Source organism: Streptomyces sp. NPDC102490 (genome assembly GCF_044765285.1).
In the GTDB taxonomy this organism is placed as follows: domain Bacteria; phylum Actinomycetota; class Actinomycetes; order Streptomycetales; family Streptomycetaceae; genus Streptomyces.
Genome location: NZ_JBIWJU010000005.1, coordinates 170,388 through 285,730, shown reverse-complemented (window position 1 = coordinate 285,730; position 115,343 = coordinate 170,388). Strand labels below are relative to the sequence as shown.

Genomic DNA, 115,343 nt, shown 5'->3' with positions numbered 1-115,343 from the left:
GGGACCGGTCCGGTCCGGGGTGCGAGCCAGCCGCCGGGCCCGCAGCCGGCCCGCGGCGGCGCGCAGCACCGGGCCGTGCAGGGGGTGCGCGAGCCGGGTGGCGCCGTGGTCGTCGACGGTGACCAGGCCCTCGGCCTCCAGGTTCTCCAGGGCCCGTACGTCGAGGGCGTCCCGGTCCAGGTCCAGGGGCAGGGGCTCGGCGAAGGCGAGGCGTTCGAGCGTCTCCCGTTCCCCGGTGCGGGGGCGGTCGAGGACGTGGGCGGTGTGCTCGCGGACCGCCGGGGTGACCGGCACCGGTCCTCGCCACGCCCGCTGGTCCGTGTCCGGCACCCGCACCAGCCGGCCGGCCTCGCGCACGGCGGTCAGCAGGTCGCGCAGCAGCCGCAGGTCCCCGCGGCCCAGGCGGTGCAGCCGGTCGACGGTGAGCGGCTCCAGGGCGGTGTCCGTGCCGGCCGTGAGCAGTTCGGCGGTCTCCTCGCGGGGCAGCGGCTCCAGGGCGAGGCGCGGCAGCAGCTCGCCGGACCACAGCCGGGACACCGCGTCCGGCACGGCGGCGCCGTCGGTGGCGACGACCAGGAGGCGGGTGCGGCCGTGCACGGCGAGCTGGTGCACGAGGGCGGCGGAGGCGCCGTCGAGCAGGTGGGCGTCGTCGACCAGCAGCAGCCGTACGCCGGACAGGAGGCGGACCGCGCGGTGCAGGGTGACCCGTTCGGGCAGCAGGTGGGCGAAGGCGGCGAAGGGGATGTCCCGCGTCTCGGGCGTCCCGGCGGCCCGGACGCAGTCGGTGCCGCGCACGGCCTCCGTCACGAGCCTGGTCTTGCCCGCGCCCGCCGGGCCGGTCACCACGAGGCCGCCCCGGCCGGCTGCCACGGACCTGCGCACCAGCTCCAGTTCGTCCGCCCGGCCGGTGAACGGCCAGGGCGTCTCCAGCCTCTTCGCGTCCCGCAGAGAAGTCGTCACGGCAACATGAGTCGACATACTCACCCCTGATACAGGGGGAGTTGAGTACCCCCCGACTCAGGCGCCGGGGCCGGTCCGGACGGCACCCTGATCACCATGACCGCACGCTACTGCTCGCTCGCGCAGCAGCCCGCCCCCGTGCTCCCACCGGGGCTGGCGGTCGAGCGTGTCGCCGCGCTCGTCGGCGGGCAGCGGATGTGGGTCAACGGAACCGTGCTGCACTACTGCTTCCTCGGGGGCGACACCGACACCTCGGTGGTCCCGATGCCGGGCACCGGGCGGCCCCGCCGGGGGTCGTGGGTGGGGACCGAGGAGCAGCGGGACGTGGTGCGCGACTGCTTCCGGGAGTGGCGGGACCTCGGTATCGGGCTCGTCCTCGAAGAGGTCCGCGACCGGTCGGAGGCGGAGCTGCGCATCGGCTTCCAGCCCGGCGACGGGTCCTGGTCCGCGGTGGGCAAGGACGCGCTGGGGGTCGGTCTCAACGACCGTACGATGAACTTCGGCTGGGACCTGACCGCACCGGGTGAGCGGGCGACCGCCCTGCACCAGATCGGGCACGCGCTCGGCATGCTGCACGAGCACCAGAGCCCCTTCGCGGGCATCCTCTGGGACGACGAGGCCGTCTACGCCGAGCTGGCGGGCCCGCCCAACCACTGGAGCCGGGAGCGGACCTTCCACAACATCCTGCGCACGCTGGACGACGACGAGGCCAACGGCCCGGTCTGGGACCCGCAGTCGATCATGGAGTACCCGTTCCCCTCGGGGCTGATCCTGGAGCCCGAGCACTACCGCTCCGGCCTGCACCCGCCCGGTACCCTCTCCGCCGCCGACAAGGAGTTCGCCCTGCGCTGGTACCCGCCCACCGGCCGGCCCGGTCCGCTGGTGCCGTTCCGTTCGGTGCCGTTGGGTCTCGGGCCCGGCGAGCAGGCCGACTTCCGCGTGGACCCGCCGGAGACCCGCGAGTACACCGTGGGCACCTTCGGTGACAGCGACGCCGTCGTCGTCGTGTTCGAGGAGCGGGACGGCGTGCCCCGCTACTTCGCCGGACAGGACGACGGGGGAACGCCCCGCAACGCCACGATCAGGGCCCGTTTCGTCAAGGGCCGCCGCTATGTCGTCCGGGTGCGTCTGTACTCCTCGTGGGGTGCGGGCGAGACGGCGGTCATGTACTGGTGACCGCGCGGCTCACGAGCACCCGGGCGCCGTGGCCACGGACCGGCGCCGGGGGCCGGCCGCGGCGCGCGCCGCCTTCGGGGGAGGGCGACGCGCGCCGCGGCACACGCCGTGTCCGCCGCTGGGGGGCGGCGGACACGGCGACTTCCCGACGTTCCGTCGCGTCAGCCGGCACCGCCCGCGAGGGGGTGGCCGAAGGCCGGGTGGGCGGTCAGGCGCCGGAGGTGGGACCACAGGGCGGGGTAATCGTGCGCGCGCCGCGGGGTGTCGCGCCGGACGAGGGCCGCCCACACCTCGACGTCGGCGGCGGTGAGCCGGTCGCCCACCACGTGGGAGTGCGCGGTCAGACGCCGTTCCAGCAGGTCCAGCACGCCGGGCAGCGCCGCGGGGTCGGCGGCCCGGGCACACAGCTCCTCCACGGCGGCGATCTCCGCCTCCGCGCCGCGGGGATACAGCACCGGACCGGCGGCGGGGGTGAAGGACCGGGCGAGGTCGCGCATGATGTCGCGCGCGTGCGTGCTCACGATCCGGCCCGACCAGCCGTCGCTGAGCACCGGCGCGACGGCCGGGCCCCGGTAGTGGTGGGCGCTCGCCTCGTACAGCGGCCGCAGGGCGGCGTATCCGCCGTCGGGACAGTCGGGGCGCGGGGGCAGGAGGGTCACCGGACAGATCTCGTCCAGGCCGAGGAGGCGGTGCACGACGGCGATGCCGAGACAGGCGTCGTGACCGGGCGCGAGGTGGAGGCGGTAGCGGCGCGGCACGGCGTAGTGGCCGCTGTTCGGGTCGCGGCCGATCCGGCCGCGGAAGGCGGGGGCAGGGACGAGCGGTGTGACGGTCATGATTCTCCCCGGAGTTTCCCTACCTAATCACTAGGATTACTGGGGAAGTGTCGACCGGTGCCGAGGACGCGTCAAGAGGGTGTCCGCCCACCAAGAAACCGCCGGGACGGGGCACCACGACAAAAGGGCCCCCGCGAGCTTTCGCCCGCGAAGACCCTTCACCACCGTCGGGACGACAGGATTTGAACCTGCGACCCCTTGACCCCCAGTCAAGTGCGCTACCAAGCTGCGCCACGTCCCGGTGCGCCATCCGCGTTTTCCGTGATCGCGCTGGTCAAGCCTACCCCATCCGCGCGGTGGGACGGAGGGCCGGAGGGATGATCACATTGCGAGACGCCGTTGCGTCACGTCACCCACCAGGCGTTGTCTCGCACGGTGCGTACCGAAAGAACCGCAAAGACCGAACGCGACGAACACCTGGATGACGACGCCACCGGCGACCGCTCCGCGCGGCGCGCCGTGACCGTCTTCCCGCTCCTCGTCCTCCTGGCCGGCGCCCTCGGCCTGCTGCTCCCCGGGAGTTTCACCGGGTGGGGCGAGGCGGTGCCGTACCTGCTGGGTGTCGTGATGTTCTGCATGGGCATCACCATGACCCCGGAGGACTTCCGCGGAGTCGTGAAGCGCCCCTGGGCGGTGGCGCTCGGGCTCGTCGCGCACTACGTCATCATGCCGGGGCTCGGCTGGGCCATCGCCCACCTGCTCGACCTGCCGCCGCAGCTCGCCGCCGGTGTCATCCTGGTGGGCTGCGCGCCCAGCGGTACGGCCTCCAACGTGGTGACCTACCTGGCCCGCGGCGACGTCGCCCTGTCCGTCTCGGTGGCGACCGTGTCCACGCTGGTCGCCCCGCTGGTCACCCCGCCGCTGACGCTGCTGCTGGCCGGCGAGTACCTCCCGGTGGACGCCGGGTCCATGGTCACCGACATCCTCAAGACGGTGCTGCTGCCGGTCCTCGCGGGCGTCGTCGTACGGCTGCTCGCGGGGCGGTACGTGCGGCGGGCGCTGCCGGCGCTGCCCTGGCTGTCCGCGCTGACGATCTCCGTGATCGTGGCGGTCGTCGTGGCGGGCAGCGCGGACGCCATCAAGTCGGCCGCGGGGCTGGTGTTCGTCGCCGTCGTACTGCACAACGGGCTGGGTCTGGCCCTCGGCTACGGCGCGGGACGCCTCGGGCGGCTGGGCGAGCCCGGCAGCCGCGCCATGGCCTTCGAGGTCGGCATGCAGAACTCCGGCCTCGCCGCGTCGCTGGCCACCGCCCACTTCAGCCCGCTGGCCGCGTTGCCGGCGGCGGTGTTCTCCGTCTGGCACAACGTGTCCGGTGCGGTGGTCGCCGCGTGGATGTCGCGCCGGGGGCGGTGATACGACCTGCGGTCGGCTGAGCGGGGAGCGCCGTTTCGCCCAGGGCGGTGGCCGGCTGCGGGTGCGTTGTGGCTGGTCGCGCCCCCCGCGCGGCCGGTCGGGCCGGCTGTCGTGCGCAGGGCCGCTGTGCCGAGCATCCGGCCCGCCGCGCGCCGTGGGCCCCCGCGTGGCCGCGACGAAGTGTCCGCCCGGCGGGCCGGACGCCCCACACCCTGTCTCCCCCGGCGCCCCGCGGGCCCTGGTTAACGTCGCGGCATGACCCACAGCTTCGTTGTCCACGTCCCCGACGCCGAGCTCGAACCCGAGCCGCTCGACCCCGCCCAGATCGTGTCCGGCACCCCCGAGGTGACCGGCAAGGTGGTCTGGGAGTCGCCGGACGGGCGCCGGGTGCGCGGCATCTGGCAGATCACCCCGGGCGTGGTCACCGACACCGAGGCGGACGAGATGTTCATCGTGCTCAGCGGCTCGGCCACCATCGAGGTGGCGGGCGGTCCGACGCTCACGGTCGGGCCGGGCGACCTGGCCGTACTGCGCGAGGGCGACCGTACGACGTGGACGGTGCACGAGACGCTGCGCAAGGCGTACGCGATCGACCTCGGCCGGCCCTGAGGCCGGTCGTCCCGGGTCTTCCGGCTTTGTCCTGTCAAAAGGTTGACATGATGCCGACGCCCGCCCAGGGTGGCCTCGGACAGATCACGCAGACAGAACACGAAGACAGTTCACGGACAGGTCCGAAGAGGGGCGCTCATGGTCGAGGCACTCGGTGTCGCCGTCGTCGGTTTCGGCTGGATGGGCCGGGTGCACACCCAGGCGTACGCCCGGGTCCGCCACCACTATCCGCACCTCGCGCTGCGCCCGGAGTTGGTGACGGTCGCCGAGGAGGTGCCGGGGCGGGCCGAGGAGGCCGCCGCGCAGTTCGGGTTCGCCTCGACGACCCGCGACTGGCGCGAGGTGGCGGCGGACCCGCGGGTGCGCGCGGTCAGCATCACGGCCCCCAACTTCCTGCACCGCGAGATCGCCGTCGCGATGGCCGCGGCCGGCAAGCACATCTGGGTGGAGAAGCCGGTCGGCCTGTCCGCCGACGACGCGCGGGCGGTGGCGGACGCGGTGGCCGAGGCCGGTGTGCAGGGCGCGGTCGGCTTCAACTACCGCAACGCCCCCGCCGTGGAGACCGCCCGCGACCTGATCGCGGCCGGCGAGATCGGCAGCGTCACCCATGCCCGCATCCGCCTCTTCAGCGACTACGCGGCGCACCCGGAAGGCGCGCTGACCTGGCGCTACGAGCGGGAGCGCGGCGGCAGCGGAGTGCTCGGCGACCTGGCCTCGCACGGCGCGGACCTGGCCCGGTTCCTGCTCGGCGACATCGCGTCGCTGACCGCCGACACGGCGGTCTTCCTGCCGGAGCGGGCCCGTCCCGCCGCCGCCACCGCCGGTCACGCGCGGGCCGCGGGCGGCGAGTTGGGGCCGGTCGAGAACGAGGACTACGTCAACTGCCTGCTGCGCTTCGCCTCCGGCGCCCGCGGTGTCCTGGAGGCCTGCCGGGTCTCCGTCGGCGAGCAGAACAACTACGGCTTCGAGGTGCACGGCACCAGGGGCGCGGTGTTCTGGGACTTCCGCCGCATGAACGAACTGGGCGTCAGCCGCGGCACCGCGTACCAGGACCAGCCGGTCGGCACCGTGTACGTCGGCCCCGGGCACGGCGAGTTCGCCGCCTTCCAGCCGGGGGCCGCGAACGCCATGGGGTACGACGACCTGAAGGTGGTCGAGGCCCACCGCTTCCTGCGCTCGATCGCGGAGGGCACGCCGTACGGCGCCACCCTGGCGGACGCCGTGCACAGCGCGGCCGTGCTGGAGGCCATGGCGCGGTCGGCGGAGCGCGGCACCTGGGTCAGCCCCGAGACGTCCGGGTGACGGCGCCGCGCGTCACCCGGTCGCCGGGTCGAAGGGCGTGTCGGGCGGCATGTTGTGCGGTGTGACGACCTGGATCGCCGACGGCCGCGCCGGACCGGCGGACGGCAGGGCGCCGTGGGCCCGCATCACGTGGCGGCAGGCCTCGCGCAGGTCCTGGCGCAGGTCGTGGTGGAGGACGACGGACAGGCGTCCCTCGCGCAGCAGCCGGGTGTTGTCCTGGTCGAGGTCGTGGGCGACGAACACCTCGCAGGGGCGGCCGAGGTCCGCGAAGGCGCGAAGGGTGGCGATGTTGCCGCCGCCCATCGAGTAGACCGCCCGGATCTCCGGGTCGCGTTCCAGCGCGGCCCGCACCAGGTCGTACTGGGTGGCGTCCAGCCCCTGCCCCTCGGCGATCTCGACGAGGGCACGCTCGGGGTGCCGGGCCCGCATGACGCCGCGGAAGCCCATCTCGCGCTCCTCCTCGTTGCGGAAGAAGCCGCTGCTGAGGCTGGTGAGGACGTTGCCGGGGCGGTCGCCGAGCCACTGGCCCATGAGGTAGGCGGCGGTCGCGCCGGCCGCCCGGTCGTCGATGCCGACGTAGGCCACCCGGGGGCTGGCCGGCAGGTCCGTCGCCAGGGTGACGACGGGGACGCCCGCGGCGGTCAGCCGGCTCACCGCGGCGGTGACCTCGGGGACGTCCGGGGCCTTGAGGATCACGCCCTGGGAGCCGCGCCGGGCGATCCGGTCCAGGGTGCCGGTCAGTTCCCCGGCCGGGCCGGTCTCGCGGAAGTGGAAGCGGCAGCGCACCACGGCGGGGTGCAGGGCGGGCAGTTCGGCCTCCAGCGCGGCCCGCACGGCGGTGGAGAAGCGCTCCGGCGCCTGCATCACGATGTCGCACATGAACGTGCGGCCGACCAGCCGGACCTGGGTGCGCTGGCGGTCCAGGTCGGCGATGGCCCGGCGCACCTCGTACGCGGTGCTCTCACGCACGCCGCCGCGGCCGTTGAGCACCCGGTCGACGGTGGCCTCGCTCAGGCCCGCCTGCCGTGCGATCTCCCGGATCGGGAAGGGGTGCCCCATGTTGACCGGCTCCTCGGCTCCGTCCGCACGGCGGTCCCTGAGGGGTTTTTGATGGCCGCCTGCTGGTTGTTCGACACGTTTGTCAGGACAAGAATGACAGCACCGCGTCGCCCCTGTCAGCGAAAGGACGACGATGCCCGCAGCCCCCGTCCCCGCCCACCGCGCCCGGCTGTCCGCACAGGACTGCGATCTCGGCGCCTTCCGCGCGCTCGTCGAGCAGTCGACCGACCCCGCCGCGTACCCGCGGGCCGCCGCCGTGGAGCGGAACGTCCCCGTGTACGACGCCGGTGAACTGCGCGACGACCCGGAGACGGCGGCCGAACTCGTCCACGCCCTCGCCGAGGGCCCCGGCATCGTCGTCATCGAGCGCGCCTTCCCGGACCCGGCGGTGGTCGACCGGGCCACCGCCGTGTTCGACGCGCTGATCTCGGAGCAGCGCGCCGCGGGGACCGCTCCCGGCGACCACTTCGCCGCGCCCGGGGCCAACGACCGGGTGTGGAACGCCCTGGAGAAGGCGGCCCTGCGCGACCCGGAGGTGTTCGCCGAGTACTACGCCGACGACGCGCTGGCCCTGGTCGCCCGCGCCTGGCTCGGCCCCGGCTACCAGGTCACCTCGCAGATCAACGTGGTCAACCCGGGCGGCGCCGCCCAGACCGTGCACCGCGACTACCACCTGGGCTTCCTCTCGGGCGAGGCCGCCGCCGCGTACCCGGCGCACGTGCACCGCCTCTCCCCGGTGCTGACGCTCCAGGGCGCGGTCGCGCACTGCGACATGCCGGTGGAGTCGGGCCCCACGATGTACCTGCCGCACTCCCAGAAGTACGAGCCGGGCTACCTGGCCTGGCGGCTGCCGGAGTTCCGGGCCTACTTCGAGGCGCACCACGTGCAGCTGCCGCTGGCCAAGGGCGACGCGGTGTTCTTCAACCCCGCGCTGTTCCACGCGGCCGGCGCCAACCGCTCCGCGGACATCCGCCGCATGGCCAACCTGCTCCAGATCTCCTCCGCGTTCGGCCGGGCCATGGAGAGCGTGGACCGGGAGGCGGTGGTGGACGCCGTCTACCCGGTGCTGCTGCGGCGCAAGGCCGAGGGCGTGGACGAACGGTGGCTGGAGCAGGTGGTCGCCGCGAGCGCGGAGGGGTACCCCTTCCCCACCGACCTCGACCGCGACCCGCCGGTCGACGGCCTGGCCCCGCCCTCCCAGGCGGACCTCGTGCGGCGGGCACTGCGCGCGGAGTGGACACCGCAGGCGCTGCGCGCGGAGCTGCGGGCGGCCCGGGCACGACGAGAGAGCCGGTGAACGGGGGCGCACGGGGCGCCGGCCCCGGCACGGACACCCCGCACCCCCCGCACCCCCCCGCACCCCGAGCAAGGAGCAGCACAGCACATGCGTATCGGAATCCTCGGCCTCGGCCGCATCGGCGCCTTCCACGCCGAGACCCTCGCCGGACTCGACGCCGTCGGCTCGCTCGTCGTCGCCGACCCGTTCGCGGACGCCGCGAAGGCCGCCGCCGCGCGCTTCGGCGCCGAGGTCGCGGCCTCGCCCGAGGCGGTGCTGGCCGCCGGTGTGGACGGTGTGGTGATCGCGGCGGCGACCGACGCCCACCCGGACCTGATCCTGGCCGCCGTCGACGCCGGGGTGCCCGTCTTCTGCGAGAAGCCCGTCGCCCGCACCATGGCCGAGGGCGTCGAGGTGCTCAAGGCGATCGCGGGCCGCGACGTGCCGGTCCAGATCGGCTACAACCGCCGCTTCGACGCCGGATTCGCCGCCGCCCGGGCCGCCGTGCGCAGCGGGGAGCTGGGCACGCTGCACACCGTACGGTCGACCACGCTGGACCCGGCGCCGCCGCCCGCCGCGTACGTCGCCGCCTCCGGGGGCATCTTCCGGGACTGCTCGGTGCACGACTTCGACATCATCCGCTGGGTGACCGGGCGGGAGGTGAGCGAGGTGTACGCCGTCGGCGGCAACCGCGGCGCCGGCTACATCAGGGAGGCGGGCGACGCGGACACCACCGGCGCGGTCCTCACCCTGGACGACGGCACCCTCGCCGTGGTCTCCAACAGCCGCCACAACGGCCGCGGTCACGACGTCCGGATGGAGATCCACGGCTTCGACGACTCGATCGCCGTCGGACTGGAGGACCGGCTGCCGCTGCGGTCGGTCGAGCCGGGCGCGACCTTCCCGGCCGGTACGCCCCACGACTTCTTCATGGACCGCTTCGCCGCCGCCTACCGCGCCGAGCTGACCGCGTTCACCGAGGTCGTCGCCGGTACCCGCACCTCGCCCTGCACGATCGAGGACGCGCTGGAGGCGGGCTGGATCGCCGAGGCGTGCACCCTGTCGCTGCACGAGCACCGGCCGGTGACGATCGCGGAGGTGCGGCGGGGCTGAGCGGGGCCTATCGGGCCCACGGTCCGGCGGGCTGCCCGGTCAGCTCGCCGGCTCGCTGATGTCCACCATCCAGGGGACGCCGAAGCGGTCCGTGCACATGCCGAAGACGTCGCCCCACATCTGCTTCTCCAGGGGCACGGCGACGGAACCGCCGGCGGACAGCTTCTCCCAGTAGCCGCGCAGCTCGGTCGCGTCGTCACCGCTGAGGCTCACCGAGAAGTTGCTGCCCGGCCGGTACTCCATTCCGGGCGGGGTGTCGGAGGCCATCAGGGTGAAGCCGCTCGGGGTTTCCAGCATGGCGTGCATGATCTTGTCGGCGTACGCGGGGTCCGGCATGCCGGACTCGCCGAAGGTGTTCAGCGCCAGCGTGCCGCCGAACACCTCCTCGTAGAACTCCATCGCCTGTCGGGCGTCGCCGTCGAAGCTGAGGTACGGGTTGAGACGCGAGGACACGGGTGCCTCCCGGAACGGGACGAGGGTCAGTGCTGCGCACGCTAGCGCGCGGCACCGGCATCGGCCCGCCGAACGGCGCACCGGCGGGACGCTCCCCCGCCGGCGCCGCCGGTCTCAGGCGCCGCAGGAGCGCAGGAACTTCCGGGTGCGCACCGCGATGGGCAGCGGCTTGTCCGGCTCGCAGGGGTACATGTCCTGCTCGACGATGGCGAACAGGTCGACGCCGAGTTCCTGGGCCGCCGTGAGCACCGGGCCCAGCTCGGGCACGCCGCCCGGCGGCTCGCACATCACGCCGCGCTGCACGGCCGGGCCGAACGGCACCCCGCCCTCGCGCACCCCGGCGAGGATCTCCGGGTCGACCTGCTTGAGGTGCAGGTAGCCGATGCGCTCGCCGTAGGTCTCGATCAGCTTGACGCTGTCGCCGCCGCAGTAGGCGTAGTGGCCGGTGTCCAGGCAGAGGTTCACCAGGTCGGAGTCGGTGGCGTCGAGGAAGCGCGCGACGTGCTCCTCGGTGTCGATGTGGGTGTCGGCGTGCGGGTGGACGACGATGTCCAGGCCGTAGGTCTCCCGCACCTCGCGGCCGAGGCGCTCCATGCCGCGGGTGAGGTGGCCCCACTGCTCGCCGGTCAGCTCCGGCGGCTCCAGGATCTCGGCGGTCTTGTCGTCGCGCCAGAAGGACGGGATGACGACGAGGTGCTTGGCGTCCATGGCCCGGGTGAGGGCGGCGACGCGGCTGACCTGTTCCCAGGTGGCGTCCCACTCGGAGGGCCCGCGGTGCAGCCCGCAGAAGATGGTGCCCGCCGACACCCTGAGCCCGCGCCGGGTCACCTCGTCGGTGAGCCGGGCGGGGTCGGTGGGGAGGTAGCCGTAGGGGCCCAGCTCGATCCAGTCGTAGCCGGCCTCGGTGACCTCGTCCAGGAACCGTTCCCACGGCACCTGCCGGGGGTCGTCGGGGAACCAGACGCCCCAGGAGTCGGGGGCCGAGCCGACGCGGATGCGGTCGAGGGCAGAGGGCATGCTCAGGCCTTCCCTTCGGCGGTACCGGATGCGGTGCTGTCGTTCTTGTCGTTCTTGTCGTTCCTGTCGTTCTTGTCGTTCCTGTCGTTCCTGTCGTTCCTGTCGGCAGTATCGGGCGCGGCGGCCTTCGCCGCATCGCCCGTGTCGTCGGGCAGCGCCGCCACGTCGACCCCGCCGACCTGCGCGAGTTCGTGCTTGAGGGCGGCGAGTTCGGCGCCGCCGGCCATGTGGTTGGTGAGTGCTTCGAGGGTGATGTCGGCGCGGGCGGCGCTCAGTTCGAGGGTGCCCAGGCGCAGCACGCTGAAGTGGTCGCCGACCATGTAGGCGTGGTGGGGGTTGTGGGTGATGAAGATGACGCCGAGTCCGCGTTCGCGGGCGGCGGCGATGTACTTGAGGACCACGCCGGACTGCTTGACGCCGAGGGCGGCGGTGGGCTCGTCGAGGATGAGGACGCGGGCGCCGAAGTAGACGGCGCGGGCGATGGCGACGCACTGGCGCTGGCCGCCGGAGAGGGTGCCGATGGGCTGTTCGAGGTCGTCCAGGACGATGCCCATGTTCCGCAGTTCCTCGTCGGCGGTCCGCTTCATGCGGGCGATGTCGAGGCGGCGCACGGGCCAGGGGCCCTTGGTCATCTCGGAGCCGAGGAAGAAGTTGCGCCACACCGGCATCAGCGGGACGGTCGCGAGGTCCTGGTAGACCGTGGCGATGCCGCGGGCGAGGGCGTCGCGCGGGGTGGTGAAGCGCACGGCGTCGCCGTCGACGAGGAACTCGCCCTCGGTGTGCTGGTGCAGCCCGGAGATGATCTTGATGAGGGTGGACTTGCCGGCGCCGTTGTCGCCGAGCACGCAGGTCACCCTGCCGGGGTGGACGGTGAGGTCGACTCCGTGCAGGGCGCGGATGTTGCCGTAGGACTTGCCGGCGCGGCGCAGTTCGACGAGCGGGCGGTCCTGCTCGGGTGCGGGGTCGGGGAGGACGGCGCCGTGGGTGCCGGGGGCTGCGGGGGTCTCGCTGGTCATTTCCGATCACCTCCGGGTCGCGGCGCGGCGGACGTACAGGTTGATGAGGACGGCGCCGAGGAGCATCACGCCGAGGAAGGCCTTGAACCAGTCGGGGTTCCAGCCCGCGAAGACGATGCCCTGGTTCACCATGCCGAACATGAAGGCGCCGAAGACGGGGCCGATGGCGGAGCCGTAGCCGCCGGTGAGCAGGCAGCCGCCGATGACGGCCGCGGCGATGTAGATCAGCTCCTGGCCGACGCCTTCGCCCGACTGCACGGTGTTGAAGGAGAACAGCTGGTGCATGCCGACGAACCAGGCGCCGAAGCCGACCAGCATGAACAGCGTGATCTTGGTGAAGGTGACCGGCACGCCGACCGCGCGGGCGGACTCCTGGCTGCCGCCGACGGCGAAGATCCAGTTGCCGTACTTGGTGCGCAGCAGGACCCAGGTGGCCAGGGCCGCGAAGACCAGCCACCACACGACCGTGATCTTCACCTCGACGCCGCCGACGTCGAAGGACGAGGCGAACAGCGCCTTGGCCTGGTCGAAGCCGTCCATGTCGCTGATGTCGTCGGTGGCGACGTTGCCGGTGACGAGCTTGGTGACGGCGAGGTTGACGCCCTGGAGGACCAGGAAGGTGGCCAGCGTCACCAGGAAGCTCGGCAGGCCGGTCTTCATCAGCACCCAGCCGTTGAAGGCGCCGACGGCGAGCGAGGCCACCAGGGCGACGATCACGCCCATCCAGACGTTCATGGTCAGCTGGTAGCTGAGCATGCCGGCGGTGAGCGCCGAGGTGACCACGGCGACACCGGCCGACAGGTCGAACTCGCCGCCGATCATCAGCAGGGCGACCGGCAGCGCCATGATGCCGATGGTGGACGACTGGTACAGCACCGTCGCCATGGAGCCGCCGTCGCGGAGCGTGGGCGCGGCGATCAGGAAGAAGACGAACACGGCGACGGCGCCGAGGAAGACCCCGACCTCGGGCCGGGCGAGCAGCCGCAGCGCCAGGGGGCGCTCCCGGGTCCGCCCGTCGCTCTGCTGGGGGCCGGGGGCCGGCGGTGCGGCCACCGCCGGCTCGGCCTGCCGGGCCACGCTCATCACCGGGTGCCCTTCGAGGCGAACTCGGCGACGGCCTTCACGTTGGACTTGTCGACGAAGGCCGGGCCGGTCAGCACCGGCTGCTCACCGCCGCCGCTGTAGTTGCCGTTGTTCTTGTAGAGCCACAGTCCGTCGACCGCGAGGTAGCCCTGAAGGTAGGGCTGCTGGTCGACGGCGAACTCGATGTCGCCCTTGTCGATGGCGCCGGTCAGTTCCTTGTTGAGGTCGAAGGTGGCGACCTTGGCCTTGCCGCCGGACTCGTCCACCGACTGCACGGCGGTCATGGCGAAGGGGGCGCCGAGCGTGACGAGGTGGTCGATGTCGCCGTCCTGCTTGAGCTTGGCGGTGATGGTCGACTTCACCGAGGGCATGTCGGTGCCGTTGACGTAGAGGTTCTCGATCGACCCCTCGAAGGTCTTCTTGACGCCGTCGCAGCGCTGGGTCAGACCGACGTTGCCCTGCTCGTGGATGACGCAGACGGCCTTCTTGGCCCCGTCCTCGTTGAGCCGCTTGCCGAGCGCCTCGCCGGCCACGGTCTCGTCCTGGCCGAAGAACTCCATCAGGCCGAGCTTCTTCCAGTCCGCCAGACCGGAGTTGAGCCCGACCACGGGTATGCCGGCCTTCTCCGCCTTGGCGAGGACGCTCCGCATGGCGTCCGGCTTGGCGAGGGTGACGGCGATGCCGTCGACCTTCTGGTCGATCGCGTTCTGCACCAGGTTGGCCTGGTTGCCGGCGTTGGGGTCGGCGGAGTAGACGAGCTTGACGTTGTCCTTGTCGGCGGCGGCCTGGGCGCCCTTGCGGACGATGTCCCAGAAGGTGTCGCCGGGCGCCTGGTGGGTGACCAGGGCGACGGTCATGCGGGGGGTGTTCGCCTTGCCCGCGGAGGCCCCCGAGTCGCCCTCCTCGTCGGCCTTCTTCCCGCCCGAGCTGCTGGAACAGCCGGCGAGGGTCAGGGCCGCGGCGGCGGCGAGCGCCACGGCGGGGGCGAATCTGCGGGAGCGGGCGTGCGAAGAGCGGTCCATCTTTTCCTGCACCTCACTGTGCGACTGTGCGTCGGGAAGCCGTGTGCCAGACCCGAGAAGAATGGCTGTTGCTGCGCTGGGACCGGATACAAGTCCTTGAGACGCCCACTGTCAATACTTTGTCAAGACATCCTTTCACTCACAGGTCCGAATGTAAGTACAAAGTCTTGACAGCGTCGTCCAGGAGTCATACACCTGGGAGGCGGCAGGCCCCCGCCCAGCCTGAGGAGCGTCGCACATGGCCGAGTCAGTCCCGCGTTTCGATCTGATCACGATGGGCCGCATCGGGGTCGATCTCTATCCTTTGCAGACGGGCGTACCCCTGGCGGAGGTTGAGACCTTCGGCAAGTTTCTCGGCGGTTCGGCCTCCAACGTGGCGGTCGCCGCCGCCCGGCTCGGCCGCGCCGCGGCCGTCATCACCCGCACCGGCGACGACCCCTTCGGCGCCTATCTGCACGGCGCCCTGAAGGAGTTCGGCGTCGACGACCGGTGGGTCACCCCGGTCGCCGCGTACCCGACCCCGGTGACGTTCTGCGAGATCTTCCCGCCGGACGACTTCCCACTGTACTTCTACCGCCGCCCCAAGGCCCCCGACCTGGAGATCCACCCGGAGGAGCTGGACCTGGACGCGGTCCGCGCGGCCTCGATCTTCTGGATGACCGGCACCGGGCTGAGCGAGGAGCCGAGCCGTACGGCGACGCTGGCCGCCCTCGCCCACCGCGCGAAGTCCGGCACCACGGTCTTCGACCTGGACTGGCGCCCCATGTTCTGGACCGACCCGGACCAGGCCCGCCCGTACTACGCCGAGGCGCTCCGGCACGCGACCGTCGCGGTCGGCAACCTGGACGAGTGCGAGATCGCCACGGGGGTGCGCGAACCCCGCGCCTGCGCCGAGGCGTTGCTGGCGGCCGGGGTGGAACTGGCCGTCGTCAAGCAGGGCCCCGAGGGCGTCCTCGCCGTGCACCGCGACGGCCGGTGGGCCGAGGTGCCGCCGGTCCCGGTCGAGGTGGTCAACGGACTCGGCGCGGGCGACGCGTTCGGCGGTGCCCTGTGCCACGGTCTCCTCTCCGGCTGGGAGCTGGAGCGGATCATGCGGTACGCCAACGCGGCCGGCGCCCTGGTCGCCTCCCGTCTCGCCTGTTCCTCCGCGATGCCCACCGAGGCGGAGGTCGACGACCTCCTCGCGCGAGCCACTCCCTGAACGGAGCAACGCCTTGTCCCCCAGCATCTCCAGCATCCCGGACCTCACCGCGGTCCGAGCCCGGCACCCGGAGGCGATCGCCGAGGCCGCGGCCCGCCGGGTGCGCCGCCCGCTGATCGGCGACTCCGGCCGCCTGATGATCGTGGCCGCCGACCATCCGGCGCGCGGCGCGCTCGGCGTGGGCGACCGCAGGCTCGCCATGGCCAACCGGGCCGACCTGCTGGAACGCCTGTGCACCGCGCTGTCCCGGCCCGGCGTCGACGGGGTGCTCGCCACCGCGGACGTGCTGGAGGACCTGCTGCTGCTCGGGGTGCTGGAGAACAAGGTCGTCATGGGTTCGATGAACCGCGGCGGCCTCGCGGGCGCCGCCTTCGAGATGGACGACCGCTTCACCGGCCACCGCGCCGAGGACATCGCCCGGCTGCGTTTCGACGCGGGCAAGCTGCTGCTGCGCATCGACTACGACGACCCCGGCTCGCTGGCCACGCTGGAGGCGAGCGCCCGGGCGGTCGACGCCATGGCGGCACGCGAACTGCCGCTGTTCGTCGAGCCGTTCATCTCCCGGCGGGTCGACGGCCGGGTCCGCAACGACCTGTCGGCCGAGGCCGTCACCCGCTCCGTCGCCATCGCCTCCGGGCTCGGCGGCACCTCCGCCTACACCTGGCTGAAACTGCCCGTCACCCACGACCCGGACGACATGGCGGAGGTCCTGGAGACCTCCACGCTGCCCGCGGTCCTGCTCGGCGGCGACATAGGCGGCTCCCCCGCGGACCAGAGCGCGGCCTACGAACGCTGGCGCAAGGCCCTGCGGCTGCCCACCGTGCAGGGCATGGTCGTCGGCCGCTCGCTGCTCTACCCGGCCGGGGGCAGCGTGGAAGAGGCCGTGGACACGGCCGTGGGCCTGCTGTGACCAGGACTGCTGTGAGCGAGGAGAGGCGGAGGAGCGGACGATGACGTATCACCTTCAGGCGGGCAAGGCGGCGGACGGCCCGTACGCCGTGGCCGTGACGCCCGAGAGCGCGGGCTGGGGCTACTCCGGCCTGCGGGTCCTGACCCTGGCCCCCGGCGCAGGCCACACCTTCGACAGCGGCGAGAGCGAGTGGATCGTGCTGCCGCTGAGCGGCGGCTGCACGGTCGCCACCGCCGACGACTTCGGCCATGACACCTTCGAACTCGACGGCCGCGCCGACGTGTTCAGCGGTGTCACCGACTTCGCGTACGTGCCGCGCGACGCCCGCACGACCCTCACGTCCACCGGCGGCGGCCGGTTCGCCCTGACCGGCGCCCGCTGCACCCGCCGGCTGCCCGCCCGGTACGTCCCGGCGTCCTCGGTGCCGGTGGAGCTGCGGGGCACCGGGAACTGTTCGCGGCAGGTCAACAACTTCGGCGCGGCGGGGGTGTTCGAGTGCGACAAGCTGATCGCGGTGGAGGTGCTCACCCCGGGCGGCAACTGGTCCTCCTTCCCGCCCCACAAGCACGACGAGCACCGGCCCGGCGAGGAGTCGGTGCTGGAGGAGATCTACTACTTCGAGTTCGCGGACCACGACGGCACCCCGGGCCTCGGCTACCAGCGCGTCTCCCCCTCCGTTCACGGACGGGGCACGGACGTGCTGGCCGAAGTCCGCGACGGGGACGTCGTGCTGATCCCCGACGGCTGGCACGGGCCGTCGATGGCGGTCCCCGGCCACCACATGTACTACCTCAACGTCATGGCCGGGCCGGAGGCCGAACGCGCCTGGCTGATCCGCGACCACCCCGACCACGCCTGGGTCCGCGACACCTGGCCCGAGCAGCCGGTCGACCCCCGGCTCCCCCTCTACACCGCACCGGAGAGGTCCGCATGAGCGCCGCCGCCACCCGCCGACTGACCACCGCCCAGGCCCTGGTGCGCTTCCTGGCCGCGCAGTACACCGAACGCGACGGCGTGCGGCGCCGCCTGATCGCCGGCACTTGGGGCATCTTCGGCCACGGCAACGTGGCCGGACTCGGCCAGGCGCTCGTCGAGTACCGCGAGGCGATGCCGTACCACCAGGGCCGCAACGAACAGGCCATGGTGCACGCGGCCGTCGGCCACGCCCGGCAGCTCCATCGGCTGTCCGCGCAGGCGGTGACGACGTCCATCGGCCCCGGCGCCACCAACCTGGTCACCGGCGCGGCCCTCGCCACCATCAACCGCCTGCCGGTGCTGCTCCTGCCCGGCGACTACTTCGCCTCGCACGCCGCCGACCCGCTGCTCCAGCAGCTGGAGCACCCGGTCGAGGCCGACGTGTCCGTCAACGACGCCCTGCGGCCCGTGTCCCGGTACTTCGACCGGATCACCCGCCCCGAGGCGCTCCTCACCTCCGCGCTCCAGGCGATGCGGGTGCTCAGCGACCCGGCGGAGACCGGCGCGGTCACCCTCGCGCTGCCCCAGGACGTACAGGCGCAGGCGTACGACTGGCCGGAGGAGTTCTTCGCCGACCGCGTCTGGCGGGTACGCCGCCCGGCGCCCGACCCGGCGGAGCTGGCCGAGGCCGTCCGGGCGGTCCGCGCCGCCGCACGCCCGCTGATCGTCGCGGGCGGCGGCGTCCACCACAGCGAGGCCGAACAGGCCCTGCGGACACTGGTGGACGCCACCGGCATCCCGGTCGCCTCCACCCAGGCCGGCAAGGGCGCGCTGCGCCACGACCACCCCGCGGACCTCGGCGGCATCGGCCACACCGGCACCGCGGTGAGCGACGCGCTGGCCCGCACCGCGGACCTGGTGATCGGCGTCGGCACCCGCTACACGGACTTCACCACGGCCTCCGGCACCCTCTTCCAGCACCCCGGCGTGCGCTTCCTGAACCTCAACATCACCGCCTTCGACGCCCACAAGCTCGCCGCCGCCACCCTGGTGTGCGACGCCCGCTCGGGGCTGGCCGCGCTGACCGAGGCGCTGGCCGGGCACCGGGTGGACGCGGCGTACGAGAGCGAGTACCGCACGGGGAAGGCCCGTTGGGACGAGCGGGTCGAGGCGGCCTTCCGCGCCGAGGACGACGGCGCGGTGCCGACCCAGACGCAGGTGCTGGGCGCGCTGGACGCGGTCGTCGGCGACGAGGACGTGGTGATCAACGCGGCCGGTTCGCTCCCCGGTGACCTGCACAAGCTGTGGCGGGCCCGCTCCCCGCGCCAGTACCACCTGGAGTACGGCTACTCCTGCATGGGCTACGAGATCCCGGCCGCGCTCGGCGTCCAGCAGGCCGCGCCCGACGTCCCCGTGTGGGCCCTGGTCGGCGACGGCACGTACCTGATGAACCCCACCGAGATCGTCACGGCGGTCCAGGAGAACCTGCCGGTGAAGCTGGTCCTGGTGCAGAACCACGGCTACGCGTCCATCGGCGGCCTGTCCGAGTCGGTGGGTGCCGAGCGCTTCGGCACCGACTACCGCCACCGCGTCGCCGACGGCTCCTTCACCGGCGCCCCGCTCCCCGTCGACCTCGCCGCCAACGCGGCCAGCCTCGGCATGGACGTGCTGCGCGCCAAGACGGTGCGGGAGCTGCGCGAGGCGCTGACGACGGCCCGCGCGGCGACCCGCCCGACGTGCGTGTACGTCGAGACGGCGCCCGCGCCGGACGCCCTCCCGGCCGAGGCGTGGTGGGACGTGCCGGTGGCGGAGGTCTCGGCCCGCGAGGCCGCCACGGACGCGCGGGCGGTCTACGAACGCGCGGTCGCCGACCGCCGCCGCCACCTCTGACGCTCCCGGCTCCCCCCGACAGCCCGTCCCCTACGCAAGGGAGGTACGTCCATGGCGAAGACCGGCGACAGCGCACGTGCCGCGACCGCCCCCGCGATCGGCACCCTGGAATTCGCCCTGGACCGCGGCAGCCCGGTGCCGCTCTACTACCAGCTGGCCCAGCAGCTGGAGGCGGCGATCGCGCACGGCGTGCTCGCGCCGGGGAACCTGCTGGGCAACGAGGTCGACCTCTCCGTCCGCCTCGGCCTGTCCCGGCCGACCGTCCGGCAGGCCATCCAGTCGCTGGTGGACAAGGGGCTCCTGGTGCGGCGGCGCGGGGTCGGCACCCAGGTGGTGCACAGCCAGGTCAAGCGCCCGCTGGAACTGAGCAGTCTCTACGACGACCTGGAGGCGGCCGGGCAGGGCCCCGGCACCCGGGTGGTGCGCAACGAGCACGTCCCGGCCACCGCCGAGGTCGCGGCGGCCCTCGGCGTCGCGGAGGGCACCGAGGTCGCCGTCCTGGAGCGGCTGCGCCTCACCCACGGGCAGCCGGTGGCGATGCTGTGCAACCATCTCCCGGCGGGCCTGCTGGAACTCGACGACGCCCGGCTGGAGTCGACCGGCCTGTACCGGATGATGCGCTCCTGCGGCATCACCCTGCACAGCGCCCGCCAGACCGTCGGCGCCCGCGTCGCCTCCCGCGAGGAGGCCGGGCTCCTCGGCGAGCCGGAGGGCGCCGCACTGCTCACCATGCGGCGGATCGCGTACGACGACACCGGGCGGCCGGTCGAGTACGGGACGCACGTCTACCGCGCGTCCCGGTACGCGTTCGACTTCCAGCTGCTGGTCAGGAACTGACCGGCCTCAGTGGACGGCGTCCAGGCGGGCCCGCTGGTCCGCCGTCAGTTCCAGCTCCACGGCCGCCAGGTTCTCCTCCAGCTGGGCCACCGACGAGGCCCCGGCCAGCGGCACGATCGGCAGTTCCGCCCCGATCTGCCAGGCGAGGACGACCTGGTTGACCGTGGCCCCGGTCTCCCGCGCGACCTCACGGAGCACGCCGAGCCGGGCCGGGGTGCCCGGGTGGTCGTAGTCCGGGGGCAGCGGCTTGTCCTCGCGGACGTAGGCACCGGCCAGCAGCGGCGAGTAGGCGACCAGGGTCAGCTCCGGCTCGGCCCGCAGGTAGCCGAGGAGTTCGGCGCCGGCGTGGCCGAGGCTGCCGTACGGGGAGAACTCGCTGGGCACGTCGAAGCGGGGCCGCAGGTGGCTGTGCTGGTACTGGAGCACCTCGTAGCCGGCCAGTCCGGCCGCGGCGGCCAGGGCTCGGGCCCGCTCGACGCGCCACATGGCCTGGTTGCTGACGCCGAGCAGTCCGACGGTGCCCTCTGCGACCAGCGCGCCGAACCCCTCGACGGTCTCCCGCTGCTCCACGGCGAAGTCGTCGAGGTGCGCGTACAGCAGGTCCAGCTTGTCCACCCCGAGCCGCTCCCGGCTGCGCTCGGCGGCCTCGCGGATCACCTTCGCCGACAGGCCCTCCGGGTTGTCGGTGTAGTGGGTGCCGGGTGCCAGCGGGCGCGCGCCGAGTTTGGTGGCGATCACGACCTCGTCGCCGACCCCGCGGCTGCGCCGCCAGCGCCCGAGGAGTTCCTCGCTCTGGCCGCCCTGGCCGCCGTCGGTCCAGAAGGCGTAATTGTCGGCGGTGTCGATGAAGTTCCCGCCCGCCTCCACATAGCGGTCGAGGACGGCGAACGAGGTCTTCTCGTCGGTCTGCGAGCCGAACAGCATCGCACCGAGCGCGAGCACACTCACCTCACGGCGGTGCGCCGGATCGGTGCCTATGGTGCGGTACTTCATGGTGATCCTCCCCATTCGTTCCCGGTCGTCCGGGTACGCCGAGGAGTCTTCAATTTGAAGTGCGCTTCAAGTCAAGCGCTCAGTAGTCTCGGCTCGCGTGAACAGGCGAAAGCACAAGAAGCTCTCCCGGCGTCTGGTCGACGCCGCGCTCGTCGGCGACCTCTCGCGGGTGCGGTCCGCGCTGCGGTCCGGCGCGCCCGCCGAGACGGCGGACCCGGCGGGGAGCACCCCGCTGTACATGGCGTCCGTGCACGGGGCCGCCGACATCGTCCGCATACTGCTCGCGGCGGGCGCCCGGCCCGACACGGAGAGCGGGACCGGCTCGGAGGGCACACCCCTGTGCGGCGCGGCCTGCTGGGGACACACGGAGACCGTCCGCGCACTCCTCGACCACGGAGCCGACCCCAACCTGCGGGAGGACCACGGCACCGGCTGGACCCCACTGGACTGGGCGTCGAAGGGCCCGCACCCGGACACGGCGGACCTGCTCGTCACCGCGGGGGCACGGAAGCGGGACTGACCACCGCGAGGAGACGTCCTGGTCAGTGTGCCGGCTTCGCCGGTTCTCCGGCCGGGCTTCGGAGGCCGACCCGCTCGGCGATGAGCCGACGGTAGTCGGGGCACCGGGAGACGTCCTCGTACGCGCAGTTCAGGCCGCCTTCGATGAGCTCCAACGATGCCTGGGCCGCCGCGATTCGCGACCGGAGCTCTTCGGCCGCGGGTCGCAGGATCCCGTGCCGGGTGGTGCGGTCGGTGGTCGCGGACAGGCTTCTGATCGTGGTCAGGCCGAGGCCGGCCTCCTTCAGGACGAGGATCGTCGCCACGCGGGTGAGGTCGTCTGCGCCGTAGCGGCGGCGCCCGCCGGCATCCCGTGCGGGGTGCAGCAAACCCATCGTCTCCCAATGGCGCAGCACATGCGTGGCCAGTCCGAACCGTGCCGCGAGGGCGCCGATGCTCAAGGTGCCGACGCCGCCGTCTTCGCTTGACTTCATGCCGACATTAAGTCGCAGCATGCGTCCATGTCCAAGAACCAGGAGGCGGTGGGAGAACACCGCGACACCGAAGCCCTGCTGACCGTTCTCGACTCCGCGGACCGGATGCCGAGCGCCACTCGGCTGCGGACCCGCTCCTACGAACTGCTCTCCCTCGTACCGGGCTCGACCGTCGTGGACGTCGGCTGCGGCGCCGGGCGAGCCGTCGCCGAGCTGGACGAACGCGGCGTCCACGCGGTGGGCGTGGATCCCAGCCCGTGGATGCTGACGGCCGCCCGGGAGCGGTGGCCGGAGGGCGATTTCCGGGAGGCGGGTGCGGAGGATCTGCCGTTCGCCGACGGGAGCGTGCGCGGTTACCGCGCCGACAAGGTCTTCCACGTACTTCAGGAGCCGGAGCGCGCGGTGGCGGAGGCACGCCGGGTCCTCTGTCCGGGCGGCAGGATCGTCCTGGTCGGTCAGGACTGGGACGCCATCATGATCGACTCGGACGACGCGGCGCTCACCCGCACGATCGTGCAGGCCCGCGCCGACCTCCTGGGCACGCCTCGCGCCGGCCGCCAGTACCGCGGCCTGCTGCTGGCCGGTGGCTTCGACGATGTCACGGTGGAGGTGCACACCAGCGTGTTCACCGACCCCGCGATGCTGTCGCTGCTCGCGAGGCTCGCCGAGCCGGCCTGCGCCGGTGGCGCAGTCGGCCGCGACCGGGCCGACGAGTGGCTCGCCGAGCAGCGCCGACGTGCCGCGGCCGGCCGTCTCCTCATCGCCGTTCCGTTCTTCGTCGCCGCCGCTTCCGCCTGAGACATCGCTTCAGTTGGTCAGCCTGCCCCGACACACGTGAGAGGGGCCCCGAAGGACCCCTCTCATCTGCTTCTTCACCGTCGGGACGACAGGATTTGAACCTGCGACCCCTTGACCCCCAGTCAAGTGCGCTACCAAGCTGCGCCACGTCCCGGTGTGCTCACGCGCGGTGCACCGCGCGATCACGCGGACAGCACTTTACCCCACACACCGGGCGACGCCTAAGCGGGCGTCGGCGAGGGACAATCGGTGCCATGGACAGCCCTGCCGACAACCCCGTGGACCGCAACGCCTCCGACCGCCCGGTGGAGGGGCGGGACCGTGACGACGAGGGGCGGGCGCGCAACGCCCGGCCGCGGGACGGGCTCGGGCGCCCGCTGCCGTACGGCGCGGACGGCGTGGCCCGCCAGCCCGAGGGTGTCGTACGGGCCCCGCAGGAGACCGTCGCCGAGGCGCAGCGGCTGCTGGACGACGGGAAGCCGTTCCACGCGCACGAGGTCTTCGAGGACGCCTGGAAGTCGGGGCCCGAGGAGGAGCGGGAGCTGTGGCGGGGCCTGGCCCAGCTGGCCGTCGGCCTCACGCACTCCGCGCGCGGCAATGTCACCGGCGGGGCCCGGCTGCTGCGGCGCGGGGCGGGCGCCGTGACCGAGTGGGCGGCGTCGGCCGGGCGGGAGCGGCCGTACGGGATGGATCTGGGGGCGGTCGCCGGGTGGGCCCGGGAGCTGGCCGGTGAGGTGGAGGGCGGCGCGTCCGTGGACGCGGCGGCCCGGGCGCCCCGGCTGCGGGGCTGAGTCCCGCCGGGGCAGCCCGGCGGGGGCGGTGTCGGCGGCGTACGGCAGACTCGTGGCGTGCGGACCATTCATGTGATCGGAATCGGCGCGGGCGACCCCGACCAGCTGACGCTCCAGGCGGTCAGGGCGTTGCGGAGCACGGACGTGTTCTTCGTCCTGGACAAGGGCGAGGCCAAGGCCGACCTGGTGCGGCTGCGCCGGGAGATGCTGGAGACGCACCTGCCGGAGGGGACGTACCGGGTCGTCGAGGCGCGCGACCCCGAGCGGGACCGGAGGGCGGGCGGCGCGGCGTACTCCCCCGCCGTCGGGGACTGGCGCAGTGCCCGCGCGGGCATCTACGAGCGGCTGATCGCCGAGGAGCTGGGCGAGGACGAGAGCGGCGCGTTCCTGGTGTGGGGCGACCCCGCGCTGTACGACAGCACGCTGGGCATCCTGGAGGAGATCCTGGAGCGCGGCTCGGTGGCGTTCGAGTACGACGTGGTGCCCGGCATCAGCAGCGTCTCCTCGCTGGTCGCCCGGCACCGGACCGGGCTGAACCGGGTGGCGCGGCCCGTGCAGATCACCACGGGGCGGCGGCTCGCCGAGGGCTTCCCCGAGGACGCGGACGACGTCGTCGTGATGCTCGACGCCCACCAGACCTTCCGGCGGTACGCGGACCAGGACATCGACATCTACTGGGGTGCCTACCTGGGCACCCCGGACGAGATCCTCGCCTCCGGCCCGATCGCCGAGGCCGCGCCCCGCATCGAGCGGCTGCGCGCCGAGGCGCGGGAGCGCAAGGGCTGGATCATGGACACCTACCTGCTGCGGCGCAACCCCGGCGACCGCTGACCGGGGCGGGCCCGACCCGGGTCCTCGGGCACACCCGGGCGGACCGCTCCCGCATGCGTGGCCCGTGCACCGGTGTGATCGTGACCGGGTGACAGTCGCCGAGGAATCGCCACGGACCGCCGCCGCCCAGCCGCCCGTGCTGGACCGGCGGCGCCGCAACGTCGTCTTCGTCACGATCATGCTCGGCATGCTGCTCGCGGCCCTGGACCAGACGATCGTGGGCACCGCGCTGCCCACGATCGTGTCGGACCTGGGCGGTGCCGAGCACATGTCGTGGGTGGTGACCTCGTACCTGCTCGCGGAGACCGTGGCGACGGTGCTGGTCGGCAAGTTCGGCGACCTGTTCGGCCGCAAGGTGGTCTTCCAGGTGTCCGCGGTGGTGTTCATCACCGGCTCGTTCCTGTGCGGGCTCGCGACGAACATGCCGCTGCTGATCCTGTGGCGGGCGGTGCAGGGCGTCGGCGCGGGCGGTCTGATGGTGACGTCGATGGCGCTGATCGCCGACGTCATCCCGCTGCGGGAGCGGGGCAAGTACCAGGGCGCGATCGGCGCGGTGTTCGGGGTCGCGACCGTCATCGGGCCGCTGCTGGGCGGGCTGTTCACCGACCACCTGTCCTGGCGCTGGGCCTTCTACGTCAACGTGCCCATCGCGGTCGTCGTCGTGTTCGCCGCCGCCCGCACCATCCCGGTGGTGAAGTCGGCGGCCCGTCCCGTCATCGACTACCTGGGCATCGCGCTGGTCGCGGTCGGCGCCGCCGCGCTGATCCTGGCGACCAGCTGGGGCGGCAACCAGTATGCGTGGGGCTCGACCGTGATCATCGGCCTGTTCGCGGGCGGGCTGATCGCGCTCGGCCTGTTCTGCTGGGTGGAGACCCGGGCGGCCCAGCCGATGCTGCCGATGCGGCTGTTCTCCAACCCGGTGTTCACGGTCTGCTCGATCCTCAGCTTCATCGTCGGTTTCGCCATGCTGGGCGCGCTGACGTATCTGCCGACGTATTTGCAGTACGTGGACGGGGATTCGGCCACCGTCTCCGGGGTGCGGACGCTGCCGATGGTGGCGGGGCTGCTGATCGCCTCGGTGTTCAGCGGCAACGTGGTCAGCAAGACGGGGCGGTACCGGCTGTTCCCGATCGCGGGCACGCTGGTGATGGGCGTGGGCCTGTACCTGATGTCGCTGATGGGTCCGGCGACGGGCGCGGGGCTGGAGTCGCTGTACATGTTCGTGCTGGGCACGGGCATCGGGCTGTCCATGCAGGTGCTGACCATCGCCGTGCAGAACACGGTCGAGTACTCCGACCTCGGCACCGCGACCTCCGGCGTCACCTTCTTCCGCACGCTGGGCAGTTCCTTCGGCACCGCCGTCTTCGGCACGATCTACGCCAACGCGCTCGGCCCCAACCTGCGGGACGGCGTCACGGCGGCGGCCCGCACCGGGGCCGCCGACCCCTCGGTGATCGCCAGGGCGTCGAGCAGTCCGGAGGGCGTGCACCGGTTGCCGCCCCCGGCGTCGGCGCCGATCGTCGGCGCGTACGCGGACACCATCCAGACCGTCTTCCTGTGGACGGTGCCGGTCGCGGTCCTGGGCTTCGTGGTCGCGCTGTTCCTCAAGCAGGTCCAGCTGCGCGACAGCGCCCGCGCGGGCTCCACGGACATGGGCGAGGGTTTCGCCTCACCGCACGACGCCAGCAGCAGGCGGACGCTGGAGGCTTCCGTCGGGAAGATCATCGGCGGTACGGAGCTGGACACCGCGCGTCGGATCATCGCCGACAGCGACACCCGGCTGGACATCGCCGGGGCCTGGGCGGTGATGCAGGTGGACCTGTTCACGCGGCTGGTCGGGCACGCCAGCCTCGGCCTGATCGCCGCCCGCCGCCGGCTGCCGCCTGAGGTGCTGCTGCCGGTCTTCGACCGGATGGTGGAGGAGGGGTTCCTGACCCGGCACGGCTCCCTGCTCTCGCACACCGACGCGGGGGCCCGCGAGGCCCTCGTCATCGGCCGGGCGTGGGCGACCTGGCTGGAGGACCGGGTGGAGCGGGACATCGGGCGCCCCTCGGACACGGAGCTGCGCGCCGCGGTGGACGCCATCGCCAAGCGCCTGCTGGTGGAGGACCTCAGCAGCGGTCTCCCGCGGCGGGTCACGCCAGCAGGAGCTGAAGACCGCCCACGACCGTCGCCGCGATCACCAGACGCTCGAACAGGCGTTGGTTGATCCGGTTCACGGCCCACTTGCCGAGGAACGCGCCGGGCACCACGAAGACGACCAGCGCCGCGTCGAGCAGCAGCGAGCGGCCGTCGATCAGGCCGAGACCCGCGCTGAAGGGCAGCTTGGAGACGTTGACGATCAGGAAGAAGAACGCCGACGTGCCCAGGAAGCCGAGTTTCCTGAACCCCGCGGAGAGCAGGTACATCGACATCACCGGGCCACCCGCGTTGGCGACCATCGTGGTGAACCCGCCCAGGACGCCGTACGAGCGGGCCTTCACACGGCCGGTGCGCGAGGTGACCTCGTCCGGCTGCCCGGCGGCGTCGGCCTGCCGCCGGCGCCACACCGTCACCCCGGCCATGAAGAGCAGGATCGCGCCGATCGACGTGCGCACGACCGCGTCGTCGGCCCACACCAGGAACACGGTGCCGACGACCACGCCCACCCCGACCGCCGGGAACAGCCGCCACAGGGTGGGCCAGTGCGCGTGGCGCCGGTAGGTGAGGACGGCCAGGAGGTCACCGGCGATCAGGACCGGCAGCAGGACGCCGGTGGAGGCGCGGGCGGGCAGGACGGCCGCGAAGATCGCGAGGCTGACCGTGTTGGCCCCGCTGACCGCGGTCTTGGAGAAGCCGACGAGCAGGGCCGCGAAGGCGAGGGCGGCGCATTCCCAGCCGGTGAGGTGCCAGAGCGTCATGGTGTCCATTGCGGGGACCGATGCTATGCGCACCCCACCGGCGCGGGTAAGCACCGTCTCGCCCATCGGTCCTTAGCGGCCGGTGTACCGCGCGCGCAGCTCCCGCTTCAGCACCTTCATGCTCGGCCCGAGCGGCAGCTCGTCCGCGAACTCGACCCGGCGCGGGTACTTGTGCCGCCCGAGGTGCTGCTTGGACCACTCGGTGATCTCCCCGGCGTCCGCAGCCGCGTCGGCCGTCGTGCCGGGGGCGCGCACGATCACGGCGCAGACCTCCTCGCCGTGCAGGTCGTCCGGGAGGCCGATGACGGCGACCTGCGCGATGCCGGGGTGGCGCAGCAGCACTTCCTCGACCTCCCGCGGATAGACGTTGTAGCCGCCCCGGATGATGACGTCCTTCTTCCGGTCGACGATCCTGAGGAAGCCGTCCTCGTCCTTGGTGCCCAGGTCCCCGGTGCGGAACCAGCCGTCGACGAGCGCCTCGGCCGTGGCCTCGGGGCGGCCGAGGTAGCCGGAGAAGACGTTGTGGCCGCGGACCACGACCTCGCCCAGTTCGCCGGGCGGCAGCAGTTCCACCGCGCCCTCGACCTCGGCGCGGGCGATCTCCACGTCGACGCCCCACAGCGGGTGGCCGATGGTGCCGGGCCTGGCGCCGAACACGGGCTGGTTCACGGCCGCCGCCGGGGAGGTCTCGGACAGCCCGTACCCCTCGTAGATCTTCGCCCCGAAGGCCCCCTCGAACCGTTCGAGCACGGCCACCGGCAGCGAGGCGCCGCCGGAGATGCACACCCGCAGCTCCGGCAGGGCCTCGGCCCCGGCCGCCGCCGCGGCGAGGGCGACGAACATGGTCGGCACCCCGTGGAAGGTGTTGACGCCCTCCTTCACCATCAGCTCGATCGCGCGCGCCGCGTCGAAGCGCGGCAGCAGGACGAGGGTCGCGCCCGCCCGCCAGGTGGAGTTGAGGGAGACGGTCTGGCCGAAGGCGTGGAAGAGGGGCAGCGCGCCGAGCGCCACGTCGTCGGGCCGGATGTCGTTGGCGTCGAAGGCGTTGACCGTCGCGTTCATCACCAGGTTGAAGTGGCTGAGCACGGCGCCCTTGGGGATGCCGGTCGTGCCGCTGGTGTAGAACACGACGGCCGGGTCGTCGGCGTCGCGGGTGACGTAGGAGGGCAGCGGCTCGGCGTCCGCGGCGAGCTTGTCCAGCTCCTCGCCGAGCGTGATCATCCGTACGCCGGTCTCCCGCGCGGCGGCCGCCGCGGTCTGCGCCTGCGCCGGATGGCACAGCAGCAGGGTGGCCCCGCTGTCGCGCAGGACGTGCTCGACCTCGGCCGCCGACAGCAGCAGGTGCACCGGCACCACGACGGCTCCGGCCGCGGCGGCGGCGTAGTACGCGATCGGGAAGTCGGCGGTGTTCGGTGCCATCAGCGCCACCCGGTCCCCGGGCCGGACGTCCAGGCCGGCCAGGGCACCGGCCTGGGCGCGGGCCCGCCGCCACACCTCGGCGAAGGTCAGCCGCAGGTCGCCCTCGACGAGCGCTTCCTTGTCGGGACGGCGCCGGGCGTTCTCGGCCAGGATGGCGGCGACGGAGAGGGTTGCCATGGGGTGTTGCTCCGTTTCCTTGCTGCGGCTCTGCAGAGGGGGGTGGCTCTACGGCGGGGGCTCGTCCTAGTGGCGTTCGACGAGGACCGCGCTGCCCTGCCCCACGCCCACGCACATCGTGGCCAGCCCGCGGGCGGCCCCCGTGCGGCGCATGCGGTGGAGCAGGGTGGTGAGGATGCGGGCGCCGGAGCAGCCGAGCGGGTGGCCCAGCGCGATGGCGCCGCCGGTGGGATTGACCAGATCGGGGTCGATGCCGAGCTGGTCGACGCAGGCGAGGGCCTGGGCGGCGAACGCCTCGTTGAACTCGGCCTCCGCGAGGTCGCCGATGCTCCAGCCGGCCCGGGCGAGCACCTTGCGGGTGGCCGGGACCGGGCCGATGCCCATGACGTCGGGGTGGACACCGGCCGAGCCGCCCGCGACGTAGCGGCCCAGCGACCCCAGGCCGAGGTCGTTCAGCGCCTCCTCGCTGACCAGGAGGAGGCCCGCGGCGCCGTCGTTCATCGGCGAGGCGTTGCCCGCGGTGACCGTGCCGCCGGGGCGGAAGACCGGCTTGAGGCGGCCCAGCTTCTCCAGGGAGGTGTCCTCGCGGACGCACTCGTCGGTGTCGACGACCACGCCGTCGGGGCGCTCGACGGGGAGGATCTCGTCGTCGAAGTGACCGTTCTTCCGGGCCTCGGCGGCCAGGCGGTGGCTGCGCAGGGCGAACGCGTCCTGTCGCTCGCGCGGGACGCCGTACCGCTCGGCGACCTCCTCGGCCGTCTCCCCCATGGCCAGCAGCCCGTGCAGGTCCTTCATCGCCGGGTTGACCAGGCGCCAGCCCAGCCGGGTGTCGGCGGTCTCGATGCGGTGCGGCAGCGCCTCGTCGGGGCGGGGCAGCACGAAGGGGGCGCGGCTCATGGACTCGGAGCCGCCCGCGAGGACGATGTCGGCCTCGCCCGCGGCGATGGTGCGGGCGGCGGTGGTGACGGCTTCGAGGCCGGAGGCGCACAACCGGTTGACGGTGGCGCCGGGCACGGTCTCGGGCAGGCCCGCGAGCAGGGCGGCCATCCGGGCGACGTTGCGGTTGTCCTCGCCCGCCTGGTTGGCGGCGCCCCAGTACACGTCGTCGATCCGGGCCGGGTCCAGCGCGGGCACGTCGGCGACCAGGCCCCGGATCACCGCGGCGGCGAGGTCGTCGGGCCGTACGGCGGACAGCGCGCCGCGCAGCTTGCCGATCGGGGTGCGGCGGGCGGCCGCGAAGTGGACGGGACGCACGTGGGACTCCTGACCGTCGTCGCGCGGTGACCGGACGGCGCACCGCCGCCGCGACCACCGCGAACCTTGATGAGCACTACCCTTAATTAGCACTGCTAGTTTTGGACTATAGACCGCCGGACGGGGTCCTGGGAAGATCCTCCGGAAGACGTCACCGACACCGCCGGAGGAGACATGGCCGAGGCCCGCGAGCACACGCTTTCCGGGACGCGGGGACGGATCGCCGTCCGGGAGTGGCCCGCCGGGCGCCCCCGCTACGTCGCGCTGCTGGTCCACGGCTACGGCGAGCACACCGGGCGCTACGAGGAGGTGGCCGGCGTCCTCACCGGCCACGGCGCTGCCGTCTACGCGCCGGACCACATGGGGCACGGGCGCTCGGACGGCGAGCGGGTGCTGATCGAGGACTTCGAGGACGTGGTCACCGACGTGCACGCCGTGGCGGACCTCGCCCGCGCCGCCCACCCCGGCCTGCCGGTCGTCATGATCGGACACTCCATGGGGGGTCTCATCGCCGCCCGCTACGCCCAGCGCCACCCCGGCGAGCTGACGGCACTGGTGCTCTCGGGGCCCGTCATCGGCGACTGGGAGCTGCCGCGCCGGCTGCTCGCCCTGGAGGAGATCCCCGACACCCCGATCAGCCCGGCCTCGCTCTCCCGCGACCCAGCGGTGGGAGCGGCGTACGCCGCGGACCCGCTGGTGTGGCACGGGCCGATGAAGCGGCCGACGCTTCAGGCGTTCGTGCGGACACTGGAGGCCGTTGCCGAGGGCGGCGACGTCGGCCCGCTGCCGCTGCTGTGGGTGCACGGGGACGACGACCGGCTGGTGCCGCTGCCCGGCAGCCGCGTCGGCGTGGAGCCGCTGAGCGGCGGCGACCTGACCGAGCGGATCTACCCGGGCGCCCGGCACGAGGTCTTCAACGAGACGAACCGGGCGGAGGTGTTCGCGGACCTCACGCGCTTCCTGGACGGCGTCCTCGCCCGCTGACCGGCCGCGGTGCCCACCCGGCGCCGCCGAGGCCGTCCGCCCGGTCCGCGGGGCGTTTGCCCCCGGCGCCCCAGGGGCACCCGCGCCCGCATGGAGTGGTTGCGGCGCGCCGCCTGCGTGGACGAGGACCCCGATCTGTTCTTCCCGGTGGGCACCGCCGGACCCGCCCTGCGGGACACGGCGGCCGCCAAGCGGGTCTGCGCCGGATGCCCGGTGACCCCCGAGTGCCTGACGTTCGCGCTGGAGTCGGGGCAGACGTCGGGCGTGTGGGGCGGTACCGACGAGGCGGAGCGCGTCGCACTGCTCCGGCTGAGCACGCGACACGCACGTACGCACGACGAAATGAGGGACACCTCATGGCCGACGCCCTCGAACTCGACGCGCTGTGGGAGGACTTCCACCGCGTGGTGAACATGACCTCCGCGGAACTCGCGGACTGGCTCCGGGTGCGCGACTCCGGTCAGCTGACCGAGCCGCTGCCGGACGACGCCGGGCCGCCGCTGGGGCAGCACGTCCTGGCGATCCTCCAGAAGCGGCGCACCGACCTCACCGAGGACGACCTGCGGGCGATGCGCAAGGTCGTGGACACCGTGACTTCGCAGGCCGACCTGGAGAACGAGCCCCAGGCCGAGGACACCCGCCTCAGGCACCGGCTCATGACGGTCGGTCACGACCCGCTGAAGCCGTGACGGCGGGCCCCGACCAGCGGCGGACCGTGCGCGAACTCGTCGACGCGCACGGGCGGACGTACGTCGAGGAGGCGGGCATCCGGCTGAAGGACACCCCGCAGCCGCTGTACCGGCTCCTGGTCCTCGCGCACCTGCTCAGCGCCCGCATCAGCGCCTCCATCGCGGTCGCCACCGCCCGCGCCCTGAGCGAGGCGGGACTGCGCGACCCGCGCCGCATGGCCGACGCCGGCTGGCAGGAGCGGGTGGACGCGCTCGGCCGGGGCGGCTACCGGCGCTACGACGAGCGCACCGCCACCCAGCTCGGCGAGGCCGCCGAGCTGCTGACCGAGCGGTGGGGCGGTGACCTGCGCCGGCTCCGCGCAGAGGCGGACGGCGACGTCTCCGAGCTGCGGCGGCTGCTCCAGGAGTTCCCCGGGGTCGGGCCGACCGGCGCGGACATCTTCCTGCGGGAGGCGCAGCTCGTCTGGCCCGAGGCCGGCCCGCTGCTGGACCGCAAGGCCCTCCAGGGCGCCGAGCGGCTCGGCCTGCCCGGCGACCCGGACCGGCTCCTCTCCCTGGCCGGGAAGACGGAACCCGCCGTCCTGGCGGCCGCGCTGGTGCGGGCGGCGGTGGACAAGGACGTGGCCGAGGACACCCTCGACCGCGTCGGCTGAGCGCGCCGGGCCCGGCGGTCCGGGTCGCCCCCGCCGCCCGGCCGCGCCGGTCACCCGAACAGGCCCGTGCGCTGGTGCGCCCCCGGCCCCGGTGATGCGCTGAGGACACCGTTTCCCGTCCCAGGAGGCATCCCGCGATGAGCCGTCGTCCGTCCCACCCCGTCCGTCTCCTGGCCTCCGCCCTGGCGGCGGGCGCGCTGCTGACCACCGCGGCCTGCTCGGACGGCGGCGAGTCGGAGAGCGCCTCGGACACCGCCGCCGAACAGGCCGGGGTGGCCCGGCAGAAGGCGGCGGGGCAGACCCCGAGCGGCTCGCCCACCAACTCCCCGACGGGCTCCGCCAGCGCCTCCCCCGCCGCCCTCACCGAGTCCGGCGCCAAGGCCGCGCTGCTCACCGAGGCCGACCTGGAGGGCGGCTGGAACCAGGTCCAGGACGCGGACAAGTGGCGCGACCGGCTGCTCGTCGGCAAGGTCGACGTGGCCGACTTCCTCACCGCCAAGTCGAAAGCGACGGACTGCCAGGCCCTGCTGGACGCCCTCTACGACGACGACCTGCTCGGCGACCCCTCCGGGCCGTCGGCCCTCACCGGCTTCGAGCAGGGCGACTCCCGGCTGCTCGAACAGGTCGCGGGGTACGACCGCGCCGGTCTGGACGCCCGCCTGAAGTGGCTGCGCACCCTGCCCGACACCTGCGACGAGTTCACCGCCACCGGCTCCGGGGGCGCCGAACGCACGGTCCAGGTGACCGAGGCATCGGTGCCCGACGTGGGCGACGCCCGCACGGGGCTGCGGGTGACCGTGCAGGGCGACGCCGGTGGCAGTCCGGCCACGCTCACCCTGGACATCGCCGTCGTCCGCGTCGACACCTCCGCCGTCACCGTCATGGGCGGCGGCCTGGAGGGCGGGCAGACCGACTCCGTCGCACAGGCGGTGCGCCAGGGCACCGAGCGCCTGAAGACCGTCCTGGACGGCGGCACCCCCTCGCCGCTCCCCGCCGACCTGGACTGACCCCGGCCGGGCTCCCCCGCATCGTGCGCACATCCGGTGAAACCCGGACAGGGTGATCACCGGGCGGCACAATGGTGCGCGACGGACGGCGCACCCGCGAAGGAGCCGAGACGTGAGCGACAGCGACCCCGTGCCCGGCGGGCGCCCCGGTGAGGTCGAGCGGGCCACCGCGCTGACCGGCGAACTGGCCGGGCGGGGCGTGCACGGCGTGGTGCTGGCGTACGTCGACACCGCCGGGATCGCCCGGGTGAAGACCGTGCCCACCGCCGGGCTCCCCGCGGCGGTCGCCTGGGGCGTGGGCATGTCGCCGGTGTTCGACACCTTCCTCGCCGACGACTCGATCGTCACCACGGACGTCCTCGGCTCCCCCGACGGCGACCTGCGCCTCTACCCCGACCTCGACCGGCTGACCGTACTGGCGGCGCAGCCCGGCTGGGCGTGGGCGCCGGTCGACCGGATCACGCAGGAGGGCGCACCGCATCCGGCGTGCGGGCGCACCGTCCTGCGCCGCACCGTGGCGGAGGCCGCCGAGCGGCACGGCATCACCTTCCGGGCCGCCGTCGAGATCGAGTGGGTGGTGGGGCGGGGCGACACGGACGGCGACGCGTTCGTCCCGGCGGTGTCCGGACCGGCGTACGGCGCCACCCGGCAGGTCGAGCTGAGCGACTGCGCCGCCGACCTGCTGGCGGCGCTCGCGGCGCAGGGCGTGGCCGTGGAGCAGTTCCACCCCGAGTACGCGGCGGGGCAGTTCGAGGTCTCGGTGGGCGCGCTCGACCCGGTGGCGGCGGCCGACCGCAGCGTGCTGGTGCGGCAGACGATCCGGGCGGTGTCCCGGCGGCACGGGCTGCGGGTCTCCTTCGCCCCGGCGGTCCTCGGACAGGGCGTCGGCAACGGCGGGCATCTCCACCTCTCCGCCTGGCGCGGCGGGACGAACCTGCACGCGGGCGGCACGGGCCGGTACGGCATGACCGCCGAGGCCGAGTCCTTCGTGGCCGGGGTCCTCGGCCGGCTCCCGGCGCTCACCGCGGTGACCGCGCCGAGCCCGGCCAGTCATCTGCGGCTGCGCCCCGCGCGGTGGGCGGGGGTGTTCACCGCCTGGGGCCGGGAGACCCGCGAGGCCGCGCTGCGGATCGTCACCGGCACCGCCGGGGTCCGCGACCGCGCGGCGAACCTGGAGGTCAAGCCGGTCGACCTCGCCGCCAACCCCTATCTCGCCCTCGCCTCGGTGATCGCCGCCGGCCTCGACGGGCTCTCCGCGTCGGCGCCGCTGCCCGCGGAGACCACCGGCGACCCGGCCCGGCTGGACGCCGCCGAGGCGGCGGCCCGGGGCGTGCGGCGGCTGCCGGTCACGCTCACCGAGTCGGTGGCGGCCTTCCGCGCCGACGGCGTACTGCGCGAGGCGCTGGGCCCGGTGCTGGCGGACGCGGTGATCGCCGTACGCCTGGGCGAGGCCCGGTCGGTCGAGGGGCTGGACGACGACGGCGTGGCGGCGGCCTACCGCTGGGCGTACTGAGATGACCGCCGGACCCGTGCACGAGCGGCTCGCCGCGCTGGAGCTGGTGGACCACCACTGCCACGGCGCCGTCACCGACGACCTGGACCGCGCGGGCTTCGAGTCCCTGCTCACCGAGGGAGAGGCGTGGCCCGGCGTCTCCCCCTTCGACAGCCCCGTCGGCCTCGCCGTGCGCCGCCACTGCGCGCCCCTGCTGGGGCTGCCGCGCCACTCCCCCGCCGACGTGTACCTGGCCCGGCGGGCGGAACTGGGCGCCGCCGAGGTCAACCGGCGGTTCCTGCGGGCCGCGCGGACCGGCGTGTTCTGTGTGGACACCGGGTACGCCCCGCACCGCGTGACCGCTCCGGCCGAGCTGGCCCGGGCGGCGGGCGCGAAGGCGTACGAGGTGGTCCGGCTGGAGGGGGTCGCGGAGGCGGTGGCGGCGGCCGGGGTCGAACCGGACGCGTACGCGCGGGCGTTCCGCGCCGCCGCCTGGGAGGCGGTGCGGCAGCCCGGGGTGGTGGGCGTCAAGTCGGTGGCGGCCTACCGCACCGGCTTCGACCTGGACCCGGCCCGTCCCTCGCCCGGCGAGGTCACCGAGGCCGCCCGGGGCTGGCTCGCGCGCGGCGGAGGCCGGCTCGACGATCCGGTGCTGACGCGGCACCTGCTGTGGACCGCCGTGGACCTCGGGCGGCCGCTGCAACTGCACACGGGGTTCGGCGACAGCGACATCCGCCTGCACCGGGTGGACCCCACCCTGCTGACCGACTGGCTGCATCTGACCGCCGGCACCATCCCGGTGCTGCTGCTGCACTGCTGGCCCTACCAGCGCCAGGCGGCCTATCTGTCCGCGGTCTTCGAGCGGGTGTATCTCGACGTGGGGCTCACCCTGCACCACGTCGGTCCGGCGCGGGCGGGCTCGATCCTCGCCGAGGCGCTGGAGATCACCCCGTTCCGCAAGCTGCTGTACAGCTCCGACGCCTATGGGCCGGCCGAGTTCCACTACCTGGGGGCGCTGGCCTTCCGGCGCGGACTGGCCGGGCTGCTGCGGGAGCGGCTGGACGCCGACGAGCTGTCGCTGCCGGACGCGCTGCGCCTGGCCCGCTGGGCGGGACGGGACAATGCTCGGCGGGTCTACCGGCTGCCCGGCGGTCCGGCGGACGACGGCTGAGCGGCGTGGGACGGGTCACAGTCCCGGAGCGTCACCCAGGAAGCACGAACGGCTGAAAGTATGATCAAGCGATGTCTGACATGACCGAAACCACGCCGGGCTGGCTGACGAGCGACGAACTCGAAATGGCGCGCGCCCGTATGCCGATCCTGTACGTCGAGGCCGTGCCCGTGCGGGTGGACGACAGCGGCGAAGTCACCAGCGTCGGCCTGCTCCTGCGCATCGGGCCGGACGGGACGGTCAGCCGGACGCTGGTCTCCGGCCGGGTGCTGCACCACGAGCGGGTGCGGGACGCCCTGCTGCGCCACCTGGAGAAGGACCTCGGCCCGGTGGCGCTGCCCCGGGTGCCGTCCTCGCTCCAGCCGTTCACGGTGGCCGAGTACTTCCCGACGCACGGTGTCACGCCGTACCACGATCCCCGGCAGCACGCGGTCTCGCTCGCCTACGTGGTGCCGGTGACCGGTGACTGCCGGCCGCGCCAGGACGCCCTCGACCTGGTCTGGTTCGATCCGCGCGAGGCGCTGTCCGAGGCGGTGCGCAGCGAGATGCCGGGCGGGCACGGGGTGCTGTTGAAGCAGGCGCTGGCGCACGTGGGCTGCGTGGACTGAGCGCTCCCGGTCCCCGGGGTCACTCCTGCGGCCCTCCCCCGTCGCTGAGCTGCGGGTCCAGGTCGTCCCTGAGCAGGCCCCGGGACCCCGTCTGGCCGGTGCGGTAGGCGGAGCGGGCCACCAGGTGGGAGGCGACCGGGCCGGTGAGGAACTGGAAGAAGACGATGAGCGCGAGGGTGCCCACGTCGGTGCCGTGGCGCAGTCGCAGCGCCACCCCGGCCAGGACGAGGAGCATCCCGAGGGTCTGCGGCTTGGTGGCGGCGTGGCTGCGGGAGAGCACGTCGGGGAAGCGGAGCATCCCGATCACCCCGAGCAGGCACTGGAGGCAGCCGAGGAACAGCAACACGGTTCCGGCCAGGTCGGCGGCCTCGGCCCAGGCGTTCACCGGTGGTCCTGCCGGCCGTCCGGCCGCACGGAGGGCCGGTCGCGTACGGCGATGAAGCGGGCGATGCCCACCGAGCCGGTGAAGCCGAGGAAGGCGAGCACCAGCATCACGGGGAAGTAGAAGGAGTCGCGGTCGTGGGCGGCCTTGACGCCGATGCCGGCGATGATGAGCGCCGCGGCCACGTCCAGGGCGACGGCACGGTCCAGCATCGAGGGGCCGTACCAGATCCGGTACAGCAGCAGTGCGCCGGCGACCAGGATCATCGCGAGCGAGGCGACGAGCAGGGCGTCTTCGACGGCGTGCAGGGTGGTCACGGCGACGGGTCACCTTCCGGTACGGGGCGGGCGGCGTCGGCGATGTCCTCGGCGGTGCCGAAGGCGCGGGCGACGAGTTCCTCCATGCGCCACACCTGCCGCTGGGCGCTCTCGATCTCGCCGGGGTTGCCCGCGTCGAGGACGTGCAGGAACAGGGTGGCCGTCGACCGGCGCACCTCGATCACGGAGCCGCCGGGGACGTTGGAGACGGCGACGGCGGTGGCCGTGAGCATGAGGTCGCTGCGCACCCGCAGCGGGACGGCCACGACCGCCGCCCGGTAGGGGCCCCTGGCGAGGATCTGCCGGGTGACCTCGACGCTGGAGGAGAACATGTCGTACAGCAGGTAGGCCGCCAGGCGCAGGATGCCCAGGGGGCGCAGTCTGAGGCCGAGGTCCACGGCGGGCAGCGGGAAGGCCAGGCACAGGCAGACCGCGACGAGGACGCCGTTGACGAGGTTGGCCCAGGACGGGGTGCCCCACAGCAGGACCCAGATGACGGTGAGCCAGCCGACGAGCGGCAGGTCGAGCACGCGTCGGCCGCGGCCGACGCGGAAGGACCAGCTGTAGGGGGAACGGTCGCGGAAGAGGTCGCTCACCGGCCGAGCACCGCCTCGATGTAGGGGGTGCGGGCGAGGAGTTCGGTGGCGGCGGCCTGGGTGAAGGTGGTGAGGGGGCCGCCGAGCACGGTGTACGACAGGCCGAGGGCGACGGCGATGCCGGTGGCCACCGGCATCGGCCAGGGCAGCCGTTTGCTGGTGGTGATGGACTGCCCCAGGAAGCCCGCGGGGACCACGGCGCCCGCGGGCACCGGCAGTCCGCTCCCCGAGCCGGTCGGCCGTTCCTCGTCGTCCCGTTCCTCGGATTCGTCGGCTTCATCGGGTTCGTCGTCCTCGGCGGACTCCAGCACCACGCCCTCCTCCTCGGCGCCGGGTGGCGCGTCGCGCCAGAACGCGAGATTCCAGACCTTCGCCATGACGTAGAGGGTGAGCAGGCTGGTGGCGGCGGACCCGGCGACCAGCGCCCAGGCCCAGCCGCCGCCGTCGGCGACGCCCGCCCGCATCAGGCCGAGCTTGCCGATGAAGCCGGACAGCGGCGGGATGCCCGCGAGGTTCATGGCGGGCACGAAGAACAGCACGGCGAGCAGCGGCGCCGCCTTGGCCAGGCCGCCGAGGCGGGTGAGTTCCGTGGTGCCGTCGCGCCGCTCGATGAGCCCGGCGACGAGGAACAGGGTGGTCTGCACGGTGATGTGGTGGGCGACGTAGACGATCGCCCCGGCGATGGAGCCGCGCCCGGCGAGCGCGATACCGAAGATCATGTAGCCGATGTGGCTGATGAGGGTGAAGGACAGCACCCGTTTCAGGTCGGTCTGGGCGACCGCGCCGAGGATGCCGACGGCCATGGAGGCGAGCGCGGCGAGCATCAGCAGGTCGCCCAGGCGGTGGCCGGGGAAGAGCAGGGTCTGGGTGCGCAGCATCGAGTAGACGCCGACCTTGGTGAGCAGTCCGGCGAAGACCGCGGTCACCGGTGCGGGGGCGGTGGGGTAGGAGTCGGGCAGCCAGGCCGCGAGCGGGAACACCGCCGCCTTGATCGCGAAGACCGTCAGCAGCATCGCCTCCAGCAGGGTGCGCACCCCGAGCGGCACGTCTTGCAGCCGCTCGGCGAGCTGGGCGAAGTTCACGGTGCCCGCGACCGCGTAGGCCATGGCGATGGCGATCAGGAAGAGCACCGAGGAGAACAACGAGATGATCACGTACGTCGATCCGGCCCGGATACGGGTCGCGGTGCCGCCGATGGTGAGCAGCACGAAGCTCGCGACGAGCATGATCTCGAAGCCGACGTAGAGGTTGACGAGGTCTCCGGCGAGGAAGGTGCAGGAGACGCCCGCCACGAGGATGAGGTAGGCGGGGTGGAAGACGCCGACCGGCGCCCGGTCGTCGCGGTCGGCCATGCCCTGGCCCAGCGAGTACACGAGGACGAGCAGGGTGACGGCGCTGGAGACGGTGAGCATCAGACCCGCCAGCCGGTCGGCGACCAGGGTGATGCCGACCGGCGGCGCGAAGTCGCCGAGGTGCACGCTGAGCGGGCCGTGGCGGTCGGCGGCCACCATGAGCACCACGGAGAGCACCAGGACCGCGCCGAGCACGGCGAGGCTGATGAAGCGCTGGAAGCGGTGCAGCCGGGGTCCGATGGCCAGCTTCAGGCCCGTGACGCACAGGGGCAGCAGGACGGGGAGCGGGACGAGCGCGTTCACCTGGTTCCTTCCGTGCCGGCGCCCTCGGGGTCGTCGGGCTGGTCGGGCGGCGGGTGGCAGGAGTCCTCGCCGGGGAGCGAGTCGGGTTCGCGGCCGGTCTCCTCGGGGTCGTTGGAGGGCCCGGCGACCCGGGCCGGGGCGGGTGCGGGGCGGCCGGCGGCGTCGGTGGAGCCCAGCTCGCGGCCTTCCCGGTAGTCCTCGGGGTCGGCGCCGAGGATGTCGTTCCAGAGGTTCCCGGAGACGTCGTTGGCGCGGGCCTGGTAGGCGCGCTCCGCACGGACCCTGCGGCGCAGCCGTTTGCGGGCGGCGCGGTAGCGGGCACGGTGCTCGGCGTCGGCACCGCCGTCCTCGGCGCGGGCCTCGTGGTAGCGGTCGCGCAGTTGGCCGCGCCGGTGGAGGAACTCGGCGCGCAGGGCGACCATCCGGTCCTCGGTGTCGTCGCTGATCTCGTCGGAGCCGGTGACCTGGTGGCTGCGGTAGGCCATGGCGAGCAGGAAGGCGGTGGTGGCGAGGGTGATGACGATCGCGGTCAGGGCGATGGCCTGGGGCAGCGGGTCGGTGACGCGGTTGCGGATGATGTGCGGGTAGAGCAGCGGTGCGTCGCCCGCGCTGCCGGTGGCGGCGAGCACCAGCAGGTTGACGCCGTTGCCGAGGACGACGGCGCCGAGCAGGATCCGGGTCAGCGACCTGGTCAGCAGCAGGCTGGCGCCGACGGCGTTGAGGACGGCGGCGGCCACCAGCAGGGACAGGCTCACGGTCATGCGCGGCCCGCCTCCGGGCGCGGGGCGGCCCGCTCGATCTGGCGGTCGATCCGGGCGCCGAGGGCCCGCACGATGTCCAGGACCACGCCGAGCACGAGCAGGTAGACCCCGCAGTCGAAGAGGACGGCGGTGGACACGTGGGCGTCGCCCCACACGGGCAGGTGGCCGTGCCAGGTCCAGCCGTGCAGCACGGTGCCCTCGCCGAAGCCGCCGAGCGCGACGCCGGTGGACAGGAACAGGCCGAGGCCGGTGAACACGCCCGGTTTGAAGGGCACGGCGTCGGCGAGTTCGTGGCGACCGCCGGCGAGGTAGCGGGCGATGAAGGCGACGCCCGCGGTCAGTCCGGCGACGAAGCCGCCGCCGGGCAGGTTCTCCGCGCACAGCAGCAGGTAGACGGAGAGGACGAGGACGGGGTGGAAGATGAGGCGGGCGACCACCTCCAGGACGAGGGAGCGGCGCTCGGGGGCGAGGGTGGCGCTGGCGGCGAGCCAGGTCCGCTCGGGCGCCCCCTCGTCGCCGCTGGGCAGGCCCGCCGATTCGTACCGGCTCGCCCGCCAGGCGGTGCGCAGTCCGGCGTGCGGGTGGTCCCCGGGCAGCGGCAGTACGGGCTGCTCGGCGCCGTCGGCGCGGCGGTGCAGGTAGATGAGGCTGGTGACGCCGATCGCGGCGGCGGCGAGCACCGCGGACTCGCCCATGGTGTCCCAGGCGCGCAGGTCGACCAGGATCGTGGCGACGACGTCCTTCAGCCCGTGGTGCGCGGTCTCCTCGACCATCGCCGCTCCCGCGCTGTCGGCCCGGCGGTGCCCCGCCATGATCCAGACGACGAGGGCGACGGCGGCACCGCCCGCGAGGGCCACCGGCATCCGCAGCAGGCGTCGCCACCGGCTGAAGTTCTCCTCGAAGCGCACGGGCATCCGGCGCAGCACCAGCACGAAGACGATCATCGAGACGGTCTCCACGCAGAACTGGGTGAGCGCGAGGTCGGGCGCGCCCTGCGCGACGAAGAGCAGCGCGGTGCCGTATCCGGTGAGGCCGGCCAGGACGACCGCCTTCATCCGGCGCCGCACGCCCAGGCACAGCAGGGCCGCCGCGCAGGTCAGCAGGGCGACGGCGGCCTGGGCGGGGTGGTCCCACAGGCGCGGTGCGGGCACCGCGGTCCAGGGTTCGTCCGCGACCAGCACGGCGATCTGCCCGGCGAGGACCACGCTCATGGTCGTCACCAGGTACACCGACAGCGAGCCGCGCTGCACGAGTCCGGTGCATTGCAGGGCGGTGCGCTCCAGGGCGAGCAGCATCCGTCCGAAGACGAGGTCCGCGGAGCGCAGGGCGAGTGTCCGGCCGACCCGCGCGACGGGGCCCGCGGCGAGGAAGAGCAGGACGCCGCCCGCCCAGGCCGCGCCGGACAGGGCGAGTGCGGGGCCCGCGCCGTGCCACAACGCCAGGTGGGACGGGTGGGCGGGCGCCGGGAACTGCCCGGCGCAGGTGCCGAGGAGGCCCTGGAGCCAGGTCACTCCGGGGCCGAGGACGAGGCAGGCCAGGGCGAGCACGGCGGGCGGCGCCAGGAAGGCCGCCGGGACCCGGTGTGCCTCGGTGTCGGGGAGGCCGGGCTTGCGGGCGAAGGCGCCCCACAGGTAGCGCAGGGTGTAGGCGGTGGTCAGGGCGGAGCCGACGACGGCCGCGGCGAGCGCCCAGCGGTCACCGGTGCTCCCGTCCAGGAGTGCCTGGAAGGCGGCCTCCTTGGCACTGAAGCCGAGCAGGGGCGGCACCGCGGCCATGGACGCTCCGGCGAGCACGGCGACGGCGCACACGGCGGGCAGCCGGCGTCCGAGGCCGGAGAGTTTGCGCAGGTCGCGGGTGCCGGTGGCGTGGTCGACGATGCCGGTGACCAGGAAGAGGGGCGCCTTGAACAGGGCGTGCCCGAGGATCATGGCGGTGGCGGCGAGGCCGGTGTCGTGGCGGCCCGCGCCGGTGAGGACGGTGAGGAAGCCGAGTTGGCTGACGGTGCCGTAGGCCAGGACGAGTTTCAGGTCGTGCAGCCGGAGCGCCCGCCAGCCGCCCAGCAGCATCGTCGCCGAGCCGAGGACGAGCAGCAGCGGGCGCCAGGGCGTGATGTCGGCGAAGGCGGGGGCGAGCCGGGCGACGAGGTAGACGCCCGCCTTGACCATCGCGGCGGCGTGCAGGTAGGCGCTGACGGGGGTGGGGGCGGCCATGGCATTGGGCAGCCAGAGGCTGAAGGGCCAGATCGCGGACTTGGACAGGGCGCCGACGAGGATCAGCACGATCGCTGTGGACAGCGCCGCCGACGGGGACGGCGGGTCGGCCAGGATCGCCGAGACGCGGTAGGTGCCGGCCTCGTGCCCGAGGAGCAGGAAACCGATGAGCATGGTCAGTCCGCCGAGGGCGGTGACCGTCAGGGCTTGCAGGGCGCTGCGCCGGTTCCGCTTGTGGTCGCTGGTCTGGCCGATCAGCAGGTAGGAGAAGACGGTCGTCAGTTCCCAGAAGATGTAGAGGAGGACGAGGTCGTCGGCGAGGACCAGGCCGAGCATCGCCCCGGCGAAGGCGAGCAGGTTCCCGGCGAACCTGCCCAGCTGCCGCGAGCGGTCGTCGAAGTAGGAGGCGCAGTAGACCAGGACGAGGGTGCCCACGCCCGCGGCGAGCAGCACCATGAGTTCGGCGAGGGCGTCCAGTCTGAGCGCCCAGTCCACGTGGTAGGACGGCAGCCAGCGCCACTCGACGGTGTCGGCGCCGCCCGCGGCCGTCGTGCTCCATCGGGTGGCCGCCCAGGCGCTCGCCGCGGCGGGCGGCAGGGCCAGCACGAGGAAGGCCCGGGTTCCGCACCATCTCACCAACGGCGCGGCGAACAGCGCGAGCGCGAAGTGGCAGAGGATGAGCACGGACACCCGACAGTGATATATCGGGCATCTCGCCCGAGCGTCCAGGCACGCCGCAGGGAGAACAATCGAGGGGCGGTTTCGGATCTCTCCGAAACCGCCCCTCGATCAACGACCGTCTCCGGTCGGGACGACAGGATTTGAACCTGCGACCCCTTGACCCCCAGTCAAGTGCGCTACCAAGCTGCGCCACGTCCCGTTGCCCGTCTGACCTGGGGTTTCCCCCGGTCGAACGCGCAGGGAAACCATACCGCACTCGGGCCGGTGGTCGCGCATCGCTTTCCGGCGCGTGACAGCGGCGCGGCAGGCCCCGGCGGCGTCAGCGCTTCGGCGTGCTCGACGGCTCGTCCCCGGTCGGGGTCCGGGTGGGGGTGCCGCTCGGTGCCGCCGAGGCCGCTTCCACGCGCACCAGCCCGCGCACCGCCGGGATCAGCAGCAGGGCCGCGCACACGGCGAAGCTCGTCGCACCGGCGACGAGCAGCACCCGGCCGGCGCCGAGGACGGAGGCGGCCGGTCCGGCCAGGGCCTGGCCGACGGGCATCATCGCGAGCGAGCCCGCCACGTCGTAGCCGTGGATGCGGTTGAGGACGTCCGGCGGCACCTGGGTCTGCACGGTGGTCGCCCACATCACGCTCCAGAAGGACAGGCCGGCCCCGGCGACGGCGGCTCCGGCCGCCATGGCGGGTACGCCGAGCCCGGCACCGACGCTCGCGGGGAAGGCGGCGAAGCCGACGAGGGCGATCGCACCGGCCCGGAGCATGCGCAGCGGCCGCAGCCGCAGGGCGAGCAGCCCGCCCAGGACGGTCCCCGCGCCCAGGGCGGAGTTGACCAGCCCGTAGGCGCGCGGGCCGTGCTGCTGCACCACCTCGGTGGCGACCAGCGGAACGGTCGGGCCCCAGACCGCGATCATGTAGACGCACCAGACGGCTATGACGCTCCACAGCCACCGGCGCGCTCGGAACTCCCGCCACCCCTGGACCAGGTCGGCACGGAAGGCCCTGCTCCCCCGGCCGGAGACCGCTCGGCTCCCCGGCGCGGGCGGGGGGAGCCGGAGCAGCAGCAGGCACAGGGCGCTGATCGCGTAGGTGGTGGCGTGGGCGGCGAAGACCCCGCCGGGCGAGGCGAAGCCGACCAGGAGTCCCGCCACGGCGGGCCCGGCGAGCTGGGCGGCGGACTCGGCGACGCGTATCGCGCCGTTGGCGCCCTGGACGTCGGAGGCGAGCCGGGGCACGGTGCTGGCGACGCCGGGCTGGAAGACGGCGCCCGCGACCCCGTTGGCGAAGCCGATGGCGCAGATCTGCCAGAGCACGACGTGTCCGGAGAAGAAGAGCGCGGCGGCCGCGGCCTGGGTGCCGAGCCGGACCAGGTCGGCGCCGATCATCAGCTTGCGGGTGCTGAAGCGGTCGGCGAGGACGCCGCCGAAGACGACCAGACCGGCGAAGGCGGCGGCCGTCGCGGCCATGGCGAGACCGACCGCGCCCGCCCCGTACCCGTGCTGGAGCAGTCCGGCGGCGAGCGCGACCGGCAGCATGGTGTCGCCGAGCCGGGCCACGGCTCGGGCGGCGAAGAACAGCGCGAAGTCCCGCGACCAGACGGCCCGCGCCGCCACCGGCCGCGACGACGTACCTGCCATCCCGTGCTCTCCCCCTCCCCCTGCCCTCCCGTCGCGCCGTGCGGCCGACAGCCGGAACCCCCCTCCGGTCCCGGCTGCCACGCACGTCTTCGGATCATGCCACGGGGCACTGACAACGCCCGAGGGGTTTTCAGCCCCCGGTGGGCAGCCCCAGCCGGGGGTGGGCCTCCAGCAGCCGGGGCGGGGCCGCCTGGCGCCAGGAGTCGGCGAGGATGTCGCGCAGCTCGTCCTCGCCCTCCAGGGCGGCGAGCCGGGCCCGCACCCAGGCGAACTGCGCCTCGTGGGCGGCGATCCAGAACTTCTCCGGTTCGGCCAGCACCAGTTCGTCGCGTTCCTCCTTCGGGCAGCGCACCGCGAGGGAGGTCTCCTCCTCGGGCAGCGTCGCGAACATCTTTCCCGCGACCCGGAAGGTGGGCATGCTCCAGGCGATCTTCTCCGTCGTGTCCGGCAGGGACAGGGCGATACGGCGTACGTCTTCTGCGTCCGGCATGACAGGCACGGTAACCGCCGCCACCGACAATCATCCGGCGACCGCGGGCGCGCCCGGCGCCACCCCGACCTGCTTGACGTAGAGCGCCGTCGGCCGCGGTTCCCCGCGCGGGTCGGCCGCGCAGTCGGGGATGGCGCCGGCCGGGGTCCACCCGGCCAACCGGTATGTGGAACGCCCGGGTTGCGGACGCCTCACGCCCGGGACGCCTCGCCGAGGGCGTCGAGGACCGGGCGGATCAGCGGGTGGTCCTCCGCTCCCCGGCGTACGGCGGCGAAGACGCGGCGGGTCGGCGCGACCCCGTCGACCGGGCGGACGACCACGCCGGTGAGATCGGTGCCGTGCAGCGCCGAGCGCGGGACGAGCGCCACCCCGGCGTCGGCCGCGGCCAGGGACACCACGGCGCGGAAGTCGTCCGAGGAGTGTTCGAGGCGGGGCTGGAACCCGGCGCTCTCGCAGGCCAGCACGACCACGTCGTGGCACGGGTTGCCCGGGTAGGGGCCGATCCAGGTGTCCTTGGCCAGCTCGGCGAGCGGCACCTCCTCGGCGTCGGCGAGGCGGTGGGCGACCGGGACGACCGCGTCGAAGGGCTCGGCGTACAGCGGGACGTGGGTCAGGCGCGGGTCGTCGGCGGCGGGCGCGCCGCGGTACTCGACGGCGACGGCCACGTCGACCTGCCGGTCGAGGACCATCGGCAGACTGGCGTCGCCCTCGGCGTCCTGGACGCGGATGCGGATGCCGGGCGCCGAGGCGGCCAGGCGGGCCAGGGCGGGCGCGACGACGAGCGCGATGCCGGTCGCGAAGGAGGCGACCGTGACCGTCCCGGCCTCGCCCGAGCCGTACGCGGCCAGCTCGGCCTCCGCCCGCTCCAGCTGGGCGAGGACGGCGTTGGTGTGGCTGAGCAGGATCTCCCCGGCCGGGGTCAGCCGTACGCCCCTGGCGCCGCGCTCGACCAGGCGGTGCCCGGTCTCCTGCTCCAGGGCGGTGAGCTGCTGGGAGACCGCGGACGGGGTGAGGTACAGCGCGGCGGCGGCCGCCGTCACGGTGCGGTGGTCCGCCACCGCTCGCAGGATGTGCAGCCGCCGCGCCTCGATCATGGGATCGATTCTCTCAGGTCACCGGGGGCTTCAGGCGTCGAGCTGCTCCCGCGCGGAGACGAAGGCGTCCACCGCGCGGTGCACGTCGTCCGTGGAGTGGGCGGCGGAGAGCTGGACGCGGATGCGGGCCTGGTCCTGCGGGACGACCGGGTAGGAGAAGCCGATCACGTACACCCCGCGCTCCAGGAGCAGCTCCGCCATCCGGCCCGCCCGCGTCGCGTCGCCGATCATGACGGGTGCGATGGGGTGGTCGCCGGGGAGGATGTCGAAGCCCTCCTCGGTCATCCGGCGGCGGAACAGGGCGGTGTTCTCGGCGAGCCGTACGCGCAGGTCGTCGGCCGACTCCAGCAGGTCGAGCACCTTGAGGGAGGCGGCGGCGATCACCGGGGCGAGGGTGTTGGAGAACAGGTACGGGCGGGAGCGCTGGCGCAGCAGGGCGACGATCTCCGCGCGGGCGGCGACGTAGCCGCCGGAGGCACCGCCCAGCGCCTTGCCGAGGGTGCCGGTGATGATGTCGACGCGGTCCATGACGCCGTGCAGCTCGGGGGTGCCGCGCCCGCCGGGGCCGACGAAGCCGACGGCGTGCGAGTCGTCGACCATGACCATGGCGTCGTAGCGGTCGGCCAGGTCGCAGATCTCGGCGAGCGGGGCGACGTAGCCGTCCATGGAGAAGACGCCGTCGGTGACGATCAGGCGGCGCCGGGCGTCGGAGGCGTCCTTGAGCTGCCGCTCCAGGTCGGCGAGGTCGCGGTTGGCGTAGCGGAGGCGGCGGGCCTTGGACAGCCGGATGCCGTCGATGATCGAGGCGTGGTTGAGGGCGTCGGAGATCACCGCGTCCTCGGGGCCGAGGAGGGTCTCGAAGACACCGCCGTTGGCGTCGAAGCAGGAGGAGTAGAGGATCGTGTCCTCCTGGCCGAGGAACGCGGAGAGCCGGGCCTCCAGTTCCTTGTGCACCTCCTGGGTGCCGCAGATGAAGCGCACGGAGGCCATGCCGTAGCCCCAGCGGTCCAGTGCCTCGTGGGCGGCGGCGACGACCTCGGGGTGGTCGGCGAGGCCGAGGTAGTTGTTGGCGCAGAAGTTGAGGACCTCGCCGGGGCGGCCGCCCGCGGTGACGTTGACCGTCGCGGACTGCGGGGTGCCGATGACGCGTTCGGGCTTGTGCAGGCCGGCGGCGCGGATCTCGTCGAGGGTGGCGCGCAGGTCGTCGCGCACGGAGTCGAACATCTCAGAAGCTCCTGGAGATAAAGGTGACTTACGCGGTCCAGTCGAGGATGACCTTGCCGCCCCGGCCGCTCGCCGCGTCCGCGAACGCCGCTTCGAAGTCGCGGTGGGAGTACCGGCCGGTGATCACCGGGGCGAGGTCGAGGCCGCCTTCGAGCAGCACGGACATGGCGTACCAGGTCTCGAACATCTCGCGGCCGTAGATGCCCTTGACGGTGATCATGGAGGTGACGATGCGGGCCCAGTCGACCGGGAACTCCTCGGCGGGCAGGCCGAGCATGGCGATCCGGCCGCCGTGCGTCATGTTGGCGATCATGTCGCGCAGGGCCTCGGGGCGGCCGGACATCTCCAGGCCGATGTCGAAGCCCTCGCGCAGGCCCAGCTCGCGCTGTCCGTCGGCGATGGTGGCGTCCGAGACGTTCAGGGCGAGGCTGGCGCCGACCTTGCGGGCCAGGTCCAGCCGCTCCTCGCTCACGTCGGTGATCACGACGTTGCGGGCGCCCGCGTGCCGGGCCACGGCGGCGGCCATCAGGCCGATCGGTCCGGCGCCGGTGATGAGGACGTCCTCGCCGACCAGCGGGAAGGACAGCGCGGTGTGCACGGCGTTGCCGAACGGGTCGAAGATCGCGGCGACGTCGAGGTCGACGGGGACGCGGTGCACCCAGACGTTGGAGGCGGGCAGGGCGACGTACTCGGCGAACGCCCCGTCCCGGCCGACGCCGAGGCCGACGGTGGCGCGGCACAGGTGGCGCCGTCCGGCCAGGCAGTTGCGGCACTTGCCGCAGACCAGGTGGCCCTCGCCGCTGACGCGGTCGCCGGTCTTGATGTCGGTGACGTCGCGCCCGGTGCCGACGACCTCGCCGACGAACTCGTGGCCCACGACGAGCGGGGTGCGGATGGCCTGCCGCGCCCAGCCGTCCCAGGCCCGGATGTGCAGGTCGGTGCCGCAGATGCCGGTGCGCAGCACCTTGATGAGGACGTCACCGGGTCCCACGGCGGGCTCGGGCACGTCCGCGAGCCACAGCCCGGGCTCCGCCTTCTCCTTGACCAGCGCCTTCAACGGAACGGCTCCTGACGGGGGTGAGATCCCGGCGGTGGACACGCCGGAGCGGCCCGCGTCCGGGAAGGGGAGGGGAATCGCACAGCAATCTGCCGTACGACACCGTCCCGGGTCCATCGAGCCTTTCTTAAGCCCGGCCGCAGCTTTCCTTCACGCCGCACGCCCCGGGCGGCCGATCGACCTGCGTTTCACAGCGGAAGCCCGTCCTCCGCGCTGCGCTCGATGCGCCGTACGAGGTCTGCCGCCGTCGACTTGATCGTGGCCAGGCCCGCGGTCCCCCAGGTCCGGGGCCGCACGTCCGAGGCGGACACGGTGCCGAGGACCGTCCCCGTGCTGTCGATGAGCGGGGCGCCGAGGTAGGAGCGGATGCCGAACGCGTCGACGACGGGGTTGCCCGCGAAACGGGGGTAGTCGCGCACGTCCTCCAGGACCAGCGCCTTGCGCCGGACCACCACGTGGGGGCAGAAGCCGTGGTCCCGGGGCTGGAGCCGGCCGAACTCGGGGCTGGTCCCGTCGCCCCGGGTCACCGGCGGGACCTCCGGCACCCGCAGCCCGGCGAAGAACTGCCCGCCCTCCACCAGGAAGTTGACCATCGCGTACGGCGCCTCGGCGAGAGCCGCGAGGTGGGCGGCGAAGGCGTCCAGGGCCGGGTCGGCGCGTTCCGCGAGCCCGAGCAGGCGCAGCCGCCGTACCCGCTCGGGGGCCTCCCGGTCCTCGGGGGTGAGGAGCAGACGTCCGGCCGGGCGCGGCGGGTCGTAGCTCATGGGCGGACTCCGGCGCCGGACCCCGACGCCGGGGCCGGGGTGTGGGCGATGAGGTGGCGTACGAGGGTGAGCAGTGTCTGGACGCCGGAGCTGGAGATCCGGGCGTCGCAGCGCACGATCGGGATCTCGGGGTGCAGGTCCATGGCCGCGCGCACCTCCTCGGGGTCGTAGCGGTAGGAGCCGTCGAACTCGTTGATCGCGACGACGAAGCCGAGTCCGCGCTCCTCGAAGAAGTCGACGGCGGCGAAGGACTCCTCCAGGCGGCGGGTGTCGGCGAGGATCACCGCGCCGAGCGCGCCTTCGCACAGCTCGTCCCACATGAACCAGAAGCGTTCCTGGCCGGGCGTTCCGAACAGGTACAGGACGTGTTGGGGATCGAGGGTGAGGCGGCCGAAGTCCATGGCCACGGTCGTTTCGAGCTTGTTCTCGATTCCGTCGAGGTTGTCGGTCGCGGCGCTGACCGTGGTGAGCAGTTCCTCCGTGCTCAGCGGTGCGATCTCGCTGACCGCGCCGACGAAGGTCGTCTTGCCGACGCCGAATCCGCCCGCCACGAGGATCTTCAGGGCGGTGGGGAACGGGTCGGCGCCTTCGCCGGGTGCGTAGTCAGAGCTGTCGTCGTAGTCCATCGAGCACTGCCTCCAGAAGGGCCCGGTCCGTGGGGTGGTGGTGGAACGCGGCGGGGGGTTTGGTGGTCAGCGCGCCGCAGTCGACGAGGTCCGAGAGCAGCACCTTGGTGACCGCCACCGGGAGCCGCAGATGTGCGGCGAGTTCGGCGACCGGGAGCGGCGCCCGGCACAGGTCGAGTACCTGCGCGTGCTCGGGTCCCAGGTAGCCGAGGGGGGTCGCCCCGGTGGCCATGACCTGGGACATCAGGTCGAGCGCGACGGTGGGCCGGGTACGGCCGTTGCTGACGGTGAAGGGGCGCACCAGCCGTCCGGCCGCGTCGTCGAGCCAGGGCCCGTCGCCGGCCGCGGCCACCGTCAAGGCCTCATCGCCGGGGGTTCGACGGCGTGCTGCCGGGGCGCGGTGACCAGGTAGGGGCGGACGCTCTTGACCAGCATCGCCATCTCGTAGCCGAGGACGGCCGCGTCGGCCTCGCGGCCGGCCAGCACGGCGAGACAGGTGCCGGAACCGGCGGTGGTGACGAAGAGCAGGGTCGAGTCGAGTTCGACGACGACCTGCCGCACGTCCCCGCCGTCGCCGAAGCGGACGCCGGCGCTGCGGCCGAGGGAGTACAGGCCGGAGGCCAGGGCCGCCATGTGGTCGGCGCTGTCGGCGTCGAGTCCGTGGACGGACTTCACCAGTCCGTCGGCGGACAGGAGCACCGCGCTGCTGGTGTGCGGCACGCGCTGGACGAGGCCGCTCATCAGCCAGTCGAGGTCGGACACTTGGCCGGTCGGCGCATCGCTCGCCATGGTGGATCGACTCCTTGGGGTACGAAGGTCTGCGGGAGCGCTGGTCATGAGGGTGGGGGTGGAGGTGGGGGTGGTCGTGCGGGTGGTCATTCGGCGGTCACGCCCGGGTCGCGGTGGGTCGGTGCCCAAGGCGCCGGTTCGGTGTGCTGCTGGGCCTCCGCGAGGCCGACGCCGCGCTGGAAGGCGGCCATCAGACCCGGGTCGTGCCCGGTGTACTGCTCGGGTTCCTGGCGGGGCGCGGGGCCACCGCGCAACTGGGGCGCGATGTGCTCCTGGGCGCGGCGGCGCGGCAGTCCGGGTTTGCCCATGGTGCCGCGCACCACGCTGTGCCGCGGGACGGGCGGGGTGGCCTCGTGCTCGGCGAGGACGCCCCGGTCCTCGGAGCGCACACCGGGCACGGCGGCGGCCGGGGTGGGGCGGTTCCGGTGCGTGCCGCGCACGGGCAGCGGCACGGGTTCGCCGTCGGCCCCGCGCGCCTGGGCCGGACCGGGCGCCGCGGGGGCGGGAACGGGAACAGGCGGGGCGGGAACGGGAACGGGCGGGGCCGGTGCGGGCGATGGCGGGGCGGGTGCGTCCGGCACCGTCGGCGGCATCGCGGGGGCCACGGCCCGCGGCTGCTGCCGGGACGGCGGCACGGGCACCGGCTCGCCCCCGGCGACCTCCGCCGGGCGGGCCGCGCCCCCGGGGAGCGCCCCCGGCTCCGTGCCCAACAGGGCCTGCGGCACGACCAGTACGGCCTGGACACCGCCGTAGATGTTGGTCTGCAACCGCACGGTGATCCCGTGCCGCTTGGCGAGCTGGGAGACGACGAACAGCCCGATGCGCCCGTCCGCCAGCAGGCGGGCGACGTTGACCTGGTCGGGGTCGGCGAGCAGGGCGTTCATCCGGCTCTGCTCGCCGACGGGCATGCCCAGTCCGCGGTCCTCGACCTCGACGGCCAGGCCCGAGGTGACGAGGTTGGCGCGCATCAGCACCTGGGTCTGCGGGGCGGAGAACAGGGTGGCGTTCTCGACGAGTTCGGCCAGCAGGTGGATGACGTCGGCGACCGCGTGGCCGCGCAGGGTGCCGTCGATCGGCGGGACCAGCCGGACCCGGGAGTACTGCTCGACCTCGGCGATGGCCGAGCGCAGTACCTCGGTCATGTCGACCGGGTTGCTCCACTGGCGGCGGGAGACGGCACCGCCGAGCACGGCGAGGTTCTCGGCGTGGCGGCGGATGCGGGTGGCGAGGTGGTCGACGTGGAAGAGGCCCTTGAGGAGGTCGGGGTCCTCGATCTCGTTCTCCAGCTCGTCCAGGATGGAGATCTCCCGGTGCACCAGGGACTGGAGGCGCCGGGCGAGGTTGACGAAGACCTCCAGCTTCTGTTCGCTGCCCGCCTGGCTGGAGAGCTGGGCGGCCCGGACGACGGCGATGACGGCGCCGTCGTGGGCGCGGGAGAGGTCGGCGGCGAGCAGTTCGAGGTCGTCGGCGTCGTCCGGCGGTCCGCCGCGCGGGGTGCGCGGGGGCGGGGCCTCGCCGCGGCGCAACGCCTCGACGACGGCGCGCAGGTCGCCCTCGTGGCGCGCGGTGCTGCGCCGCAGGGCGCCGACGCGGTCGTGCACGGACCGCGCGGCGCGGTCGGCGGCGACGGCGGCGATGACGACGGCCGCGAGGGTCACCGAGACCGCCCCGGCCAGCACGACCCACAGGACGGGGGCGGGCCGGGCGCCGGTGGACCGGACGGTGAACAGGACGACCGCGCAGGCGCTGAGGGCGACCGCGACCGGCGGCAGGACGGCGAGCCTCAGGAGTTGGGACCGTATGTGGGTCTCGGGGAGCGCGGCGGTGGTACGTGGGGCCGGCCGGCCGTGCCGCCCGCCCTCGCGGCGGTCTGCTCGCGCGGCCGGGGCGCGGAGGTGAGACATCGGTGTCCTCGTACTGGTCCGTGTACTGGTCCGTCGGCCCTGCGTCGCCCGACGGACACTGACAGTAGTCGTCCGCTCCTCATGTGCGGTGGGCAGTTGCCAAAGTCCCCCGGGCAACGTCCCGCTCTGGTATGAGGCCTCGTACGACAGACCGATACGCCGGAGACACCGGGTGGTCCGGAAGCGAGGGGACAGCGGATTCCCGGCTGGAATTCACTCTTGACTCCCTGAGCGCACAGGGGTTCGACGGCATCCCGCCGTCGGGCGGGTCGCGTCGGACCGTCGTGACCTCGGCGGGCTGCCGGAAAATAACTTCAGGACTTCGGGAAGGTCCTGGCCGTCCGTCCCGGGTCGAGGGTGTAGTTCCAGGTGCCGTGCCAGTCGTGGGGTGTCAGTGGCAGGGGGGCGGCGTCGTCCGGGGCGTGGACGCGGACGGGGCCCGGGACGGGTCCCCGGGCGGGGCCGGACTCGGCGGGGGCGACCGGGCCCGTGCCGGTGACGGCCTCGCCGATCCCCTGGACGACGACTTCGTGACTGGTCAGCGGCCACCCCCGCCAGTGCGTGCTGACGCGTGACAGGAGCCAGTGCTCGCTCCGGTTCCATTTCGAGGTTCCCGGCGGGAGGTGGCAGGCCGTCACGGTCAGGCCGGTGGAGCGGGCGAAGTCCGCGAGTCCCCTCTGCCACGCCCGCGCCCGGCAACCGTCCGGGCCTCCGGCGTCCGCGGTGATCAGCAGGCGCGCGGCGTGCGGGTAGCGGCGGTGGCCCTCGCCGTCCCACCAGCGCCGCAGCGTGGCCACCGCGAACGCGGCCGTGTCCCCCTCGCAGCCGGCCGGCGCCCGGCCGGCGTCGGCGGGCGGTTCGTGGAGCCCGTGCGGGTCGGTCCCGGCGCCCGCGCAGTGGGCCGGCATCGGCGCCCTCCTGGCGTCCACACTGATCACCGGCTGCCCGGCGTCGGCGAACTCCCGGACCCGGCTGCTGATGTAGCGGAACTGGGCGTCCCGGTCCGGGTGGCGGGCCCCCGCTGTCGTGCGGCCGGCACCCCGCAGGGAGAACCCTTCCTCCTTCAGTAACGCCGCCACCGTGTCCGAACCGACCCTGAGCCCCTGCGCGGTCAGCGTCTGGGCCAGCTTCCGGGTCGACTTCGTCGTCCACAGCAGCGGCGGCTCCGGATCCCCGTGGGGTCCCGGTTCCACCAGTGCCAGCAGGGCCGGCACCAGGCCGGGGTGCTTCTCCCGCAGCCGCTTGCGCCCGCCGCCCGCACGCCGCACCCGGCCGGGCGGCCCCGGGTCGCCGGCGAGTTCCGCCACCCCGCGCGCGACCGTCTCCCGCGAGACTCCGGCAGCCCCGGCCACCAGCCGGATGCCGCCGCGCCCCAGAGCCCTCGCGTCCGCCCCCAGTGCCAGCCGCCGCTGCCGCTCGTCCAGATGCGGCAACAAGCAGGCGTACTTCTCCGCCAGAACCGCCTCGATCCCCTCGGCCACAACAACACCCTACGGCTCCGGCGGCCCGGCGAGAACCCGGAGTTATTTTTCGGCGGTGCGCCGCCGTAGTGTCGTAGAACAATCCATCCCACCATGTTGCGGCCATTTGCAGCCAACCTGGACCGTAGCACTACCGTTACCTTGGATCGATGCTTTAGATTCGGCGCAGGAATTCGATCTGCGCAGCATTCTTCACCAGCGGCTTTGGCGATCAAATACGGTCACCGGGAGCGGAATGGAACCCTTCTGTAACACAGAGCGAAGCCTGGCCACCGCACTTCAGGAAGCAGCTAGAAGAGGGACCATCAGGGGGACAAGATTTCGTGTCGGCCGGAAAGAACACGTGTACAATCTCGGTCAGCCAGACGCGCACATCTATCTGGTCGAGAGCGGCCAGGTGAAAACACTGACGCACACCCGCGACGGAAAGCAGTGCCTGCTGTCCATACACGGTCCCGGCGACGTGTTCGGGGAGTCGAGCGTGCTGGCCGCCAAGCACACCGAGACCGCACAGGCCATGCAGGTCACGACGTTGGTGCAGGTCCACGTCGCACAGATCATGAACGACTGTGATCCGCCGCTGCGTGAGGCGCTGATCGGCCACATGGCGAACCGTCTGCTGGAGCAGCAGCAGGTGATCGCCAATCTGGTGACGATGGACAGTGAGCACAGGCTGGCGGCTCTACTGGTGAAGCTCGGGGAAAAGGTGGGAAGACGCAAGGACCAGACCGCTCAGATACGCGATCGCATAACTCAGGAAGAGCTGGCGGAAATGGTCGGGACAACCCGTTCCCGCGTCGGCTACTTCCTCAAGCGATTCTCGGTGGCCGGCGTGGTGCACCGCACCGAGGAAGCACACCTGTGTATTCACATAGCCGAGCTGACGGACTACCTTGAGAAGTCCTCCTTGTCCGCCGGTCTGTAGGACCTGCACACCGGAGCGGGATATCCCGGAACATTCGGCGGCGCCCCGGTGGCGCCGCCGGATTCCGAGGACTCCTCCCGCACCGCCTTCTCCATCCGGCGGACCATTTCTTCCAGCAGGCGCTGGGACGTGCCGAAATTGAGCCGGATGAAGCCCTCGCTCCCGTACTCCCGGCCGTCACTGACGGCGACCTTGCCGCGGCCGAGGAAGAACTCCGCCAGATCGTCACTGCCCAGCCGGTCGGCCAGCCGCCGGCCGTCGAGCCACGCCAGATAGCTCGCCTCGGGCGGGACCAGCTCCAGGTCCGGACCGAAGGACTCGAACAGTTCGACGAGCATCCTCCGGCTGCCGTGCAGGTAATGGCGGACGGCACGCAGCCAGGGATCGCCCCGGGTGAAGGCGGCTTCGCTCGCGCTCACCCCGAGTATGCCCACGCCGTCCCGTTCCCTCGGCCGCATCTCCATGAGCCGGTCGTGGTCCCTGGGCCGGCCGGCCACCGCCATCGCGCACTTCAGACCCGACAGGTTCCAGCCCTTGCTCGCCGAGGCCGCCGTCACCGTCGCCACTCGCGCCGCCTCGGGCAGCGAACCGAGCGGCACGTGCCGGTGTCCCGGGTGCGTGAGCGGCGCGTGCACCTCGTCGGAGATCACCGCGACCCCGAACTCCGCGGCCAGCGCGAGGACTTCGCGCAGTTCGTCGCCGGTCAGCACCCGCCCGGTGGGGTTGTGCGGGTTGCACAGGAAGTACGCGGCGGCCCCTGCCCGGAAGGCCCCGGCCAGCCCCTCCAGATCGAGCCGCCAGCGGCCCCCGCGCAGCCGCATCGGCCGGGGCACGACCTGGCGGCCGGCCGCGGCGATGGCCTCGAAGTAGGGCGGATACGCGGGCACGTCGACGACGACGCCGTCGCCCGGCTCGGTGAACCGCTCCAGCGCCACCTCCATCACCCGCATGGTGTCCGGGAACAGCACCACCCTCCGCGGCTCCACCCGCCAGTCGTAACTCGCCCGCGCCCAGGCCGCGAACGCCCGCTGCACGGGCGCCTCGGTGGTGTAGGCGTAGGCGTAGCCGAGGTCGCCGCCCACCGTGAGGTGCGCCCGGATGGCTTCGAGCACCGGCTCGGCGACGGGGAAGTCCATCTCGGCGATGAACGCCGGGAGTATGTCGGGCGGGTAGCGCCGCCACTTCTCGCTGCGCCGGGTGGACAGCGAGACCGCGCGCAACCCGTCGAACAGGTGGACCAGCTCCTGCTGTACCTCCGACAACGACTCCTCCTCCGTCGCTTGGGCGGGGCCGCGGCGGGGCCGCCCCGGGTGCCGGGGCGGCGCCGGGTCTCACCAGGTGACCGGCAGTTCCTTGACGCCGTGGATGCCGAACAGGTGGTGCCAGAACGGCACGTCGGCCGCGGGGACGGCGAGCCGTAGTCCGGGCAGCCGGTCGAACAGCCGGCCCACGGTGACCTGGAGCTCGACGCGGGCCAGGGACTGCCCGGGGCACTGGTGGGGGCCGTGGCCGAAGGCGAGCTGGCCGCGGGCGGTGCGGGTCACATCGAAGCGGTCGGGGTCGGGGAAGACGTCGGGGTCCCGGTTGGCCGTCGCCAGCTGGCACACGACGCCCTCCCCCGCGCGCACGGTCTGCTCCCCGAGGGTGACGTCCTCGGTGGCGATCCGGTTCATGCCGATCTGCATGGCCGTCTGGTGCCGCAGCAGTTCGTCCACCGCGCCCGGCAGCAGTGCCGGGTCGGCGCGCAGGGCGGCCAGTTGCTCCGGGTTCTGCAGCAGCAGCATGGTGCCGGTGCCGATCATGGTCGCGGTGGTGTGGTGGCCGGCGGCGAGCAGCAGCCAGGCGATGACGGCGACCTCGGCGCGGTCCAGCAGCCCGGGGGCGACCTGTTCGACCAGCAGCCGGCTGATCAGGTCGTCGCCGGGCTGCTTCTCCTTGGCCGCCACCACCCCTTCGAGATGGTGCAGGATGTCGTCCTTGGCCCGCAGCGTCTCCTCGGGGGTGCTGCGGCCGTTGATGAGGACCCGGGTGCGGGACTCGAACAGCGGGCTGTCCTCGGCCGGCACCCCGAGCAGTTCGCACACGACGGTGGACGGCACGGGGTAGGCGAGTTCCTCCATCAGGTCGAGCGGGCCGCCGCGCTGCTCCATCAGGTCCAGGCGGTGGTCCACGATCTGCTCGATCCGGGACCGCAGTTCCTCCGCCCTGCGGCCGGTGAAGTCCCTGGCGAGCATCCGGCGGTAGCGCAGGTGCTCGGCGCCGTCCAGCCGCGGGAAGGTGCCCTTGAGGACCTGGGGCACGGGCCGGGGGAACATCCGCGGGAAGTCCGGGTGGCCGCTGTCGGCGCTGAAGCGGGGGTCGTCCAGCACGGCCCGTACGTCCCGGTGCCGGGTGACCACGCGCGCCGTCTGTCCGCTGGGCAGGGTGACCCGGGCGAACGGGTCCTCGGCCTGGAACCGACGGTATCCGGGCGGCGGGTCGAAGGGGCAGCCCGGTGCCTTCTCCTGCGGGAAGGCGGGCGGTTCGGCATCGGCGTCCCGCAGCGGTCCGGCGTTGTCGGTCGTGTCCGTCATAGGAAACCCTTCCCTCGCTGCCACCATCGGCCCGCTCCCGGCACGGGTGGCGACCCTACGTTCCGGCGGTGCCCCGGTTCTGTTCACTTCTGAGCATCGGCGCCCTCGACGGCTCGGCTCAGGCGTCCGGATGGGCCAGCACGACGGCGGTGTTGATGCCGCCGAAGCCGAATCCGTTCGAGAGCACGAACCCGCCGGTCGCGCGCCGCGGCTCGTCGCGCACGAAGCGCAGGCCGGCGTCGACGGGTTCGGTAAGACCGGGGTCGGGGTGCACGAACCCGGCCCGCAGTTGCAGTACGGCGGCCACCGCCTCGACCACGCCGGCGGCGCTGAGGCAGTGCCCGGAGAGGGTCTTGGTCGCGTTGATCCAGGGGCTCTCGCCGCCCGCTCCGAAGACCTTGCGCAGGGCGTCCGCCTCGGTACGGTCGCCCAGCGGCGACCCGGTGCCGTGGGCGCTGACCCAGCCGATGTCCGCCGCGCCCACGCCCGCTCGCGCGAGTGCCCCGGACATGGCCCGTGCCTCCCCGTCCACCGACGGGTCGGCCAGATGGTTGCCGTCCAGGACGACGGCGCCGCCCGCGAGTCCGGCCAGGGCGGGCGCGCCGCGGCGCCGGGCGGAGGCGGCGGTCTCCAGGACCATGCAGGCCGCCGCCTGCCCGGGGTGGAAGCCCCGGTGGCCGGTGTCGAACGGCGCCGGGGGGCGCGCGGGGGCGCCGTCCGCCGGGGCCATCGCGCCGAGCGTGAGGAAGCCGCGGGTCTGAAGCCGCGACAGCCGGGTCATCGCGCCCACGACGAGGCACACGTCGGCGGCCCCGGCGGCGAGCATCCGGGCGCCCTGCACGAGGGCGAGGTTGCCGCTCGCCGAGGCGCCGCCGACCGTGCAGCCCTCGCCCCGCAGGCCCAGGACGCGGCTGAGCGTGGCGACGTGATCGGTGTCCTGGTGCTGAAGGGCGTAACGGGCGGGCAGGTGGGCGGGGTTGCGCTCGGCACGGGCCCGGCCGTCCTCGGTGACCCGCTCCGTCAGGTTGTTGCCCGCCACCGTGACGCCGATGCGCTCGGGCGGCGGCGCCGTACGGTCGAGCCCGGCCTCCAGCCATGCCTGGAGCGCGGCGACGACACCCGCCCGTACCGGGACCGGCGCCCGCAGCACGGTACGCCGCGCCGCGCCGCGCAGGGCGTCGGGCAGTCCGGGCAGCGTCTCCAGGGCCCGGTCGGGTACGTCGTCCGCCGCCAGGTCGGCGGTGAACGCGGGCCAGGACACGCCCGGCCGGTCCGCGTCGGCGGGTGACGGCGGTGCGCTGAGGGCGCACCGTCCCGAGCGCAGCGCGACGGTCAGGTCCTCGGGGCCGGCCGCGACGGCGCCGAGCACACCGAGCCCGGTCACCACCACCGCGTGCCCGTCCGCGGCAGGTCCGCTCACAGCTGCTTGCGCATGAGTGCGGCCAGGGTGCCGATGTCCATCCCCTGGTGGAACTCGTGCACGGGCACCGCGATGTCCAGCTCCTCCATGGTCAGGGTGACGATCTCGGCCCGGTCGATGCTGTTGCAGCCCAGGTCGGACAGGGTCCGGTCGGGCGTGAACGAGGCCGGTTCGACCTCCGGCACGATGTCCAGGGTGGTACGGCGCAGCACCGCCAGGACTCGTTCTTCGGCGTTGTCCGGGCCGGCGACGCCGGCGTCCGATCCGTTCATGGGGCTACCTCCGGTTCGTCAGATCCACGCGTACTGGCGGTGGTGGTCGCGTACGCCGGTCAGGGCGAGGAGCTGGGGACGGTCCACGGCCCGGCGCAGCAGGGCGTCGTAGCGGCCGGGGTCGATGTCGCGGTGCGGGACGGGCCGCAGGCAGGCGGTGTTCTCCGCGAGCAGCGCGGTGTACTCGGCGAAGTCGAGGTCGGCTCGGGCCCGCAGCCGGGGTCCGATGCGTGCCTCGGCGACGGCGGCGGCCGACTCGGGGCCGACGACGCCGCTGAAGAACTCGGAGGAGCAGCCGGAACCGTAGGAGAACAGCCCGACGCGGGCGGGGCCGTCGAGCGCGGTGTGGTCGAGCGCGCTGGCGAGGGCCAGGTAGAGCGAGCCGGAGAAGAGGTTGCCGGTCTGGCCGGGGTGGATCAGGGAGGGTGCGACCCGGCGTTCGAAGTCCTCGGTCACGGCGTCGGCGGGGCTGCGGTACTCCTCGCGCAGCAGCCTGCGGTGCGCGGCCCGGACCATGCCGGAGAACGGGGTGTGCAGGGCGAGCAGGTCGAAGGTGGTCGCGAAGTCGGCGCCCTCCACGCGGGTGCGGTAGTCGGCGAAGCTGCGCGAGAAGCACTCCAGGTAGGCCATGAGCGACCGGTCGGCGTCCGCGATGTCGAGGTCGGGGCCCGGCCGGGCGGAGTCCAGGGTCTCGAAGGCGTGCACGCCGAACGCGCCCAGGTCGGCGGTGAGAACGCGGGGCCGGTCGCCGACGAGCAGCGCCACGGCTCCGGTGCCGGTGACCGGCTCGGCGTACTGGGCGCGCTCGTCGGCGAGGGACATGTCGGTGGCGACGACGAGCACCTTCGCGCCGGGTGAGAGTCCGGCGGCCAGGTAGCCGACGGCGAGTTGCAGGGCGCCGGTGGCCGCGTAGCAGGCCTGCTTCATCTCCAGCATGCGGCAGGTGGGCGGCAGGCCGAGGTGCCGGTGGACGTAGGAGGCGATGGACTTGCTGTAGTCGATGCCGGACTCGCTGGTGGTGACGAGGAGTTCGATCCGGTCGCGGTCGGCCGGCGGCATCCGGTCCAGGAGGGGGCGTGCGGCGTTGACGGCGTGGGTGACGGGGTCCTCGAAGGGCAGCGCCACGGACCGCCGGTCGGAGGCGAGGTTGTCGAAGCGGCGCGGGTCCAGGCCCCGTCCGTCGAACACCGCGCGGGCGCTGACGGCCGCGCTGCCCGCGTACACGTCCAGGGCCTCGATGCCGTACCCGGTCATCGCTCCTCCCCGACTTCGGCGAGGAAGGCGGCCAGAGCGGCGGTCACCCCGTCGGGGTCGGTGACGGTCGGGAAGTGTCCGGCCCGCGGCAGTTCGTGGTAGCGGGCGTCGGGGATGGCGCCGTGCATCAGGTGCGAGGTCTTGCGCGGTACGACGGCGTCGACCCCGCCGGCCACGACGAGGGTGGGTACGGCGATGTCGCCGAGCCGCCCCAGCAGGTCGGGCTGCTGGGCGAAGACGTCCAGGTAGCGCAGTCCGATGTGCGGGGCCATGCTCTCGCAGCGCAGCAGCCGCTCGGTGTACTCGGCGCGGTGCCGCGCCACGGCCTCGGCGCCCGCGGCGACGATCCGGTCCAGGTCCTCGGCGACCAGGTCCGCCAGGCGGTTCACCTCGCCCACGCGGTTGGCGTACCGGTACGAGCTGCACACCAGCGCCAGCGACGCGGCCCGGCCGGGGTGGGCGAGGACGAAGCTCTGCGCGAGGAGACCGCCGAAGGAGGTGCCCACCACGTGCACCGGGTCCCGCACGTCGAGCCGGTCCAGGACGTCGGCGTACAGGTCGGCGATGCCGGGCAGCGAGATGTCGTGCGCCGTGGTGGTGGCGCCCACGCCGGGGTGGTGGACGACGAGTGTCCGGTGGCGGTCCGACAGGCCGGCCATCTGGTCGGCGAAGACGCCGCCGCCGATGTTGAACGGCGGCAGCATGAGTACGGCCGGGCCGCTGCCGCAGTCGAACACCTCCACCGTGCCGTCGGCCACCGGCAGCAGGTGCCGCCGCACCCCGGGGACCCGCTCCCTGAGCACCTCGTGGTTGGCGGACGCGGTGGTGGCGGGTGCGGGGCCCTCCTCCAGGGCCTCGCGGATGTCGGTGGGCAGGGCGTCGGTGGGGTGGTAGGAGCGCAGTGCGGCGGGCCCGGGGGCGGTGACCTCCGTGAGGTCCGGCAGCGGTGCCGGGGCGGCGAGGAGCGCGGCGATCCGGTCGGCGCCCCGTTCCAGGGTCTCACGGTCCATGCCCTGCGGTACGGCGAGCCGGATCAGGTGCCGTTGCGGGGGTGCGGAGCCGTCGGCGAGGCGGGCGCCGGGGGTGAGGTGGGGGCCGCCGCGTACGCCGGTGGCCGCGTAGATCCCGGCCAGGTAGGAGGCGACGGGGTGGCGGAGCGTGCTGCCGGCGGCGGCCTTGTCGACGTCGAGCAGCACGCAGTGTGCGGAGGGGCCGGGTACCAGGGGCACCCCGCCCAGCTCCAGGCGTTGCCGGAACGCGGCCACGTTCGCCACCCGCTCGGTCACCAGCCGTGTCGTGGACTCCTGGTCCAGCAGGGCGGCGGACAGCAGTCGGCGGGCGGACAGGCCGGGTTCCCGGCCTCGTTCCAGCATCCGCTCGGTGAGCCGCTCGGCCAGGCGTTCGTCGCCGGTGGCGATCAGTCCGCCGCCGTCGACCCCGAAGTCCTTCGAGAGACTGAACGTCACCGTCTGGGCGAGGCCCAGCATCTCGCGGACCACTTCCCAGGGGTCCCGGGCGGGCCGCCCCTGGTCGGCGCCGGAGACGAGCAGCGCGTTGTCCAGCAGCCGGGTGGCGTCCAGCAGCAGCGGCACGCCGCGGGCCCGCGTGCGCTCCGCGACGCCGCGCAGGTTCTCCAGGGAGAGCGGGGCGCCTCCGTGGGCGTTGGTGGCGGTCTCGACGAGGACGAAGGACACCTGCCCGGCGTACCGGTCCAGCGCGTCCTCCAGTGCCGTGAGCCGGAGGTCCGCCGCGAAGGGGCCCTCGCCCACGACGGGCAGCGCGATCGACGGGTCGAAGCCGTGTTCCGTCAGCGCGCCGAGCCAGGTCGGGAAGGCCGAGGCGTGCAGGACCCGGCCGCGCGGCCCCGGCCAGGCCCGGCAGACCCGCTCCTCGGCCGCACGGCCGGACGCCGCGAAGTACCGGTGGGCGAACGGCAGCCAGGGCACGGCCGGCGGCTCCTCCCCGGTGACCCCGGCGGCGTCGGCCCGTTCGCCCAGCGCCCGCATCCTGTCACGCTGCCAGGGATCGGCACGGTCCGCCCAGGAGTCCGTGATCAGGTCCAGTTCCACGGCCAGGTGCGGCAGCCGGACCGGATTGTGGCCGTGCGCGGACAGCTGGGCCGCGCGCGGCGCCTGCTCGGGGTCGGGTGCGGGGGTGGCGGCGGCCGCGGGTGCCGCCGGGTCCGCGATCATCAGGATGACGTCGCTGACCTCGCTGGCCCCGTCGCCCTCGGGCTGTACCAGGTACAGGGTCCGGTTCTCGGGACGGAACTTGTTCTTGAACTGGTAGTTGCCGCCGCCGAAGATGCCGGCGTCGCGGAGCTCCGCCAGGGCGCGTACGGCGGCCTCGGACGCGTTGGGCGAGGTGCCGGGCTCGCCGCCGAAGCTGGCGCCGAAGCTGAAGATCTCGCAGCCCTCCTCGCGCAGTCGCTCCAGGATCCGCACGAGGGCGAACTCCAGCCCGCCGAGCGGCATGTGGCCGGGGTAGAACTCGACGTCGAGGAGGTAGCCGTTCTCGGACGGGATCCGGGTGACGACGACGGCGTTCACCAGGGCGTCGTCCAGATACGTCAGGAACAGCCGGTGACGCTCGTCGAGCCTGCCGCCGGCCAGTTCCTCGCGCACCCGCCGCACATAGGGGTTGACCATCTGCTTGGTCGCCGCCCAGCCGTCCACGAGTGCGGCCAGCTCCGCGTCCACGGCCGGGTCGTCGCCGCTGCGGTACTCGACCGTCCGGCAGGCACCGGCCTTCTCGAACCGCTTGACCATGTACCGCAGGCGGCTCATCCGGCCGCCGGACAGCTTGAAGGAGGCGAGGTCCTCGATGCGTTGGAGCGCCCCGAAGGGGGTCGCGGTGACGGGCTCCCCGCCCACCTCCGCCAGGCGGACCAGGGACAGCAGATTGGGGCGCTGGCCGGTGCGCCGGGCGTGGTCGAAGTACTCGGCGGCCAGCTCGGCGAAGTGGTCCTCGGGGCCGGTGTAGTTCCACACGAGCAGGGTCCGGTCCCGCTTGGACAGGGCGAAGAGGCCGCGGCGTTCGGCGCCGACGAAGAGGTGCGGGGCGATGTCACGGCCGCCGAGCCCGCTCTCCTTGCCGTAGCGCCGCTCCAACTCCGCTACGACCGGACCGAGTTCGGGGTCGGCGGCGGCCTCGGCACGGGTGAGTGTCCTGGCCCCGGTGGCCGGGCCGGAAGCGGGTGCCGGGGACTCCTGCGGGGCCGGTGGCCGGACCCGGGCGACGGCCTGCTCGCCATGGGTCTCGCACAGGGAGTCGGTGAGCCGGTCGAGGGTGGGCCGCTCGAAGAGCAGGGCCTTGGGCAGGGCGCCGAGGCCGGTCTCCAGGGCACTGACACCGCGGAGCATGTCGAAGGAGGTGAAGCCGTTGTCCTCGAAGGTGGCCGTCGGATCGAAGGGTCGGCCGAGGGCCTGTTCCAGCACCTGGCGCAGGGCGTCACGGGCCTCGTCACGGGCGTCGTCGTGGGCATCCGGTGCGGGCGGCGGGATCTCGCGCGGTGCCGGCCGGGTCGCGCCCGTGCCGAGGGCCGTCAGCACGTGGTCCGCGAGGGCGGCGATGGTGTCGTGCTCGTACAGCTCGGCGCCCTGGAGGTCGAGCCCGTGCAGGTCGTTGAGGGCACGGGCCACGTCCATGCGGAAGATGGAGTCCAGGCCGAGGTCGGCGAAGGGCGTGTCGGGGGCGAGGTCGGCGGCGGACAGGCCGAGGACGTCGGCGACCAGGTCGCGTACGGTGGCGCGGATCTCCGTCACGGAGGGCCCGGTGTCGCCGGTCGCGGGTGCCGCCGGGCGCGCGGTGTCCGCTTCCGCGGGGTGCTCGACGCGGGTCCGTGGGGTCGGCCGGACGGGAGCGGCTTCCTTCGAGGCGACCTCAGCGGGGGCGACCTCCTCGGGGGCGGCCGGTGCGGTCGCGTCGAGGGGCTGGAGCCGTACTCGGGGGCGTGCGGCGGGTGCGGGATTCGGGTCCTGGCGCGGGTGTGTGGTCGTGGCTGTCTGTTCGGGGTGCGGCATGGGGGACTCCGTCCTCGCCGGCCGGGATGCGGTCGGGGCGCTGAACCAGTGGCGGCGCGGCTGGAACTCGGCCCTCGGCACCGCGTGGGCGCGTCCGGCCGGCCGGGGTGCGTCGTCGGGTGGCGTCCAGGCCTCCAGGACGACGTGGGCGTTGGTGCCGCCGAAGCCGAACGAGCTGACCCCCGCCCGCCAGGAGGGGCGGCCGTGCTCGTCCTTGGCGCCCTCCCACGGGGTGGTGCTGGTGCCGATACGGAAGGGTGTGCCGTCCAGCCGGAGGTAGGGGTTCGTCTCCCGCAGGTGCAGGTGGGCGGGGAGGGTGCGGTGCCGCAGGGCGAGCAGCACCTTGAGCAGCCCGGCGATCCCGGCCGCCGCCTCCAGGTGGCCGATGTTGGTCTTCACCGAGCCGAGCGTGATGTGCGGATCGGCGGGCACGGGTTCGCCCGAGTCGCCGTACAGGCGGGTGAAGGCGTCCTTGAGTCCCTCGGTCTCGATCGGGTCGCCGAGCCGGGTGCCGGTGCCGTGGGTCTCGATGTAGGTGACGGTGGCCGGGGAGATTCCGGCGGCACGGTGGGCGCGGACCACGACGTCGGCCTGGGCACGTGGGTTGGGGGCGGTCAGCGAGGGCGAGCGCCCGCAGTGGTTGACGGCGGTGCCGCGGACGACGGCGAGGATGCGGTCGCCGTCGGCCTCGGCCCGCTCCAGCGGCTTCAGCAGCACCGCGCCGACCCCTTCCCCGCGGACGTATCCGTCGGCGTCCTTGTCGAAGGTGCGGCAGCGTCCGGCGGGACTCAGCATGCCGGACTGGTCGAACACCCGGAACAGCCCCGGGCTCAGCGCCAGGCTGACGCCGCCCGCGATCGCCTCGTCGCACTCGCCGCCGGCCACGGCACCGACCGCGCGGTGCAGGGCGACCAGGGAACTGGAGCACGCCGTGTCGACGGTCTCGCTGGGTCCGCGCAGGTCGAGCAGGTGGGAGACGCGGTTGGCGACCAGGGAGCGGGCGACTCCGGTGGCCATGTGGGCCTCGGGGTCCGCGCCGGACCGGGCGATCAGCTCGCCGTAGTCCGAGGTGGCCATGCCCACGAAGACGCCGGTCGAGGTGCCCGCGCGGTCCTCCGGCCGGTGTCCGGCGTCCTCGAAGGTGCGCCAGACCGTCTCCAGGAACAGCCGGTGCTGGGGGTCCATCAGCCGGGCCTCGGCCGGGGAGATCCGGAAGAACGCGGCGTCGAAGTCGGCCACGTCGGCGAGGAACCCGCCGCGCAGGCCCGCCGTGGTGGCGTCCGCCAGCAGGTCGGCGCGGTCCGCGGGCACCGGCCCGACCAGGTCGTCCCCGGCGCTCAGATGCCGCCAGAAGGCGTCCAGGTCCGGCGACCCCGGAAGCCGCCCCGCCATCCCGATCACGGCCACGTCCCGGCGCCGGTGCGCGGGAGCCGACGCCGGGGGCCGCGCCGGGGCGACGGGGGCCGGGTCCCGGACCACCGCCGCGGGCCGGGGAGACTCCGGTTCCGGGGCCGGGTCCACGGCCGGGTTCACGGCCGGAGCAGGGGCTGGGGCAGGGGCCGGGTCCACGGCGCTCACCTCCGCCGGGTGCTCGCGGCTGAGGTGGGCGGCCACGTCGTCCAGCGTGGGGTGTTCGAACAGGACGGTCGGCAGCAGTTCCAGCCCGTAGTGGTCGTTGACGCGGACGATCAGCTCACTCAGCGAGATCGAGTCGAAGCCGAGGTCCATCAGTTCGGCGGCGGTGTCGACCTCGTCCGGGTCGACCAGCAGGAACTCCGCCGTGAAGGCGCGCAGTCGGCGTCGCACCGCCTCGTTCGGGGTATCGGTGCCCGGGTGCCGGGCGCCGCTCGTGGTGTCCGTACGTACCTCCCTCTCGTACCCGGCGGACGGCTCGGCCGGAGTGGTCGGGTGCGTGGCCGGGGACGGGGGCCGCGGCACGGGTGTCCGCTCCGCCCGCGTCCGCTCCTCGGGCAGTCGCTCCACCGGCAGCCACCGTGTATCGGTGCCGGTCAGGGCGGCGCGGAAGGCGGCGAGTCCGGTGCCGGTGCGCAGGGGTGCCATCGACCAGAGCTGGGCGAAGAGCCTGCGGGTGGCGTCGTCGACGTCCATGCCGCCGTCCTCCCACAGCGGCCACCCGATCGCCACGGTCCGCCCCGGGCGCTCGCCGTGTGCGCGCAGCCGCTCCCTGGCCTCGGCGAAGTCCAGCTGGAAGGCGTTGGCGTAGGCGTAGTCGGTCTGTCCGAGGTTGCCGGTCTCCCCCACCAGGGAGGCGCACAAGACGTAGAAGTCGAGGTCCTCGGCGCGGGTGGCGTGGTCGAGCAGCACCGTGCCGGCCACCTTGGGACCGAGCACCTCGGCCGCTTCGGCGGCGGTCTTGGCCACGGCGCGGGCGTCGCGGTGCACTCCGGCCGCGTGCACGATGCCGTTCAGCGTGCCGTAACGGCTGCGGATGTCGGCGATCAGTCCGTCGACGTCCGTCGCGGAGGAGAGGTCGGTCCGCCGGTACCAGACGGTGCTGCCGCCGCGCCACAGCTCGGCCGTGCGCCGCTCGATGTCGTCGTCGAGCGGTGAGCGTCCGGCGAGCACCAGGTTGACGGGGGCGGTGTCGGCGAGGAGCCCGCCGAGGATCCGGCCGAGGGCGCCCGCGCCGCCGGTGACGAGGTAGGTGCCGCCCGCCACCACCGGCAGCGGCGCGTCGGCGGTCCCGGGCGGCACCGGCCGCTCGGTGAGGCGGCGCAGGTGCCGCCGCCCGTCGCGGTCGTGGACGACTTCGGTGACGCCGTCGCCGCAGTGCTCCAGTTCGTCGGCGACGGCTTCGGCGAACCGGGCCGCCGCGGCGGTGTCGGACGCCGCGTCCTCGTACGTCTCGAAGCCGAGGGTCACCGCGGCGCAGCCGCTGTGCTCCAGCGCGAGCGACTTGAGCAGGGCGCCCGTCGCGGAGAACTGCGGCTGCCGCGCGGCCGGCCCGTGGGCGACGGCCGTACGCAGCCGCACCCGGCGGTCGCGGGCGAGCAGGGCCGCCGCCGTCCACAGAAGCGGATGGGCTCCGCGGTCGAGGTCGTCGGCGACGCTGCCGGGCCCGGGTGGTCCGGCCTCCGGCGGGCAGGCCAGGACGAGCGTGTCGGGCAGCAGGTCGCGTTCGGCCAGGTCGTCCACGAACCGGCGCAGGGCGTCGGGGGTGGCCGGTACGGCATCGTCCGCCTCCGCCGCGCCCGCGCTCACCGCGAGGCAGTGGGCGCCCCGGCGGTCGAACTCCTCGGCCAGGGCGCGGCGCACGGAGGAGTCCGGCCCGAGCAGCAGGACCCGGCGGGGCGAGTCGACCGGCACGGACGCGTCCCGAGGGCACGGCTCCAGGGTGGGAACGAGGCGGTGCAGGGCGCCGGGCCCGTCGTTCCGGGACGGGGGTCGGGGCGTCCCGGCCGCTTCCTGAACCGGCTCCCGCACGGTGGTGCCTCCCATGGTCGGGTCCGTCACGCCCGTGTCGAGCCAGTGCCGGGTCCGGTCGAAGGGGTACGTGGGGTACGGCACCCGCCGTACCGCGCTCCCCTCCCACAACACGGCCCAGTCGACGTCGTCACCGCTGACCCAGCGTCCGCCGAGCCGCGCGAGGGCCCGCGCCGGATCGCTGCCCCGGGCGTCGCGCAGCAGCGCGGAGCCGGGCCCGTGGCGCCGGTCGCCCCGGCCGGGGGCGGCCCTGCCGACGACGAGGCCGGGGATCTCGGCACGGCCGGTGTCGGCGAAGGAGCGCAGCAGGACGGCGAGCCGGTCGGTGTCGGCGCAGACGACCGCCAGCCGTTCCGGGAAGTGACGGCGGCCGGTCTGGCTGGTCCGGGCGAGCGCGGCGAGGGCGGTCCCGGTGCCGTCCGGGCCCGCGAGGTGGTCGGCGACGCGGCGGGCGTATACGCGGAGGCGTTCGGTGGACCGCGCCGACAGCAGGAAGAGCTGGGGTCCGGTGGCCTCGGGAGCGGTCGTGTCCGGCTGGACGTACTCCTCCAGGATCAGGTGGGTGTTGGCGCCGCCCGCGCCGAAGGAACTGACGCCGGCCCGGCGGGGAGTCCCGTCGGGCGACGCGGGCCAGTCGGTGAGCGTGGTGACCGGTTCCAGGGCCGCGCCGGCGAAGTCGATCCTGGGGTTGGGGGTGTCGAGGTTGACGCAGGGTGCGAGGCGGCGGTGGCGCAGTTGGAGCAGCAGCTTGGTCAGTCCGGCGATGCCCGCCGCGCCCTCGAGGTGCCCGATGTTGGACTTGACCGAGCCGACCGCGCAGGGAGCCGGGCGGGGGGCCGCGCCGAACGCCTTGCCGAGTGCCGCGATCTCGATCGGGTCGCCCAGGGAGGTGCCGGTGCCGTGGCACTCGACGTACGACACGGTTTCGGGCGGCACGCCGGTGCGCTCCAGAACACGGCGGACCAGGGCGGCCTGCGCGTTGGGGTTGGGGACGGTGTAGCCGCCGGTCCTGCCGCCGGCGTTCATGGCGCCGCCCTTGATCACCGCCCAGATCCGGTCGCCGTCGGCGACGGCGCGGTCGAGCGGTTTGAGCAGGACGGCGCCGACGCCCTCGCCGGGCACGAACCCGTCGGCGTCGGCGTCGAACACCTTGCACCTGCCGTCGGCGGACAGCATGTTGAGGGCGCTCAGCGACACGTGGTGGGCGGGGTGCAGGATGAGGCTCACTCCACCCGCCACGGCGGTACGGCACTCGCCGCGCCGCAGGCTCTCGCAGGCCAGGTGGACGGCGGTGAGCGAGGACGAGCAGGCGCTGTCGACGGAGAGGCTCGGGCCCTGGAAGTCGAAGAAGTACGACACCCGGTTGGCGACCGACCAGTGGGCCGAGTGCGCGCCGGACAGGCGGCCCCGGGGCCAGCCGGTGGCGGCGAGCTGTCCGTAGGTGCCGTACATGACGCCGACGAAGACACCGGTGTCCGGGTCGTGGGTGTCAGGACCGAGGTGACCGTTCTCCTCCAGCAGGTTCCAGGCGGTCTCCAGGAACAGCCGTTCCTGCGGATCGATGTGTGCCGCGTCGCGGCCCAGGATGCCGAAGAACGCCGGGTCGAACCGGTCGACGCCGTCCAGGAAGGCGCCCCATCGGCTGTAGGTGTGCTGCGGCGTGCCGCGCCGGGCGTCGAACGTCGGCCGCCAGTCCCAGCGTTCGGCCGGCACCTCGCTGAACGAGGCGGTGCCGGAGGCGATGTTGTGCCAGAACGTGTCCAGGTCGGGTGCGCCCGGGTAGCGGCCGCTGACCCCGATCACGGCGATGTCCCCGGCCGTTGCCGGGCCCGGCAGCGGCCGGGGGTCCGGGGCCGGTGGCTCGGCGACCGCGGGCGTCTGCGGGCGCTCGCCCGGCCGGGCGAGCAGCTCGGCGACGGCCGTGGGGTGTTCCTCGGCGAAGTAGTCGGCCAGCCGCGCGATCGTCAGCCGCTCGAAGAGCAGCGTCGCGGGCAGTTCGCCGAAGTCCTCCTCGAAGCGGCTGACGATGCGCAGGCTGACCAGTGAGTCGACCCCGTAGTTGTCGAAGGTGACCTCGTCGGCCAGCGCGCCGGGGTCGAACTTCAGCACCTCGGCGAACACGTCACGCACGTACGCGCGGACCCGGGCGCCGTCGGGTGCGGCCTCGGGGGCGACGGGCTCGGGAGCCGTCCGGGCCACGAACACGCACTGGTCCAGGCGCTCGACGGGGGTGTCCGGCACGCCCAGGGTCCGGACCGGCCCGAATCCGCCGGCGGTCAGCGCCCGGTGCCACTGGTCCGGCCCCAGCAGGGGCGTGTGCGGAAGCCTGCGCTCCGCGTCCCGGAACGCCCACCAGCCGGGCGTCAGTCCGAAGGTGAGGGTGAGGAAGTCGGAGGCCCGCGTGACCTCGTTGACCAGCAGGGTGCCGCCGGGGGCCAGCAGTTCGCGCACATGGGCCAGGGTCCGTGCGATGTCGGCCGTGGCGTGCAGCACGTTGGTGGCGAGGACCAGGTCGTAGCCGTGCGGGGTGAAGTCCTGCGTCGCGGGCGGGCGTTCGATGTCGAGGAGCCGGAAGGAGAGGTGGGGCCTGCCGGGTCCGAACTCCCGCTCGCCGTGCGCGAGGAAGGCGGACGAGACGTCCGTGTAGGTGTACGTCACCGGTGGGGCGCCCCCCGTGCCGCCCGGACCACGCGGGGCCTCTTCGAGGGCGTCGTCGAGGGCGTCCAGGACGAACGCCGTCCCGGCGCCCGTGCCCGCGCCGATCTCCAGGATCCGCAGCGGACGCCCGCCGTCGGCCCGCCGGTGGCGTTCGAGGGCGGCCAGGGTCTGGGCCGCCATGAGCCGGTGGTGGTGGTCGGACAACGGCTGGCCCCGGTAGACGGATTCGACCAGGTCCACGGATCCGTCCGGGAAGAGCACGTCCGTGGGCGGCCGGGAGCCGTCGAGCACCTCGGGCAGGGCTTCGACGCAGCGCCGCAGCAGGGTGACGTGCGGGCGCATGGCGGGATGGCGGGTGATCACCTCCTGCGCGGAGGGCCCCCCGGGTGCGGAGCGCCGCAGCAGGTCGGCCACGGCCCGGAGCAGCCGCTCACCGGCTCCGTCCTCGGGGTGCCGGCCGCTCCACCGGGCCAGGGCGGTGTCGGGATCGCCGTCGGCTCCGGGCAGCCGGGCGCGCAGCAGGCTCGCCGCGAGCCGCTCCAGTGCGGCGAACCCGGCACGGGCCCGGGTCAGGGCGTCCGTGGTGTCGTCGGGTGCGGCGCCGAGGAGGGCGAGTCCCCGCCGGGTGGCCTTCACGACGACCGCCTGGGCGAGGTCCGCCCCGAGGGCGCGGGTGAGCGCGGCGATGCCCTCGGCGGGGTCGAGTGAGCCGATGCCCAGCTCGGCGAACCGCTCGACGCGGCGCTGCTGCGCGACCACGCCGACGCTTCCCCAGAAGCCCCAGTTGATCACCGAGGCGGGGAAGGAGCGCTCGCGCAGGTACCCGGCGAAGGCGTCCTCGAAGGTGCTGGCCGCGGCGTAGTTGGCCTGTCCGGGCGCGTCGGTGAAGGAGATCGCCGAGGAGAAGCAGACCAGGAAACCGGGCGGCTCGTCGTCGAGCGCGGCGGCCAGCGCCGTCAGGCCGGTCGTCTTCGCCGCCAGCACGTCCAGGAAAGTGTCCTCGTCCATGGCGGCCAGCGTGCGGTCGCGCAGCACCAGCGCACTGTGGAAGACGCCGTCGACCCGGCCCGTCCGCTCCCGTGCCTCGGCGACGATCCGCCGGGCGTCGGCCGGATCGGCCACGTCGCCGCGCACATACGCGGCTTGCCCGCCCAGCGCGTCGAGTTCGGCGAGCAGTGCCCGCACGGAGTCGTCCTGCGGACGGCGGCCGACCAGCACCAGCCGCGCACGGTGGTGCCGGGCCAGGTGGCGGGCGAGCGCGGTGCCGATGCCGCCCGTACCGCCGATCACGACGTACGCGCCGTCGTCGCGGAGCGCCTTCCCCGGCCCGGCCGGGTGCGGAACCGGCAGCGGGGCCAGGCCCCGCACCAGCCGGCGGGTGCCGCGCAGGACGACGAGGGGTTCCGTGCAGGGTTCGGCCAGCAGAAGGCCCACCGACTCGCCCGGCGCGGACCGCCCCGGGGGCAGGTCGACGCAGCCCGCGCGCCACTTGGGGTACTCGGCGGCGGCCGACCGCGTCAGCCCGATCAGACCGGCGCTGTGCGGCTGGACGGGTCCCCGCTCCTCGTCGGCGACGGCACCGGACAGTGCCACCTTCACGGCGAGCCGCCGGCTGCCGGCCCCGCGCCCGAGCAGTGTCTTCAGCAGCCGGAACAGGCCGAGGGTCGCCGGGTCCGGACCCGGTACGGGCACCGGCTCGGCGGGGTCGTGCAGAGCGAGCCAGTAGACCGTGTCCGGCACCCCGTCGGGCACCGCGAAGGACGCGGTGCCGTCGGCGGGGAGGGCGACGGTGGTCACCGGCCGCCCCGCGTCCGCGAGGGTCCCGGCGAGCGGCCGGGCAGCGGGCGTGTGGAACACCCAGGTCGTCCCCTCGTCCAGGGACCCCGCCCGCTCCGGCGGGCCGGCCTCCCTCAGTTGCGGGACGAGGACCACGGTCTCGGGTCGTCCGGCCGCCGGGGCACGCTCGCCGTCCGCCGCCGGCGCACACTCGCCGTCCGCCGTCGGCAGCGGTCGCAGCGCCACTCCCAGGAAGGACGCGCACACCCGGCCCTCGGAATCGGACACCCGTACCGTGAACGTGGCGCCGTCCCGTACCGCGTGCGCGTGGCCGTGGGCCGGCAGCGGGGCCCGCACCTCCAGGGCCCGCAGCGCGAAGGGGACGAGCGGTCCGCCCCCGGCGTCGCGGACCAGCACGGTCAGCGTCTGGAGGGCCGCGTCCAGGACGGCCGGGTCGAGCGGCCAGGACGCCTTCTCTCCCACGGGCGTGTCCGGGGCCCGCAGCACGCCGAGCGCCTCGTCGGTTCCCGCCCAGACGCCCTCCAGCGCCTGGTAGGCGGGCCCGTACGCGAGGTCTCCGGCGGCGAAGGCGGCGTAGAGGTCCTTCCCCGGGTGCCAGGAGGGGCAGCGTGCGCGCACCGCCTCGACGGGGAGCGGGCCCTGCGGGGCGTCTTCGCCGGTGAGCGGCTCCACGCGGCCCCGGACGCACGGGACCCGTGCGCCGTCGGCGGCCGTCAGCTCGAAGGTCACTCCGCCCGCCGGGTCCTCCTTCGTCGTGACCCGTACGTCGGGTACGGCGTCTGCCTGCACCGGGCGCAGCCACTGCACCCGGGAGACGCGGACGGCTCCGGTGATTCCGTGCCGGGCGGCGGCGCGTACGGCGAGCGAGAGGCCGGCGACGCCGGGAAGCACGGGCCGCCCGGCGAGCCGGTGGTCGGCCACGACGCGGTCGCGCGGGTCGAGGGCCTGGGTCAGCGTGCCGGGGGCGTCCTCGGAGCGGCGGGGTGCGCCGGTGTCCGGCCCGGCGCCGGGCAGCCAGTGCCGGTCGCGGGCGAAGGGGTAGGTGGGCAGCGGCACCCGGCGCGCGGCGCCGCGGGGGTGCAGGGCCGCCCAGTCGACGGGCCCGCCGTGCGCGTATGTCTCGGCGAGGGCCCGGAGTGAGGGCTCGGCGCTCTCCGGTGCGTACACGTACGGTGCCTCGCGGCACGCGGCGGCGTCGCGGAGCGCGCGGACGAGTTCGGCCCGGTCCCGGACGACGAACGCGGCACGCAGCGGGAAGTGGGTGCGGCCGGTGCCGAGGGTGAGTGCGACATCGGCGAGGGCGGGCGCGTCCTCGGTGTCGAGGGCGTCGGCGAGCCCGGTGAGGGCGCGGCCCAGGGCGTTCCGGTCGCGTGCCGAGACCGGGATCAGACGGGCCCGGCCGGTCTCGGGGGCCTCGGCGGGGGCGGGCGGCCGGGGCGGTGCCTCGGCGATGACGGCGTGCGCGTTGGTGCCGCTGAATCCGAAGCTGCTGAGCGTGGCGGTCCGGGTGCCGCGGGGTCCGGGGTGCCAGTCGGCGGCGGCGGTGAGCACGCGGAAGGGGCCCCGGGACAGGTCGATCTCCGGGTTGGCCTCGCTGAAGTGCGGGGTCGGGGGGAGCCTGCGGTGCCGCAGCGCCAGCAGGACCTTCAGCAGGCCCGCGATGCCGGCGGCCATGGTGGTGTGCCCGATGTTGGCCTTCACCGAGCCGAGCACGGTCGGCGCGACGGGAGCGGCGCGGTCGGTGCCGTCAGGTCCGTCGGGTGCGTCGGGTCCGTCTGGTCCCTCGGGGCGGAACGCGTCCTGAAGTGCCTTCACCTCGATCGGGTCGCCGAGCGGCGTGCCCGTGCCGTGGGCCTCGACGTATCCGATGTCCGCGGCGGTGACGCCGGCCGCGCGGTGGACGCGGCGCAGGAGTTCGGTCTGGGCGGCGGCGCTGGGCGCGGTCATGCCGTTGGTCCGGCCGTCGCCGTTCACCCCGGTGGCCTTGATGACCCCGTGGATGTGGTCGCCGTCGGCCAGCGCCCGTGCCAGCGGCTTCAGTACGACCACGCCGACGCCCTCGCCGAGCACGATGCCGTCGGCCCGCGCGTCGAAGGGGGCGCTGGTGCCGGACGGGGACAGCATTCCGGCGTTGCTGCACCGGATGTGCAGTCGCGGGGTGAACATCAGGGCGACGCCGCCCGCGAGGGCGGTACGGCACTCGCCCCGGCGCAGGCTCTCGCAGGCCAGGTGGACGGCGGTGAGGGAGGAGGAGCACGCGGTGTCGACGGCGAGGGTGGGGCCGGTCAGGTCGAGGAAGTAGGAGATGCGGGAGGCGAGCACGGACGGCGAGGAGCCGAGGAAGGCGTGCCCGGTGTCGGCCTGTCCGGCCGCCGCGAGGAGGTCCGCGTAGTCCCCGGCGCCGCAGCCGACGAACACGCCGCAGTCCCGGGTGCCGCGTTCGGTCGGCCGGTCGGTCCCGCCGGCGCCGTGACCGGCGTCCTCCAGCGCCCTCCACGCCTCCTGGAGGAAGAGGCGCTGCTGCGGGTCCATGGCCTCCGCCTCCAGCGGCGAGAGCCGGAAGAACGCGGGGTCGAACTCGTCCGCTCCGCGCACCAGCGCCGCCCACTTGCTGTCGGTGCGGTCGGTGACGGACCGGTCCGGGTCGTACCAGCGGTCCACGCGCCAGCGTTCCGGGGGCACTTCGGCGATCTCGCTGCGCCCGGCCTCCAGGTTCCGCCAGAAGGTGTCGAGGTCGTCGGCGCCGGGGAAACGGCCGGACATGCCGATCACCGCGATGTCGGCGCAGGCGACGTCCGGTCCGTCCGGTGGACCGGCCGGTTCGGGTTCCGGGTCGGGGCTCCGCTCCTCCTCGCCGGGCACGGCCGTGGTCCCGGCCGGGGAACGGCGGGGCACCGGGCGCAGGGTCACCGTGCCGGCGGGGGTGGTGGACGCGGACGGTACGGCGGTGCTGGGCGCCGGGGGCACCGGCCGGGGCGCCGGGGTGACCGGCGGGGCGGGTTCCGGCGCGGGGGTGGGACCGGGGGCGATGCCTCCGGCGTCGGCGTCGGCGTCGGTGCTGGTGTCGGTGTCGCGGCTGTCGTTCTCGGCCTGCGCCGCCGGTTCGAGGGCCGCGCGGTGCAGGGCCGCCGTCCGGCGGCGGGCGCTCAGCAGGGCCGTGGTCATCGCCGGCACGGTCGGGTGGTCGTAGACCGCGACGGCCTCCAGACCGGCGCCGTGCCGTTCGTTGAGATGGCGGACGACCTCGACGGCGCCGATCGAGTCGAGTCCCATCTCGGCGAAGGTCCGCTCGTCGTCGATCTCCTCCGGCCGCAGGTAGAGGACTTGCACCAGGGAGGCGACGACGTCCTCGCGCACCTCGGCCTCGGAGGGCCCGGCGAGGGCCTCCGGTGCGTCCTGCGGTGCGGCCTGCGCCGTCGGCGCCATCGAGGGCTCGGGCAGGGGCGCGGGGCCGGGGGTCGGCACCGTGGTGTTCCCCGGCTTCCCGAACGCCTCCACGCGGGCGAAGTGGCCCCTGACCCGGTCGCGGGCGCCGGTGCCGAGCACCTCCTCGTGCATCCGGACCTCGCGCCCGACCACGTCGTCCAGCCGGGCCAGCACCCGGCCGGCCAGTTCCTGCTTGAGCCGGCGTACGGCTCCCTCCGGCCGGGCGGCGAGCGCGCGGGCCCGGTCCAGCGCCGCCGGCAGCACCTCGGCGCGCGGCAGCACCGTCACCATGGCACCGTGGCGGTGCAGTTCGGCGCCGGACAGGGACCTGCCCGTGAGCATCATCTCGTCCGCGAGGGCCGAGCCGAACCGGCGTTCCAGGACGTAGGTGGCCCCCATGCCGGGGGTGAAGCCGTACGCGACGAAGTTGGCGCTGTAGACGCTCTCCTCGGCAAGCAGCACCACGTCGGCGTACAGCCCGAAGGCCAGGCCGCCTCCGGAGGCGTGCCCGTCGATCGCTGCGACCACCGGGCGGTCGCAGCGCAGCAAGCCCTCGTACACGAAGGCCTGGTCGGTGAAGCGTCCCTCGCCGTCGGCCAGGGTCTCCAGGGCCTCGGCGGTGCCGCCCATGCTGAACACGCCGTCGGAGCCCGTGATGACGACCGCTTTGACGTCCGTGCGCGCGGCGACCGCGTCGAAGGCCGTGCGCAGATCGCCCAGCAGCCGCTCGGTGAACATGGACGAGTTCATCCTGATCAGGCCGATCCCTCCGTCCAGGACGACGAGTTCGGCGCCGTCGTCGCGGGAGGAAGCCGTGAGGGCCGGGGCGGGGTCCGGGACGGCGACCGGCGAAGTGTCCGGGGCGTGCTCCGCCGGGGTCGGGGCGGGGGCCGCGACGGGGCCCTTCGCGGGTGCCGTCTCCCGGTCCGTGACGGGCCGTCCCGTCCATCCGCCGGGCCAGCAGCTCTCCTCGCGGAACGGGTAGCCGGGCAGGGGCACCCGGCGGGCAGGCGGACCCGCCTCGGGCCCTTCGGCGTCGTCGGTCTCGCCCGTGACCCAGCGGCGGGCCCGGTCCTCCAGGGTGCCGGCGGTGGTCGCCGCCCCGCGCGCGGATGCGCGGACCTCGGCCGACGCGGTCCCCCGGTAGGCGCGGGGTCCCGGTTCGGCGCCCTTGACCAGGCGTTCCAGGGCCGTGCGCAGCTCCGGCAGACCGTCGGCGACGACCGCGAACCGGACCGGCATCGCGGTGCGGCCCACCCGGAGCGTGTGGGCGAGGTCGTCGAGCCTCGGCAGTCCGTGCTCGCCCGTGCCGGCCGCCGCGGTCAGGTCGGCCCAGGTCTCGGCGGCCTCGTCCAGGGTGGTGCCGGAGTGCACCGCCGCCGCGAACTCCGCCGCCGGGACGGCCTGTTCGGTCGGTGTGTGCGCGGCCAGGTCGTGGGCGAGGGCCAGCCGGCCCGCGGGGTCGAGGCCGAGGTCCTCGAAGGTTTCGCCACCGCTCAGGGCCGCCTCGGGCACTGCGAGGCGCCGGGCGACCAGGGACCGGATCGGCGCGGGCTCCCTCGGGAGGGCACCACCGGGCGCTTCCGTGTCCGGGGTGAGGAGGGCGAGCAGGGCGGCCGCCCGCTCCCTCAGGGCCTCCTCGTCCTTGGCGGACAGCACGAACAGCCGAGGGCCTCGCGGTGCGGGCCGGGCCGGGACCGCCGGGGGCTCCTCGAGGACGACGTGGGCGTTGGAGCCGCCGGCGCCGAAGGCGCTGATCCCGGCGAGTCTCCGGCCGCCGGACGGGCGCGGCCAGGGCGCGGCGCCGCGCTGCACCTCCAGCGGGCCGTCCCCGAAGTCGAGGTGCGGGTTGAGCGTGTCGGCGTGCAGCGAGGGTGCCAGGACGCCGTGCCGGAACTGGAGCAGCACCTTGGTGAGTCCGGCGATGCCGGCCGCGCTCTCCAGATGGCCGATGTTGGTCTTCACCGACCCGATGGCCACGTGCTCGGGCCCGGGCGAGAAGGTGGCCAACGCGGCGCGCAGGCCGTCCAGTTCGATGGGGTCGCCGAGCGAGGTGCCGGTGCCGTGGGCCTCGACGTAGCCGAGGTCGCGCACGTCGGCGCCGGACTCACGGACCGCGTCGGCGACGAGCGCGGCCTGCGCGGTCGGGCTGGGCACGGTGAAGCCGCTGGTGCGGCCGCTGTGGTTGACGCGGGCCGAGCGGATGACGCCGTGGACGTGATCGCCGTCGGCCAGGGCCCGGTCCAGCGGCTTGAGCAGGACCGCTCCGACCCCTTCCCCGGGGACGTAGCCGGTACCGCCCTCGCCGAAGGCGCGGCACCTGCCGTCCCGGGACAGCCAGCGTCCGCGGGCGAGTTGCAGGTATTTCTGCGGATGCGGCATGAGGTTGACCCCGCCGGCGAGCGCGTAGGTGCTCTCGCCGCGGCGCAGACTCTCCACCGCGAGGTGCAGCGCCGTCAGCGACGAGGAGCAGGCGGTGTCGACGGCGATGCTGGGGCCCCGGAAGTCGAAGGTGTAGGAGACGCGGTTGGCGACGGAGGAGTGCAGGGCCACCGGGGCGGCCTCGTCGTCGGGGTCCGGCACGAACTGGAAGTGGTTCCACATGACGCCGGCGAAGACGCCGACCTGCTCGGCGGTGAGGGACTCCGGCGGGTGGCCGGCGTCCTCCAGTGTCTGCCAGGCGATGGTCAGGAACAGCCGTTCCTGCGGGTCCATGCGCTCGGCCTCCCGCCGGGAGATACCGAAGAACAGCGGGTCGAAGCGGTCCATACCGGCCAGGAAGCCGCCCCAACGGCCGTAGGTGCGTCCGGGCCGGCCGGGCTCGGGGTCGAAGAGGGCGTCGTGGTCCCAGCGGTCGGGCGGTACTTCGGTGACGCAGTCCCGGCCGGCCGCCAGGTTGGCCCAGAAGGCGTCCAGGTCGGCAGCCTGGGGGTAGCGCCCGGCGACACCGACGATCGCCACGGGTTCGGGTACCGGGCGGGCGCTCCGCCCGCGGGCCGAGGCGTGCGCGGGCGCGGACGCGGGCGTGGGCGTGGGCGTGGCCACGGGGGCCGACGGCGTCGGGGCGGCCTGGTCCGGCGCGGGGGCGAACAGGCCGGTCGTGAGCGGTCCGGCCGCGTCCCCCTCGGTGTGTACGGCGACCAGCCGGGCCGGGGTGTCCGGCCGGGCCAGGCAGCGGTCCAGCAGGCCGAGCGCGGTTTTGGTGGGCAGCGGCCGCATCCCGGATGCGGCGGAGCGCGCGAGTGCGGCGGTGTCGGCGCGCATGCCGCCCTCGGCCCAGTAGGGCCAGGCGAGGGACAGGGTGCGTCCGGTACGCGCGGGGTCGGCCGCCCGGTGGCCGGCGAAGGCGTCGAGGAAGGCGTTGGCGTAGCCGTAGGCGCACTGGCCGGGGTTGGGCACGACCGCGGACAACGAGGAGAACAGGACGAACAGGGCCGGGTCGCTGTCGGCGGTGGCCCGGTCGAGGTGGAGGGCGCCGGCCAGTTTCGGGGCGAGTACGGCCTGGGTCTCGGCCGGGTCCCGGCGGAAGTGCAGGGCGTCGTCGGTGCGGCCGGCGCAGTGCAGGACCGCGTCGATACGGCCGTACAGCTCGCGGCACCGGGCGGCGACGGCCGCGGCGTCCTCGGGGCGGGAGACGTCCGCGCGCAGGTAGTGCGCCTCGCCGCCCCGTGCGGCGCAGCGGTCGAGCAGGGCGGTGGTCGTGGCGTCGGCCGGCCGGGTTCCGCACAGCACCAGACGGGCCCCGTGTGTGCCGGCCAGGTGTTCGGCCAGGAGCGAGCCGATGCCGCCCGCTCCACCGGTGACCAGGCAGACGGCTCCCCGGGGCAGGGCGGGCGTGTCCGGTCCGTCGAGGGTGTGCGGGGTGAGGCGGCGCACGTGGCGCTCGCCGTGCCGGTGCATGCTCTCGCTGTCCTCGCCGCCGTCGGCCGCCTCCGCCAGCAGGACGTCCGCGAGTTCCCCCGCGTCCGGCGCGCCGACGACGCAGGTGCTGCGGCAGCGCAGGGCCGGGTTCTCCGCGGTGATGCCCCGGGCCAGGGCGCCGATCGCGCCGTGCTGCGGGGCCGCGTCCTCGTGGTCGGCGCGGTACAGGAAGCGGAGTTCGCGGGTGGTGTCGGCGGGGCGGGCGGCCAGCGCGCCGGCGAGCGCCCAGACGACGTCGTAGGCGTCGGTGGTGTCGGTGGCGGGGCCGGGCGCGGGTGCGGGGCAGACGGCCAGGACGGTCGGGAGGGCACCCTCGGCGGCGAGTTCGTCCAGCAGACGGCCGAAGTCGGCGCGGCTGCCGGTGGGCAGGTGCCAGGTGTCGGTCCCGGTGCGCTCGTAGACGTCGGCGGGCAGCACGTGCACCGTGCGCCGGCCGGAGGCGGCACGGTGGCGCAAGGCGGCGGGCAGCGCGGGATCGGCGGTCACGACGAGCAGGTCGCCCGGGGGCAGCGGGGCCGGGGTGGCGGCCCGCGGGACCCAGCGGGGTCGGTGGAGACTCAGATGGGGAGCGGACGCCGGGGGTGCCGGGGGCCGTCCAGGCGGCTGCGCGGGGGCGGTGGCCGCCGCCGCGCTCGGTGCCGCGGCGGCCCGGTCCTCGGCCGGCAGCGTGACGGTGTGCCGCTGGGCCAGGTGGCGCGCGACGGAGGCGACGTCCGGGTACTCGAAGAGCAGCGTCGGGTAGAGGCGCCCGTCGACGGCCTTCTCCAGTTCGGTGCTCAGCTCGAGCAGCGTCACCGAGTCCAGACCGAGTTCGTAGAAGCCCCGTCGGGGGTCCACGGCGTCCGGGTCCCGGCCCAGCAGGCCGCCGATCAGGGTGCGCAGGTGCGCGACGAGCCGCTGCTCGGGATCGCCGCCCGTCGCGGCGGCGGGCCCGGGCCGCTGCTGCGGCGGTGCGGACGGGAGGTCCAGCAGGCGGGTGATGAGGCCCGCGTGCCGCACCCGCTTGCAGCTCAGCTTGGTGAACTCGGCGACGAAGCGGCCCTGTTCGTCGTAGACCAGGCAGTCGTTGTGCATCACGTCGCCGGACGGGGCGACGGTCTCGGCCGTCGGCACGTGGACCCAGCAGGGTCCGGTCACCGCGCGCGGGGCGCGGAACCTCGCGATGTGGACCGGGATGAACGGGTCGGGTCCGGGTGGCGGGCGGTGGCCGAAGGTGACCAGGGTGGCGGCGTCGAGCTTCGCCGGGTGCAGATGGAAGGCGCTCTCCTGGTCCCGGGAGGCGGGGTCCAGTTCGAGGCGGGCCAGCAGACCGCCCGTGTCGAGGAGGTGGAGTTCGCCGAAGCCCTTCATGGGCGGCCCGTGCTCGATGTCCTCGGCCCGTGCCTGCCGGTACAGCTCGGCCATGTCCCGGCTGCGCACGGCGCGGGTGAGCAGGGCGCGCGGGTCGATCGGCGGGGGCGGGGGTTCGTCGGTGAACTCGAGCCGGGCCGAGAAGTGCGGGCGCCAGGGCAGGCCGTCGGAGTCCGCCGTCGCCGGGTCCGTGCCCGGCGCCACGGCCGCGCCGGCCGCCTCCACCGGGCGGGCGCCGGTGGCGTCCGGGGCGCCGATCGTGACGCGTACGGCCAGGTCGCGTCCCACGGCGGTGGCCATGGGCTCGGCGAAGAGCACGTCCCGCAGCGTCGCCCGCTCGGTGTCCAGGTCCTGGGCGCGCAGGATGCGGTACACGATGTCGAGGAAGGTCGCGCCCGGCATCACCGACACCTGGTGGATGCGGTGGTTCTGCATGATGAAGTCGTCGTGCGGCAGTGAGAGGTGACACTCGATCGGGTCGTTCACGGCGTGGCTTCCCCCTCGTGTCCGAGCCGGCGGACGGCGTCCTCGCGCAGCCGGGTCCGGTCCGTCTTCCCATGGGTGTTCAGTGGTGCGTCGGGCAGCCACCACAGGTGCCGGGGCAGCATGTAGGGCGGCAGCCGCTCGGCGAGCCGTTCGGCCAGGTGCGTGGTGTCGGGTTCGGCGTCGCCGAGCAGGTAGCCGACGAGCCGGGTGCCGCCGGGCGCCGGGAGCGCGAACACGACGGCGTCGGTGCCGGAGGTGTCGCGCAGGGCCGCCTCCACCTCGCCGACCTCCACCCGGTAGCCGTTGACCTTCACCTGGGCGTCCTTGCGGCCGAGGTGGACGAAGCCGTGCGGGGTGGCGCGCACCTGGTCCCCGGTGCGGTACCAGCGCCGGCCGTTGTGCTCCAGGAACCGGCCCGCGTCCTGGGCCGGTTCGAGGTAGCCGCGGAACATCTGGGGCCCGGTCAGGGCGAGTTCGCCGGTGCCGTCGACGGGCGTGCCGTCCGGGCCGAGGAGCATCGCCGCCATCCCGGTGTTCGGCACGCCGATCGGCACGGTGGCGCCGTATTCCGGGGCGGACAGGTCCTGGCCGGGATGCCAGCGGAACGCGGTGCAGGCGATGGTCAGTTCGGTGGGGCCGTAGATGTTGTCGAGGACGCCGTCGGGCGCGGCGCGCTGCCAGTAGCGCGCGGTGTCCACGTGCAGGGGCTCCCCGGCGAACACGGACTGGCGCAGGCCGGCGAGGCTCCCGGGGGCGAGCCGGTCGGCACGCTGGAGGCCGCGCGCGAGGCTGGGGGTGCTGTGCCAGACGGTCAGTCCGTACCGGCGCACCCAGCGTGCCGGGTCCAGGGCCTGGAGCCGGGACAGGACGCACACGCACGCCCCACCGGCCCAGGCCGGGAAGATGTCGCACATCGCCAGGTCGAAGGTGGTCTCGTGGACCTGGCTGAACCGGTCCTCGGGCCGCACGCCGTAGCGGGAGAGCGAGGCGGCGAGGAACGCCGAGACGTTCCCGTGGCTGACCGGCACGCCCTTGGGTGTGCCGGTGGAGCCGGAGGTGAAGAGGATGTAGGCGAGGTCGTCGGGCGTCCCCGCGGCCGACCGGCGGCCGAGCCCGGCGCCGGGTTCGGACAGTTCCTCCACCGTCAGGACGCGGGCACCGCCGACGGCACTGGGCAGCTTCGCGGGCAGGGCGGTGCGGTCCGTGCCCGGGGCCAGGGCGACGTGGACGGGTGCGGACTCCAGGAGGCGGGCCACCTGCCCCGCCGCGTCCGGGGCGGCGATCACGGCACCGCAGCCCGCGGCCCGCAGTACAGCGGCGTTGCGGGCCACCGGGTTCTCCGGGTTCAGCGGCACGGCGGGAGCGCCGGCGTGGAGAGCGGCGAGCAGGCCGATGTACGCCTCGGGGGTCTTGGCGGCGAGCACCGCCACGGGTGCGCCCGGCTCGGCGGCCGCGACGACGGCGGCGGCCCAGGTGCGGGCGAGCGCGTCGACCTCGGCGTAGGTCCAGTGGCGGTCGAGGATGCGCAGGGCGGGGCCGTCGGGATTGCGGGCGAGGCCGTCGGCGAACCAGTCCTGGAGCATTCTGGCGGCGCCCGGCCGGGTGTCCGGCGCGCCGGGCGTCACCGGTCCGCCAGACAGCCGCTGACCACGCGCCACAGGTCGGCCGGGGTGGCGAAGCTGGCCGGGGCCAGGGCTCCGTCGGGGAACTCGATGCCGTAGGCGTCCTCCAGCCGGGCGGACAGGCCGACCATGCCGAGGGAGTCCAGGCCGTGCGCGGGCAGCGGGACGTCGGCGCGCAGCGCGGCGGTCGGGGGGTAGTCGGTGAGTGCGGCCCTGACCAGCTTCTCGAAGGTCTCGTCCCAGTTCGTCGCCACGGTGCGCCTCGTCCTTCTCGTCGTCGCCGGGGTGGTGCCGGTGTGTGCCGGGTGATCCGTATCGCCGTGCGGCGCGCGGCCGGTTCCGGGAACGTCGCGGAATGGGCGTGCGGGCCCGTTCGAGATAAATTCCGGCGCGGGGATGCTAACGACGGAATTTCCGCCGCCGCAAGGGCGTCCGGGTACTTTTTCGGCGTGCGCACTATTGAGCAGAATTCCGGCCCGAAAAGGGCGGACCATCTGGGTTCTTCTTTTTGTTTCCGGCCCCCGGGAATCAGGAGCTCGGCGGCGCCCGTCGCCACAGGAGGACGCCACGCATGCCGCAGCGGGTGCTGATCGCCGGTACGTCGCCGCTCCTCGCGGGCCGGCTCGCCGCCCGTTTCCTGGCGGCCGCGGATCGTGCCGCCGAGACCGAGGTGGTCCTGCTCTCCGTCGTCCGGTCCCGTCCCGGGGCGCCCGCCCCGGGACGGGAGGAGCTGGCCCGGTTCGTGACGGAACCCGGCAGCGGGGCCGAAGGGCCGGGCGCGCTCGACGCGGGGCGGCTGACCGTGGTGTGCGTCGAGCCGGACGGCGTGGACGCCGAGCTGAAGAGCTGGACGGCGCAGCAGGTGTGGTGCGTGGTGCCGGGCTGGGACCCGTCACGGCTCCGTGGTGCACGCGCGGACGCCGCGCTGGCCGGCTCGCTGCTCGCCGCGCTGCCCGGCCTCGGGGCCCGCCGCTATGTGCAGGTGGGCCAGGACCCGGCGCCGGACGACGACCGGGCGCGGCGGTCCTGCCGGGACCTGGAACGGCCGGCCGTGGAGGCGTGCCTGGACTCCGGGGTGTCCTGGCGGATGCTGCGCACGGCACCGGTGGTGGACGCGCGGGCCCCGGCGCTGGGCGAGTGCCCGCCGGGCGCCCACCGGTTGCTGTGGGCGCTGGACTCGGTGCGCGCGGAGGTGGCGGACCGGGTGCCCGACTGGTTCGAGCGGCAGCCGCTGCGGGTGGCCGGTGCGGCGGGTCTCGGCCTGCCTCTGCTGACCGCGGAACGGGCTGCCGGGGAACTCTGGCGGGCCGGCGCGCCCGGGGACCTGCCCGACGGCTTCGCCTCGGTGCCCCAACCCGTCCCGGTCCCGCTGACCGACGTGCTCGCCCGGGCCGGCGCGGTGCACGGCATCGACGTCCGCCCGGTGTCGGACCGGTCGGCGTTCAACGCCGTCGACCGGCTCCTGGACCTCCGCCTGACCGGCGTACGCCGTCACGCGGTACGCCTGCGCGAGGCGGCACCGGCCAGACCGTCCGGTGCGGCGGAGGCGGCCCGGTCCGGTGCCCCGCCGCGCGGCACGTCACGGTCCGAGCCGGACGGCTCGGACACGGCCGCGACCGCGCCCGGGGAGGCTCCGCCGGCGCCTTCCGCCGACGGGACCGCCCCCTCGGAGGACGCCCCGCCCCTCTCCCCCGCCGGGCAGTGGGAGTTGTTCGGCGCGGTCCGGTCCGGTCGGGCGGCGCCGGACGCGGCGCGGGGCACGGGTGAGCTGCGGCAGCGCGTCGTGGACGTGGCGGGGCGGCCGCTGGTGCTGTTCGAGGGCGGCAGCGGCGAGGGTCCGCCGCTCCTGGTGCTGAACGCGCTCGGGCAGGGACCGGGTTTCCTGACCCGGCTGTGCGCCCACCTGGCCCCGCACCACCGCGTCGTCACCTGGCAGGTACGCGGCACCGAACGGGAGGACCCGCCCTGGGGGACCCGGCACCAGCTCGACGACATCGACGCGGTGCTGCGGGCCGTCGGCGCCGAGCGCGCCCATCTCCTCGGCTGGTGCACCGGTGCCAAGATCGCCACCGCCTTCCAGCAGCACCGTCCGGAGGCCGTCGCCTCCCTGGTGTTCCTGAACGCCACGTTCCGGCAGAACGACCGCTGGGACGGCATGGACACCAAGTACGAGTCCGATCTGGCGGCGGTGTGCCGTGCGCTGGACCGCAGGCCGGAGAAGGCCGCCTGGATGCTGGACCTGCTGGCCCCGGGCGCCGCGGGCGGCGGAGGCAGCCCCGGCGCCCGGGACGCGGGAGTGCTCGGGGTGCTGAGCCGGGCACTGGCCGACGAGGTGCGGCGGCCCTTCCGGGACGCCGAGGTGTTCGTGCGGTACGCCCGTCAGCTCGTGGACCTCTGGCGGCTCGACTCGGCGGCGCAGGCGCCCCGGGTGGCCGTGCCGACGCTGTTCGTCTGCTCGGAGTTCGACGGCATCTCCTCCCCCGCCCGGGCCCGCGAGGCCGCGCGCTGCTTCCCGCACGCCCGGTACGCGGAACTGGCCGTCGCCGGCCACTACGCGCCGCACGACCGCCCCGTCCTGGTGGCGGAGCTGATCACGGAGTTCGTCCGCGCGCCGCGGGAGGTCGCCGATCTCGTGCGGTACGCGGAGATCACCTGGCACATCGACACGGAAGGAACTGCGCGGTGACCGAGGCCAAGGCCTTCGACCGGGTCGCGGACGACTACGACCGGATGCGGGGCGGAATGGAACGCGGCAGGCAGGCCGCGGCACAGCTGGCCGGGGACCTGGCTCCGGGCCCGGTGCTCGAGGTGGGCGTCGGCACGGGCATCGTGGCGGCGGGGCTGGCCGAACTGGGCCACGACGTGCGCGGCGTCGACGTGTCGCCGCCGATGCTGGCACGGGCGGCCGAACGGCTGCCGGGGCGGGTCTGCGTGGGGGACGCGAGGGCGCTGCCGTTCGCCGACGGCAGTTTCGCCAACGTGGTGTTCACCCACGTCCTGCACCTCGTCGGGGACATGCCCCGGGCGTTGCGCGAGACGGCGCGGGTGCTGCGTCCCGGCGGGCGGCTGCTCGCGGTGCACGGAGATCCCGCCGCCGATCCGGACGAGCTGGTCGACGTACTGGACCGGCTGGCGGTGCTGCAACCGCGGCGCCCCGACACGCCCGAGGGTCTCGACACGGCGGCGCGGGAGGTGGGGCTGGAGCGGCTGCGGCACGAGTTCGCCCCCGACTACGAGCGGGCCACGACCCCCCGGCAGCTCCTGGAGAGCCTGGAGCGCCGGCTGCCGCCGTACCTGTGGGACGTCGACGACGACACCTGGGCGCGGGTCGTCGAGCCCGCGCTGGCCGCCCTGCGCGCCCTGCCCGACCAGGACCGCCCCCGGGTGCAGCAGTGGCGCGTGCACCGCAGCGTGTACGTCAGGAGCTGAGCCGCCGCGTTCCCGCTCCGGCGGCCGGGGACGACGGGGCGGGCCGCCCGCCGTCCCCGGCCGGTGGTGTCCGGACCGGGGTGCTCGGCGCGGCGGGTCAGCGCGGTATGAGTTCGAAGGCGATCGCCGGACGGCCGCCGAAGCGCGCCCCCATCGCCCGGGCCAGTCCCAGCAGCGGGCCGCGGACGTCGGTGACGGGCGGCTGCATGGCCGCCAGGTAGCTGGCGTGGGCCTCCAGCGAGGCCACCGCCCGGTCGATGTGGTCGGTGACGTCCACGGCGTGGGTCGGCCTGGGCGAGTTGGAGACCGCCACGTAGCGCACGCCCTGCCAGGGGCCGGGGCCGTCCTCGGGGAAGATCCAGCGGTTGGCCGCGTCGCCCACCGCGTCGAGCAGGGCGCGGCCGGTGTTGCGGTGGTCCGGCGAGTTCCAGCGTCCCGTCGACGTGTGGTCGTGGTGGCAGAAGCCGAGGACCAGCTCGGGACGGTGGCGGCGGATCGCGGCGGCGAACTCGCGGCGCAGCTCGGCGGAGTACTCGATCCGGCCGTCGGGGTGGTCGAGGAACTCCACTCCGGCCGCTCCCACCACGGCCGCGCTGGCCCGCTGCTCCGCCTCGCGGACCTCGGCGGCCTTCTCGGGCGCCATCGAGTCGATGCCGGCCTCGCCCCGGCTGGCCACCAGGTAGGCGACCGACTTCCCGGCCGCGGTCCAGCGGGCCACGGCGCCCGCCGCACCGAATTCCATGTCGTCGGGGTGCGCCACCACGGCAAGGGCGCGGGTCCAGTCCTCGGGCATTTCCTGGAATTCATCCGTCATGCCCCGAAGATAACAGCGCGCTTTCCGGTCCCGGTACCCCGGAATTGCCTTTCTCCGTATCGCTCAAAAGTGAGCAGATCCAGCGGTGGCGAAGCGCGAGAATCCGGCTGATCCCCGTCGGCAGTCCGGCCACCGGTTCGCCGAGGTACCGCGAGCGAGAGGACAGCACATGCAGTCGACCAGCACCATGACCTGGGATCCCTGGCAGCCCGCGCCCTACGAGCAGACGGAGGGTGCTCCGCTGCTGCTGCACGGCCAGGTGGCCAACCACTACCGGGGGCAGATCGAGGGCGAGGGCGTCCAGCAGGTCCTCATCGCCCTGTCCCCCGACGGGGCGAGTGTGTTCACGGCGCTGGAACGGGTGACGGGCCGGATCGGCGACCGCAGCGGCAGCTTCGTCCTCCAGGTCACCGGGACCACCGGCGGGGGCGCGGCCAAGGCCACCCTGGAGGTGCTGGAGGGTTCCGGAACGGGCGGGTTGGCCGGTTTGCGCGGGACCGGCACCTACTTCTGCGACAACCCGGGTCCGGACGGCCACGCGGCGATCGCGTTGGACCACTCCTTCGAGTAGTCCCGGCGATCCGCGTGCGCCCGCACCGGCGAGGGCCTAGGCTCGCGAACGCCGGAGGTGCACGCGGAGGTTGCACGCCGAGACGATCATCGTCCTGAGGAAGGAAACCTTTCATGTCCCCCATTGGGCAGCTGGCAGCGGTCACCCTCGACGCGCCGGACCCGAAGGCTCTGGCCGAGTTCTACAGCGCCGTCACGGGCTATCAGACGCTCTTCGCGAGCGAGGACTTCGCCTACATCGGTTCCGAGGACGGCTCGAGCCGCATCGGTTTCCAGCGGGTCCAGAGCCTGAAGCAGCCGACCTGGCCCGGTGACGACAAGCAGATGCACCTCGACTTCAGCGTCAGCGACCTGGACGAGTCGGTGGAGCGGCTGACCTCGCTGGGGGCCACCAAGCCGGACCACCAGCCGGGCGGCGAGAAGTGGGTCGTCCTGATCGACCCGGCCGGTCACCCGTTCTGCGTCACCACCATGGCCTGAGGCCGCGCCCGCCGGGCGACGACGACGCGAGGAGGCCGCGGCACTCACCCGAGTGCCGCGGCCTCCTCGTGCGGTCTCAGTCCGCCCAGTACTGCGGGGTCAGGCAGCCGTCGTTCCCGCTGCCCTCCAGCATCAGGCTGTCCCAGCGGCCGCCGCCCTGCTCCTTGGACACCCAGTCCTGCATGTACGTGGCACGCGGCGCCGCGGGGTCGGTGCGGGCGTCGATGCCCATCAGCTTGTACATCGTGCCCAGCGACTTCATGTGGATGAGGAAGTGCATCCGCTCCATGGTCCCGAACAGTTCCTCGAAGACCAGCGCGGTGGCGTCCCCGTCGGCGTTCAGGTTGGTGTTCTCGGCGACCGTGCGGGCGAACAGGCGGGCCTCGGCCCGGTACTTGTAGCTGAAGTCGACCACCCGGTGCATGATCACCCCGGCGGTGGCGGTGTTGAGGAGCCGGTCGGCGGGGACGGCGGTCTGGTGCTGCGCCGGCTGCACCTCGAACCAGGGCTCGTCCCGGTCGGCGGCCAGCGGACTCATCGACGGGTCCTGGGCCATGGTCTGGGTGGCGGTGCCGAACATCCCCCACCGGTGCGGGAGCATCATCGTCTCCCGCACGCTGCCGGGCACGAACGCGGCCTGCCACGCGTCGGCCTGGTGCTGGGAGACATGGCCGCCGAGCACCCCGTCCCGGAAGTCGCGGGGGCCGCCCATGTGCAGCAGCCGCTCGTAGTCCTCCAGGGACCGGAAGTGGATCAGCCAGTGCAGCCGGTCCTTGACACCGAAGGTCTCCTCGTAGACGAACACGGTCGCGAGGCCGGGATGCTTGGTGTTGACGAACTCCGCGGCCTCACGGGCCAGCCGGCGCGCGCTGTCGCCCTGGCCGGCGGCGATCTGCGCGACCCGCTCCACGACGACCCCGGCGTTCGCCGAGTGCAGGATGCGGTCGGTGGGCTGCGTGGTCTGGTGCCGGGCGGGCGGAACACCGGGCGTGCCGCTGTCCAGGGTCATGTCGCTCTCCTCGGGTGGGTCAGGGGTGGGTCGGGGGGTGGGGGCCGGCTTGGGTGTAGGCGGCCAGGCGCTCGTCGAGGACCCGTGCCGCCCCGGTCATCAGCAGCTCGGCGATGCGTTCGACGTGCCGCTCGCGCCAGGGCTCCAGGGCGGTGCCGGCGACACAGCGGTTGAACGCGCCGGCCGCGGGCCCGCAGTGCACCTGGTAGTTGGCCCGCTCGGCGGGGTCGCCGTCCTGGGCGGCCCGGTTGGTGCGGGCGAAGTACGACTTGAACAGGAGCGCCATCCGGTGCCGGGGGTCGCGCTCGGCCCGTTCGATCTCCCGGTCGCGTCCGGTGTCCCGGTAATGGGCGCACGTCTGCTTCCACACCTGGTCCAGCGGGGCGCGCAGACAGTCACGTTCCAGCCAGGTGCGGGTGGCCTCGTCCAGGTCGTCCAGGCCGCTGTGGCCGCGGTAGAGCTGGTACAGCTTGTTGGCCCGGGCCGCGAAGAGGGTGCCCTTGCGGACCACCTGAACGCGGGAGCCGAGTTCGAACAGGTCGCCCGCGGGCGCGTACGCGGTGTCCTGGACGTCCAGGGCGGCCAGCAGGTCCTTCACGGCGTCCGAGGTGCCGGCCTGGGGCGAGCACTGGTTGACCGAGCCGGTGACCACGAAGTCGGCGCCGAGCACGAAGGCCGCGGCGACCGCCTCGGGGGTGCCCAGCCCTCCGCAGGCGCCCACCCGCAGTCGGCGGACGTAGCGGTGCTGTGCGGTCACCCGCGCGGCGAGCGCGGCCGTCGTCGGCACCAGGGCCAGGCTGACCCCGCCGTCGGTGTGGCCGGCCGAGTCGCCCTCCACGCAGATGTCCTGCGCCACCGGCAGCCCGCGTGCCGCGTCGGCCTCGGCCGCGGTCAGCGCGCCCCGGGCGACCAGGCGCCGCAGCAGCTCCTCGGCGGGCGGCGCCATGAAGTGGGCGGCCACCTCGGGACGCGAGCACTTGGCGACCAGGGTGCGTACGGCGACGGGCGTGCCGTCCGGGGTGCGGTGGGCGCCGGTGAACCGGAACCGGACGAGCGCCGGGGTGACGGCGGTGAAGGCGGCGGCCTCCACGTGCCGGACGTCGTGCCGCAGCAGCAGGTCGGTCAGGGCGTCCTCGGCGCCGGGACGCGTCAGGTCGTGCAGCACGTTGACGCCGTAGCGGCCGTCGAGGCCCGGGGTGCGGGCGAGTTCGGCGAGGGCCTTGTCGACGGTGTCCAGGTCCAGTCCGCCGGCGCCGAAGTAGCCGCGCAGGCCCGCTCTTCCGAGCCGGGCGACCAGTTCCACCGAGGACACCCCGCGGAACATGCTGCCGGCGAGGTAGGCGTAGCGCACGCCGTGGTCCTGCCGGAACTCCGCGCTGCCGAGCCGGGCCGCGGCGGGGTCCCGTACGCTGTCCGGCCCCGGGTCGACGGCCGGGTCCTCCCGCCGCACCGCCACCGGCACGGGGACGGGGCCGGGGCCGGGGACGGGCTGCTCCCCCTGCTGCGGCTCCCCGTGCTGCGGCTGCGGCACGGTGTCCGGCTCGGCCCGTACCGACTCCCACATCTGCCGCAGCATCGGGCGCGGGCCGAACTCGTCGGCCTCGGTCACGCCCCGCCGGATCAGTTCCCGCAGCGTCTCGTGCCAGCGCACCGGGGCCGCGATCTGCCGGGCCAGCAGGTCCGCCACGCCGTCGGCGGGATAGGCCCGGCCGGTGACGTTGGCGATCACGGGGATGCGCGGTGGCCGGAAGTCGACGGTGTCGAGGAACGCGGCGAAACGCTCCTGAGCGGGGCGCATGTGCCGGGAGTGGAAGGCGCCGCTGGTGGCCAGCGGGACGCAGCGGGCGCCCGGGGTCGCCCGCACGGCGGCGCGGAGCGCCTTGACGCTCTCGGCCGGCCCCGACACCACCACCTGGGTGGCGGTGTTGAGGTTGGCCAGGTCGACGTCGGTGGCGCCGCTGCGGTCGAGCAGGGCCCGGACGGCGTCCGGCGACAGGCCGACGACGGCCAGCATGGCGCCGCCGTCCGCCTCGCCCATCAGCTCCCCGCGCCGGCACACGATCCGCAGGCCGGTCTCGAAGTCGAAACAGTCCGCGGCGAGCAGCGCGTTGTACTCGCCGAGGCTGTGTCCCGCCAGGACGTCGGGTGCGGGCCCCTCCGCCAGCGCCCGCGCACAGGCGAGCGCGTTGACCACGTACAGCGCGGGCTGGGTCCACCGGGTGCGGTTCAGCCGGCCGTCGGGGTCGTCCAGGCACAGGGCGCGCACGGACTCGCCGAGGACGCGGTCGGCGGCCGCCACGTACTCGGGGAAGCGGTCGAAGAGCTCCTGCCCCATTCCGACGCGCTGCGCGCCCTGGCCGGCGAAGAGCCAGGCCCTCACGCGCCCGGGCGGAGCTGGTACGGCAGCAGCACGGTGTCCTCGATGGTGCCGGGCACGAAGGAGCGGCCCCAGGTGCCGCCGCCCTTGAATTCGGCGATGAACTGCCGCTCGCCCAGCGCCCGGAAGTCGGCGTCCGTGCGCTCGAGTTCGAGCAGTTCCTGGTAGGCGTCGAAGTCCTTGAGGTGGATGAGCCAGTGCAGCCGGTCCATCACACCGAAGGTCTCCTCGTACAGGTACGAGGTGGCGCGGCCGGGCAGCTTGCGGTTGACCTCGTTCTGCCAGGCGAACGCGTAGAGCCGGGCCTCCTTGCGGAACTCGTGCGAGGCCTGGCCGGTGCGGTGCAGGGTGAGCAGGGAGTTCGCGGAGTGCAGCAGCTCGGTGTCGGACTGGTCGGTCTGCAGTTTGGCCGGGTCCACCCAGAGGTCGCCGCTGTCGTGATCGTCCTCCTCGTGCACGAGCCCGTGCTGCGGGACGAGGATGCGTTCGCGCACGGAGCCCTCGACGACGGCCCGCCCCCACACGCCGGCGCCCGCGTCCTCGGGCACCCGGTCGCTCTCCAGCAGGTCGATCATCTTCTCGTCGTGGTCGACCATGTGCAGGCTGATGGCGTAGTCGTTCGGGGTCTTCCAGTGGATCAGCCAGTGCACCCGGTCCTGCTTGCCGAACGCCTCCTCGTAGAAGTAGAAGGAGGCGCCGTTGAGGTCGGACTGGTTCATGTAGGCGATCACGTCGGCGAAGAGCTTGCGGCCCTCGTCGCGGTGCTCGTACTTCAGCTGGGCGCTGCGGGCGATGGTGAAGCCCGAGTTGCCCGAGTGCAGCAGCTTGTCGGCGGGCACGGGGCTCTGGGCCGACGCGGGGCTGGGACCGGCCGCGCTCCGGGGGGTCCGCTGGTCCATGAATGGCCGTCCTTCCAGTGCGCAGGATGCGTGGCTCGTGCCGGGCCTGGGGCCGGCGCGAGCCACGCTAGGCGGACCGCCGTCCGGGGGCTGCACAACTTTGAGCAGGCGGGGGACGGTCCCGCCCGCCCGGGGTCAGCCGGCCGCGGACGTCTCCTGGGCCGGCTCCTCGGCGGCCGGGTCGCTGCGGCGGGGCATCTCCTTGAGGAACAGGGACACCAGGAGGGCGATCCCGACCAGCAGGACGCACACCAGGAACATGTCGCCCATGGCGTGCGCGTAGCCGTCCAGGGCGTCCCCGCGTGCCGGTTCGGGCAGCCGGTGCAGGGCCGTGACGCCCTGGTCGGCGGCGCGTGCCGCGTCCTGGCCGACGTCCGCCAGCCGGTCGGCCACCCGGCTGGACAGGACGGTGCCGAGGACGGCGACCCCGACCGCGGAGCCCATGCGCTGGAAGAAGTTGGCGGAGCTGGTGGCCGCGCCGATGTCCTGCGGCGGCACGGAGTTCTGCACGGCGGTGATGACGGGCTGCATCACCAGGCCGACGCCGGCGCCGAACAGGAAGGCGTACACGCCGATCTGCCAGTAGGGGGTGTCCGCGTCGATCCGGGACAGCAGCAGCATGGTGACGACCAGGAGTGCGGAACCGGAGACGGGGAACACCTTGTACCGTCCGGTCTTGCTGATCAGCTGCCCGGACGCGATGGACGTGAAGGTCAGCCCGAACATCGCGGGCAGCATGGCGAGTCCGGAACGCGTGGACGACATGCCCATGACAGCCTGGAAGTACAGCGGCAAGTACACGATGCCGGCGAACATGGCGGCCCCGGCCAGCAGGCCGAACAGGGCTCCGACGCCGAAGACCGGGTTGCGGAACAGGCGCATGGGAATGACGGGTTCGGCCGCCCGGTTCTCCACCCACACGAACAGGGCGGCCAGCACGACGGCACCGGCGGCCAGCGCCAGTGAGCCGGGGGCGGCCCAGCCGTGCGCCTCACCGGCCCAGTTGAGGTACAGCAGGGCGCAGACGACGGCACCGGCCACCAGGGCGGCGCCGGTGAAGTCGATGGTGTGCCGGCGCTGGGGACCGCGGACGCGCAGGCCGACGGCGGTCGCCACCAGGGCCAGCACGCCGACCGGCACGTTGACCAGGAAGATCCAGCGCCAGCCCGGTCCGTCCGTGAACCAGCCGCCGACCAGCGGCCCGATCACGCTCGACAGGCCGAACACGGCCCCGAACAGGCCCTGGTAGCGGCCCCGGCGCTCCGGTGGCACCACGTCGGCGATCACGGCGAGCGCCAGCACGAACAGACCGCCCGCGCCGAGGCCCTGGATGCCGCGGAAGACGATGAGCTGCCCGATGCTCTGGGCGACGCCGCACAGCACGGACCCGACGACGAAGACGCCGATGGCGCACTGCACCACGATCCGGCGGCCGTAGAGGTCGGACACCTTGCCCCACAGCGGGGTGACCGCCATGGAGGTCACCAGGTAGACCGTGACCACCCAGGGCAGGCGTTCGAGACCACCCAGTTCGCCGACGATGCTGGGCAGGGCGACACTGACGACGGTCTGGTCCAGGGCCGACAGCAGCATCCCCGCCATCACACCGGCGATGGCCAGGGCGGCCTGACGAGGCGTGGGCAGGGCCGGTGCCGCGTCCGCGGGCCCGGGGGCCGCCTCTGCGGAGTTCTCCATGGGGGGTGCTTCCTTCCGTGGTGGTGAAGGGCGGCCGGGTGCTACGGCACCCGCGCCGCCGGGCCTGATACGGGTACGCCGTCCGTCACCTGGCGGGTGACGAAGCGCAGGTCGAGGATGGCGGCACGGGCGGCCGCCGGCCGGGGTTGTGCCGGCGGCACGGGAGAGGTCGGGCGTTCGTCCGGCGGCACGGGAATCGGGGCGGGGCCGTCGTCGGTCTTCCGGTCCAGCCACAGCCGCCGTCGGGTGTAGGCGGGCGCGGGCAGCGGCTCGCGCACCGGTACGCCCGCCGGCCGCTCGGCCGGGTCGAGGGCGGAGGCGACAAGGTGGGCGTTGGTGCCGCCCAGGCCGAAGGAACTGATCCCGGCCACCCGCCGCGCGGGCGGTACCGTCCACGGTTCCTTCGCGGTCACGGGCCGGAACGGCGAGTGGGCGAAGTCGAAGCGCGGGTTGGGTGTCTCGCAGAACAGCGTGGGCGGCACCACCCCGTGCTCCAGGCTCAGCGCGACCTTGATCAGGCCCGCCACCCCGGCCGCGTTCAGCAGATGGCCGACGTTGGCCTTCAGACTGCCGATGCCGCAGCGGCCGTACGGCTCCTCGGCGCCCCCGAACGCGTCGGTGAGCGCCTTGAGTTCCATCGGGTCGCCGATCCTGGTGGCCGTCCCGTGCGCCTCCACCAGTCCTATCTCCTCGGCCCGGCGCCCGGCCGCGGCCAGGGCCCTGCGGACGACGTCGGTCTGCGCGGCCGGGTTCGGTGTGGTCGTGCCCATGGTGTGGCCGTCGTTGTTCACGGCGACCGCCTCGATCACCGCGTGCACGCGGTCGCCGTCGCGCAGGGCGGCGGCCAGCGGTTTCAGCAGGACCGCACCGCAGCCCTCCCCCGGCACGATGCCGTCGGCCCCCTCGTCGAAGGGGCGGCAGCGGCCGGTGGGCGACAGCACGCGGGCCGCGCTGAACTCCAGGTAGGGCCGCTCGTCCAGCAGCACCTCCACCCCGCCGGCCAGGGCCAGTTCCGTCTCCCCGGACAGCACGCTGCGGCATGCCAGCTGCACACTCACCAGGGAGGACGAACAGGCGCTGTCCACCACCAGGCCGGGGCCCCGGAAGTCGAAACGGTGGGCCACCTGGGCGGCCAGGAAGTTCTGGTCGGACTGGAGCACGTCGGGGCGCAGCGGCGCGCGCAGCGGGTAGGAGGAGATCCGCCCGCCGACGAAGACGCCCACGTCCCGGCCGCGCAGTTCCTCGCCCCGGTAGCCGGCGTCGGCCAGGCAGTCGCGGGTGGCCTCCAGGAACAGTCTGATCCCCGGGTCCAGCACGGTGGCCTCGTCGTCGCCGAGCTGGAACGGCCCGGGGTCGAACAGGTCGAGGCCGTCCAGGAAGCCGCCCCACTTCCCGGTGCTGCGTCCCGGTTCGTACTCCGGACGGTAGTGGGCTGCGGTGTCCCAGCGGTCGGCCGGTACCTCGGTGACGGCGCAGCGGCCCTCGACCAGGTTGCGCCAGAAGGTGGCGACGTCCGGGGCGCCCGGGAACCGCCCCGCCATGCCGATGACGGCCACACGGCCGTCGGTACGGCGGTCGGCGGGGGCGGCGGTGGCCCCGGTAACCGGCGCCGGGACAGGGGGCGGCGGCGCGGCGGCGGCAGGGGCAGCGGCCGGTACGGGTGCCTCGGCCGCCGGTACGGGCCGCGGAGCCAGGCCGAGGGACGTCAGGTGGTCGTGGAGCTGCTGCACCGAGGGGTGCTCCAGGAGCAGCGAGGGGGGCAGGCGCTTGCCGACGGCGTCCTCGACGCGCTCCAGCAGTTCCCCCAGCATCACGGATTCCACCCCGAGGTCGGTGAAGTCGGCCGTGGTGTCGAGGTCGGTCTCCGGGGTGCCGAGCACGGCGCACACCAGCGGGACCAGCCAGGCGGGGCCGCTGTCGGCGCGCGCGGGCTCCGGTGCCGGCTCCGGCGGCGCGGCCGGGCTCCCGCCCGTCCGGGTGTCCAGCAGGGTCTCCGCGTCGAAGGAGGCGTCCAGCGGCAGGGCCGGCAGGACGGTGCCGCCCCAGGGCATGGCGATCACCTGCTCCAGGACGCGCAGCCCCGTGGCGTCGTCGACGGTGTCCAGGCCCACGGGGGCGCAGACGTTGTCCTTGCCCCGTGCCGCACCGCTCTCGGTCCACATCGGCCAGGCCACCGAGCGCAGATGGGCGGCCCCGGTACGGACCCGGTGGCCGAGCAGCAGGTCCGCCGCCGCGTTGGCCGCCGCGTAGTCGGTGACGCCGACGGCGAGACGCGGGACGAGGGCGCAGGCCGAGGAGAACGCCACGAAGAAGTCGAGCCGGTCGCCCGCGCACAGGTCGGCGAGCGTCTCCAGGCCGTCGGCCTTGGGCGCGAAGGTCGCGCGGACGGTGGCGGTGTCCTTGCCGACGAAGGCGGGCCGGCCGCCGCCCAGACCGCCGGCGCAGTGCACCACGCCGCCCAGGGGCCCCAGTTCGGACCGCACCCGGTCCAGGAAGGCACCGACGGCGGCGCGGTCGGTCAGCGGGCCGCCGTGGGCCAGGACGCGCGCGCCGAGCCGTTCCAGTCGCCGTACGCCGGCGACGGCCTCGGCTTCGGCGGCACCGAGGGCGCCCGGGGTGTCCCACCGCTCGCGGGGCGGCAGTGGCCGGCCGCCGAGCACCGCGACGGCCCGGGCTCCGCGCTGGACGAGGTGGGCGGCGACCCGGGCGCCGATGCCCCGGGTGCCGCCGGTGACGACGTAGGCCCGGTCCGGGTCCGGGACGAGCGGGGTGTGCCGGGCCAGGGTGGGGCGCAGGACGGGTTCGTAGCGCAGTCCGTTCCGGTGGCAGACCTCCGCGCGCCCGCCCGGCCGGTGCCACTCGCCCCAGAGCGCGGCGGCCAGCCGTTCCGGGTCGGCGGTGGGCAGGTCGGTGTCGAGGACGGTGGTGTCCAGTCGCTGGTACTCGGCGCCCAGGCAGCGCAGGAACCCGGCCATGCGGGCACCGGACGGGCAGGGGGCGGGCCCGTCGAGGTCCTGGAGTCCCCGTACCGTCTGGAGGCCGCGCAGGCGGGCGCCGGGCCGGGCGCCGACGAGCCGGCGGATCAGCAGCAGGCGGGCGGTCCAGGGGCCGGGGGCGGCGGGGTCGGGCCGGTCGAGGTCGGTGAGGTCGATCCAGCCGGCGATCACCGGGTGGCGGGCGAGGAGGTCGCCGGTGACGGCGTCGGCCTGGGCGTCGTCGCCGAACTCCCCCGAGCTGGACGGAGAGCGGCCGTCGTGCACGAGGACCGGGACGACGGCGCCGGGCGGTGCCGTGCGGGCGAGCGCGTCGGCCACGGCCCGGGTCGCGGTGCCGTACAGGCACACCACGGCGCCCTCGGCGGGGCCGCTCCCGTCGGCCGTCTCGCCGGTGGGCAGCCATTCGCGGCGCAGCAACTCGACGTCCTGGGCGTCCCGCGGAGCGGCCGGGGTGGCACGGTCGGGACGCGGGTCCGGGGCGGCGGCGGGTCCGCCGGCGGTGTCCTCCTCGGGAATCCAGCAGCGCATCCCGGCGAAGGGGTAGGTCGGCAGGGAGGTGATGCGCGGTGCGGCGCCGGTGTACAGCCGGGTCCAGTCGACGGGCCCGCCGGCCACCCAGTGCCGGGCGAGCGCGGCGAGGTCGGGGTCCGGGCCGTCCGGCAGCAGGCGTCCCTGGGGCCGGCCGCCGTGGGGCGCCCGGCCGCGTGCGGCGCTCCGGGCGTCCGGGTCCCGGCCGGCCGCGAACTCCGCCAGGCGGGCGGCGGCGTCCGCCTCGTCGTCGGCGACCAGGGCGAGACGTTCGCGCAGGGGTTCGCGGCCCGTCTGGAGGGTCCAGGCGACGTCGGCGAGCGGAGCCGCGTCCGGGCGGCGCAGCCGGGTGGCGAGGCGGGACGCGGCGTCCCTGAGGCGCGTCTCGTCGTGGGCGGAGAGCACGAGCAGCCGGGGTGCCGGGACGGGGGGCGGTTCCTGGCGGGCGGCGGCGGGGAACTCCTCCAGCACCACGTGGGCGATGGTCCCGCCGGCGCCGAAGGAGCTGATGCCGGCGCGGCGGGGGCGCGGTGCGCCGTCCGGTCCGGTCGGTCGCGGCCAGGGGGCGGCCCGGTCCTGGGCGCGGAAGGGCACGGCGCCCCAGTCGATGTTCGGGTTGAGGCGGTCCACGTGCAGGGTCGGGGCCAGGGTGCCGTGTTCCATCTGGAGGAGGCACTTGGTGAGCGCGGCCATGCCGGCGGCGGCCTCGGCGTGCCCGATGGTGGACTTCACCGAGCCGATGGGCAGCGACCCCGGGGGGCGGTCGTCGCCGCCGAACACCCGGGTGAGTCCGTCGATCTCGACGGGGTCCCCGAGCGCGGTGCCGGCGCCGTGCGCCTCCACGTAGTCGATGTCGGCGGGCCGCAGCCCGGCGTCGGCGAGGGCGTCCCGGACGACCTGGCCCTGCGCGACGGGGGACGGCACGATGTAGCCGTTGGTGCGTCCGGCGTGCACCACGGCGGTGCCCCGGACCACCGCGCGCACCCGGTCGCCGTCGGCCAGGGCCCGGGCCAGTGGTTTCAGCACCAGTACGCCCACCGCCTCGGCCGGCGCGAACCCGTCTCCGTCCGCACCGAAGCTGCGGCAGCGCCGGGAGCTGGAGGTCAGGGACATGAGCCGCTGCTGCACGAACTTGTTCGGGTGCAGGGAGAGGTTGACGGCCCCGGCGAGGGCGATCTCGCACTCCCCGGCGCGCAGCGCGCGGACGGCCAGGTGGAGGGCGGCCAGCGACGAGGAGCACATGGTGTCCACGGCGAGGCTGGGGCCGTGCAGGTCGAGGACGTACGAGACCCGGTTGGCGATGTTGCCGAGCGCGCCGCCGCTGTAGGCGGGGCGTCCGCGCAGGGTCTCCTCCACGCCGAAGAAGGCGTAGTCGGCGTACATGGCGCCCGCGTAGACGCCGACGCGCGACCCGTGCCGCTCGCGCAGCCGCTGCCGGGGGTGGGCGGCGTTCTCCAGGGCGGCCCAGGCCGTCTCCAGGAAGAGGCGCTCGTGCGGGTCCATGAGGGCGGCGTCGCGGGGGGTGATGCCGAACAGCAGCGGGTCGAAGCGGTCGACGCCGTCGAGGAAGCCGCCGATCATCTCGTCGACGGGCCAGCCGGGCCGGTGCCGGTCGGCGGGCAGACCGGTGACGCAGTCGCGTCCGGACTCCAGGTTGGCCCAGAACGCCTCCAGGTCCCCTGCCTGCGGGAAGCGGCCCGCGACACCGATGACGGCGATCGCGCCGTCGGCCTCCTCGGCGGGGCCGGGCTCCGCGGCGGCTCTCGGCGCGGTGGCCGGCCGGGCCGTGGTCCGCGGTCGTGCCGCGTCCGGCGCGCGGCACGGGGTGGCCCCGCAGCGGCGCACGGCGTCCTCGGCCACGTGGGCCATGTCGCCGTGTTCGAAGAACAGGGTCCGGGTGCCGACGCCCCAGTCGTCCGCGAGCAGCCGGTTGAGTTCGCCCACCTGGAGGGAGGTGAGCCCGTACTCCACGAAGGGCGTGTGGGCGTCGAGTTCGTCCCGGGGTATCCCGGACACCTCGGCGTACCGGTCCAGGAGGGCCGTCTCCAGGTCGGCCGTCCGGGTGTCCGCCCCCGGGTCCCGGGCGGTGCCGGCGGCCGGCGCCGACGTGGGCGGCCGCTCGGGCGCGTCGGTGGCGGTGAACGGGTACACCGGCAGGGCGACGCGGGCCCCGGGGGTGCGCCAGTAGGTCTCCCAGGGCAGGTCGGCGCCCTGGGCCCACAGCCGGGCCGCGTCCGTGGCGGTCTCGGGGGCGCCGGCCGGTGCGTGCCCGGCCCGTCCGGTGTGGACGGCGGGGTCGGGGCGGCCGGTGAGGAAGGCTCCGAGCGCGGCGACGACCCCGTCGAGGTCGGGGCGTACGACGGCGAGCCGGTGCCGCATGGGCACCCTGCCGGTCTGGGTGGTCCAGGCCACGTCGGCGACGGCGGGTGCCCGGTCCTGGCGCAGCAGCGAGACGAGCCGGTCGCGCAGGTCGCGGGCGGCGCGCGCGAGCCGGTCGGGGTCGCCGGCCGAGACGAGCACGACGCACGGGTCGACCGGGCCCGTCCCGGGGCCGTCGGGCGGGGTGTCGGTGTCGGTGCGCTCCAGAGGGTTCATGCCGTCTCACTCCACGGGTGTCGGCCTGGGCTCGGTCCGGGCTGGTCCGGGCATGCCGCATGCCCGTGGGGTCCCGTGGGCGGGGCCCCACTGTCCGTCGCAGACCGTAGCGATTGCTTGGTGTGTCCGCTGGTTCATGGGCGCGTTTCGGCCCGTTCCGGGGCTCTGTCGGTGAGCAGTTCCGCGGCGTTTGTCAGGAGGTGTCCGGCCACCGCGGCCGGAGTGCGTGCGGTCCAGGCGGCCAGCGGGGTGCCGGCCGCCGCACGGTTGAAGTGGGTGAGGTCCGGGTCGCACGGCAGTTGGTGGTCCAGGGGCCGCAGGGGGTCGCCGGCCGGTGTGCGGAGGGCGGTCTCCCGCGCGTACCTGCGGAAGACGTCGGCCGTGCGCGGGCGCCCGTCGGCTCGGGCGTCCGCCGGTGCCTCGGTGGCCGGGCCGCCCAGGAGGTGCTCCTCGACGTGCCTGCGCCGAGGTTCGGGGACGTCGGCGAAATAGCGGTGTTCGCGCAGCAGCCGGTACAGCAGACCGGCCCGGGCGGGGAACAGGGTGCCCCGGCGGACGACCCGCGCGAGGACACCCAGGGTGGCGTGCCGTTCGGTGGGCGCCCAGGTGACGTCGTCGTCGCCGGCGCTCGCGAGGGTGTCCTTGAGCGGGTCGGCCAGCCGGGCCTCGGGAGCGCAGGCGGTGAGCGAGGTGGAGACGAGGAACGCGGCGCCGAGGGCGAAGGCGGTGGCGGCCTGTTCCGGTGTGCCGACGACGCCGCACAGGCCGACGTGCACGGGTTCGGGCCCGGGGCTCCGGGTGGCGAGCGCGGCCACGGCGGGCAGCAGTTGGCAGGCGTCGGCGCCGCCGTCGTGCCAGCCCCCCGGGTGCTGGACGGCCAGGTCGGAGGCGACGGGCAGCTCACGGGCGACATCTGCCTCGCGCGCCGACAGGGCTCCGGTGCCGACGAGTTCGGCGAGCAGGGCGGGGGCGGGCGGGCGCAGGAAGGCGGCGGCCTGGTCGGGTCCGGTGACGCGGGCGACGACGTGCCGTACGGCGACGGGGGCGCCGCCCGGGCGGCGGTGGGCGCCGGTGAAGCGGAAGCGGACGAGTGCCGCGTCGGGGCCGTACGGGTGGCCGACCTCGACGTACCGCACCTCGTGGGCCAGCAGCGCGGTGACCTGTGCGTCCGCGTCCGCCCCGGGGCGCAGCCCGATCCCCCAGCCATCTCGGCCCGCACGGACCAGCGACTCCTGCCGCGGAGCGCCGGGGACCGGATCGGTGCAGGCCGCGAGCCCCGCGGTCCGGGCGGCCCGGCAGACCTCGTCGCCCACGGCCCCGTCGCCGGTCCCGGACACGATCCAGGCCAGCTCGGTCCCGTACCGCTCCCGGAACCGGGCCGAGCCGAGCCGTTCCGGGAGCACCGGGGCACGGCGGCGTCCCGGCGCGGCCGTCCGCGTGCGCGGTCCCGCTGCCGCCGCGTCGTCACCTCCTGCGCCCGGACCCGGACCCGGTCCCGGCGCCGCCTCCGGCTCCGGCGCCGTCCGGCCCGCGCGGTCCTGCCCGCCCCGGGGTGGCGCCAGTTCGGTCCTGGCGGTCTCCCACAGCTTGGTCAGCACGCTTCCGGGGCCCAGCTCGACCAGCTCGGTGACCCCCTGTTCGACGAGGTGGGCCAGGCTGTCCCACCAGCGCACCCCCCGGCACATGTGCTCGCGCAGCCGGAGGGCGATCCGGTCGGCCCGGTGGGGGCGGGCCGTCACGTTGGAGACCACGGGGACGCGGGGCTCGTGGAAGGTGACGGTGTCCAGGACGGCGCCGAGTTCGTCGGCCGCCTCGGCCATGTAGCGGGAGTGGGCGGCGACGCTGATGTGCAGCAGGACGCACTTGCCCGCGCCCTCGCGGCGGAGCACGGGCGCGAGGGCGCGGACGGAGTCCTCGGGGCCGGAGAGGACCGTCTGCACGGGCGAGTTGTGGTTGGCGACGTCGATGTCGTCGGCGCCCTCACGGCGCATGACCTCCCGCAGCCGCTCGACGTCGAGTCCCACCACGGCGAGCATGCCGCCCCCGCTCGCCCGCCCCATGATCTCGGCGCGGGCCACGACGAGCCGCAGCCCGGTCTCGAAGTCGAGGGCGCCGGACGCGTAGAGGGCGGTGTACTCGCCGAGGCTGTGTCCGATCATGCAGTCGGGCTGGGGCTCCCGGGCGGCACGGTCGAGGTAGGTCAGCGCGCCGATGGTGTACAGGACGGGTTGCAGGACCCGAGTGTCGCGCAACGCGGCCTGGTCGGCGGCCAGTTCGCGCACCGAGCGGCCGAGTACGGCGTCCGCGCGGGCGAGTGTGCCGGGGTGGCGGTCGAAGAGCCCGGCGCCCATGTCCTTGCGCTGGGAGCCCTGGCCCGGGAAGGCCCACACGACTCTCATCGGCCGCCTTCCCCGCGCTCCGTCCGGCACCGCCCGGACCCGGCGCTCACCGCTCCCACGGGTAGCGCCCTTCGGCGGCGTACCGTGCCATGCCCTCGCGGACGCCGGGCATTGCGGCGAGCCGGGCGAACTCGGTGACCGCCCGCCGCTCGGTCTCGGTCGTGACGGGGTGCAGCGCGGCCAGGTATCCCTTGGCCTCTCCGATCATCCGGGCGTCGATCTTGGTCAACCGGGACAGCAGGCGGCGCACCAACGGGCCCGCGTCCGGTGAGAGTTCGTCGGCGAGTCCCCGGTGCACGGCTTCCTGGGCGGTGAGCGGCAGGGTGGTGAGGGTCATCGTGCCCGCGGTGTGCGCGCCGGTGCGGCGGGCCAGGAACGGCAGCACGCTGCACGGCAGCAGTCCCCACAGGGCCTCGGGGAGGCTGAACACGCCGCGTTCGGTGGTGTGGACGAGGTCGCAGGCCGCGGCGAGTCCCACTCCGCCGCCCGCCACCCGTCCGTCCACGCAGGCGAGGGTCATCCGCGGCACCTCGGTGAGCCGCCTCAGCAGTCCGAAGAACGCCGAACCGCTGTCCGCTCCCCGTTCCGCGTCCCGGCCGCCGTCGGCTGCCGTCCGGATGTCCCCCGCCGCCTCGCCCATGTCCATCCCGTTGCAGAACGTCCCGCCCGGCGCGTCGAGTACGACCAGCCGGCAGTCGTCGGCCTTCTCGGCGCCGTCCAGGGCTTCGTGCAGGTCGGCGATCAGGGCCGCGTCGACGGTGTTGCCGCGCTCGGGCCGGTTCAGGGTGACGCGCAGGACGGCGGGTTCCTGATGCCGGACGCGGACGGTGCCGTGGCTCATCGGTCGGTCAGCTCCAGGAGTAGAGGCGGTGGAAGTTCTCGATGCGGTCGAGCACCAGCAGCCCGGCTCCGTCGGCGAGTTCGCCGTACAGCTCCGCGTACGGCTTGGTGTCGACGTCCAGGTCCCGCACGCCGAACGCGCGGTCGCCGCCGAGTTCGGTGACGGCGTCGTACTCCTCCATGGTCAGCGCCCGCCGGGCGTCGAGCGCGGCGCCGATCCGCATCCGGCCGGCGACGGCCGCGGCCTCCTCGCCGAGGACGCCGCTGAAGAACTCCGAGCCGCACCCGGAGCCGTAGGAGAACAGCCCGATGCGGCAGGGGGTTTCCGGGTCGCCGTGGTCCAGGAGGGAGCACAGGGCGAGGTACAGCGAGGCGGAGAAGAGGTTTCCGACCCGGGAGCCGTAGTGGAGGGTGGGGGCGACCCGGAGCGTGAAGTCCTCGGCCGCCTCGCGGGGCCCCAGGCCCTTGTGGGCGCGCAGCAGTTTCCGGTGCGCGCCCTTGACCATGCCGGCGAACGGGGTGTGCAGGACCAGGTGCTGGAAGCTGTCGACGACGTCGGCGCCGGCCACCCGCTCGCGGTAGGCGGCGAAGCTGCGCTCCAGACAGGTCAGGTACGACAGCAGGGACAGGTCGGAGTCGACGTAGTCCAGGTCCGGGCGGGGCCGCAGGGTGTCCATCACCTCAAAGGTGTGCAGGCCGCTGGCGCCCGGGTCCAGTTCCAGGACCCGCGGGTCGCGGCCGACGAGGAGGGCGACCGCGCCGGCGCCTTCCGAGGGTTCCCAGTAGGTGCCGCGGGCCGCCGCGCTCGGCGCGTCGGCGGCGATCACCAGTGCCTTGGCGGTCTCGACGGGTGAGGCGCCGATGATGCCGGCGGCCGTCTGGAGGGCCGCCGTGCCGCCGTAGCAGGCGTGTTTGACCTCGAAGGAGCGGCAGCGGGGGCTGAGGCCGAGGTGGTGGTGGATGTACGTGGAGAGGGGTTTGCCCAGGTCGAGCCCCGATTCGGTGCCGACGACGAGGAGTTCGATCGCGTCGCGTTCCTCGGTGGTGAGCCGGTCCAGGAGGGGCTTCGCCGCGTTGACGGCGTTGGTGACCGCGTCCTCGCAGGGCAGGTTGACCGATTTCTGCCGCATCATGAGGTTGTCGAACCGGCTCATGTCCAGGCCCCGGCCGCGGAAGAGTTCCGCCACGTCGAAACAGGCGCGTGCCACGTAGGCGTTGATCGCCTCGATGCCGACGGCCATGGTCGCTCCCGCGGTCGGGGGCCGCCACCGGGCCCCGGTTCTCCCGGTTGTAACCGGCACGGGCCTCGCGGATCTGCTCACTTTTGCACGGCGGGGCCGTTTGGCCGCGCCGCAGGCTCGACACTGGCCGCGGAAGGCCCGACGGCCGCGCACCGGAAGCGGGGAGGCGCCGTGGTCGAGGGGTCACCGCCGCCGTCCCGGGTCGCCCTGCACCACCCGGTCACCGGCGCTCCCCTCGCGCATGTCTGGGCCGCCGCCCCGGACGCCCCCGGCGACCGGGGCCCGCTGTCGGCCGAGGAGCGGCGGCGTTGCGCGGCCTTTCGCCGGGACGCGGACCGCCGGCTGTACGTCACGGCCCGTACCCTGCTGCGGACCGCGCTCAGCCGATGCGTCCCCGAAGTGGCGCCCGCGGAATGGCGGTTCACGACCGGGCCGCACGGCCGTCCCGAGCCGGCCGGGCCACCCACCGTGCCCCGGCTGCGCTTCAGCATCGCGCACGCCCCGGGCCTCGCGGTCTGCCTGGTCTGTCCCGAGCTGGACTGCGGCGTCGACGTGGAGGTCACCGGCCGCCCGGTGGACCCGGTGCGGGTGGCGCGCACCATGTTCCACCCCCGGGAGGCCGCCCGGGTCCTCGCGGCACCGCCCGGCGAACGCTGCGGCGTGTTCCTGCGGCACTGGACGCTGAAGGAGGCGTACGGCAAGGCGCGCGGCCTGGGCTTCCTGCTGCCCCCGGACTCCTACGCCGTCGCGCCGGACGCCCCCGGCGGGCCCCGGCTGACCGCGGCCGACGACGACGGCTCGCGGTGGCAGTTCGCCCAGTGGCCCCGGGGCGACCGGCATCTGCTCGCGGTGGCCGTACGGCGGGGCCACGGGCCGGACGTGACGGTGGTGCGGCACCACGGCCCGCCGTGACCCGGGTCAGGACACCGACTGCCGGACGGTCTCGCTCAGGTCCCGGCGCAGGTCGGAGTGGAGCGGCTCGGGCAGCCCGGCCAGGTAGAAGTGGTCGCCCTCGTACACGCGCATACGGAACGGACCGTCGCTGGTGGTCTCCCAGAGGCGCAGTTCCAGCGGCGTGACCTCCGGGTCGTGGTCGCCAGTGAACCCGGACACCGGGCAGGTCAGCCGGGGACCGGGCAGGGGCCGGTAACTCTCGTTGAGCTGGAAGTCGGCGCGCAGCGCGGGCAGGAACATCCGCATCAGGTCGCGCTGGCGCATCACCTCCCGCGGAGTGCCGCCCAGCTCGGCGACGACCCGCAGGAAGTCGTCGTCGGCGAGCCCCGCGTACGGCGGCCGGCGAGCCGCCAGGTGCGGGGCGCGCCGCCCCGAGACCAGCAGTCGGCGCGGGGCACGCGCCGGGTCGTCCTGGAAGCGGCGGGCGACCTCGTAGGCGATGGCCGCGCCGGTGCTGTGGCCGAACAGCGCGTACGGCCGGTCCAGATGGGGGGCGAGGCCGGTGCACAGCGGCCCGAGGAGGTCCTCCATGCTGCGGAAGGCGGGCTCGGCGACGCGGGTCTCGCGGCCGGGCAGGATCACCGGGCACACCTCGATCTCCGGCAGCAGCTTGTCCCGCCAGGGCTGGAAGAAGCCGCCGCCCCCGCCGGCGTGGGCGAAGCAGAACAGGCGCAGCGGTGCGTCCGTGCCGGCGCTACCGTTCTTCAGCCAGGTACCGGTCACCGCTGTCCTCTCGTTCGGCCGGGTCCGGGGCGGGCGCGCCCGGTCGTCGGTGGGTGCCGTCGGCGGACCTGAGCACGGCGTGGCCGTACGCGCCGGTCGCCGAGACGGCGTTGACGAGCGCGCGCAGCGGCGCGCCCGGTGCGGCCGGCGTCCAGGGCCGGGCGGTGTCGGGGACGGTGAGCCGGTCCCAGTCGGGCAGTTCGGTGCGCCCGGGCGCCGGGACGGTCGGGGCGAGGGTGCGCTCGCGCAGTTGCAGGAGGACCTTGGTCAGCTGGGACAGCCCGGAGGCCGCCTCCAGGTGCCCGATGGACGGCTTCACGGTGCCGACGATCAGGTTCCCGTCCGTGCCGGGCGGACGCAACGCGGTGAGCAGGGCGTCCAGTTCGGCCGCGTCGGCCAGCAGGGCGCCGGAGGCGGCGCACTCGGCGTACCCGATGTCGGCGCCGTCCAGGCCGTGCCGGCGCAGCATGCGGGCGAGGGAGCGGGCGAGCGGTTCGGCGGCGGGCATCCCGAAGGGACCCGGCCGGCCGGCCGCACCGGTGCCGGTCGCCTCGACCACCGCGTGCAGGACGTCCCGGCGCTCCACGGCGTCGCGCAGCGGACGCAGCAGCAGGGCGCCCGCGCCCTCGCCGGGCGACCAGCCGGTGTCCTCGCCGCCGAAGGCACCGGCGGACGGCCGGGCCGCCGCCAGACCGAGGTCGCGCAGGAGCGCCAGGTGGTAGGGGTGGGCGACGACGTTGACGCCCGTCACCAGCGCCGCGTCGCACTCCCCCTGGCGCAGGCTGGTCACGGCCAGGTGCAGGGCGGTCAGCGAGGAGGAGCAGGCGGTGTCCACCGCGACGGCGGGGCCCTCGAACCCGAGGCAGTGCGCGATCCGCGCCGGGAGGTCCGAGGCGGCGGCCGCCTGGCGGGCCGGCCCGCCCTCCCGCCACCGGGCCTCGCCCGTCTGCCGGTGGTCGTGCCACATCGTCGCCGTGAACACCCCGACCCGCTCGCCGTCGCGGCGGAGACTGCCGGGGGTGTGGCCGGCGTCCTCCAGGCACTGCCACACCACGGGCAGCAGAAGCCGCAGTTGGGGGTCCAGTCCCTCGGCCTCCTGGGGTGAGATGCGGAACAGCCGGCCGTCGAATCCGTCGTCGCCGCGCAGGTAGCCGCCGTGCGGCCAGGTCCCGGCCGGGTCCGGCGGGGTGCCGGTGGCGGCGGCGAAGGCGGCCATCCGTTCGGCGGGCAGCGGGCCGAGGGAGCGGCGTCCGGAGCGCAGGTTGTCCCAGAACTCCTCCAGGCCGTCCGCTCCGGGGTAGCGCCCGGCGGTGCCGATCACGGCCATGTCCGCCGGTACCGGCCGCGCGGGCGGTCGCGCCTCGGCCGCCCGCCGCTCGCGGACCGGCCGGACACCCTGCGTGGACTGGCGGGGCAGCGGTCCGGCGAGGAAGGCGTGCAGCAGCCGCTGGCCGGGATGCAGCCGCAGGGTGTCGCGGACGCGGTCGAAGGCGAGGCTTCCGACGGCGCACAGGCCGACGCCGCTCTCCCGCTGCCCGCTCATCAGCAACTGCCCGATGTACCCGGCCTCGACGGCCAGGTAGAGCTGCGACTCCTCGCCGTACAGCGGCTCGATGCCGCGCGGCTCGGAGACCAGGTACACCTCGAACGCCGCACGGTCGAAGACGGGCCGGTTGTAGGCGAAGTGGACGGTGCGGTCGATCCCGGGGCCGGTGTTGACGCGTTGCAGGACGTGGTCGTCGGGGCGGTGGTAGTAGACGCCGCCCGGGACGCCCTCGACGGCGCCCGGCTTGACGTGCAGATAGGTCTGTACGGCGTAGGTGTCGCCGGCGGAGGCGTACAGGCGGCGTGGACCGTCACCGGCCGGCCGGGAGCGCAGCGCGGCCAGGAAGCGCAGGAAGGCGTCGCGGGTCAGCGGGCCGTCGGCGAAGTCCCGGCGGGTGGCGCGTTCCCGGTACCGCTCGGCGGGCGGGAGCGGGCCGTCGAGCGCGAGGAGGGGTTCGTCGTCACTGCGCGGCCGCAGGTGCCAGGCGCCCGACTTGAAGCGGTCGCGGTCCTCGGCGGAGAAGAACTCCACGGTCTCCGGGGCCTGGGGACGGCCCTGCGGGGACGGCTCCTCCGGCGCGGGCTCCGCGGGCTGCGCGGGCGCCGTCGCCGGATCGCCGCCCGCGAGGTGGCGGGCCATCCCGGCGATGGTCGGCTCCGCCAGCAGGGCCGAGACGGGGACGCGGCGGCCGTACCGGGACCGCAGGGCCGAGGACAGCTGGGCCAGGGTGAAGGAGGTGGCGCCCTGGTCCCACAGGTCGAGCGTGGCGTCCAGTTCGGGCACGCCGATCAGGTCGGCCAGCAACGCGCCGATCTCCTCGGTCAGTTCACCGGCGGACGGGAACGGGGTGCCGGTTGCGGTGGCGGGGCGCCGGGCGGGAGCCGGGGGCTCCGGCTCACCGGACACGGACGGCCCGTCGGACTCGGACGGCCCGACGGGCTCGGACGGCCCGACGGGCAGCGGCCACGGCAGGGCGTCCCGGTCCAGCTTGCCGTTGTCGGTCGCGGGGAAGGACGGCAGGAACGCCACGAAGTTCGGGACCATGTAGTCGGGCAGGGTCAGGGCCGCGTGCGCGCGCAGCTCGGACACGGAGGGCCGGTCCGTGCCCGGTTCGGCGATCAGGTAGGCGACCACGCGCCGGTCCCCGCTGCCGTCGGGCCGGGCCACCACCACCGCGTCGTGCACGGCGGGGTGGGCGCACAACCGGTGCTCGATCTCGCCGAGTTCGACCCGGAAGCCCCGGATCTTCACCTGGTGGTCGCGTCGTCCCAGGAACACCAGGACGCCGTCGTCGCGGTAGGCCGCCCGGTCCCCGGTGGCGTACATGCGGGAGTCCGGGCCGTGGCCGAAGGGCTCGGGGACGAACCGCTCCCGGGTCAGTTCGGGCTGTCCGTGGTAGCCGAGGCTGAGGCAGTCGCCCGCGATGTAGAGGTCGCCCTCCTCGCCCACGGGGCAGGGCTCCATGTGCCCGTCGAGTACGTAGTAGCGGGCGTTGTCGATGGGCCTGCCGTACGGGATGCTGCGCCACTCGGGGTCGACGGTGCCGACGGGGTACCAGTTGGACCAGACGGTGGCCTCGGTGGCGCCGCCGAGACTGATCACCCGGGCCCCGCCGAACACCTCGCGCACGTCGTCGGGGAGGGACAGCGGGATCCAGTCGCCGCTGAGGAAGACCAGGCGCAGGTCGGCGGTGCCGGGCCGGCCGCGGTGTTCGGCCAGGTGCGGTGCGAGCCGGGCCAGGGTGGTGGGCGCGGAGTTCCAGAAGGTGACCGGCTCGCGCAGCAGGGCGTCGACGAGCAGTTCGGGGTCGCGCTGCTCGGCCTCGTCGGCGATGTAGAGGCCGCCGCCGTACGCGAGGAGTCCGAGGATGTCGAAGACGGACAGGTCGAAGCCGAGGGAGGTGACGCACAGCCCGGTGTCGCCCGGACCGAAGTCGAAGGTGCGCCGGCACCAGTCGAGGAGGTTGTGCAGGGAGCGGTGTGCCACCACCACGCACTTCGGGCGCCCGGTGCTGCCGGAGGTGAACAGCCGGTAGGCGACCGAGTCCGGGCCCGTGACGGGCTCGGGGTCGCCGGGGTCGGGCAGGTCCGCCCCGGTGACCCCGGGCGCGTCCAGGTCGAGGACGTCCACGCCGTCCGGCAGCTGCCAGCCGGGGCCGCCCGCCGTGACCAGCAGGTGCCGGGTACCGGTGTCGTGGAGCATGCCGTGCGCCCGGTCGCGGGGCAGTGACGGGTCCACGGGGACGTAGGCGCCGCCCGCCTTCAGCACGGCGAACACGGACACGGCCATGGCCGGGCCGCGCCGCACGCAGATGCCCACGGAGGTGCCGTCCGCGACGCCCGCTCGCCGCAGCCGGTGCGCGAGCAGGTTGGCCCGGCGGTTCAGTTCGCCGTACGTCATGGTGCCCTCGCGCCAGCGCAGCGCGACCGCGTCGGGGCGGGTGCGGGCCTGCCGTTCGAAGAGCAGGTGGACGGGGCCCTCGGCCGGGTAGGGGCGGGCGGTGTCGTTGAAGCCGTACAGGAGGCGGTGGCGCTCGGCGTCGACCGGGGCGCCGCCCGTCGTCGGCCCGCCGTCCGTCGTCGGCCCGTCGTCCGGGTCCACGTCGTCTTCCGGGGCCGTGCCGGGCTCCGTCGCCAGCGCGGTGAGCAGGTCGGCGTACCGCTCGAACGCCTCGTCCAGCACGCCGTCCTCGAACCGCTCGTCCAGCGCGTCCCAGGCCAGGTGCAGCGCCGTTCCGTCGTCGACCGTCACGCAGTCGAGGGCGACGTCGGTGGTGGCCGTCCCCGCGGGACCGGGGCGCACGCCGGCCGGCAGGGGGCGGTCCGAGACGTCGAGGACGGTGGTGAAGACCACGGGATGCGCGAAGTCCGCGTCCCGGCGGCGCCGTACGGCGAGGGTGCGCATCTCGGCGAGACCCGCGCCGCCGCCCCGTTCCAGGTCCTCGGCCAGCTGCCGGCCGTAGGCGCGGGCGAGGGCCGCCGGGTCGGTGCCGGGCTCCGGGGAGCGGACCCAGGTCAGTTCGGTGAACTCCGCGGGGCGCTGCGCGTCGGGGCCGGTGAAGCAGACCACGGGCAGCGCGAACGGCTTGTCGCTGAGGGCTCCGAGAGCGGTGCAGTAGGCGGCCAGCAGGGTGGCGTCGAGGCTCACCGAGTGCCGCTCCGCCCATGCCGCGAGGGCCGTGCGGTGGGTGAGGAGGCGCTCGCGGCGCCGGGGGCGGGCGGGCTGCCGCGCGTTCCGCAGCTCCGGTCCGGCCGGCAGACCGGCGAGCCGGTCCCGCCAGTGGGCGCGGGCCTCCTCGGTCACCGGCCGGGGCGCGCGGGGCAGCCTGGTCGGGACCGGCGGGGCGCCGTGGGGGTCGGCGTACCGGCGCAGCAGGTCGCGGGCGAGCAGCACGATGCTGCGGGCGTCCCCGACGAGCAGGTCGGCGGACAGGTGCACGGTGGCGGGTCGTCCGGGGGCGCGGACGACCCTGAGGTCGGTGTGCGCTCCCCGGCCGAGCCCGAACGGCCGGTGGGTCATCTCGGCGCGTACGGCACGGTCGACGGCGTCGGGGTCCGCGCCTTCGGGGACGTCCAGGACCGGGATCCACGCGTCGACCGGAGCCGTGGAGAGCACGCCGAGGGTGCCGTCGGCGCCGGTGCGCAGACGGAGGGCCTCGAGTGCGGCGACGAGTTCCCGCCAGGCGCCGCGCAGCCGTGCGAGGTCCAGGTCGTCCACGTGGAAGCTCTGGTGGTACTGGCAGCCGCGGCCGGTGTGGCCGTCGAGCCGCGCCACCAGGTACGCCTGCTGGAGTTCCCGGGCGGGCAGGGGGGTGTCGGGCGCCGGTTCGCACAGCCCCTGCACCAGCCGGCAGAAGCGGCCGAACAGGGCGTCGGGCGTGCCCGGCGGGAAGAGGCCGTCGGCGGTGTCCCAGCGGAAGTCCAGGCCGTCGTCGCGCTCCCGCATCTGGTGGTCGAGGGCGATGCCGGAGGTCTGGCCGACGGCGTACCGCTCGTGGTCGGCCATGCTGCCCCGCCCGGCACCGTCGACGCTCAGGTCGAGCAGGCTGGTGAAGACCACGGGCAGTGCCGGTGCCCGGGTGCCCTGGGCGCGCAGTTCGCGCAGCACCTCGACGCTGCCGACGTTCGCGTGGGACAGCGCCTCCCACACCCGTTGGTGCAGGGCGCGGGCGGCCTCGTCCGGGGCGGAGGGCAGCGCGTCGACGACGAGCAGGCAACCGGAGGTGTAGGGGCCGACGAGTCGCTCGGCGGCGGACGGCAGCCGGGGCCGGTCGGTGGTGGTCAGGACGAGGGTGAACGGTTCGTCCGAACCGGCCGGTGTCAGGGCCTCGGCGAAGGCGGTGAGCACCAGCGAGGTGGGTGAGACGCGCAGTTCGGCGGCCCGCGCGCGCAGGCCCGCCCACTGGGCCGGGCTGAGCCGGCCGCGGCGCGGGGTGCGCGGGTGGCCGTCGAGGCCGGGCGGCGGCTCGGGGGGTTCGGCGAGCAGTACGGGCGGGCCGCCGGGGAGGTCCTTGTGCCGTTCGGCGGCGCGGGACAGGGCGGCGCGGTGGGCGGCGGAGCCGCGGTGGCGGGCGAGCGCGTCCAGGGTGTCGCGGAGGCTGAACGGCGCCTCGGGCAGCGGGTGTTCCTCGGAGGTGTAGGCGTGCCACCAGTGGTGCAGCAGCAGGTCGGTGCCGTGCGCGTCGGTGACCGTACCGTCGAGGCTGAGATGGACCACGGCGCGGCCGGCCGGCTCCCGGCAGATCTCGACCTGGAACGGCGGCCAGTGGCCCGGCGGATAGCGGTGGTGGGACAGCCGGCGGCGTACGGCGCTCGCCTCGGCCTCCAGCGCGTCGGCGTCCGCCGTCTCGTGGACGACGGGTTCGGGCACCCGCGCGCTCTCCCGGACGTGCTGGTTGCGGCCGACGCCGGTGAGCCGGAGGGCGTCGAAGTGTTCCACGAGCCGCCGCCAGGCGCGGGCCAGCCGGTCGGTGTCCAGCCCGTCGAGGGCGAACTCGTGGTAGTGGTGGCAGCCGAGGGCGTCCGGGTCGAGCTCCGGATACTTGCCGACGACGTACGCCTCCTGCATGGGGGTCGCCGGGACGGGGTCGTGACGGGCGGCGGGCTCGGCCACCACGTCCACACGACCGGCGGCGCCGTCGCCTCCTCCGCGCTCCCCGCGGTCGGCGTGGTCCGCGTGGTCCGCGTGGTCTGCGTCGTCGATCCGCTGGGCGAGGAGGCGCGGGGTGCGGCACTCCAGGAGCAGCGAGAGCGGCACTTCGGTGCCGAACTCGGTCTCGATCTCCAGCATCAGCCGGACGGCGGCCAGCGAGGAGAGTCCGGCGTCGGCCAGGTCGGTGTCCGGGCCGATGGGCCCGGTCCGGGTGACCAGGGGCTCCAGGACGCGGAGCAGTCGCTCACAGGTGGTGCCGGCGGTCACCTCGGCGGATGACACGGGGACGGGCTCCGCGGACGTCAACGTTCCCCCTCGTCTCGTCGGTCGGTCTCAGCGGTGCCGCTTCACCACTGCCAGCGGCCCAGCACCGGGTAAGGCGGCTGGAGCATGGGGTGGTCGTCCTCCTGCGAGGCCTTGGTGGTGAAGCCGGCGGCTTTCTCGAGGTTGGCGGTGAACGCCTTGCGGAAGCGGTCGTCGTCGGGCAGCCCGACGTCGTCGGCGGCCCGGAGCAGCAGGGCGACGAAGCGGTCGCTCTGCTCGGGGGTGATCCGCATGCCGGCGTGGGCCCGCAACAGCGCGATGAAGCCGCCGAGTTCGTCGGTGTAGCGGGCGGGGCCGCCGAGCATCTCGGCGAGGAACGCGGTGAGATGGTCGGCGTGGTACGGCGATCCGGCACGGAACAGGTCGCCCAGCAGCGGGTCCTCCAGCACCAGGTGGTGGAAGTGCTCCGCCAGCCGCCGCAGCGCCGCTTCCCCACCGACGTGCTCGTACATCGTCGTCATGCGTCCGCCTTTCGGTGTGTCGCTCGACCAGCGGGGACGGTACGCCGGGGCATCCCCGGTCGGCTGCTCAACTTTGTGCACGGCCCGGCGGGCGGCGGCTCGGCCGTGGCCGGGTGACCCGGTGGGGTTGTTGACCCGCCCCCGGGGGTGGGATTTCATGGCGTCCATGTCTGAGGGAGCGCGGAAGTCGTCCGATCCGGTCCTGTCCTTCGCCACGCAGGAGGAGTGGGAGAAGTGGCTGGAGGAGAACCACGAGGACACCACGGGGATCTGGTTCCGGATCCCGAAGAACGGCTCCGGGGCCGACGGTGTCGACTACGCCCGAGCGCTGGAGTCCGCCCTGTGCTACGGCTGGATCGACGGGCAGAAGAAGAAGCAGGACGAGCGGTACTGGCTCCAGCGCTTCACGCCCCGGCGGTCAGGCAGCAAGTGGTCGAAGGTGAACCGGGAGAAGGCCACCGAACTGATCAAGGCCGGCCGGATGCGGCCCGCCGGGCAGCGCGAGGTGGACCGGGCCAAGAAGGACGGCCGCTGGGAGGCGGCGTACGCGGCGCAGAGCAAGGCGACGGTGCCCGACGACCTCCAGGCCGCCCTGGACGCGGCGCCCAAGGCCCGTGACTTCTTCGCCACCCTGGACAGCCGCAACCGGTACTCGATCCTGCACCGGGTCGAGGACGCCAAGAAGGCGGAG

General features: G+C 74.3%; 80 protein-coding genes, 3 tRNA genes and 1 pseudogene (2 of these 84 cut by a window edge). 31 read left to right on the top strand and 53 right to left on the bottom strand.

What is annotated here, in order from left to right; genetic code table 11:
- Window positions 1–978 carry the 5' portion of a LuxR C-terminal-related transcriptional regulator gene (locus ACIRGB_RS13040; RefSeq protein WP_403862736.1) on the bottom strand. Its footprint begins 843 nt before the window's first position, so 978 of the gene's 1,821 nt are visible here — the first part of the coding sequence; its start codon is at window positions 976–978; the stop codon falls past the left edge of the window.
- Window positions 979–1,056: 78 nt separating this feature from the next.
- On the opposite strand from ACIRGB_RS13040, the gene ACIRGB_RS13035 reads away from it, so the two are divergent.
- Window positions 1,057–2,136: a hypothetical protein gene (locus tag ACIRGB_RS13035; protein ID WP_403862733.1), complete on the top strand. Its 1,080-nt coding sequence runs from the start codon at window positions 1,057–1,059 to the stop codon at window positions 2,134–2,136.
- A 161-nt stretch (window positions 2,137–2,297) separates the two neighbouring features.
- On the opposite strand, the gene ACIRGB_RS13030 is transcribed toward ACIRGB_RS13035, so the two are convergent.
- Both ACIRGB_RS13030 and ACIRGB_RS13025 read right to left on the bottom strand, forming a co-directional pair.
- Window positions 2,298–2,972: a glutathione S-transferase C-terminal domain-containing protein gene (locus tag ACIRGB_RS13030; RefSeq protein WP_403862730.1), complete on the bottom strand. Its 675-nt coding sequence runs from the start codon at window positions 2,970–2,972 to the stop codon at window positions 2,298–2,300.
- A gap of 167 nt (window positions 2,973–3,139) precedes the next feature.
- A tRNA-Pro gene (locus ACIRGB_RS13025) sits at window positions 3,140–3,213 on the bottom strand.
- Window positions 3,214–3,347: 134 nt separating this feature from the next.
- Between ACIRGB_RS13025 and ACIRGB_RS13020 the strand changes: the two genes are divergently transcribed.
- The 3 genes from ACIRGB_RS13020 (at window position 3,348) to ACIRGB_RS13010 (ending at window position 6,236) form a co-directional block, all read left to right on the top strand.
- On the top strand, window positions 3,348–4,325 hold the full coding sequence (locus ACIRGB_RS13020) for a bile acid:sodium symporter family protein (RefSeq protein WP_403862727.1): 978 nt from the start codon (window positions 3,348–3,350) through the stop codon (window positions 4,323–4,325).
- A 255-nt stretch (window positions 4,326–4,580) separates the two neighbouring features.
- Window positions 4,581–4,934, top strand: a complete 354-nt coding sequence (locus ACIRGB_RS13015; RefSeq protein ID WP_403862724.1) for a cupin domain-containing protein — start codon at window positions 4,581–4,583, stop codon at window positions 4,932–4,934.
- A gap of 138 nt (window positions 4,935–5,072) precedes the next feature.
- Entirely contained in the window at window positions 5,073–6,236 is a 1,164-nt protein-coding gene (locus ACIRGB_RS13010; protein ID WP_403862721.1) for a Gfo/Idh/MocA family protein, read from the top strand.
- 12 nt (window positions 6,237–6,248) lie between these two features.
- On the opposite strand, the gene ACIRGB_RS13005 is transcribed toward ACIRGB_RS13010, so the two are convergent.
- Window positions 6,249–7,295 (bottom strand): LacI family DNA-binding transcriptional regulator, encoded by a 1,047-nt coding sequence (locus tag ACIRGB_RS13005; RefSeq protein WP_403862718.1) that lies wholly within the window; start codon window positions 7,293–7,295, stop codon window positions 6,249–6,251.
- A 133-nt stretch (window positions 7,296–7,428) separates the two neighbouring features.
- Here ACIRGB_RS13005 and ACIRGB_RS13000 point away from each other — a divergent pair, with 133 nt between their 5' ends.
- Both ACIRGB_RS13000 and ACIRGB_RS12995 read left to right on the top strand, forming a co-directional pair.
- Entirely contained in the window at window positions 7,429–8,592 is a 1,164-nt protein-coding gene (locus tag ACIRGB_RS13000) for a phytanoyl-CoA dioxygenase family protein (RefSeq protein WP_403862715.1), read from the top strand.
- An 87-nt stretch (window positions 8,593–8,679) separates the two neighbouring features.
- On the top strand, window positions 8,680–9,684 hold the full coding sequence (locus ACIRGB_RS12995; protein ID WP_403862712.1) for a Gfo/Idh/MocA family oxidoreductase: 1,005 nt from the start codon (window positions 8,680–8,682) through the stop codon (window positions 9,682–9,684).
- Between the two features lie 39 nt (window positions 9,685–9,723).
- Here ACIRGB_RS12995 and ACIRGB_RS12990 read toward each other — a convergent pair whose 3' ends face one another.
- The 5 genes from ACIRGB_RS12990 to ACIRGB_RS12970 form a co-directional block, all read right to left on the bottom strand.
- A complete protein-coding gene (locus ACIRGB_RS12990) occupies window positions 9,724–10,137 on the bottom strand; it encodes a VOC family protein (RefSeq protein ID WP_403862709.1) in 414 nt (137 codons plus the stop codon).
- Window positions 10,138–10,251: 114 nt separating this feature from the next.
- Window positions 10,252–11,154 carry a sugar phosphate isomerase/epimerase family protein gene (locus tag ACIRGB_RS12985; protein WP_403862706.1) on the bottom strand — a complete coding sequence of 301 codons (903 nt, stop codon included), beginning with the start codon at window positions 11,152–11,154 and terminating at the stop codon, window positions 10,252–10,254.
- 2 nt (window positions 11,155–11,156) lie between these two features.
- On the bottom strand, window positions 11,157–12,170 hold the full coding sequence (locus ACIRGB_RS12980) for an ATP-binding cassette domain-containing protein (protein ID WP_403862703.1): 1,014 nt from the start codon (window positions 12,168–12,170) through the stop codon (window positions 11,157–11,159).
- Between the two features lie 6 nt (window positions 12,171–12,176).
- On the bottom strand, window positions 12,177–13,253 hold the full coding sequence (locus tag ACIRGB_RS12975; RefSeq protein ID WP_403862700.1) for an ABC transporter permease: 1,077 nt from the start codon (window positions 13,251–13,253) through the stop codon (window positions 12,177–12,179).
- Window positions 13,253–14,275, bottom strand: coding sequence for a sugar ABC transporter substrate-binding protein (locus ACIRGB_RS12970; RefSeq protein ID WP_403862697.1), 1,023 nt, complete (start codon window positions 14,273–14,275; stop codon window positions 13,253–13,255). Before ACIRGB_RS12970 ends, ACIRGB_RS12975 begins: the two co-directional genes overlap by 1 nt.
- A gap of 238 nt (window positions 14,276–14,513) precedes the next feature.
- Here ACIRGB_RS12970 and iolC point away from each other — a divergent pair, with 238 nt between their 5' ends.
- Genes iolC through ACIRGB_RS12945 form a run of 5 tightly spaced genes read left to right on the top strand, consistent with a single transcriptional unit; the run spans window position 14,514 to window position 20,028 of the window.
- Window positions 14,514–15,476: a 5-dehydro-2-deoxygluconokinase gene (gene iolC, locus ACIRGB_RS12965; RefSeq protein WP_403862694.1), complete on the top strand. Its 963-nt coding sequence runs from the start codon at window positions 14,514–14,516 to the stop codon at window positions 15,474–15,476.
- Window positions 15,477–15,489: 13 nt separating this feature from the next.
- A complete protein-coding gene (locus ACIRGB_RS12960) occupies window positions 15,490–16,386 on the top strand; it encodes a deoxyribose-phosphate aldolase (RefSeq protein WP_403862691.1) in 897 nt (298 codons plus the stop codon).
- Window positions 16,387–16,426: 40 nt separating this feature from the next.
- Window positions 16,427–17,320, top strand: a complete 894-nt coding sequence (gene iolB, locus ACIRGB_RS12955; RefSeq protein WP_403862688.1) for a 5-deoxy-glucuronate isomerase — start codon at window positions 16,427–16,429, stop codon at window positions 17,318–17,320.
- Window positions 17,317–19,191: a 3D-(3,5/4)-trihydroxycyclohexane-1,2-dione acylhydrolase (decyclizing) gene (gene iolD / locus ACIRGB_RS12950; protein ID WP_403862685.1), complete on the top strand. Its 1,875-nt coding sequence runs from the start codon at window positions 17,317–17,319 to the stop codon at window positions 19,189–19,191. The genes iolB and iolD overlap by 4 nt, the downstream gene beginning before the upstream one ends.
- 51 nt (window positions 19,192–19,242) lie before the next feature.
- Window positions 19,243–20,028: a GntR family transcriptional regulator gene (locus ACIRGB_RS12945; RefSeq protein ID WP_403862682.1), complete on the top strand. Its 786-nt coding sequence runs from the start codon at window positions 19,243–19,245 to the stop codon at window positions 20,026–20,028.
- A 6-nt stretch (window positions 20,029–20,034) separates the two neighbouring features.
- Here the strand turns inward: ACIRGB_RS12945 and ACIRGB_RS12940 are convergent, their stop codons facing one another.
- A complete protein-coding gene (locus tag ACIRGB_RS12940; protein ID WP_403862679.1) occupies window positions 20,035–21,021 on the bottom strand; it encodes an aldo/keto reductase in 987 nt (328 codons plus the stop codon).
- Between the two features lie 97 nt (window positions 21,022–21,118).
- Between ACIRGB_RS12940 and ACIRGB_RS12935 the strand changes: the two genes are divergently transcribed.
- The gene (locus ACIRGB_RS12935) at window positions 21,119–21,541 is read left to right on the top strand and encodes an ankyrin repeat domain-containing protein (RefSeq protein WP_403862676.1); all 423 of its coding nucleotides are present in this window, start codon (window positions 21,119–21,121) and stop codon (window positions 21,539–21,541) included.
- Between the two features lie 22 nt (window positions 21,542–21,563).
- Here ACIRGB_RS12935 and ACIRGB_RS12930 read toward each other — a convergent pair whose 3' ends face one another.
- Complete coding sequence (locus tag ACIRGB_RS12930; RefSeq protein WP_403862673.1) at window positions 21,564–22,034, bottom strand: MerR family transcriptional regulator; 471 nt, start codon at window positions 22,032–22,034, stop codon at window positions 21,564–21,566.
- A gap of 6 nt (window positions 22,035–22,040) precedes the next feature.
- Here ACIRGB_RS12930 and ACIRGB_RS12925 point away from each other — a divergent pair, with 6 nt between their 5' ends.
- On the top strand, window positions 22,041–22,811 hold the full coding sequence (locus ACIRGB_RS12925; protein ID WP_403862670.1) for a methyltransferase domain-containing protein: 771 nt from the start codon (window positions 22,041–22,043) through the stop codon (window positions 22,809–22,811).
- A gap of 80 nt (window positions 22,812–22,891) precedes the next feature.
- Here ACIRGB_RS12925 and ACIRGB_RS12920 read toward each other — a convergent pair.
- Window positions 22,892–22,965, bottom strand: a tRNA-Pro gene (locus ACIRGB_RS12920).
- Between the two features lie 100 nt (window positions 22,966–23,065).
- Here ACIRGB_RS12920 and ACIRGB_RS12915 point away from each other — a divergent pair.
- From ACIRGB_RS12915 to ACIRGB_RS12905, 3 genes are all read left to right on the top strand, one after another.
- A complete protein-coding gene (locus ACIRGB_RS12915; RefSeq protein WP_403862667.1) occupies window positions 23,066–23,602 on the top strand; it encodes a DUF309 domain-containing protein in 537 nt (178 codons plus the stop codon).
- A gap of 57 nt (window positions 23,603–23,659) precedes the next feature.
- On the top strand, window positions 23,660–24,433 hold the full coding sequence (cobF, locus tag ACIRGB_RS12910) for a precorrin-6A synthase (deacetylating) (protein ID WP_403862664.1): 774 nt from the start codon (window positions 23,660–23,662) through the stop codon (window positions 24,431–24,433).
- Between the two features lie 88 nt (window positions 24,434–24,521).
- A complete protein-coding gene (locus ACIRGB_RS12905; protein ID WP_403862662.1) occupies window positions 24,522–26,642 on the top strand; it encodes an MDR family MFS transporter in 2,121 nt (706 codons plus the stop codon).
- On the opposite strand, the gene ACIRGB_RS12900 is transcribed toward ACIRGB_RS12905, so the two are convergent.
- The 3 genes from ACIRGB_RS12900 to ACIRGB_RS12890 form a co-directional block, all read right to left on the bottom strand.
- The gene (locus ACIRGB_RS12900) at window positions 26,569–27,342 is read right to left on the bottom strand and encodes a sulfite exporter TauE/SafE family protein (RefSeq protein WP_403862659.1); all 774 of its coding nucleotides are present in this window, start codon (window positions 27,340–27,342) and stop codon (window positions 26,569–26,571) included. The genes ACIRGB_RS12905 and ACIRGB_RS12900 overlap by 74 nt on opposite strands.
- 63 nt (window positions 27,343–27,405) lie before the next feature.
- Entirely contained in the window at window positions 27,406–28,929 is a 1,524-nt protein-coding gene (locus ACIRGB_RS12895; RefSeq protein ID WP_403862656.1) for a long-chain fatty acid--CoA ligase, read from the bottom strand.
- 66 nt (window positions 28,930–28,995) lie between these two features.
- Window positions 28,996–30,183: a thiolase family protein gene (locus ACIRGB_RS12890; RefSeq protein ID WP_403862653.1), complete on the bottom strand. Its 1,188-nt coding sequence runs from the start codon at window positions 30,181–30,183 to the stop codon at window positions 28,996–28,998.
- A gap of 174 nt (window positions 30,184–30,357) precedes the next feature.
- On the opposite strand from ACIRGB_RS12890, the gene ACIRGB_RS12885 reads away from it, so the two are divergent.
- The 8 genes from ACIRGB_RS12885 to ACIRGB_RS12850 all read left to right on the top strand — a co-directional run bounded on the left by ACIRGB_RS12885 (window position 30,358) and on the right by ACIRGB_RS12850 (window position 36,787).
- The gene (locus ACIRGB_RS12885) at window positions 30,358–31,167 is read left to right on the top strand and encodes a lysophospholipase (RefSeq protein ID WP_403862650.1); all 810 of its coding nucleotides are present in this window, start codon (window positions 30,358–30,360) and stop codon (window positions 31,165–31,167) included.
- 90 nt (window positions 31,168–31,257) lie between these two features.
- Window positions 31,258–31,578 (top strand): WhiB family transcriptional regulator, encoded by a 321-nt coding sequence (locus ACIRGB_RS12880; protein ID WP_403862647.1) that lies wholly within the window; start codon window positions 31,258–31,260, stop codon window positions 31,576–31,578.
- On the top strand, window positions 31,524–31,856 hold the full coding sequence (locus ACIRGB_RS12875) for a DUF3140 domain-containing protein (protein ID WP_403862644.1): 333 nt from the start codon (window positions 31,524–31,526) through the stop codon (window positions 31,854–31,856). The genes ACIRGB_RS12880 and ACIRGB_RS12875 overlap by 55 nt, the downstream gene beginning before the upstream one ends.
- A complete protein-coding gene (locus ACIRGB_RS12870; RefSeq protein ID WP_403862641.1) occupies window positions 31,853–32,509 on the top strand; it encodes an endonuclease in 657 nt (218 codons plus the stop codon). Before ACIRGB_RS12875 ends, ACIRGB_RS12870 begins: the two co-directional genes overlap by 4 nt.
- A 137-nt stretch (window positions 32,510–32,646) precedes the next feature.
- Entirely contained in the window at window positions 32,647–33,516 is an 870-nt protein-coding gene (locus ACIRGB_RS12865) for a hypothetical protein (protein ID WP_403862638.1), read from the top strand.
- Between the two features lie 112 nt (window positions 33,517–33,628).
- Window positions 33,629–35,029 carry a glutamine synthetase gene (locus ACIRGB_RS12860; protein WP_403862635.1) on the top strand — a complete coding sequence of 467 codons (1,401 nt, stop codon included), beginning with the start codon at window positions 33,629–33,631 and terminating at the stop codon, window positions 35,027–35,029.
- Between the two features lies 1 nt (window position 35,030).
- The gene (locus ACIRGB_RS12855) at window positions 35,031–36,179 is read left to right on the top strand and encodes an amidohydrolase family protein (RefSeq protein ID WP_403862632.1); all 1,149 of its coding nucleotides are present in this window, start codon (window positions 35,031–35,033) and stop codon (window positions 36,177–36,179) included.
- Window positions 36,180–36,259: 80 nt separating this feature from the next.
- Window positions 36,260–36,787 (top strand): NUDIX hydrolase family protein, encoded by a 528-nt coding sequence (locus ACIRGB_RS12850; RefSeq protein WP_059297121.1) that lies wholly within the window; start codon window positions 36,260–36,262, stop codon window positions 36,785–36,787.
- Window positions 36,788–36,806: 19 nt separating this feature from the next.
- On the opposite strand, the gene mnhG is transcribed toward ACIRGB_RS12850, so the two are convergent.
- The 18 genes and pseudogenes from mnhG to ACIRGB_RS12760 form a co-directional block, all read right to left on the bottom strand.
- On the bottom strand, window positions 36,807–37,172 hold the full coding sequence (mnhG, locus tag ACIRGB_RS12845) for a monovalent cation/H(+) antiporter subunit G (protein WP_403862629.1): 366 nt from the start codon (window positions 37,170–37,172) through the stop codon (window positions 36,807–36,809).
- Window positions 37,169–37,486 carry a monovalent cation/H+ antiporter complex subunit F gene (locus ACIRGB_RS12840; protein WP_403862626.1) on the bottom strand — a complete coding sequence of 106 codons (318 nt, stop codon included), beginning with the start codon at window positions 37,484–37,486 and terminating at the stop codon, window positions 37,169–37,171. The genes mnhG and ACIRGB_RS12840 overlap by 4 nt, the downstream gene beginning before the upstream one ends.
- Window positions 37,483–38,082 (bottom strand): Na+/H+ antiporter subunit E, encoded by a 600-nt coding sequence (locus tag ACIRGB_RS12835; RefSeq protein WP_403862623.1) that lies wholly within the window; start codon window positions 38,080–38,082, stop codon window positions 37,483–37,485. Before ACIRGB_RS12835 ends, ACIRGB_RS12840 begins: the two co-directional genes overlap by 4 nt.
- The gene (locus ACIRGB_RS12830) at window positions 38,079–39,737 is read right to left on the bottom strand and encodes a Na+/H+ antiporter subunit D (protein ID WP_403862620.1); all 1,659 of its coding nucleotides are present in this window, start codon (window positions 39,735–39,737) and stop codon (window positions 38,079–38,081) included. Before ACIRGB_RS12830 ends, ACIRGB_RS12835 begins: the two co-directional genes overlap by 4 nt.
- Window positions 39,734–40,498, bottom strand: a complete 765-nt coding sequence (locus ACIRGB_RS12825) for a Na(+)/H(+) antiporter subunit C (RefSeq protein ID WP_403862617.1) — start codon at window positions 40,496–40,498, stop codon at window positions 39,734–39,736. The genes ACIRGB_RS12830 and ACIRGB_RS12825 overlap by 4 nt, the downstream gene beginning before the upstream one ends.
- Window positions 40,495–43,398, bottom strand: coding sequence for a Na+/H+ antiporter subunit A (locus ACIRGB_RS12820; RefSeq protein ID WP_403862614.1), 2,904 nt, complete (start codon window positions 43,396–43,398; stop codon window positions 40,495–40,497). The genes ACIRGB_RS12825 and ACIRGB_RS12820 overlap by 4 nt, the downstream gene beginning before the upstream one ends.
- Before the next feature lie 116 nt (window positions 43,399–43,514).
- Window positions 43,515–43,588 (bottom strand) — tRNA-Pro (locus ACIRGB_RS12815).
- Between the two features lie 120 nt (window positions 43,589–43,708).
- A complete protein-coding gene (locus tag ACIRGB_RS12810) occupies window positions 43,709–45,022 on the bottom strand; it encodes an MFS transporter (RefSeq protein ID WP_403862611.1) in 1,314 nt (437 codons plus the stop codon).
- A gap of 130 nt (window positions 45,023–45,152) precedes the next feature.
- Entirely contained in the window at window positions 45,153–45,512 is a 360-nt protein-coding gene (locus ACIRGB_RS12805) for an MmcQ/YjbR family DNA-binding protein (protein ID WP_403862608.1), read from the bottom strand.
- Between the two features lie 191 nt (window positions 45,513–45,703).
- Complete coding sequence (locus ACIRGB_RS12800) at window positions 45,704–46,606, bottom strand: LysR family transcriptional regulator (protein WP_403862605.1); 903 nt, start codon at window positions 46,604–46,606, stop codon at window positions 45,704–45,706.
- Between the two features lie 30 nt (window positions 46,607–46,636).
- Window positions 46,637–47,830: a glycine C-acetyltransferase gene (locus tag ACIRGB_RS12795; RefSeq protein WP_403862601.1), complete on the bottom strand. Its 1,194-nt coding sequence runs from the start codon at window positions 47,828–47,830 to the stop codon at window positions 46,637–46,639.
- Between the two features lie 28 nt (window positions 47,831–47,858).
- Window positions 47,859–48,887, bottom strand: coding sequence for an L-threonine 3-dehydrogenase (gene tdh, locus ACIRGB_RS12790; protein ID WP_403862598.1), 1,029 nt, complete (start codon window positions 48,885–48,887; stop codon window positions 47,859–47,861).
- Between the two features lie 188 nt (window positions 48,888–49,075).
- The gene (locus tag ACIRGB_RS12785; RefSeq protein WP_403862595.1) at window positions 49,076–49,651 is read right to left on the bottom strand and encodes a GAF domain-containing protein; all 576 of its coding nucleotides are present in this window, start codon (window positions 49,649–49,651) and stop codon (window positions 49,076–49,078) included.
- On the bottom strand, window positions 49,648–50,277 hold the full coding sequence (locus tag ACIRGB_RS12780) for a GTP-binding protein (protein WP_403862592.1): 630 nt from the start codon (window positions 50,275–50,277) through the stop codon (window positions 49,648–49,650). Before ACIRGB_RS12780 ends, ACIRGB_RS12785 begins: the two co-directional genes overlap by 4 nt.
- Window positions 50,255–50,629: a DUF742 domain-containing protein gene (locus ACIRGB_RS12775; protein WP_403862589.1), complete on the bottom strand. Its 375-nt coding sequence runs from the start codon at window positions 50,627–50,629 to the stop codon at window positions 50,255–50,257. The genes ACIRGB_RS12780 and ACIRGB_RS12775 overlap by 23 nt, the downstream gene beginning before the upstream one ends.
- Window positions 50,630–50,631: 2 nt before the next feature.
- Window positions 50,632–51,066, bottom strand: coding sequence for a roadblock/LC7 domain-containing protein (locus tag ACIRGB_RS12770; RefSeq protein ID WP_030189437.1), 435 nt, complete (start codon window positions 51,064–51,066; stop codon window positions 50,632–50,634).
- Between the two features lie 86 nt (window positions 51,067–51,152).
- Entirely contained in the window at window positions 51,153–52,970 is a 1,818-nt protein-coding gene (locus ACIRGB_RS12765; protein WP_403862586.1) for a sensor histidine kinase, read from the bottom strand.
- 347 nt (window positions 52,971–53,317) lie between these two features.
- Window positions 53,318–54,439: pseudogene (locus ACIRGB_RS12760) on the bottom strand (ISAzo13 family transposase); the annotation flags it as partial.
- On the opposite strand from ACIRGB_RS12760, the gene ACIRGB_RS12755 reads away from it, so the two are divergent.
- A complete protein-coding gene (locus ACIRGB_RS12755; RefSeq protein WP_403862584.1) occupies window positions 54,330–55,376 on the top strand; it encodes a Crp/Fnr family transcriptional regulator in 1,047 nt (348 codons plus the stop codon). The pseudogene ACIRGB_RS12760 and the gene ACIRGB_RS12755 overlap by 110 nt on opposite strands.
- On the opposite strand, the gene ACIRGB_RS12750 is transcribed toward ACIRGB_RS12755, so the two are convergent.
- From ACIRGB_RS12750 to ACIRGB_RS12715, 8 genes are all read right to left on the bottom strand, one after another.
- Window positions 55,340–56,638, bottom strand: a complete 1,299-nt coding sequence (locus tag ACIRGB_RS12750) for a MalY/PatB family protein (RefSeq protein WP_403862581.1) — start codon at window positions 56,636–56,638, stop codon at window positions 55,340–55,342. The genes ACIRGB_RS12755 and ACIRGB_RS12750 overlap by 37 nt on opposite strands.
- Before the next feature lie 69 nt (window positions 56,639–56,707).
- Window positions 56,708–57,949: a cytochrome P450 gene (locus ACIRGB_RS12745; RefSeq protein ID WP_403862578.1), complete on the bottom strand. Its 1,242-nt coding sequence runs from the start codon at window positions 57,947–57,949 to the stop codon at window positions 56,708–56,710.
- A 118-nt stretch (window positions 57,950–58,067) separates the two neighbouring features.
- Complete coding sequence (locus ACIRGB_RS12740; protein WP_403862575.1) at window positions 58,068–59,369, bottom strand: beta-ketoacyl synthase N-terminal-like domain-containing protein; 1,302 nt, start codon at window positions 59,367–59,369, stop codon at window positions 58,068–58,070.
- Complete coding sequence (locus ACIRGB_RS12735) at window positions 59,366–59,641, bottom strand: phosphopantetheine-binding protein (protein WP_403862572.1); 276 nt, start codon at window positions 59,639–59,641, stop codon at window positions 59,366–59,368. The genes ACIRGB_RS12740 and ACIRGB_RS12735 overlap by 4 nt, the downstream gene beginning before the upstream one ends.
- 18 nt (window positions 59,642–59,659) lie before the next feature.
- On the bottom strand, window positions 59,660–60,895 hold the full coding sequence (locus ACIRGB_RS12730; protein WP_403862569.1) for a hydroxymethylglutaryl-CoA synthase family protein: 1,236 nt from the start codon (window positions 60,893–60,895) through the stop codon (window positions 59,660–59,662).
- Window positions 60,892–81,999 carry an SDR family NAD(P)-dependent oxidoreductase gene (locus ACIRGB_RS12725; protein WP_403862566.1) on the bottom strand — a complete coding sequence of 7,036 codons (21,108 nt, stop codon included), beginning with the start codon at window positions 81,997–81,999 and terminating at the stop codon, window positions 60,892–60,894. The genes ACIRGB_RS12730 and ACIRGB_RS12725 overlap by 4 nt, the downstream gene beginning before the upstream one ends.
- Window positions 81,996–83,624, bottom strand: coding sequence for an amino acid adenylation domain-containing protein (locus tag ACIRGB_RS12720; RefSeq protein WP_403862564.1), 1,629 nt, complete (start codon window positions 83,622–83,624; stop codon window positions 81,996–81,998). The genes ACIRGB_RS12725 and ACIRGB_RS12720 overlap by 4 nt, the downstream gene beginning before the upstream one ends.
- Window positions 83,621–83,875: an acyl carrier protein gene (locus ACIRGB_RS12715; protein WP_403862561.1), complete on the bottom strand. Its 255-nt coding sequence runs from the start codon at window positions 83,873–83,875 to the stop codon at window positions 83,621–83,623. Before ACIRGB_RS12715 ends, ACIRGB_RS12720 begins: the two co-directional genes overlap by 4 nt.
- A gap of 317 nt (window positions 83,876–84,192) precedes the next feature.
- On the opposite strand from ACIRGB_RS12715, the gene ACIRGB_RS12710 reads away from it, so the two are divergent.
- On the top strand, window positions 84,193–86,307 hold the full coding sequence (locus tag ACIRGB_RS12710) for an alpha/beta fold hydrolase (protein WP_403862559.1): 2,115 nt from the start codon (window positions 84,193–84,195) through the stop codon (window positions 86,305–86,307).
- Complete coding sequence (locus ACIRGB_RS12705) at window positions 86,304–87,050, top strand: class I SAM-dependent methyltransferase (RefSeq protein ID WP_403862556.1); 747 nt, start codon at window positions 86,304–86,306, stop codon at window positions 87,048–87,050. Before ACIRGB_RS12710 ends, ACIRGB_RS12705 begins: the two co-directional genes overlap by 4 nt.
- Before the next feature lie 97 nt (window positions 87,051–87,147).
- Here ACIRGB_RS12705 and ACIRGB_RS12700 read toward each other — a convergent pair whose 3' ends face one another.
- On the bottom strand, window positions 87,148–87,864 hold the full coding sequence (locus tag ACIRGB_RS12700; RefSeq protein ID WP_333752461.1) for a PIG-L deacetylase family protein: 717 nt from the start codon (window positions 87,862–87,864) through the stop codon (window positions 87,148–87,150).
- Window positions 87,865–88,033: 169 nt separating this feature from the next.
- On the opposite strand from ACIRGB_RS12700, the gene ACIRGB_RS12695 reads away from it, so the two are divergent.
- Both ACIRGB_RS12695 and ACIRGB_RS12690 read left to right on the top strand, forming a co-directional pair.
- Window positions 88,034–88,435 carry a DUF3224 domain-containing protein gene (locus tag ACIRGB_RS12695; protein ID WP_104636385.1) on the top strand — a complete coding sequence of 134 codons (402 nt, stop codon included), beginning with the start codon at window positions 88,034–88,036 and terminating at the stop codon, window positions 88,433–88,435.
- Window positions 88,436–88,548: 113 nt separating this feature from the next.
- A complete protein-coding gene (locus tag ACIRGB_RS12690) occupies window positions 88,549–88,914 on the top strand; it encodes a VOC family protein (RefSeq protein WP_403862553.1) in 366 nt (121 codons plus the stop codon).
- Window positions 88,915–88,990: 76 nt separating this feature from the next.
- On the opposite strand, the gene ACIRGB_RS12685 is transcribed toward ACIRGB_RS12690, so the two are convergent.
- The 8 genes from ACIRGB_RS12685 to ACIRGB_RS12650 all read right to left on the bottom strand — a co-directional run bounded on the left by ACIRGB_RS12685 (window position 88,991) and on the right by ACIRGB_RS12650 (window position 105,493).
- Window positions 88,991–89,923, bottom strand: a complete 933-nt coding sequence (locus ACIRGB_RS12685; protein WP_403862550.1) for a DUF6039 family protein — start codon at window positions 89,921–89,923, stop codon at window positions 88,991–88,993.
- Window positions 89,924–89,942: 19 nt separating this feature from the next.
- The gene (fabD, locus tag ACIRGB_RS12680) at window positions 89,943–92,303 is read right to left on the bottom strand and encodes an ACP S-malonyltransferase (RefSeq protein WP_403862547.1); all 2,361 of its coding nucleotides are present in this window, start codon (window positions 92,301–92,303) and stop codon (window positions 89,943–89,945) included.
- Window positions 92,300–93,199, bottom strand: coding sequence for a DUF6039 family protein (locus ACIRGB_RS12675; RefSeq protein WP_403862545.1), 900 nt, complete (start codon window positions 93,197–93,199; stop codon window positions 92,300–92,302). The genes fabD (ACIRGB_RS12680) and ACIRGB_RS12675 overlap by 4 nt, the downstream gene beginning before the upstream one ends.
- A gap of 135 nt (window positions 93,200–93,334) precedes the next feature.
- Complete coding sequence (locus ACIRGB_RS12670) at window positions 93,335–94,894, bottom strand: MDR family MFS transporter (RefSeq protein ID WP_403862542.1); 1,560 nt, start codon at window positions 94,892–94,894, stop codon at window positions 93,335–93,337.
- Window positions 94,895–94,935: 41 nt separating this feature from the next.
- Window positions 94,936–101,013, bottom strand: a complete 6,078-nt coding sequence (locus ACIRGB_RS12665; protein ID WP_403862539.1) for a beta-ketoacyl synthase N-terminal-like domain-containing protein — start codon at window positions 101,011–101,013, stop codon at window positions 94,936–94,938.
- Window positions 101,014–101,147: 134 nt separating this feature from the next.
- Window positions 101,148–103,412 (bottom strand): ACP S-malonyltransferase, encoded by a 2,265-nt coding sequence (fabD, locus tag ACIRGB_RS12660; RefSeq protein WP_403862536.1) that lies wholly within the window; start codon window positions 103,410–103,412, stop codon window positions 101,148–101,150.
- Window positions 103,413–103,458: 46 nt separating this feature from the next.
- Entirely contained in the window at window positions 103,459–104,253 is a 795-nt protein-coding gene (locus tag ACIRGB_RS12655; protein ID WP_403862533.1) for an enoyl-CoA hydratase-related protein, read from the bottom strand.
- Window positions 104,254–104,260: 7 nt separating this feature from the next.
- Window positions 104,261–105,493 (bottom strand): hydroxymethylglutaryl-CoA synthase family protein, encoded by a 1,233-nt coding sequence (locus tag ACIRGB_RS12650; RefSeq protein WP_403862530.1) that lies wholly within the window; start codon window positions 105,491–105,493, stop codon window positions 104,261–104,263.
- Window positions 105,494–105,664: 171 nt separating this feature from the next.
- On the opposite strand from ACIRGB_RS12650, the gene ACIRGB_RS12645 reads away from it, so the two are divergent.
- On the top strand, window positions 105,665–106,405 hold the full coding sequence (locus ACIRGB_RS12645) for a 4'-phosphopantetheinyl transferase family protein (RefSeq protein WP_403862527.1): 741 nt from the start codon (window positions 105,665–105,667) through the stop codon (window positions 106,403–106,405).
- A gap of 6 nt (window positions 106,406–106,411) precedes the next feature.
- On the opposite strand, the gene ACIRGB_RS12640 is transcribed toward ACIRGB_RS12645, so the two are convergent.
- The 3 genes from ACIRGB_RS12640 to ACIRGB_RS12630 form a co-directional block, all read right to left on the bottom strand.
- A complete protein-coding gene (locus tag ACIRGB_RS12640) occupies window positions 106,412–107,170 on the bottom strand; it encodes a thioesterase II family protein (RefSeq protein WP_403862524.1) in 759 nt (252 codons plus the stop codon).
- Window positions 107,142–114,149: an amino acid adenylation domain-containing protein gene (locus tag ACIRGB_RS12635; protein ID WP_403862521.1), complete on the bottom strand. Its 7,008-nt coding sequence runs from the start codon at window positions 114,147–114,149 to the stop codon at window positions 107,142–107,144. Before ACIRGB_RS12635 ends, ACIRGB_RS12640 begins: the two co-directional genes overlap by 29 nt.
- 65 nt (window positions 114,150–114,214) lie before the next feature.
- Window positions 114,215–114,652, bottom strand: coding sequence for a group II truncated hemoglobin (locus ACIRGB_RS12630; RefSeq protein ID WP_403862518.1), 438 nt, complete (start codon window positions 114,650–114,652; stop codon window positions 114,215–114,217).
- Window positions 114,653–114,809: 157 nt separating this feature from the next.
- Here ACIRGB_RS12630 and ACIRGB_RS12625 point away from each other — a divergent pair, with 157 nt between their 5' ends.
- On the top strand, window positions 114,810–115,343 hold the 5' portion of the coding sequence (locus ACIRGB_RS12625) for a YdeI family protein (RefSeq protein ID WP_403862515.1). It continues 63 nt past the right edge of the window; the window shows 534 of its 597 coding nt (coding positions 1–534); its start codon is at window positions 114,810–114,812; its stop codon lies off the right edge, out of view.

Bases quoted from the DNA above. Each gene is read 5' to 3' on its own strand.
- ACIRGB_RS12665 (WP_403862539.1), bottom strand. From the start codon at position 101,013: ATGAACCCTCTGGAGCGCACCGACACCGACACCCCGCCCGACGGCCCC.
- ACIRGB_RS12975 (WP_403862700.1), bottom strand. From the start codon at position 13,253: ATGAGCGTGGCCCGGCAGGCCGAGCCGGCGGTGGCCGCACCGCCGGCC.
- ACIRGB_RS12850 (WP_059297121.1), top strand. From the start codon at position 36,260: ATGACCGAAACCACGCCGGGCTGGCTGACGAGCGACGAACTCGAAATG.
- ACIRGB_RS13010 (WP_403862721.1), top strand. From the start codon at position 5,073: ATGGTCGAGGCACTCGGTGTCGCCGTCGTCGGTTTCGGCTGGATGGGC.
- ACIRGB_RS13005 (WP_403862718.1), bottom strand. From the start codon at position 7,295: ATGGGGCACCCCTTCCCGATCCGGGAGATCGCACGGCAGGCGGGCCTG.
- ACIRGB_RS12875 (WP_403862644.1), top strand. From the start codon at position 31,524: ATGGCCGACGCCCTCGAACTCGACGCGCTGTGGGAGGACTTCCACCGC.
- ACIRGB_RS12980 (WP_403862703.1), bottom strand. From the start codon at position 12,170: ATGACCAGCGAGACCCCCGCAGCCCCCGGCACCCACGGCGCCGTCCTC.
- ACIRGB_RS12825 (WP_403862617.1), bottom strand. From the start codon at position 40,498: ATGACCGTGAGCCTGTCCCTGCTGGTGGCCGCCGCCGTCCTCAACGCC.
- ACIRGB_RS12805 (WP_403862608.1), bottom strand. From the start codon at position 45,512: ATGCCGGACGCAGAAGACGTACGCCGTATCGCCCTGTCCCTGCCGGAC.
- ACIRGB_RS12655 (WP_403862533.1), bottom strand. From the start codon at position 104,253: ATGAGCCACGGCACCGTCCGCGTCCGGCATCAGGAACCCGCCGTCCTG.
- iolC (WP_403862694.1), top strand. From the start codon at position 14,514: ATGGCCGAGTCAGTCCCGCGTTTCGATCTGATCACGATGGGCCGCATC.
- ACIRGB_RS12695 (WP_104636385.1), top strand. From the start codon at position 88,034: ATGCAGTCGACCAGCACCATGACCTGGGATCCCTGGCAGCCCGCGCCC.
- ACIRGB_RS12730 (WP_403862569.1), bottom strand. From the start codon at position 60,895: ATGACCGGGTACGGCATCGAGGCCCTGGACGTGTACGCGGGCAGCGCG.
- ACIRGB_RS12700 (WP_333752461.1), bottom strand. From the start codon at position 87,864: ATGACGGATGAATTCCAGGAAATGCCCGAGGACTGGACCCGCGCCCTT.
- ACIRGB_RS12650 (WP_403862530.1), bottom strand. From the start codon at position 105,493: ATGGCCGTCGGCATCGAGGCGATCAACGCCTACGTGGCACGCGCCTGT.
- ACIRGB_RS12900 (WP_403862659.1), bottom strand. From the start codon at position 27,342: ATGGACACCATGACGCTCTGGCACCTCACCGGCTGGGAATGCGCCGCC.
- ACIRGB_RS12930 (WP_403862673.1), bottom strand. From the start codon at position 22,034: ATGCTGCGACTTAATGTCGGCATGAAGTCAAGCGAAGACGGCGGCGTC.
- ACIRGB_RS12630 (WP_403862518.1), bottom strand. From the start codon at position 114,652: ATGACGACGATGTACGAGCACGTCGGTGGGGAAGCGGCGCTGCGGCGG.
- ACIRGB_RS12755 (WP_403862584.1), top strand. From the start codon at position 54,330: ATGCCGCCGCGCCCCAGAGCCCTCGCGTCCGCCCCCAGTGCCAGCCGC.
- ACIRGB_RS12810 (WP_403862611.1), bottom strand. From the start codon at position 45,022: ATGGCAGGTACGTCGTCGCGGCCGGTGGCGGCGCGGGCCGTCTGGTCG.
- ACIRGB_RS12670 (WP_403862542.1), bottom strand. From the start codon at position 94,894: ATGGAGAACTCCGCAGAGGCGGCCCCCGGGCCCGCGGACGCGGCACCG.
- ACIRGB_RS12945 (WP_403862682.1), top strand. From the start codon at position 19,243: ATGGCGAAGACCGGCGACAGCGCACGTGCCGCGACCGCCCCCGCGATC.
- iolD (WP_403862685.1), top strand. From the start codon at position 17,317: ATGAGCGCCGCCGCCACCCGCCGACTGACCACCGCCCAGGCCCTGGTG.
- ACIRGB_RS12880 (WP_403862647.1), top strand. From the start codon at position 31,258: ATGGAGTGGTTGCGGCGCGCCGCCTGCGTGGACGAGGACCCCGATCTG.
- ACIRGB_RS13000 (WP_403862715.1), top strand. From the start codon at position 7,429: ATGCCCGCAGCCCCCGTCCCCGCCCACCGCGCCCGGCTGTCCGCACAG.
- ACIRGB_RS12780 (WP_403862592.1), bottom strand. From the start codon at position 50,277: ATGGACTACGACGACAGCTCTGACTACGCACCCGGCGAAGGCGCCGAC.
- ACIRGB_RS12770 (WP_030189437.1), bottom strand. From the start codon at position 51,066: ATGGCGAGCGATGCGCCGACCGGCCAAGTGTCCGACCTCGACTGGCTG.
- ACIRGB_RS12690 (WP_403862553.1), top strand. From the start codon at position 88,549: ATGTCCCCCATTGGGCAGCTGGCAGCGGTCACCCTCGACGCGCCGGAC.
- ACIRGB_RS12745 (WP_403862578.1), bottom strand. From the start codon at position 57,949: ATGACGGACACGACCGACAACGCCGGACCGCTGCGGGACGCCGATGCC.
- ACIRGB_RS12970 (WP_403862697.1), bottom strand. From the start codon at position 14,275: ATGGACCGCTCTTCGCACGCCCGCTCCCGCAGATTCGCCCCCGCCGTG.
- ACIRGB_RS12915 (WP_403862667.1), top strand. From the start codon at position 23,066: ATGGACAGCCCTGCCGACAACCCCGTGGACCGCAACGCCTCCGACCGC.
- ACIRGB_RS13030 (WP_403862730.1), bottom strand. From the start codon at position 2,972: ATGACCGTCACACCGCTCGTCCCTGCCCCCGCCTTCCGCGGCCGGATC.
- ACIRGB_RS13035 (WP_403862733.1), top strand. From the start codon at position 1,057: ATGACCGCACGCTACTGCTCGCTCGCGCAGCAGCCCGCCCCCGTGCTC.
- ACIRGB_RS12940 (WP_403862679.1), bottom strand. From the start codon at position 21,021: ATGAAGTACCGCACCATAGGCACCGATCCGGCGCACCGCCGTGAGGTG.
- fabD (WP_403862536.1), bottom strand. From the start codon at position 103,412: ATGAGAGTCGTGTGGGCCTTCCCGGGCCAGGGCTCCCAGCGCAAGGAC.
- ACIRGB_RS12785 (WP_403862595.1), bottom strand. From the start codon at position 49,651: ATGAGCTACGACCCGCCGCGCCCGGCCGGACGTCTGCTCCTCACCCCC.
- ACIRGB_RS12925 (WP_403862670.1), top strand. From the start codon at position 22,041: ATGTCCAAGAACCAGGAGGCGGTGGGAGAACACCGCGACACCGAAGCC.
- ACIRGB_RS12865 (WP_403862638.1), top strand. From the start codon at position 32,647: ATGAGCCGTCGTCCGTCCCACCCCGTCCGTCTCCTGGCCTCCGCCCTG.
- iolB (WP_403862688.1), top strand. From the start codon at position 16,427: ATGACGTATCACCTTCAGGCGGGCAAGGCGGCGGACGGCCCGTACGCC.
- ACIRGB_RS12895 (WP_403862656.1), bottom strand. From the start codon at position 28,929: ATGGCAACCCTCTCCGTCGCCGCCATCCTGGCCGAGAACGCCCGGCGC.
- ACIRGB_RS12800 (WP_403862605.1), bottom strand. From the start codon at position 46,606: ATGATCGAGGCGCGGCGGCTGCACATCCTGCGAGCGGTGGCGGACCAC.
- ACIRGB_RS12685 (WP_403862550.1), bottom strand. From the start codon at position 89,923: ATGACCCTGGACAGCGGCACGCCCGGTGTTCCGCCCGCCCGGCACCAG.
- ACIRGB_RS12995 (WP_403862712.1), top strand. From the start codon at position 8,680: ATGCGTATCGGAATCCTCGGCCTCGGCCGCATCGGCGCCTTCCACGCC.
- ACIRGB_RS12675 (WP_403862545.1), bottom strand. From the start codon at position 93,199: ATGGACCAGCGGACCCCCCGGAGCGCGGCCGGTCCCAGCCCCGCGTCG.
- ACIRGB_RS12855 (WP_403862632.1), top strand. From the start codon at position 35,031: ATGACCGCCGGACCCGTGCACGAGCGGCTCGCCGCGCTGGAGCTGGTG.
- ACIRGB_RS13015 (WP_403862724.1), top strand. From the start codon at position 4,581: ATGACCCACAGCTTCGTTGTCCACGTCCCCGACGCCGAGCTCGAACCC.
- ACIRGB_RS12735 (WP_403862572.1), bottom strand. From the start codon at position 59,641: ATGAACGGATCGGACGCCGGCGTCGCCGGCCCGGACAACGCCGAAGAA.
- ACIRGB_RS12985 (WP_403862706.1), bottom strand. From the start codon at position 11,154: ATGCCCTCTGCCCTCGACCGCATCCGCGTCGGCTCGGCCCCCGACTCC.
- ACIRGB_RS12710 (WP_403862559.1), top strand. From the start codon at position 84,193: ATGCCGCAGCGGGTGCTGATCGCCGGTACGTCGCCGCTCCTCGCGGGC.
- ACIRGB_RS12885 (WP_403862650.1), top strand. From the start codon at position 30,358: ATGGCCGAGGCCCGCGAGCACACGCTTTCCGGGACGCGGGGACGGATC.
- ACIRGB_RS12765 (WP_403862586.1), bottom strand. From the start codon at position 52,970: ATGTCTCACCTCCGCGCCCCGGCCGCGCGAGCAGACCGCCGCGAGGGC.
- ACIRGB_RS12795 (WP_403862601.1), bottom strand. From the start codon at position 47,830: ATGTTCGACTCCGTGCGCGACGACCTGCGCGCCACCCTCGACGAGATC.